Source organism: Saccharicrinis fermentans DSM 9555 = JCM 21142 (genome assembly GCF_000517085.1).
Taxonomy (GTDB): domain Bacteria; phylum Bacteroidota; class Bacteroidia; order Bacteroidales; family Marinilabiliaceae; genus Saccharicrinis; species Saccharicrinis fermentans.
Genome location: NZ_KI912107.1, coordinates 123,767 through 239,109, shown reverse-complemented (window position 1 = coordinate 239,109; position 115,343 = coordinate 123,767). Strand labels below are relative to the sequence as shown.

The following is a 115,343-nucleotide window of genomic DNA, read 5'->3' as shown; positions in this document are numbered from 1 at the left end:
CACCAAAGGCGACGAGATGTTTCCCTATATGAGAGAAGATGGTACACTCTATTTTAGTTCTGACACCCACATTGGTTTTGGAGGCCTTGATATCTTCAAAGCTATCCCCGACGAAGAAAAAGAATGGATAGTAACTAACATGGGTGCACCCATCAATAGCATATCCGACGATTTTGGCATTACATTTAAAGGCACACAAGAAGAAGGAATACTCTCCTCTTCTCGCGGTAGCTCCAAAGGAATCGATAACCTATACCATTTCATCCTTCCTAAGCTACACTTCACCCTTAACGGCGTCATTAAAAATGCAAACAATGAAGTTGTTGATGGTGCCTACCTAAGACTCATTGGCAGCGATGGCACAACCTTAAAAATAAACACCCCCAACGATGGCACTTTCAAAGTAAAATTAAAACCCGACACTGATTATGTATTTCTAGTGGCCGCCAAAGGCTACCTTAATAAAAAGATAAAATTCTCTACCGCAGATGAGATGGACGACAAAGACTTTAGCTTTCGTATTACCCTAGAGAAACCAAAAATAAAAGTTGACAACACACCCTAATCTAATTTATTCATGCATTGTGCATAATGCGTATTTATAATACAAATCACCTTCTTTTTTTTAACAAACTCATTGACAACCGAATAATATGATGAGGTATTTGCCGGTTGGTAGCTTCAAATATTTCCTGTAACGAAAAACCAGGATTTCGTTGAACAATCTTCTCAATCTCTGTCAATTCGTATGGCATCACATACTGTTCAATATCCACCTCTTCCCCCTTTTCAAACAAGGTGGCCAGGTGAGAATAAACAGTAATAATATTCACCCCCGCACGTGCAGCGATTACTTCAGGAGAAAGCCCTTGTTTATATAGCTCTAACGTCTTCATATAAACGGGGACGGCCTTCTTATTTTTTTGCTGCATAAACGCCAAAATCTCATCCACAAAAGCTTGCCCATATCTCTCCCACTTAGTATTCCCCACACCCGATATATCTTTCATTTCCCATTCGTTGGTAGGCCGACGTTCAACCATTTCCGAAAGCGTAGCATCAGAAAACAAAATATAAGGAGGGACTCCCTGTTCCACAGCCATTGACCGCCGAAGCTGACGTAACCTTTCAAACAACCCTTTCTCTTGATCAAACGAGCTCGCTGTAATTTGTTTTTTTCTCGTAACTTTTTTTGCTCTTTTAATCTTCTCATTCAAACGATGTAGCATCACTGTTTTACCTTCAAAAAGCACTTTATCACTTAAAGGAGTTAAAGCCAGTATACTACCCAACTGATATTCTACCTTAAGATAACCTAAACTCACCAACTGATTAACAATCCTTTCCCAATCATCACCGGAAACATCAGCCCCCGCTCCAAAAGTTTTAATCACATCAAAGCCACCAGCCACAACATCCGGAGTACGATCTCCGGTCATCACCTTCGGCAACAACTCCTTAGGCAATCGCCCCCGCAATCTAGCCACTGCCGACAAAGCTTTTTGAGCCAAAACAGTTCCGTCGAATAAAGAAGGACTACCTTTGCAATTATCACACTCCCCACAATTATCCATGGTCCATTCCCCAAAATAATTGAGCAACAATTTTCGGCGACAATGATTAGATTCTGCAAAATGCAACATTCGATCTAATCGCGCATTTAATATCACCTTCCGCTCCGACTCCTCATTGAAGCTGGACAGAACTTTATAATCCTGATAACCATAAAACAAAAGAGCATGTGCTGGCATCCCGTCTCTCCCGCTCCGACCAATCTCCTGGTAATAACCTTCGATGTTCTTGGGCAAATTATGATGAATAACCCATCTCACATTGGATTTATCAATACCCATACCAAATGCAATGGTGGCACAAACTACCTTTATTCTATCATTAATAAAGTCATTTTGTACTCTATTACGAAGAGAAGGATCCATACCAGCATGATAAAAACCAGAAGACACACCATTGCTTCGTAAAAAACGCGATAAATCTTCGGTATTCTTCTTACTTAAGCAATACACAATACCTGACTCATCTTCCCGTTCCTGTATGAAATCTAGAATAACCTCTTTACGCTTATAAGCAGGACGCGCTTCAATAAAAATATTCGGTCTACTAAACGAATCTTTAAAAATTTTAGGTTTACTAAGCCTTAGCTGAATGGCAATATCATTCTGAGTCAACGGATCCGCCGTGGCTGTCAAGGCCATAATAGGCACATCCTTAAACTGTTTTTTTAGATACCCCAATTTTTTATAATCCGGCCTAAAATCATGCCCCCACGAGGAGATACAATGCGCCTCGTCAATAGCGATCAAATTCACATTAACTTGCAGCATAATATAGTAAAAGCTCTCCGAATTCATCTTTTCAGGAGAAACATACAACAGTTTTATATCTCCCTTGTGTAAACGCTCTATGATAACAGACTGTTCCTGTTCAGACAAAGAACTATTTAAATATTCAGCACTTACACCATTTACCTTCAATGCTTCCACCTGATCTTTCATCAAAGCAATAAGCGGAGATACAACAATGGTAACACCAGACAATGCCAATGCTGGTATTTGAAAACAAATTGACTTCCCTCCTCCCGTTGGCATCAAAACCAAACAATCCTTCTTGTTTAAAGCTGCCTCAATTACCTTCTCTTGCATTGGGCGAAAACTGCTATAGCCAAAAATATCCTTCAGTATTTCCTTTGCTTGTTCTATAACCATAATTCAAAAGTATTCAATTTTCGCATCTTTTTTCTTTAAAATAATGTAACCAGTATTTTCATCACGTAGTCTAAAGTAATAGAAACATATAAAAAACTCAATAATCAATTCACTATGGACGATATATTAGTTCCCATCGTATTATTTACCGGCATTTTCACCATGATCATCATGACTTCTTACTATAAAAATAGAAGAATAGAAAGAACATCGCTGATAGCAGCAGGAAAAGATGCCTCCCTATTTAACCAAGGTCATCATAAGCCATTGGTAAGCCAGGCCCTAAAATTTGGCATTTTATCTATAGGTATTGGTTTTGGTCTATTGATCGGCGAATATCTAGCACACAACACCAGCATAGACGAAACCGTTGCTTACCTAGCTCCTGTATTTATCATTGGAGGAGCAAGTTTATTGGTTTACTATTTATTACAAAAGAAACTGGACGACAAACACGATAAAGAAGAAAACTTATAACAAGTACCCTACTCACGACAAGCGTTCAACAAGCAGGGCATGAACATTCTAATATCAATGTAAGACGATATTTTTCTTCATAAAAAATATCTATCCCCCATACTAAATTATTACTTCGACATGCTACGATTCATCTAATAACATTATTTAACCATTCTTAACTCAAAACATCTAACATTATTGCACATATTTGCATCAGGGATTTTTCATAAAACTTGGATTTAGTTAGCTGAATTAAGGGTAAAGGACAGATTTTTTTAATCTGTCCTTTTTTATTACCCTATTTTTTTAAGGGGCTCCTTGTTGACAAAGACGCTTTTTAACGAACCAGACAATATTAACCCAAAACTAATTACACTACCCCATACGGCTCCCCCAAAAACATCTACCGGAGTATGCACGCCCAAGACTACCCTCGAATAAGCAATCACAACAGCCCACATAAACAATACGACAAGCCAATACTTATATAAACTCCCCTTTCTAACAATTATCAAATACCCAAGCAATATAGTCACCAAAAAAGCAGACACAGTATGCCCTGAAGGGAAAGAATAGCCTGCCTCTTTAATCCACACCTGTAATACATCATCATTTAAACACGCCCCTTTCACCTTTATTTTCTGACTTTTGCGATCCAATAAATATTTTTTTAAATACTCCCTTCTCAATTGCTTATTCTCCTGTTGGTAAAAGCCATCAGCGTTGAGTCCAATTTCCTTTTCTAAAAACCGGATGCTGGGTCTATGAATTTTCAATTGCTCTTTTATTAAAAGCTCGTTTACCAAGGCTGTAGACCCAACAAAAAAAGACAAAAGAAAAAACAAACGACAAACATTCAGCAATTTAACCCTAAGCACTCCTTCCCAACCAAGCAAAAAGGAACACACGAGCAACAACAATCCTATGCCCCAGGTACCCCCTGTATTTGTTATCCATATCAAAACACGTACCCAGGCGCCCTGAAAAACGGCTATTTGCCGTATGGGTAAAATAAATATAGGCGCAACCAACAATAAAGCACATAGCGTATACACCAACAATAAGCGCAGTGATTTTCTATTTTTCGCATTCATTCACATTCAAATTTGCACACAAAAGTAATGGAATAGAACAATTAAAAGGCTATTGCTATTGACAGATCCAAAATTTATCACGTAATTTAGCAATCAGACTCTCTATTACCCTATATAAGAGAACATTATTACAAACATTAAAACAACAAAGAAGAAGAAGATACTATTACGAGACGCAGAATAAATAAATAGCTGGTTTCGTAAATAGCGTTAAATATACTATATTGTACGCGGTACATTTAACCCAACAATAATTTATGCAATGGCAGAACTAAAAGAAAAAATTGAGCTTGAATTCATTATTAAAACTTCGCCTTCCATCTTGTTCAACCGCTTATCTACCCCAAGCGGACTCTCGGAATGGTTTGCTGATGATGTAAATGTAAAAGGAGATAAATATACTTTCATATGGGAAGGAACCGGACAAGAAGCCAAGTTAATTTCCAAAAAAGACAACAAACATATCCGTTTTCATTGGACGGATGACGAAGAAGAAAATACTTATTTTGAATTTAGCATCAATGTAGATGAAATAACCGGAGAAACAGCTCTTGTGGTAACCGACTTTATCGAAAATGATGAAAAAGAAGATTCCATTGAACTATGGAACCAGCAGATAGATCAACTTAAACATGGTTTAGGCTCTGTTTAATTTCTTACCAAACATTAAAATTTTAAATTAACTTTGCATTCTGGAACTTTACCAATTCCAAGAATGCTTTTTTTTTGGCATTATTCATGCATATCGACAGCAAAAAAACAAAACAGAAAAAATGAAGCGACTGCATATTTTCATCTTAAAAAGTTATTTGAGTCCACTCATCATGACCTTTTTTATTTCGCTTTTTATATTGGTGATGCAATTTCTATGGAGATATGTAGACGACCTGGTTGGCAAAGGCTTAGAAGTAAACGTATTGGCAGAACTAATGTTTTACGCCTCACTACAGGTGGTACCAATGGCCTTACCTCTGGCCATACTATTGGCCTCATTGATGTCGTTTGGTAATTTGGGAGAAAACTATGAATTAACGGCACTTAAATCAGCCGGAATTTCATTACCCCGCATAATGGCTCCACTGATCATATTCACCGTCATCGTTTGTATTGGAGCTTTCAAATTCTCTAACAACATACTACCAGTTGCCAACCTAAAACTATACAGCCTTTTATATTCTGTACGTCAAGCCAGTCCGGAATTTGACATCAAAGAAAAAATATTTTACGACGGACTCACAAATTTCAGCATCAAAATAGAAAAAAAGTCGAAGACCAATGATATGCTCTACGACATTATGATTTACGATCACAGAAATAAGCTTGCTAAAAATAGTAATGTCACCATTGCTGATTCAGGGAAGCTGGATTTTTCCGATGACAAAAAATTCTTAAAGTTAACACTATGGGATGGCATTACCTACGACGAAAACGCTGACCGACAAAAGAGGAACATCAGAAAAAGAGACAAGCAACAATTTAGGGTAGATCATTTCAAAAAACAAGTAGCATTAATTCCCATGCAAGGAATGGATTTCAGCCGTTATGACGAAGGGCTGTTCAAGGGCCACAACAGAATGAAAAATCTGGCACAGTTGGGGCACGACTCCGACTCCCTGCAACAGCAAAGAGACAAACAAATAGAAAAATTAAAGCCCCGCATTCAGAGCAATTACTTTGTTCAGAACAAAGCTACAAAGCGAAAAATAAAACAAAAGATAGATAAGAATGCAGTGGCAGATTCAACACTAAAACAGCAGCTCAATCAAAGCCTAATAGAAAATTTTCCAATTGCCAATATAGACAGTGTGTTTGAAACACTTGACGCACAAAAAAAAGTCATGATTCTTGAAAATGCGGTAAGACGAGCCCGCGACACCAAGGCACAAATAGACGAACAGCTCATCAAAATAGACAAAGTTGACTATCATCTGGTTCGCCACAAAATAGAATGGCATCGAAAGTTCACTTTATCCTTCGCCTGTTTTATTTTCTTTTTCATTGGCGCCCCACTAGGTGCAATTATTCGAAAAGGCGGACTAGGCATGCCTGTGGTCATTTCTGTATTATTCTTTATCGTATACTACATCATCGACACTTTTGGATTAAAAGCGAGTAAAGAAGAAGTTTGGCCTCCATATATGGGCATGTGGTTATCATCCGTTGTATTATTTCCCATAGGAGTTTTCTTAACATACAAAGCGGCCACCGACTCAGCCATCTTAAATTCAGACGCCTACATAATCTTTTTCCAAAAATTATTTGGACGACTTAAGAAGAAAAAGAAGAAAAAGCACCTGCGAAATATATAGGCTTTGAGTTATTTCATTGCCGAGGCTTAAATATTTAATTACCTTTGCAAGCCTAAAAAACAACTATTCTATAATATACAATATTGTTGCCATGAGCGATAAAACATATCAATTAAACACTATTGAAGAGGCTATTGAAGCCATCAAAAAAGGAGAATTAATCATTGTCGTTGACGATGAAGACAGAGAGAACGAGGGAGATTTTATTGCTGCCGGAGAGTTAATGACACCTGAAAAGGTAAACTTTATGGCAACACATGGTCGCGGCTTAATTTGCGCGCCCATTACCGAAAAACGTTGCGAAGAACTGGATCTGGAGCTAATGGTAGGTAAAAACACAGCTCTGCACGCTACACCGTTTACTGTTTCTGTTGACCTAATAGGACAAGGCTGTAGCACGGGTATTTCAGTTTCAGACAGAGCAAAAACAATCCTATCTCTTTGTGATCCTCAAACCACACCTGAGGATTTAGGAAGGCCTGGACACATCTTCCCTTTAAAAGCAAAAGAACGAGGTGTGCTCCGAAGAGCAGGTCATACAGAAGCAGCCGTTGATCTGGCTAGGTTAGCAGGTCTTTCTCCTGTGGGTGTTTTAGTAGAGATTATGAACGAAGACGGAACAATGGCTCGCCTTCCTCAACTTACCGAAATAGCCCAAAAATTCAATTTAAAAATTATCACTATCAAGGATTTGATTGCCTACAGACTAAAAAAAGAAAGTCTGGTAATAAAAGGCGTTCAAGTAAATATGCCCACTGAATATGGTAACTTTCAATTTATTCCTTTCAAACAAAAGTCCAATGGTCTTGAACACATGGCCTTGATAAAAGGAGAATGGAAAGCAGATGAACCCATCTTAGTGCGCGTACATTCTTCTTGTGCCACGGGAGATATTTTCCATTCAAAACGATGCGAATGCGGCGAGCAACTCCATAAAGCCATGAGAACCATTGAAAAAGAAGGGAAAGGTGTAATCGTTTACATGAATCAAGAAGGCAGAGGCATAGGCCTAATGAACAAGATCAAAGCCTACAAACTACAAGAAGAGGGGCTGGATACAGTTGATGCCAATGTTGAACTTGGGTTTGAAGCCGACGAAAGAGATTATGGTGTAGGTGCACAAATACTCCGAGAGCTAGGTGTTTGCAAAATGAAACTAATGAGTAACAACCCAATCAAAAGAATTGGACTACAAGGCTATGGTCTTGAAGTAGTGGAAAACATACCTATCGAAATAAAACCAAACCCATATAACGAATTTTATATGAAAACCAAAAAAGAGAAAATGGGGCACAATTTGGAGTTTTTTAAATACGATAAAAAATAAGTCTTCTTGTAAAGATTCTTATAAAGACATTAGACCAGGTTTTCTCACGATAACCTGGTCTTCTTTATTTCAGATCCTTTAGGGTATTTCATATTATCTACAAAACACATTCCCCCCTATATTATCAACAGATGCACCCGTAACTGACGACAAGCAATTAACCTGTCGCTCCATACGTAACACGCCAAGAAATGCAAAAATCAAAGCCTCTTTAAAATCAATAACTTCCTTCCTTGGAATAACGATTTTTGCGTCCGATAAATCTTCGATCAAATTCATCAAATGGGTATTAAAGGTTCCTCCTCCGGTAAAAAGGGCACTTTCAATTCTATTCTCATTTAAAACGTTTGCAATCTGTTTAGCAAAATGCCAATAACACGTGGCCAACATATCCCTTGCATCAATACTTTCATACTCATTAAACAGGGGAGTTAAAAATCGCTCTACCCATTCTCTGGCCAATGACTTTGGTTCCGAAAGCTGATAATAATCCAGCTGATTCAATTCTTTCAGCAATTTATCAACAACATGTCCCTGTGCCCCTATTTTGCCCCCCACATCAAAAGTCAATCCATACTTTCGGCTCACCATATCATTTAAAACAATATTCAGCGGACAAATATCAAAGGCTATCCTTTTGTCCTTTTTATCAAATGAAATATTCGCAAACCCCCCTAAATTAACGCAAGCCCCATATTGTCCAAACAGAAGCTTATCACCTATTGGAACCAAAGGAGCCCCTTGACCACCCAATGCAATATCTAATGTTCTAAAGTCCGAAACCACGTTCAACCCGCACTCTGCCGCAATGTGAGCTCCACATCCGATCTGAAAGGTAACATTCTTGTCCGGTTCATGAAAAACGGTATGTCCATGTGAAGCCACAAAATCAATTCCACTGACACCCGAAACAAATTTCGCAACCTCTTGTCCCATAAATGCACCAAACCGTTTATGCAGTTCCACAAAATGATATGCGCTTAAATCCTGAGCATTGGACAGCTCGCGCTTCATTTGCTCATCATACCTCACAGTCTTACCATCATACATATTAAAATCCCAACCACTCTTTAAACGCTCGAATTCACACAAGACCAAATCCAAACCATCCAGTGAGGTTCCACTCATCAGACCCACTACCCTATATATATCTTTACAGTCCATACTTTTAAAATCATTTTTTCAATCAAATAGATGACTTAAATCTTACTTCATCTATAAAATAATGTTTAATTTAGGATATCTTTAAATTCATTCAAATATACAATTATGCTAGATTTATCTACCTCTTACATGGGGCTTAAACTCAAAAGTCCTATTATTGCAGCAGCTTCAGGACTCACCAACTCCTTACAAGACATTGTAGAACTAGAAAAAAATGGTGCCGGAGCTGTAGTTCTAAAATCTTTGTTTGAAGAAGAGATCGTCACCGAGATGGAACATGCCTTAAACAAGATGCAATCCGAAAACCACTTATATCCGGAAACCATGGAGTTCTATGAGAACTCTGATGTAGAAGATACCCTTACACAATATCTGAAACTGATTGTTGATTGTAAACAAAACACACAAATACCTATTATAGCCAGCATTAACTGCCTAACAGCACACAACTGGCCTTACTTTGCAAAATCGCTTGAAGATGCAGGTGCAGATGCACTAGAATTAAACATATCCATTTTACCTTCGGATCCAGAATTAACAAGTGCAGAAAACGAAAAAGTATATTTTGATATTATCAATGCTGTTAAAAAAGAAGTCTCCATCCCTATTTCAATTAAAATAAGTCCATATTTCTCAAACCTAGCAGCCATGCTTACCCGCTTCTCCAACGCAGGAGTAAACGGTATTGTTTTGTTTAATAAGCTATACTCTCCCGACATAGATATTGAATCATTTGATATTATTCCCGCCAACAAATTCAGTGCTTCAACAGATTACGTATTACCCTTAAGATGGGTGGCTATTATGAGTGATCGTATTGATTGTGATATAGCTGCATCAACTGGCATTCATGACGGCCAGACCTTAATAAAAATGCTTTTGGCCGGTGCATCCAGCGTTCAAGTAGCCTCCACACTTTACCAAAATGGTTTTGAACAAATTCAACGAATGTTAACTGAATTAAAAAACTGGATGACTGAGAAAGATTTTACCACTGTAGAACAAATAAAAGGAATGCTCAGTCAATCAAGAGCCATAAATCCAGCCGGATACCTAAGAATTCAGTTTATGAGGCATTTTGCACAAAAATAATAGTGCATCAACATTAACTAGTGGCTTCTAGCTATTTTTCTATCTTTGCAAAAAAAGAATGGATTATATTGACGACTATTATCCGCAAAAACCCTTAAAAGAAGGAGTGGATTTTATCATGGATCCGCGTGGTTTTAGAATCATGACAAAAAAATATTTGTCTGAACGAGGCTATTGTTGTGGTAATGGATGCAAACACTGTCCGTATCATCCCACACATCAAAAAGGAAATACTACCTTAAAGTAGTTGTATTAAAAATGAATTCAAAAGATGGCTATTAACAAAGAAGATCTAAGAATCGTATTTATGGGCACTCCGGAGTTTGCGGTGGAAAGCCTGAAGATTCTTGTTGAAAACAAATATAATGTTGTTGGAGTGGTGACAGTACCCGATAAGCCTGCTGGGCGGGGACAAAAGATAAAAACATCACCGGTAAAGGATTATGCGCTGGCGCAAGGAATACACATTCTTCAGCCCGAAAAACTAAAGGCTCCTTCATTCCTAGAAGAACTAAAGGCTCTAAACGCAGACTTACAAATAATTGTAGCCTTTAGGATGCTTCCAGAAACGGTATGGAGCATGCCTCCCCTAGGCACGTTTAACTTACATGGGTCCTTATTACCACAATACCGAGGTGCAGCACCCATCAACTGGGCGGTTATAAATGGCGACCTGGAAACGGGAGTAACCACATTCTTTTTACAGCACGAAATTGATACAGGTAACATCATCGATCAAAAAAGAATGCCCATAGGTCCTGATGACAATGCTGGAACGATTCATGACAGGATGATGATTCTGGGTGCCAGCCTGGTTCTAGAAACAACAGACAAAATATGTACAGGCACCATAGAAACCAAACCACAATCTGAACTGATTAGCGCCAACACGCCCCTCAATCCAGCTCCAAAAATCTTCAAAGAAGATTGTAAGATCGATTGGCACCAACCTATAGATAAAGTACACAATAAAATAAGAGGCCTCAGCCCTTACCCTGCAGCCTGGACCGAAATATCAGATAACAACCATCAAAAAACAGGACTCAAAATTTTTGAGACAGAAATCATCAGCGATCAATCCCAGAAGATTGGCACCATAAGCACCGACGGCAAATCCCGTATTTGCATAGCCGGAAACGGAGGCTCTTTGTTGATAAAAACCCTTCAATTGGCAGGAAAAAAACGAATGAGTGCTAAAGAGTTCTTGAATGGATTTAAAGAACTCCACACATACCAGATCTCCCAATCTTAAAAAACACCACCACACAAACGACTTGTAATACCAAATGCAGGTCGTTTTAATGCATTTTCTTTTACAACGATTCTTCCGCCAGATTTAAAATACCTCCACGGGCAAACACTTACCCATTGGCAAACACACAATCTTTTCAGTCCTCAGCGATAAACCGGTAAGCTTTTCAATCTCTCGAACCACAGAAAGCACACGCAATGCGCTCAAAGCCGGATTCCACGACTGCTCCACATTCATTAATCCAACCAATCGGCTCTTCACATCTTTTGGCAATCCCAACAAACTCGTCCTTCCTCGATCAGCAAATCCAGAGATGCGAACAACAAACTCCTTGTCACACTCAACAATCTGAATGTCAACCCTTCTGGATTTTCGATAACTAGCTAAATTCTTTTTAACATCATAAGTACCCCTTCCATCCATCCCAATGGACTGAGAAAGAGAATCAACACCATGAGCCACAAGGATAAAACGAACCTGCTTTTCATTACCCAGCACCCGCTTTCCTAATTCTGCAATAGCCCTAGATTCTTCAACTGTAAAAAACACCGAAGCACGGTACGCATTAGGATCAAAGTAATAGGATTTACACACAATAGTATCTGGATCAGATACGGGCTTCATCTTTTTTTCGTACTCCTTCAAGTATTCAGAAACACCTCCCGTAATATTCACATACAACTGTACCTCATCCTTAGAGTCACTATAAATCGAATAAGTGGCAGCCAACAATTTCACCCGAACCCTATTATCCATTTCTTGATCCGCAAGAAGAAATAGATCCTGTGTTTTAAAATGATAAAACGAACCATCTTCAAAAATATATACTGAATCCTTTTCTGTCCACGACTGAGGATGGTCACCCAGTGCAGCATACATTCGTTTCACCTCATCCTCTGCGCTATTCAATTCACTATATACTGCTTTTATTTTACTTTGCAAATCCTTTAAACGCCGTTCTTTATCACTTAGATTACCCAAGTGTACACTATTCTTAAACAATCTGTTTTGAATAGCTAGCTCATTGCTCTCCTCCAGTTCACGAAGCGAGTCCACCTCAAGGTTAATAGAATCGATCTGTGTCTGGATAACATCACGCATCCGCTCTTCCTTTTTATAAATATCCAGCAAACCACCTTGTTTATTGAGTTCTCCAATAACACGATCCACTTTACGCTGCTTATAGTCCTCAATTCTATCATAATAAGATGTTCCTTCCACCCTATTGTGATCAGGAGAGAACTCTGGTGCACCAAATAACAAATAACTCTTTTCACCTGTCTCAACCACCACTAAAGGATGCTTATCCCAATCCATTCCCCATAATGTTAGATGTAAGAGCATAGGTTCATCCGGGGCTAGCTCCAGATCAATCTCGGAACGATAATCAGGTACAACACTGCTTTTATTCTTTTTTGTTCTATAAGTAAAAAGCCCTATTCCCTTTCCTGTTCCTGTATTTATCACTGCACCCGCTTCGCCACTCTCTTTCTCACCCAATAAACCAGACGACCCGCTGCCATCGCCAACCGCCAATAAGGTACCCTTGAAATACACCTTTCGTTTAAGCAAAATCTGAAAATAAAGCCTTGATTTCTCATCCACATGTGTACTGATCAGCTGATGCCATCTATCAAAAACAATCTTTTTTTCTTCCGCCGTCAACATACTTACACTTTCCAAGGATGCTAACTTACGACGAAAACCCAAGCTAGGATTTATCACATCGTAAAATACCGGCATATATTTCTCTTTCAAGACAGCTCCTTTTTTCATTTTTCGGGGCATTGCCTCTATCATTTCCCGATAGATCACATTCACATCTTCACTCATTGAAAAAGGAGGAGACTCCTGGTATCCATTTTTTAGCTCAACATACAGTTCCCACAAAGCAAGTTTCACTGCAGCATTGGATACCAAACCTGGAGATGATTGACTAATCGCCTCCCAGTCTACTTGTAAAAGCGCGGGATTTTGAATGATCGACTGCTCCAAAGAATCCCAAGAAGAGATATGAAAGCCATAACCGCGTTCTTGAATCGTAGCACCCTCCGCCTCCTCCTGCATAACAGGCTTATTATAAACAAAATACCGACTCCAATTTCTATTTAAGCAAGCCGTCCTCTGAGTAATTCTGTATAACCATGCTTTTTGTTGTACCGATAACTCCTGCGCATTTAATGAAAGAGATAACCATAATAAGCAAAATATAAATTTAATAGGCATATGAATTATGGGCTACTGTAAAAAGACAAAAGATATCTGAATATTTTCAAATATCTTTTGTTTCACTTTAATTTTTATAAGTCATCCTTATTTTTTCTTTCTTCGCAATTGAATAAACTGCCCTTCTTTCACCCTATCTCCTTTTCGAAGGTTATTATATCTATACAGTCTACTCAATTTAACTCCATATTTTTGAGACACATAATGCAATGTTTCACCCGACTTCACCTTATGCACATTATGCTTACGATGAGCTTTATTGCGCTTAGGTTGAACGTACAGATATTTATACGTCTTAATTTTCGCATTATCAGGCAAGTCATTATAAGTATACACTTCCCAACTCTTCAAACCGAACTCCTCACTTATTTTTTCAAAAGAATCCCCATCAAGTACACTAATATACTTAACTCCGTTATTCAATTTAACCTGGTGACTACCAAAAGCATCTATGGTAAAATCATCATTATAAGTTCTTCTAACCACCGGTTTACTAGCTCCACTGTCACTATTACGCACAAAAGTACCTCCCCGATCAAAACGATCCAAGTTGTTCTCTTCAATAATTTCGATAAGCCGATGAGCATATTTAGGATCAGTGGCATAACCAGCCTTTTTCAGCCCCTTTGCCCAACCCTTATAATCTGTCGTTTTCAATTCAAACAAAGAGGCATAACGCTGTTTCCCGGTTAAAAAATCAGAATGATCTATATAAGATTGATAAACTGTTTTATACTTCCTAAAGCACTCACCTTTTCTGTCATCATCATGATAGACTCTTTTCCCTTTCCAATCGTTATGACATTTAATGCCAAAATGATTATTTGACTTACGGGCTAAGGTAGAATTACCATTACCAGACTCTAACATCCCTTGGGCTAAGGTGATACTAGCTGGAATTCCCACCCTATTCATTTCCTTTATGGCCAATTCGTGATATTCCTCTATATATTGCGAACGACTTTTGCTTTGTGCTAATAAGATCACTGAAGTTGTACAGAAAACAATCAATATAGACAAGCGAAGCATATTTTTCATTGTAATATTTTAATGATGAATGGACAAATATAAAAAAAACGATGATTTCCCCGTGGCATTTCTCTCATCAGTTTAAGCCGGATGATGTATTAGAACTTCGTCATGAGCGTTGAAATAGTAATAAAAAAAGGCTTTTCTAAGAAGAGGCATAGTACCAGCTATGGTGAATTGAAGAACAGTAACGAAGTGACTTCTTTTGAAGCCATTTCAACGTGTAATAGACTTTTATAATGCATTTTTCGGAATTATGGTCATACATAGTCTTTGCAAGAAAGCGCCAAATACTGCGTTATTCTCATTTTTGAAACAGTCATTTACAATCAGTAAACTCCTTGGTTTCAAAAATATCGAAAGCCTTGTCTTTGAAGCTTTCTTATCAAAGACAGAAAAAACAGTCCTTTTCTTGCAGCCACTAACTAAGACCACATCAATTTTGAAGAATTATCCCCCACTAATAAAAACGAAAAATTGTAATAATGTTGCACAAATACTACATTTGGAATAAATACTAAAACATGAAGCACTTAAAAATTATCACAGAAATAAAACAGTACCCCAATATCAAGGCATTACCCGACGAAGAAATTGAGCTATTACACAAAGCCAGGGAAGCTGCCAAAAAATCTTACGCCCCCTATTCAAACTTCAAAGTTGGAGCAGCTCTATTACTTGAAAACGGAGAGATCGTAACAGGCAATAACCAGGAAAATGCGGCCTATCCTTCAGGCCTTTGCGCTGAACGAACAGCCATATTCTGGGCCAATGCACAATACCCGCACATAGCCATTAAAACAATGGCCGTAACAGCAATCAAAAAGGGAGAGATAATACCCAGTCCCCTTTCGCCCTGTGGTTCATGCCGACAAGTAATGATCGAAACCGAAACCCGTTTCAACACCAATATTAAAACTATTTTAGACAGTCAATCCGAGATATGGGTCATTGATTGTGCCAAAGATCTACTACCCCTATTTTTCTACGGAAAAGATTTAGATTAAGAGCCTGTATATCAATAGATTAATACCCATACTTACATTACATTTTCAAACTCTCTCCAAAGAGGATCTTCTTTGGGCACCGGTGCATTAATGACCACCCACTCTTTTTTCACCGGATGTTCAAACTCTATCCTCTTGGCATGCAAGCTAATACCTCCACCCTTATTGGAACGTGGTGCTCCATATTTCAAATCTCCACGAATAGGGCATCCAATCTTAGCCAATTGACAGCGAATCTGATGATGTCTACCTGTCTCCAAATTAATTTCCAACATATGGTAATTAGCTGAACTGGAAATCAGCGTATAATTAAGAATCGCTTCTTTGGATTTTTTACGAGGAGTATCATATGCACTAGAGCGGTTTTTTTCTTGATTCTTAATTAAATAATGAACAAGCTTACCCGAATCCTGTTCCGGGAGATTTTTCACCAAGGCCCAATAAGTCTTCTTAATCTCCTTATCCAGGAACATCTTACTCAAACGCGTAGCAGCTTTACTAGTACGTGCAAATAGCACTACTCCACTTACCGGACGATCGATACGATGCACCACGCCCAGATACACATCCCCAGGCTTATTGTATTTCTCTTTTATATATGCCTTGACCTTATCGGATAGGGCTTCATCGCCCGTCTTATCACCCTGAACAATTTCAGAATTAGATTTATTAACGGCTATAATATGATTATCTTCAAAAAGTATTTCCATGATTTTGCGTTAGCAGATAGCAGTTAACAGTTTTTTTATTCATTATTCACTGGTAACCATTTACCGATATATTATTAATATTGTTCTCTTTCATTGGGGAAATCAATTGATTTCACATCCTGAATATAATTGCCCACTGCACCACTTATTTCGGCAAACAGATTATGATATCTTCTCAAGAAACGCGGCGAAAACTCTTGGTTGATTCCAAGCATATCATGCAATACCAACACTTGTCCGTCAACCCCACTTCCTGCACCAATACCGATAATCGGAATGGTCAGTTCCGCAGCCACTCTTTGTGCCAGTTCGGCAGGAATTTTCTCCAATACAATGGCAAAACACCCCACTTCTTGTAACAGATGTGCATCTTCAATCAGCTTTTTAGCTTCTTCCTCCTGTTTGGCTCGTACGGTATAGGTACCAAATTTATGAATCGACTGAGGAGTCAAGCCCAGGTGTCCCATCACCGGTATACCTGCCGACAAGATACGTGAAATACATTCCACGACCTCAGCTCCACCTTCAAGTTTTACCGAATCGGCGGCTGTTTCTTTCATAATTCTTATGGCAGATGATAAAGCCTCTTTGGAGTTTCCCTGGTAAGTACCAAAAGGCATATCCACCACCACCAATGCTCTGTTAACCGCTCGTACCACAGAGGCTCCGTGGTATATCATCTGATCCAATGTAATTGGCAAGGTAGTCTCCCAACCCGCCATCACATTCGATGCTGAATCACCCACCAGAATAACATCAACTCCAGCCTGATCCACAATTTTAGCCAAAGAGTAATCATAGGCTGTTAACATGGCAATCTTTTCCTTATTATGCTTCATCTCACTCAATACGTGAGTGGTTACCTTTTTTTGGCGATTCATCGCTACCGACATGATATCTATTTTTTGTGTTTGATGGCGGCAAAGTTAATAAATAGTTAGCTCCACTTGGCAAGAAATTTGAAAACACTTTCAGTCAAAATAAATAAATTGTAATTTCAACCGTTTATTTATTTCAAAACAAGCAGATGCTTTCAATTGCCTTAGGCTAATCTCTAGGCTTAAGCTAATTATATTAACCTTTAACAGAACAATCAAAGAGATAATAAAAACATCGAAACAACACACACTTTAATATTTGAAATTATGAAAAACATTATTATTATTAGTACACTAAGTCTGTTTTTACTTACAATGGCTTCTCATGCACAACCTCTCACATTTGAAAAACAAGATATTGGTATTGCTGTTGGTGTACCTTCTATGAATGACAATACATACACTTCCCAATCTCCTGCTATCACACTGCACTACGAGTATGGCTTAAGTGATAAAATTGGCGTTGGCTATATTGGTGTAGGAGGACTATTATCCATCGCTGGCGGAGAATACACCAACACCTTCTTAAACCCCAACCCTTCCGTTGATTTTAGTCAGACTTTAATTGGGCCCAGAGCCGTTTATCACTTTGACATGGTTGAGTTGACCAACAATGACCAGTGGAGTAACATTGATGTGTATAGCGGTGCTTTTGTGGGACTTAAGTTCGAATCTATAAAATACACAGACCCCAACACAGAGAAAAATATAAAAGACCGAAAGACCAAACTAGCCAATGATTTGTTTGCTGGTATCCGCTATGGCTTTAATCAGAATATAGGCGCATTTGCCGAAATAGGCTTTGGAGTCAGCTATTTTAGTGTTGGTGCAAGCTGGAGATTATAAAATATCAACATCAAATACCTATGTAATCTTTGCAAGAAAACTCCAATTATCGAAAAATATATGGTGGTTTAAAAAATATTTATAATTTTGCCACAAATTATCATATGCGTATTTACACATACGACATCAACGCTAAAACAAATTATACTAAGCAGAAAAACTACAAATATTTTGCTAACAAAAGTAATAGATGAAAATGAAGGACTATAGTAAAATATTCAAAGCCTTATCAGACTTAACGAGGCTAAAAATCATATGGTTACTTACCAATATCGATGAAAAAATCTGCGTTTCAGAAATTGTAGATGTACTTGATGAACACCAGTATAATGTATCGCGGCATTTAAGAGTATTAAAAGACGCTTCGCTCATTGAGGAAGTAAAGGAAGGGAAATGGGTATTTTACTATCTATGTCCAACACAAAATGAATTTCAACATTTCATACAAAAAGCCCTTTCATCTATCCCTGAAACAAAAATGAACACTGAGATGACCAAGTGTAAACAATTACTCCATCTTCGTGAAATACAAAAAACTAAGTAAAACCTAAGTCCTCAAAGGCTAAACCTATTTTTTTACATACACATATGCGCTTTTACACATATAACAAATAATAACTTTTAATAAATTAAAATTATGAATGAAAAATTAACTTTAGCATTAAATGAGTTTATACACGTAGGTGTAGCATTGGTGCTTATCATTGCCTTGGTTTCGGTTTTAACAGGAGTCATACGTGCATTTATTCCGCAGGACAAGTTACAGAAGAGACTATCCAAAACAGGAAAGTACAGCGGTTTAATGGGCGCTTTACTAGGCATTCCAACACCTTTTTGCAGTGCATCCATGGTACCTGTATCCATGGGAATGGTAGAAATGGGGGCTCCATTCTCGATGGTTTTTTCATTTTTACTTTCTGCCCCATTGGCCAATTTCGTAGTAGTTGGATTTATCCTAGGTGTTTTCGGTTGGAAAGTTGCTTTGGTTTACTTTCTGGTTGTTTTCATAGGCTCAGTATTAATGGGTACCCTCGCCGGAAAAACATCACTCAAAAACGAAGTAAAAAGAATTCAATTGAATTCAAAAGAAAGCAGCACAAAATGCACACCCCAACCCACCTCTTGCGGCGCTAATGTACCCAAAGACCTTGATCAACTGAAATGCGCTTCGGTTGAACCAACAATTGAATCTGGATGCAGCGCTGTTGCCACTCCCTCCTGCGGACAAACGATAGAGTCAAATCCCAGACTAAAAGAAGCACTTACCTTCGCCTGGGCACTGTTCAAGCGCATTTTTCCTTACGTATTGGTAGGTGCACTAATCAGTGCTGTTTCGGCCATCTTTGTGCCAGACACTTGGGTTCAGAAACACTTGGGTAGCGATAGTCCTTTAGCCATTCCCATCGCTGCTACCATCGGAATACCTTTGTATTTACGAATAGAAATGGCCATACCTATATTGAAAGCACTGATTGTAAAAGGAATGAGCATGGGTGCAGCCATGGCCTTAATCATCGGCGGCACAGGTGCAAGTCTACCGGAAATTGCCATCATATCATCCATGCTGAAACCCAAAGCCATCGCCGCATTTATTGTATCGGTATTAACCATGGCAATGGTAGGAGGCTTTATCTTTTACTTTTTCTTTTAGAACAAAATGAAAACATTCACTGCCATCATCAGATCCATCATTCATGCATGCCCCTATTCAATAGCTGCAAAAAAATGCATGAATACACTAAAGGGGCACAAAAAAGTCACTCCCCCAAAATTACAAAAATTCCAGAATGGCATAAAAACAGGTCGTAACATTGCATTGATAGGGGTTTTTTGCCCCTTTCTTTGGTATTCAATATTGACCCGTCAAAGTGCAGACTTAACCTTACTACATGCAATACATTCTGGTATTATCGTAGGACTGGGTCTTTTGGTATTACTAATAAACTACTTGGCACTATTTATCCATAAAAGAAAAAAAGAGAACATATGAAAAAGAAAAATACAACACCAAGCGTTATTATTGGATTATTGTCTTCCCTATTCGCTTTTCTAGGCATGATAAGCGTCTGCGGATTTCCGCTCTTGGCAGCATTTTTAGCATGGTTCGGCATAGGAGCCTCTCAACTCGGCATCCTATCTGAATATCAACCAATATTTATGACCATCGCTATCATTGCGTTGCTTTATGGATTTTATACCATTTATTTCAAAAAAGCACATGCCTCTACAAACTGTGGCAAAACCAATGTACAAACTGAAACAAGCTGCAATAGCGCTCCCCTCAAATCAAGATGGGTAGCTAAAGCAATGCTTTGGATAGCTGCACTGGCCATCGTTAGTACTTATTTTATGAATACGAATACGAACATGTGCAATAACAATAACTCCAGCTGTGCGGTTAAAAAGTCAGAACATTCAACCAACCAATGCCAACCCCCGACCTTTTCTTGTCCTGACAACATCAAAAACAATCAAACAAAACAACTGAATGACAATTGTATAACAGGCCACAAAACATGTACTGACCAGTAAGCCGCACCAAGCCATAAGTACAACTAAAAACAGCGAAGTATCTTGAATCAACTATATGTCGTAAAATAAACCAAGATATTTCGCTGTTCTTTTTTTAAAATTCTCCAAAACCCAATAAACAACTGTAGTTTTTATTGTCATTTCAAAAAAATATGTAACTTTGTGTTTCAAAGTACTTTTTATATGGACAAAATCGAACAATTAGAAGCACTACAGGATATACGAAAAATGATGAATCGCTCAGTGAGATTCCTATCCCTTAGTGGCTTATCTGGTTTATTTACGGGCTGCTACGCATTAATCGCAGGTTTTATTGTATATAGATACAACAACGGAATATTACTTATAGACAATTACACAAATGAAGACATTCATTTTTTCATAACACTTGGAACTATCACCCTGATTCTTGCAATATCTACGTCTTTTCTTTTTACAAAAAAGAAAGCGCGAAAGGAAGGAACCAAACTATGGGATGAATCCGCAAAAAATGCATTCATCAATTTATGTATTCCTCTATTGGTCGGAGGAATTCTATGCTTAACCTACATAAGCCAAGGACTAAACGGCCTACTAGCACCAACAACATTAATATTTTATGGCTTAGCCCTTGTTAATGCCAGCAAATTTACCTTCCCAATGGTTCGACAATTGGGAATAATGGAGATTGGTTTAGGTTTGGTCAACACTCTTTTTATTGGCTTCGGACTTATTTTCTGGCTTATTGGCTTTGGATTATTACATATCATCTACGGAACCTATATGTACTTCAAATACGACCGAACATGAAGCACATTGTAAATCAACTCAATAAAGCTTTTGAAAGTCGAATCAGACTCGGAATCATGTCCATTCTAATGGTAAACCAACGCGTAAGCTACAACCGCTTAAAAGAACTACTGGGGGTTACAGATGGTAACTTAGCAAGTCATCTAAAAGCCCTCGAAAAACTAGATTATATTAATATTGAGAAATCCTTTGTCAATAGAAAGCCGCACACAACATATGACGTTTCAAATTCAGGAAGAAAAGCGTTTAAGAATCATATTGATGCTTTAGAAAATCTCCTTAGAACCAAATAATTTTTTTTAACTTTCCACTTTGTTTTTCAAAGTACTTTTAAGATATTTTATCATGAATACAAAAACAAAAAAATCATTTACCTTAGGCATGGCAGTTATTGGAAGTTACTTATTCTACAAACAAGATGCAGGTATTAATATTTTTATCTTTACGATCATCTCTGCCTTCGCATTAATGTATTTACATAAGCAAAAAGGATATAAGACATTAAGCTTGGCCATCCTCCCTTCCTTACTTAGCTCTATATTTATTGTTTGGTATCCTCAACTATTTACGCGTACGATTTGGGTTTTGGGTTATTTACTAATGTGGAGCCGAATGCTACCTACTCCCTATCCTATCGTTACGCTTTTTCAAGGTTTAGTTTCTATTTGCGAAAGTCCTATTCGCTTATTAAAAAAAGGTGAAATACAACCTAAAACCAAAGCAACTGGCCAGCATAAAAATATCATTTACATAATCACCACCACCATCGTTCTTGTTTTTATTCTATTATACATCAAAAGCAACCCCGTATTTTCAAAACTCTTCTCTAATATCGACTTGTCCTTTATCGAATTTGGTTTTTTAATGACCATTATTGGCCTATACCTTTTACTAAACGGTCTTGTCACAATCAACGCAAACAAAAAAATTCAAGGACTAAACTCCATTAAATCAACAATTACAAAAACTACCATCACACAAAGAGACCAGCAAGAATACTTGATCGCCAAACTAAGTATAGGAACAATAGGAATCATTTTATTTATAGCCAATATAACCGACTTAATCGTCATCATCACAGGCAAACTACTGGAAGGAATAACTTATTCTGAATATGTTCACCAAGGTTTCAACACATTGATTTTCACACTAGGTTTAGCCATCGCTATTATCATCTATTTTTTTAGAGGACAATTAAATTTTCATCATCATTTAAAAGTTATTAAAAGATCCGGCTCGTTCTGGATATTACAAAACATATTACTGGCACTTATTACAGCCTACAAAAACATGCTCTATGTAGAGGCATATGGCTTAACCTACAAAAGAATAGCAGTATTCTTAGCTCTTATTTGCATAATAATAGCTTTGGTACTATCACTAAAAAAATTATATCAACCACATACCAATTGGGTATATTACAACAAACTAGCGCTCAGCGCTTTTATTTGTCTTCTTTTTATGTCATTTATTCCTATGGATAGAATCATCACCAGGTATAATATAAGCTACTCCGAAACAAGAGATATTCCTTATATACTAAGCTTAAGCAAGCCGAACCTTAAATTAATTGAAAATTTAATGAACGAGAAGGATGAACTATACTCAGAGAATGCTATGATACTCAACAATAAAATATTTGATCTAAACCAAAAAGCGGCAAACAACAATTGGCAAAGTTGGAATTTCTATATTGATTCTTACAAGAGAGCTCAGTAATTTGAGCCCTCCACTACTTACCCTCCCTTAAATAGTCTTTGCAAGAAAACGCCAAATACTGCACTTTTGTCACAAAAACATGACAACAAAAACGCAAACCACAGTAATCCTGTGTCATTATTTCATTAAACTGACATAATTTTCTCATGGCATAGCATTTGAGACAAAGCAGACCGAGTTCACAAAACAGATAAATTAAAAATCTTATTATAAATTAAATCAAAATGGGAAAAATAATTGGAATCGACTTAGGTACAACCAACTCTTGTGTTTCCGTAATGGAAGGTAGCGAGCCCGTTGTAATTCCAAATAGTGAAGGTAAAAGAACCACACCGTCAATAGTTGCATTTGTTGATGGAGGAGAAAGAAAAGTAGGAGATCCTGCTAAAAGACAGGCTATAACAAACCCTGCACACACCGTATATTCAATCAAACGTTTTATCGGTGACAACTATGACGAAATTCCTAAGGAGGTTTCTCGTGTACCCTATGAAGTCGTTAAAGGAGACAACAATACACCACGTGTTGTTATCGAAGACAGAAAATATTCTCCACAAGAGATTTCTGCTATGATTCTTCAAAAAATGAAGAAGACTGCCGAAGATTATTTGGGTCAAGAGGTAACAGAAGCAGTCATCACTGTTCCTGCTTATTTCAACGACGCCCAACGTCAAGCCACTAAAGAAGCTGGTGAAATTGCTGGCTTAGCCGTAAAACGTATCATCAACGAACCAACGGCTGCATCTTTGGCATACGGTCTTGACAAGATGGATAGGGATATGAAGATTGCCGTATTCGACTTAGGTGGTGGTACTTTTGATATTTCAGTGTTGGAGTTAGGTGATGGCGTATTCGAAGTAAAATCTACCAATGGTGATACACACTTAGGTGGTGATGATTTCGACGATGTAATTATCAACTGGTTGGCTGACGAATTTTTAAAAGATGAAGGTATTGATTTACGTAAAGACTCCATGGCTCACCAACGCTTGAAAGATGCTGCGGAAAAAGCTAAAATAGAACTTTCTAGTGGTAACTCTACAGAAATCAACTTGCCATATATTATGCCAGTGGATGGTATTCCCAAACACTTGGTAAAAACATTAAGCCGTGCACAATTTGAGCAATTGGCTGACAAATTGATTCAGGCTACATTGGAACCTTGTAAAGCTGCCTTGTCTGATGCAGGCATGTCTCCTTCTGATATTGACGAAGTTATTTTGGTTGGAGGTTCCACTCGTATACCTGCTATCCAAGAAATTGTAAAAAAATTCTTCGGAAAAGAAGCTTCAAAAGGAGTAAACCCCGATGAAGTGGTTGCTGTTGGCGCTGCTATTCAAGGTGGTGTATTAACTGGCGAGGTAAAAGATGTGCTATTGTTGGACGTTACTCCTCTTTCGTTGGGTATCGAAACCATGGGCGGTGTAATGACCAAACTAATTGAGTCTAACACAACTATTCCAACCAAAAAATCAGAAACTTTTACAACGGCTGCCGATAACCAACCTTCCGTAGAGATTCATGTGTTACAAGGCGAACGCCCAATGGCTAACCAAAATAAAACCATCGGTCGTTTCCATCTGGACGGAATTGCTCCTGCGCAACGTGGCATTCCTCAGATTGAAGTATCTTTTGACATTGATGCCAACGGTATACTACATGTAACAGCCAAAGATAAAGCTACTGGTAAAGAACAAAGCATACGTATCGAAGCTTCCTCCGGATTGAGCGATGATGAAATCAAACGCATGAAAGATGAAGCGGCTGCGAATGCAGAAGCTGATAAACAAGCCAAAGAGAAAATCGATAAGATGAATGGCGCAGACAGTCTGATCTTCCAAACTGAAAAACAACTGAAAGAGTTTGGTGATAAATTACCTGCTGACAAAAAAGCACCTATCGAAGCGGCGCTGGAAAAACTAAAAACAGCTCATAAAGCAGAAGACCTACCAGGTATTGATGCGGCAACTACTGAATTGAACACTGTATTTCAAGCTGCCTCACAAGAGATGTATAATGCGAGTCAGGCACAAGGTGGACAACCAGGAGGAGCTCAACCAGGACCTGATGCTGGTCAAGCACAAGGTGGTCAAGCTAAAAGCGGTGACGACGAAGTGACTGATGTGGACTTTGAAGAAGTAAAGTAATTTCCTATCCTAAAGGATAAATAAATATAGTTACCCCCCAACAAAGCAATGTCTTGTTGGGGGGTTCTTTTTAGGCATAATTCTCCTAATAAAATACAAGGTCAGTGTCAAAAATTAGGTATAAATGTTGTTTATAATTGTCATGCAAATATTTTTACTAATCTGAACAAGAAGAACTTTACATCAATAACTCCTCTGAATTGCCTTCTGGATTCTGCTGCAGCATTGGTACTTCATGTTATCCAATTGAGAGCAATGTTTCTAACTCATATGATAATTTTCTTTGCTTTTGAAACCTCCGTTAATGTTCTTTTTACTCGGGAAGGTTAAATTTTCAAAGGCCCTCATGAACAAGCTTCGCTCGTTTGACATTACCACAAAACGCTTAATAAAACCAGTAAATTTAATGTAATATTTTTCATCCCAGTATCTTAAAAATTAATTTTATAACCAATACCCACCATCTTCAAATAAGATGATAAACAAGTATTATTTACTTTAACTATTCAAAAATTGTCGTACTAGATTATTTGCAAATACGTCAGTTTAAACACAAATATGTTACACAAGGAACTATATAAAAAGAAAATCTATGAGTCGCAAAGAATTATCTACTGGTGCCACAAATGTACAGCTAATGTAGAAAGTCATACACCTGTTACTTTTTTAATAATTCCTATCTTTGCAATATGGATCATAGAGACAAAGTATTTTTAGCTGTTGCCGAGAATCTTAGCTTTTCAAAAGCTGCCGAAGAACTCTTCATCAGTCAGCCGGCAGTTACCAAACACATTAAAGAATTGGAAAGCAAGCTCAATAGCACCCTATTTGAGCGAAAAGGAAACAGAATTTACCTAACCAAGGCCGGAAAAGTAAATTACGAGTTCCTAAAGAAAATAAAACAGCAATACGAAGAGCTGGAGTTTGAACTGGGACGCCTAAACAACACCTTTAAAGGAACACTACATATAGGAGCCAGCTCTACCATTTCACAATATGTAATTCCAGAAGTTATTGCAGCCTTTTATAAACGTTATCCCAACATAGACCTTCACTTATACAGTGGCAACTCTGTTGATATGCAGAAAAAACTACTGGCTGATGAAGTAGACATTGCTTTAGTAGAAAACAACTCATGCATGACAGAATTAAAATACTTAGATTTTTTAGATGATGAGTTGGTTGTGGTAACCGGAGGTAACAGCGTATACAGTAAACGAAAACAAATAACCCTAAACGACCTTGGCGAAATACCTTTGGTACTTCGCGAAAAAGGCTCTGGCACTCTAGAAGTAATTCAACAAGTATTAAAAAGCAACAACATACAAATAGACGACTTAAAAATAGTTACCCACCTAGGCAGTACTGAGACCATTAAAAACTTTCTGATTAATTTTGATGGCATAGCTATTATCTCCGAAAAATCCATCAACAAAGAGCTACAACTCAAAAGCATTGTTAAAATTAAAGTCAAAAACTTTCAATTACCCAGAAAATTACGAATCGTATTACGCCAAGGAAATATTGGCAGCACCACCAAAACATTTATAAACTTTTTAAACAACTATAACTTTTAGTTATGTGATATAATTATTTTGTATTTGCTTTGGCTATCTCATACGAGTACATTTGTTACTATAAATCGAATACAAATGAATCTCAGTCAAAGAAAAATTCAACTAATTTATGGCACAATAGCCGCATTGTGCTTTACGCCAATATTATCACCGGCAATTGCTCTTGTTATAGGAATTGTGCTTTCTATGGCAGGTTTAAAACTAAAAAACACCCCATTAAAAACCTCATTTATTCTTCAGGCATCCATTGTTTTAATGGGCTTTGGGATGAATCTAAAGGAAGTGATAGAAACATCACAAACCGCCTTCGTTGAAACAGCTGTTTCTGTTATATGTGTAATGAGTTTGGGCATCGTATTGGGAAAAATATTAAAACTCGACTCCAACGTTAGCTTACTGATTGCCTCAGGCACAGCCATATGTGGTGGGAGCGCCATTGCAGCCGTTTCAAATGTATTGAATCCAAAAAAATACCAAATCTCGTTTTCACTGGCAGTCATCTTCACTTTAAATGCGCTGGCTCTATTTATCTTTCCAAAGATAGGCCATTACTTCCATCTATCTCAATCTACCTTTGGTCACTGGGCTGCCATTGCCATTCACGACACCAGCTCTGTTGTGGGTGCTGGGGCCATTTATGGTGAAAAAGCACTTAAAATAGCTACAACAGTAAAATTAGTAAGGGCTTTATGGATTATTCCTGTTTCAATTATTATTTCATTTTCGCAAAAAAAACAAGGTAACAGCAAAGCCCAACTACCCTATTTTATCTTTATCTTTGTGGCAGCCATTCTCATCACATACCTCGTACCTTCCGGACAAAACACTTATGAACATTTAAGCTGGATAGGTAAAAAAGGCATGATTTTGGCGCTCTTTTTTATAGGAACCGATATCTCCATAAAGGAAACAAAAGAAGCAGGCTGGAAAAGTTTTCTTCTGGGCATTTTATTATGGATATCTATCGCATCGGGTTCATTACTTATTTTAATCAATCAATAATTATGGAACTTTTTTGGATTATTCTGATTATTTCTGTAGCCAGTCTCATCAAAGGCATTACCGGTTTTGGTTTTGCCTTGGTTGCTTTACCTCCCCTACTATTTTGGTATACTCCCATTGAAATCATCCCAGTACTATTGATTTGCAATTTGGTAAGTTCAATCATCATTCTTTTACAGAAAAAAGAAGGCAAGCTAGTGGATCACAAATTTAAACCCCTCATCATTTACGGTGGTCTTTTTACCATTTTTGGGGTATTTATACTGAAAAAGATATCCGGACATTATATCATTATGGGCATCAGCATCGTATTTATTCTATTAACCATATTGTCGCTATTAAAAATTGAACAAACCAAAAAGGCCTTACCGGGTTATTCCTATAAGTTGGCAGGCGCCATTGTGGGTTTCCTCTCTGGCAGCATTTCAGTAAGCGGCCCGCCATTGGCTGTTTTTTTAAACAGGGCCGGTGTAAACAACCAACAGTTCAGAGAGATATTTTCATGGTTTAACCTGGTCACTGCGCTGGCTGCAGTAGTGGGTTACATACACTTTAACATGCTCACATTCGACTCCTTGAAACAAGTCATGCTATTTTCTCCCATCCTGTATTTAGGCTCTTTTATTGGAAAAAGAATAAATGGGTATATGCCTGCCAAATCATTCAAAACCATCACAATGACTCTCACTTTAATATCCTGCGTATTTTTGCTCATAAAAGAGTTTTGATAAAAAACGTGTGGATCTTATTCTAAAGCATTTCTATGGGCATTTACCTCATTAATGCCCATACCCCAGCTAGTCCTCTGCTCCATTACTTTTTTTTCATGGTTGAAAATCTGTAAGAGAATGCCAAATACACATATTGTGCAAGTGGATTATAATACTGATGATTGATTTGATCCTGACGTTGATTGATCACCTTTTTATAATCGTAAGAATCAAATACATCATTTACCTTCAACTGAATTGCGCCTTTATTATTCATGACTTTGTACTTGGTCGACCAGTTAATGAAATAATACGCAAGTCGCCTTCCCTGCGCAGATATGTCAGCTCCATCATAATTTCCACTCAACTGAAAACTCAGTTTCTTATTTACATGGTAGCTAGAGGACAACTTGGCCATCAAATACATCTCCTCCTTATCCAAAGAATGAGACAATTTTTCTCCGTCCAATATTTTATAATAAGATATCACAGATGGCCTAAAAACAAATTTTCCCCAAGGTAAGGATGAAGCAATTTCAACACCTAGATTCATCATACTTCCCAGGTTTTCTACTGTAGAGTTGGTGATGATATGCCCTTCTTCCTCCGTAAAAGTATAATATGTACCAATTAAATGACTTATATGACGCACAAAGACAGATCCGGATATGGTTGTTTTTTTATATGTCAAATGATGGTGAAAGTCCAGGCTTTGGGTTTGTTGCGATTGCAAGTTTGGATTTCCTGAATTACGATAATATCCACCAAACGATAAAGATATTGGATTGAGTTGTTTATAATTAGGAACCTTCTCCCTCCGTGTGTAAGAAAGCCCCATTGTGTAATTTTTATCTATCTTTTTCTCTATTAAAAAAGATGGTGAATAAGTAATGATGGTATTGGTAATCGTACTGTCTAAATCATATAAATACTGATTCAGATAATTACTCTCTAGTCTCAAACCCAGAGAAAAATTATATTTTCCTTTGGCGCCATTCAACACAGCATACACCCCTGGTTTTATCTCGTCAAATTTAAAATTCACCTCACTATAATTTTCATTTTTTATATCATTCGGTGCATTATAATTGGTCTTATCCGAGCGTTTATCTTGTTCAAAGTGCCTCAAATTTAACTGAGCACCCAACTCTAATTTCCATTGTTCATTCAGGGGGCGTTCATAATCTACCTTGATGATACCCGAACGATTCACATCATCACCCGCTCTAACTTCTTGGCTATAGTTAGGCAATGCAACGTGGGAGTCCGGATTCAACGGCTGAGTAGTACGAACATAGTCCAACAATGGGTTACTTGTTGAATACTTAGTCTGTACCATTAACCTATGATCATCCAGCTGATTAAACACCTTATTCCACCCCACTTTAAACTCAAGCAAATCACTTCTATTCTCTTCCTCTCTCAGGTTATCGGTGTAGTTATATAAAACGGAGTCATTATTAAACGACGAAGAAGTATATCTAACTGTTTGAGGTGCATTTTTATGTTGATATAAAACTTGGAAACTGGCATTGGACTTCTTTGAAAAACGATATTTAGCATTCCCGCGCATAAAAAATGTCTTCTGATCGCGCAGTTTATGCTGCTCTTGATGCAAATACTTATTTCCTTGATCTGTGAAAATAGTTCTATCTGTAATTCTGTCATCTTCCTTAGGTTCTCCTTTCAAACTAGCACTTATTCCCACATTCCATTTTCCCGAATTAATACCTGAACCTCCTGTTAAGGTATACCGTTCTGGCCATCCATATCCTACATTATACTTATGGTTATAGCCCGAAATTCTATCCTCCTTCAATTTGATATTAATGACTCCACCCCCATTTTTACTGTCATATTTTGCCGAAGGGTTTGAGATAACTTCAATGCTGGCAATCACATCACTGGGAAGTTGGTCCAGCATATCGGCCAAATCACTCTCAACTCCATCTATTAAAATAGTAGCTTTTGTTCCTTTCATGGTAACATTATCATCCATATCAAGACCCAGAGATGGGATATTCTTAAACACATCCAAAGCATTTTCTCCCGCATTCGTACCAGTACCTATATTATAAACGACTTTACCGGGGTGATTTTCAACCGCTGATTTTTCAGAAACAACGGTTACTTCTTCCAGCCTAGTTGCTTTGCGCTTCATCTGTAAGGTCTTCAGGTCATTCACGCCACTTATCACCAATACACTATCTAGCTTAAAGGGTTCAAAACCCACAAAAAATGCCTGTATAGAATAATACCCTTCCACAAGTCCTTGAAAACAAAAGGCACCCCATTCATCAGAAACAGTTCCTTGAAGTATTTCTTCAGAGCCCTGACTATGAAGGGTGATATTTGCAAAGGGAATTTCCTTTCCTCGGGGAGTTGTAAGATTTCCTTTTAATGAGTTAGATGATTGTCCAACCATCATCAGAGGATATATACATAAACTCAGAACAATAAATATGTATCGCATATATAGTAAAATTGAGGCCGAAAAATACTTATTATCCCTCAATATATTCACCATACATACTTAACAAAGTATATACAACAAAATTAAACACCCCGTACACACAGCTCTTCACCCCCTTTTCCACTATAAATGAATCCTCACTAATGTTTCACTATTTTATGCACATATTCCGTGTCCGAAGAAATAATCTTCACAATATATACTCCACTCTCCAGATGAGAAAGATATATCTGCGCTTTATTTAAGTGTATATTTATTGCCAGATCCAATCTATTTCCTTTCGTATCAAAAACCCGAATGAGCGGATCGGACAACTTCATATCCACATACAACACCGAACTGACCGGATTGGGATATAAACGAATCGCGTTGTCTGAGATAGATTCACCAAGTTGGGTACTTACTCCCACATAAACATTTAATGTAGTCATTGTCTCTCCACCATGCCCATCTGCTGCAGTCACATCCAATTGAACCGAACCTGGACCTATGGGAGTAAGCGTTAACAATCCTCCATCCAAATCATGCGCTACTATACCATCTGCACTTAACAAACCTGAATAGCTCAACACATCACCGTCAGCATCCATAAAGTGATCGTTCAAATCAATGTCCACAACGGGGTCATTCATATCCAAATGCACATCTGCTAAAGAAACAGGACAAGTAGGACTTTGGTTTTGTTTTACCTGAATATGAAAGGTATGACTGACCATTGCTTGATGAACATCTCTGGCCTCTATGGTGATATCCACATTGCCTACTTTCAATGGATTTAATTGCAACAGCGATTCTTGATAAATAACAGGCTCCACAACAGATGGATCAGAAGACAGGACTTCAAAAGTCAACACATCCCCATCAGCATCCGAAAAAATATGGTTCAACTCCATGTCCTCATCATAGTTCACATATACAATTCTATCCGCTACAGGATTACTTACCTCAGGTGGCGAATAAGTATCTCCTTGCAAAGAGATACTTAACATAGGCACATTCGGATCTGAAGAATGAAGCTCTATTGTTCCCGAATATTCAATTAATTGTGTTGGTGTAAATCGCACCTCAAAAGAAACCACCTCACCTGGTTTTATTTCAAGCGGAGAAAAATCAGTTAAAAAAGCACTATTACTGGATATCAAGCTATTAACCATTAAATTTCCTGATCCAGAATTTCTAATTTTAAATACCGACACCGCCTGCTCATTGAGCAATACCTCGCCAAAAGACAAGGTATTCACATCACTTTCTATATGCTCAACACCGGCCACATTCAATAATAATGGAATATTCACAGTACTTGCATTATCATCATTACTAAGAACCTGTATATCCACAACATACTGACCTTCGACCAATCCATTGGAATCAATTTTATATCTTAAACTATCAGTATTCTCGCCATACATAAATACAAACCCCGGTTTCAATTCACAAAGAGCTGTATTTAGAGGTGTAACACAATATTCCAGCGCACTGAATAAAAACTGCTGATGCCCTTGTACAGTAATAGATGAAAATGATTCATCCCCCATAGCCAAGATCTTTCCTTTACCGGAACCTGTAATAGCTGCATAACAATTATCATTAGCATCCGTCAATAAAGAAAGAGCGGGAGAATAAAGCGACAAGGTACAATCTGCATGAGCACCAATCACATAAGCATCCAGACTTCCATTAATTGCATGATTTATTATATGAGCGGATCCTGCCTCTGCTTTTTTAGAAACATATTCAATCCCCCAACCTTCCAGGAGCCCATTAAAATCGTCAATTCTACCATCTCCTTGAATGATCAAAAAACCACCCTTATTGACCCACTCTCTTATTTCGTTTTTATAATCATCCAAAAAGTCGGCCGAGTCATCAATCACTAAAACATCTAAAGTCGTCAAAAGTCTGGTTACATCTCCGGAAGATACCGATAAACAGACAGCACCATAGTCAGTTAAAGAATTTTTAAGTGCGTTATAATAGAACACATTTTTAGCCAATCCAATTCTAATGCCATCCAGTCTGGGTTCAAATGAATAATATCTAACAGGATTTTGGCTATTTCCTTTTTCATAGGCATCCAATAATTTACCTTCATAGGCCAATAATCCTTCATTCAAATTACGAACAGGAATGAAACTGTCGATCATTTCCCCACTCAACACATCTAGTCGAATGGTATCATTGGTAAGTAATAATTCAGGAGCCGCCTCTATTTTCACCTGTTTTTTCAAAGTATCTTTAGAAATACAGTTATCCACGGCCAATTGTACTTCATATACACCTGCAGTATGAAATATGTGTTGTGGATTTTGCATGGCAGAAGTTGTTCCATCACCAAAGTCCCAGCTCCACAGTTTAGGTCCGTATGAAGAATGATCCTCAAACTGTAAGTTATAATTAACGGGCCACCTTTCCTCTGCAATTTCAAAACTAGCATCCACACTGTTACCACCACTGTAGGCTACCGTTTCCCAGGAGGCCACAAACCCCTTACCAGTAACCGTTTCATTACTTATAAACCTAAGAAACATACTTCCTGATGAGGCCTTCAACACTACAGGATCAAAAACATCACCATTTAAGGATGCCAGCAACACACCATTTTCATTTGTGCCATCATAAACATTTAAAACATCACAACAGGATTCCGTACTCAACCAATCAAGGGTAAACACGATTTCTTTGGCACAATAGGGAGCTATCAAAAAAGTTTGTTCTCTTCCATTTTCATAGGCCCCATAAAAACCTCCTTCATCATAAATATGCCCTGATGCTAAATTACTGTGATCATGCACACCCATCAAATAATCATTAACTACTCGCATTGAGTTAACAGAATATGATGTACCATATTCATTGCTTACCGTAAGCTCCACATCAAAAACGCCATCATCACTATAGGTTACTGTTGGATTCGGATCGTTGGAATATTCAGGCACTCCACCTTCAAAATGCCAACTTCTTTCCTTAACCAAATTATCACTTTTATCATAAAAAGTAATTTCTTGGTTTACAAAAACAGAGGTATCCTTTGTTAAAAACAACGAAAGCGGGGCTGCGGTGTTTCTTTCCAGCACCACAGTATAATCTTCATATTGCCCATAATGGCTATCATTGCTACCATCTAGGTTAGATGCATAATCATAACGATCCGACCCAACCCTTAGCCTAATGGGCGTATCAAAAACAACCCCGGCAGGTATTTTTACATCTCCGCTATGATCCTCAAAAGCTTTGGAAGAAAAAATCTTCTCTTCGGCATTTGAAAAAACTCCGTCATTGTTTATATCCAACCATATACCTACCACTTCTTGCTGATCTTCCCCGGTTGTAACAGATACGGAATAACTTTTTCCTTCCATCAGTACGGTCTGGTATCCACAGGTAAAATCTTCATATCCTTGGCTCGCTCCTTGCGACCTATGGTTTAGGTCATTCAGTCCTACTCCATAAATCCCCCCCGTTCCATTATTAAGGGTAGCTGGCACATGCACTGCAGCCATTGGAGTAGCTTGGTTCACCACGGTAATATAATCCTCAAGGGTTGTCACATCTGTACTATTACATTCAGCAGTTCCTGTCACCTCCAACTTAACATCAAACACCCCCAATTCGTTAATACTTAACATAGGATTTTGTTCGGTACTAAATAATTCGTCATTCAAATACCACTTATAGCTTTCGGCATGGGTACTCGAATTTATAAGCTGAACTTGAGCAGGCACACTGCAATAAAGTGTTTGGTCGGCATAAAAAGAAGAAACAACTGCATTTTCATAGGCAGAACCAACACCAACAGCATACCAGGCATTGGTCACCTGAATCACTTCATTGGAACAATCACCATATAAGTCAATGGCCGACTGGATGGAATAAAAACGGGCATCCTCAAACTTACTATATCGGTTTAAATAAACCGTCAGATTTCGGTATGCGATGGCCTCTGCTGCTTCCAGGCCAATAGACTTAACAATATAACTACTACCATTATCATTAACCCCACTCCCTCCCTCACACAAGAGGTAGAACCAATAACTCTGAACCGTAGAATTTTTATGAACACCTCCATAATCAGCACTTCCAGTATGCCAATAAGTTCCTTTGTAAGTATCCGGATGATAACCTGCTTTAGGATCAGAAATATTCCGCAGAAATGAAACTCCATCGGTAAAAATCTGCTCGCCCATCAGGTAGTTCGCCGTTGATGGGTATACATAAAAATCAATGGCAATCCCAAAAATATCGGAAAAAGACTCATTCAGTGCCCCTGACTCGTCACGATATTCCAGGTTGGCACTATAACTAGTTAAACCATGCGCTATTTCATGCCCCACAATATCCAAGGATGTGAAAGCATTTTTAGAAGAAGAATTTCCATCACCATAAGTCATCCTGTCACCATCCCAAAATGCATTCGCGTAAAGGGAACCAAAATGCACGTAAGATTTTAACTTTAAACCATTGTTATCAATAGAGTTTCGACCAAACTTATTAAAAAAATAATCATAGGTTTTCTCTGCTCCAAAATGCGCATCATAAGCCACCTTATCATGAATATTATCCCAATGATTATCTGCATCAACAAATTCGGTAGCTTCAGAATACAGCTGTCCATTATTCAGATTATAGGTATGTATACCATTACCTCTACCCTCTTCACCCAAGACATAAGCTCCCTCAACTTCACTGGTCGTTATGGACACATTACCATTGTAAAATCCAACAGCTGTTCCATCAACATCCATATGGTGTATTCTTGAAATTCGCTTTACAATATCACCACTATTAGCATTCACATATACATATTCTCTTTGAAGCGGCTCCAAGGCATACACATCTACCTTATAACAAAGAATCAAACCCTTTTCTTCGGGAACATACAAGAGTTGTGCTTCGGGATACAATGAATTATCACGATCCCATACAAAAAGCTGCGAGCTAAAAGTCGAGATAGCTATTTCAATGGCTTTCTTTTCGGAGAGCTTAGCCTGCGTGTTGGCAGCTGGAACATCCACTACTTCACCATTGGCACTTATGGCCATTCCATTCGCATAATGAACCGAATAGCCCATTCCTTCAACCGGAATATCATGTAAATGTAACTGGAACCTGGAGTGCGCTTGCCCTTGCTGATCTAAGTACTTATTGATAAAAATCAGCTGATAGTGATCGGACAAGCCTATTTTTTTGCTAAGCAAGGGGCCATCTAAGACTAGTCCGGACTTTAAAGATTGTGAAGAGAACTCGATATATTCAACCATACCGTTTGATTCGTTCACTTTAACTTTTGAAGCGCCCTTAACAATCTGTTCACTGTCCTTACCCCTATATATCTGCCCATCGGCCAATATGACCCACAGTATACAAACGAATATACAAATCAGACTTTTCATGCGTGCGTGTGTTGTGTGAAATTACAGTGTCGTATATCACTATAATCACATCAATTTACGCACATTTCAATGAACAAACAAGAAACTTTGATAAACAATCTATATCTCTTGTCCAAATCGACATTTAAATAAGGTCAATATCACCACCTTCCTCTTCATTTCTTTTTAAGACAAATCTTTTATAATAAGAGAAAAGCAAGGTGGTAATGGGCAAAGCAATCAACATCCCCAATAAGCCCAACAAGCTACCCCAAATAGAAAGCGATAATAAAATAATAGCTGGATGCAAACCATACACACGCCCCATAATCTTGGGAGTAAGAACAGTCTCCTGGATAAGCTGAACCACAGCCATCACGATAGCTGCCAAAAGAATAACATGCCAAAAACTCTGATTTGTTTCCATGGCCCGCAGTAAGGACAATAAAATAACCGGAACAAAACCTGCTATCTGCAAATAAGGAACAATATTCAATGCGCCAATAAAGAGACCAATAATAATAGCCATCGGAAGGCCAATAATTTTAAAACCTATGGCCAACAAAACTCCAACAATAAGCGCTATTAGTCCCTGAGCTCTAAAATAAATATGCATACCATTGTTCAAATCATCAAAGACCTCATGCACCGGTTTACGGTAACGAGGAGGAACAAGTCCCAACCACCCATCTGAGATCTGTTTAAAATCTATCAATAAAAAAACCAGATAAATAAGAACAATCAAAAGACTCATGATACCAAACAAAAAGTTCATCGAACCAGAAAATACTTTCCAGGCATGCCCAAAAATATTTTTAAGTGAATCGGCCACACTCTGTGGGTCTAAAAGCTGGGTAAAATCAGTATTATTAACAAAGTCATTGATATAATCAATCACTTCCTTAGGCAACATATTAGAGACCGAAGCATCCGTCAGATAATTCTGAATCAGTTGCACCATTTTTGTCATCTCGGCAAAAAACTGAGGTATCAACCAAAGCAACAAAAAATACAAGCCGCCAAATACAAATACCAAACTTGCAAAAACAGCAATCCCTCTGTACTTAAACCTACATTTAAACTGAAAAAAATCCACCAAAGGATTAATCAAATATGCCATCAGTAAGGCCACAAAAAAAGGCACAAGTGCTCCACTTAAACGTTTTAACAAAAAATAAAACGCCAGTAAAAATGCGATGGACAATACGATCCTAACAACCCGATCAAAGGTATATGGCTTTGTGTGATTTGAATTCATGTATCTTCGTTTTGGTGGCAATATATCAAAAATATACCAAAGTAAAATCTAAACATTATTAAGTACCTGTATAAAATGAATCCTATTATTTAAACCAAGCTATCACTTACATTGTTTGTAAATACACGCCCTTAAGAAAACAACTTTATTACGCAATGTGAATGATTGTTAATTTATGTTTTAAAATACAAATATTTAAGGCCCATATAATAGGAATTTTTCATTTTATTGTTTACATTTCACCTTAAAACCCATAAAAAAGTACCATTCTATAACCCATTGATTTACAATATCCAATATTTCCTTAAGCACATGCACAGACTAAAAAAATACATATTACTACTACTGATTCCGCTTAGTTTTTATGCTTGTGAAAGAGAATTTGTATTTTTAAGTGGCACTGAAGGCTTAAACTTTTCGGTAGACACCTTAATGTTTGACACCATTTTCACTTCCGTTGGTTCTGTCACTAAAAACTTTAGAATTTACAATCCGTACGACGAAGATTTAATTATCAATTCGGTGGAGTTATCAGGTGGTGAAACAAGTAATTTCAGACTTAACATCAACGGGCAAGCAGAAGACCGGGTTGACAACCTAAGAATAAATGCTAAAGACAGTGTGTTTGTTTTTGTGGATGTCACCATTGAGCCCGACAACTCCAACAATCCCTTTGTAGTATCTGACTCCATCTTATTTTACTCTGGTGAGAAATCACAAAAAGTTAATTTAGTAGCATATGGCCAAAATGTGGAACTACTCACCCAAGAAAATATAAAGACCACAACTTTCACGGCGGACAAACCTTACTTAATTTACGATTATTTGGTAGTAGACAGCCTGGAGACTTTAACAATTGAACCTGGCAGCAGACTCTATTTTCATAATGATGCACGCCTGGTGATTTTTGGAAGTATGTCTGTCAATGGAACACCTGAAGAGCCTGTTCATTTTTTGGGTGACAGACTGGATGACTGGTATAGAGACAAACCAGGACAATGGGGCTATATCCATTTTATGCCCAGCAGTTCTGACAATATCATTGATAACGCTATCATTCAACAAGGAACAATGGGTATTTTTGTTGACTCCGTTGGACTTGGAGACAGCAATCCTTTGATAATACATAATACAATAATTAATCACATATCTCAATTTGGCATATTAACACAAAATGCAAATATGGATGTGTCCAATACTGTTATAGGTAACTGTGGATACCACTCCGTAGCACTAACCCTGGGTGGCACTTACAACTTTTATCACTGCACCATAGCTAACTATTTTCCCAACTGGGTAAACAGAAATACCCCTGCCTTATTTCTAAACAATTATTATACCGACGAAACAGGCGCCGAAGTTATCAACCCATTAATCGAAGCCAACTTCTACAATTCTATCATCTACGGAGATAAATACTCCGAAATAGGTTTCGACTTTAAGGACAAAGAGAGCGAAAAAGACAGTAAAAGTTCGTTTAATTATAAATTTGAAAGCTGTCTCCTTAAAAGTGGCAACCTGGATGTAAGCGATCAAAGTAGATATATCAACATATGGACCAACGAAGATCCGAATTTCATTGACCCCTCAGCATATAATTATCAATTAGATACGCTATCTTTTTGTCAAGGCATTGCGGATAAAGAAATAGCCGACAAATACCGCCGTGATATCCTTAACAACAGCAGAGTAAGCGACCTGAACGGTCCGGATATTGGTGCATATGAAAGAATGGAAGAAGAATAATATTAAACGCGCACTAAAAGGACTTATATTTGCCCTTCAGCTCAGCATTTCGTTTGCTCTTTTTGCCCAGGACAGCAAACAGCTAGGTGTGATGTTCTATAATGTAGAAAACCTTTTTGACACAAAAGACGACCACAACAAGCTTGATGACGAATTTACTCCACATGGTCATCGGCATTGGAACTATGCTAAATATTTCCAGAAACTTAAAAACATATCTCGTGTAATACTTGAGTCTGGAGGATGGACACCACCTGTGATTATTGGCTTATGTGAAGTAGAAAACAAAAAGGTATTAGAAGATCTGGTGTGGAAAACCGGGTTAAACCACCTAAATTACCATATCATACACCATGAATCGCCCGACCTACGAGGCATAGACGTGGCCATGCTCTATCAAAAAAATCATTTTACTCCCCTTGAGTCGATTCCCATATCAGTAGATCTGGGCAAAGAGGTACGTCCAACCAGAGATATATTATATGTCTACGGACTATTAGAAGACACCATTCCCCTACACATCCTAGTTGCGCACTTCCCATCGAGATATGGAGGAATACAAAGCACCAAACCCTTCAGACATAAGGCCGCTGAAATATTGAACGATACCATATCGGAGCTATTAAAGTTAGAGCCAGACGCGAATATCATTGCCATGGGTGATTTTAATGACCAGCCCGAAGACGAAAGCATGCAAGTCCTTATAAAAAACAACCACATCGTCAATGTATCATCACCAGCCAACAGCATTCATCATTCAGCGGGCACCTTAAAACATCAGTACGAATGGAACACCTTTGACCAATTTCTCATATCTAAGAACCTAAGCGATTCCACACATACTTTCTTTGTCCGCCCACCCATGAAAATACTCGACTTTTCCTTCCTTATGCAAAAGGACAAAGCCAACATGGGTACAAAACCCTTTAGAACTTATATTGGCTACCAGTATAACAATGGTTTCAGCGATCATTTCCCTATCTGGTTAGATCTGGTCATTCAGCAACAAGCATCTGTGTATAGATAACAGGAGCCACTTATCCATCACCTTCACTACGCCCCAACTAATTAGTGGCTGCACGAAAACGACTATTTTTTCTATCTTTGATAAGAAAGCTCCGAAGACAAGGCTTTCTATATTTTTGAAACCAAGGTGTTTACTGATTGTAAATGACTATTTCAAAAATGAGAGTAACGCAGTACTTGGAGTTTTCTTGCAAAAACTAATTATCACAAGAAACGCTCATTAAGGAGACCATAAGCACATAAAAAGAAACCAGCTAACCAGCTTATACTCCCCCCTAAAAATGACGATGCGAATACTGCCTTACCCACTCATAAAGCGCCACAGCACAAGCCTGCGAGACATTCATTGATTTGATGGTTCCAATCATTGGAATATGATAAAAGTGAGCACATTGCTCCATTAACTCCACTGACATACCATGAATCTCATTCCCTAATACAAAAGCTACCTTTCTAGGCAAAACACAATCAGCCAGATTATGCGATCTTTCGGAAGTTTCAATAGCACAAATAACATATCCATCCGGAATACGACCCTTCCAGTGATGAATATCACAAAACTCCCACTCCACCAGACCAGCAGCAGCCCCTGCAACTTTTTTAATTTTGCTATGCCGCACGCTAGTTGAATCGCCTAAAAAAAGCACTTTAGCACAACCAAAATTGCTGGCCAAACGTATAATATGCCCCATATTTTCAGGAGATTTTAAATGATCAGCCACAATGATCGGTCCTTGACCATCCGAGCAATATTTAACAGAGCTAAACAGACTATTACTTTGCGTTTGCATACGATTTAGTCTTTCATTTTGGGGGTGAGTCCCATATCCTGCCCAAGTTTAAGCATTAACCGATAAGCCTGATCCCTATCATTATTGATTTCCCCCTCCAATATGGCTTCTTTTATAGCTGCTTTTATATCACCAATCTCCCTACAAGGCTCTATACCAAATGCTTCCATAATATCCTCTCCACTCACTGGGGGTTGAAAATTTCGCACCTTATCCTTTTCTTCAATCTCCTTCAACTTTTGCCTGACCACTTTAAAATTCTTCATATACTTCCTGACCTTATCTTCATTTTTAGAAGTAATATCAGCCTCACACAAAGTCATCAAGGAGTCAATATCGTCACCTGCATCAAAAAGGAGTCTTCGCACTGCCGAATCCGTCACTACATCTTCTGACAAAACAATGGGTCGCATATGTAAATAAACCATCTTCTGAACAAACTTCATTTTGTCATTCATGGGAAATTTCATGCGCTTAAAGATCTTGGGCACCATCTTTTGCCCAATATGATTATGCGCATGAAACGTCCAACCTAACTTATCATCAAAACGTTTGGTTACAGGCTTTGCTATATCATGAAACACAGCCGCCCAACGCAACCACAAATCATCCGTAAAAGGGACAATACGATCTAACACCTGCAAAGTATGGTAAAAATTATCCTTATGTCTTTTTCCTTTCTTCTCTTCAACACCTTTCATTGCTTGAAGTTCAGGTAGAATTAACGCAAGCAGACCTGTTATTTCCAATAACTTGAAGGCCAGAGAAGGCTTCTCAGACATAATCATCTTATTAAGCTCATCCACCACCCTCTCTCCGGATACAATTTCAATACGCTCCCTGTTATTTTTTATTCCTTCAAAAGTACCTTCTTCAATAGTAAACTTAAACCGCGCTGCAAACCTCACAGCCCTCAACATTCGCAAGGGATCATCCGAAAAAGTTACCCCAGGCTCAAGAGGAGTACGGATAATACCATTTTTCAAATCCTCCAAACCATTAAACGGATCAACCAAATGCCCGAAGGTCTCGCTATTTAGGGATAAAGCCAAGGCATTAATTGTAAAATCTCTCCGATCTTGATCATCTTGAATGGTTCCATCTTCTACAATTGGCTTGCGCGAATTTCTTTGGTACGACTCTTTTCGTGCACCCACAAACTCAACTTCCACATCTCTATACTTAAACATGGCAGTCCCAAAATTCTTAAACACAGACACCTTAAGTCCCCCTAATTTAGTAGCCACTTTTTGTGCCATCTCAATCCCACTACCACGCACCACTATATCAACATCTTTAGAGGGAATCCCTAAAAACATATCTCGTACAAAACCTCCAATTACATATGTCTCAATCTTGTCCAAGTCTGCCACATGCCTAACTGCGTTAAAAACAGTACTTTCTAAACTCTTTAGTATTTCCTTTTCTGTCATTCTTAAAATTTAGGCTGCCAAAATTACAATATATTTGACGGATATTACAATTTCAGCATTCAATTGCTCCGAAGATATCCGCTAATCGCACAATATCAATACGTTACAAAACAAACACATATTGCTTACAACTACCAAACATCAAAAATATCACAAATGTTTAGTACCTTATTCACTCGAATATAGCATTATTACTTGGTCATACGAATAAAAAGTGCCATCCATCATGATATAATTGAAATGAGACATAACACCACTATGGCGAATAACAGCAAGTCATCCCACAACTTGAAAGCAGCCTTTTTAATGTAGAACCGATTTTCTCATGCCTTTTTCGGATTTAACTGACAACATATCCAACAAACAGGCGTTTCTTTAAAAAAATAGTTTGGCATACATATTGATATTGACATATCGACATTTTTACATATATTTGTATCTGAAAATGTACAATAAAAATATTCATTAAAATAAAATAATCATGTTGGAACATTTGACAAAAGAAACATTCAAAGAAAAAGTTTTTGATTTTGAAGCAAGCAAAGATTGGAAATTTGCAGGAGAAAGACCTTGTGTAATTGATTTTTATGCAGACTGGTGTGGACCTTGTAAGGCGATTGCTCCAGTATTGGAAGAGTTATCGAAGGAATACGATGGTAAATTAGATATCTACAAAGTAGATACTGAAGCAGAGAGAGAATTATCCGGTATGTTTGGCATACAAAGCATTCCATCTCTTCTTTTTGTACCAAGTGAAGGACAACCGCAGATGGCGCAAGGTGCGTTACCTAAAGAAACACTGCAAAAAGCATTTAGTGATGTTTTGAAGGTTAGTTTAGATTAAATCGCAACCTATTTTCAATAAACCAGTAAAAGGAAATTTCAAATACAATAGCTATGAAGGCATTCATTATTTCAGGATTATTATTTGTTTTTATTTTCTCCAATGTATTGGCTAATCAAAGGCCGGAAGCAAAATCCTCAGGTGACAAAAAAGAAAAAAGTGGCGTAATACACTTAGACAAAGAATCTTTTAAGGATCTGGTCTTTGACTATGAAAAAAACAAAGAATGGAATTACAATGGAAAAGTACCTGCCATATTGGATTTTTATGCAGACTGGTGTGGACCTTGTCGTCAAGTAGCTCCCATTTTAACACAAATGCAGGAGGAATACAAGGGTAATATTCAGGTTTTTAAAGTAGACACCGACGTAGAAAAAGAATTGGCGGCAATTTTCGGAATTAGAAGTCTGCCAACTATTGTATTTATTCCTGTAGATGGAGAACCTCAAGCCGCTTTGGGCGCCAGACCTAAGGCTGAACTGGAAAAAATGGTAACAGAAATTCTAAAAGTAACAAAATAATCATCACAAATACTAATCACTTATTTCAGATTAGGTTTTCATTTATTAACCATGGCTGTTATAAAAGTCCTTTACTTTTGTAGCAGCTATTTTTTATACATATTTTTCGAGCACCAAAGTTTAGGAGACTACTAACTCCTGATTTAGTAACATCCCCCAGCTTATTTGTATTGCGCATTGTGGGGTCGTTCTTTTTCATCATTTTATCTCAATCTCATCGCCAAGAAATTTTGGTTTTTTACCAAATATCAAGTCGAGAACCATTTTTACTTTCGCAAATCTTTCCCTTAATCTTGTTTTAAATCCATCATGAACATTAACATCTTTGGCATTAAATCCAACAGCTTCAATATCTTTTTAATGTATCTCATTTAGTTTGCTGTGTCATTTTTTTGAATAGCCCATAACGGTTAATTGTATTTACCGCACGCTTATTTTTATTTGTTTACAAATGTTCGCATACCTTTAATTATCAACATTTTAAATATCTTCTTATTTTGACATGCTTGCTTGTTTTTTTACATTTAAAGAACAAAAGTATGGCAAATTTTATGGTACATGTTTTGGCGAACCTTACCACAAATATATGCCATACAGAATTGAATGTATAACCAAAAACAAGTTTCAGTTATGACAGGTAAAGTTAGCACAGTCATCGTGCTTTTCAAAAAAAGAAAGAAGAAAAACGGTAAGTACCCGGCAAAGCTCCGATTAACACATAATCGAAAACAACAGTATTATTCAATTGACAACAAAGACCGGGTTTATGAATTTACCGAGGATGAATTTTCAAAAATTATTTCAGCAAAACCCAGGGGCGTTTACAAAGACATTTCCATTGAGTTTTTAATAATTGAAGAAAAAGCTCAAAAAATAATTCCCTCTTTCAGCGAGTTCTCATTTGATAAGTTCAAAACTCACTTTGGAATATCGGGAACTGACCTACGAAACATTTACTATTTCATGGATATTGCGATTAAGAAATATTCAGAAACAGGCAGAGGTTTATCTTGCTTTTTCAAAAAAGGGAAAGCAATAAAAAAAACAGACATGAAAAAAGTACGCGAATTATTACATCTAGTTATTGGGCAAGGCCATAGTTCACGTCAGGCAGCCAAGATTGCCGGCATGAGCAAGAGCAGCGCCAGCGAGTATGTCAGCGGCTTCAAAACGAGCGGGATAGAACTGGATAAAATGTCGAAGCTGACCGACAGTGAATTACTATGGGCCATAACCGGACCCAACGGAAAGCAGGCAAACGAACGTTATGCCCATTTGATTTCCCTCTTCGGATATATAGAAAAAGAACTCTTACGTCCGGGTGTTACTCTACAGCTTCTGTGGCAGGAGCTTTTTGCAGCACGTGAAAAGTAAATATGCGGCCAACTACATATTGCAAAGTAAAAAAATGCTCCAATCCAGATGTCGATTGGAGCGTTGGAATTCTCTAAGTTTTACTGGAATCTTTTGGAATTAATCGAAATTAGTGGGTGTTTTTTGGAATATTCTGACAACTATTAGACTTTTTCCAATTGTGCTGCAAAAGATCAGCCAAGTCTAAATCATAATTGCTGTTGTATAACGCAATCTTAGATAATACATCCGTAAATGAATATAGTTGAACAAATGGATTTTGCAGAAATTTATAAGATTTGAAAACGCCCATTGCCGTTTTAGCCTTTTTTGTATAACAGTCATTAGAAGGCTAGCAATAAGTGCACAGTATATCCGAATCTTAATTGCATTTTCATTATCTCCAAGAAAATACTTCAAGGGAAAATTTTGTTTTAATTGTATAAAGAGCAATTCTATTTGCCATTTCCCGGATTTCGGTCAACACATTTTAAAATATCCTTTAAAAGACTGATTATTGAGCTGTCAATTATTTCTATTTATTTGTTTATTACGTCTTTAATTCTGCTGTCCGAAAACCGATGTCCCCAAAAATGTGTAGTTTTATCCATTGTAGTTTGTGTTTGTGGTAAAACAAAACTACAAAAAGAGAATGGAAGATCGAACAGTCTTCCTTCTCTTGTTTTTTTTATCGGACAACAGTGAAACAAAAACAAGAAATGAGAAAACTATTTTTACTAATCAGTTTAACGATTAGTTTGACAAGCTTTGGACAAGAAACCACAGATGATTTAAGTAAGATATTTAGAATTAACGCTTTAAATCCTGGACTCGAATTTGAGTTGCCGATTTCAAAAAAGTCGACCATTGCAATAAATCCAGGAATTGGATTTCATGGTAGTTATATGCACCTTGAGTATGATTATTTGGTAAGTGGAGTAACATATTATATTTCGCCGTTTTTGGACTTGTCGTACAAAAAAATTTACAATCGGACTAAAAGACAATCAAAAGGGAAAAATTTAAATTACAATTCAGGAAATTATTGGGGGATAAGACTTTTAACAAACTTCAAAGAAATTGAATCAAAAAATATTTACCGAATTGATGACATTAGTTTCGACTTTGGACCAACTTGGGGAATACAAAGAGCTTATGGAAAGATGCACCTACTTTTTGATGTGGGCCCAGTCTATTATTTTGACACAAAAGGGAACAGTGGATTTTTCCCAATAATGTTACAGCTGAATCTAGGATTCAATGCAAAGAAATGGTGAAGTAATGTCTAGAAAATAAAAGTACGAAACGCTAAAGGAGTAGACGGCTGACGGTCAAATGACCGCCAGTGCGCCTCTCACCACCTAGCATACGGGTAACTTCGTTATTCCTCTTCACAAATTAAAATACTATTTTAATTTATTCGCGCATATACAGCGGTTCTCTACACCATGGGGAATCGAAGATCGGCAGAGCCAATAATGAGTTCGATTTAGTGGATAAAGAAGATGTTATTTCATTGTACATAGAAGCTAAAGGAATGTAACCTCGTTTTCTAAGTCTTTCCACCGTTATGATAGTACCCAGAACAATATTGAAACAAGACATTGTAAATAAGTTGTACCCTAATAGTATTACTATTAAGTCTGCAATGCAGCAACTCAGGCGTGAAATTGAAGTATGCCCTGAATTAAAACAACATTAGAAGAAATACGGCAATACAATAATCCAGTTAATAGCAATTCAGAACCTTCACTGAAAAAAGAGTTGTTAAGTGAATTGGGGAAATTGGCACAGTTACTACTAAAGAAGCATTTTAAGGGGATCAACATCCGCCGGAATGTCACGATAAAACACAACCTCAACCAAAGTTTGGGAAGGGGGGGCAACATGCTCCAGAATTTCTAAAGACTACATCATGCTCTTCCGAGTATTCTATTATCCATACGTAAATCTGTAATAAAAGAATCATGTTCTATTTTCAAAATCCTTATTAATGCCGCCTTAATAAATTGAACAGATTCACTATGTTTGCGTAAAATAAAGGCAGAACAACAATGAAAAAAACGATCAGTAGACTTCAATTTACTAACTATCAAGACCCTAACAAAACCATGTCGCAACAAATACTAGAATTTTGCGCAGGAGGCGGCGACTGGGTTCAAATACAAACAAAAGCGACTGCAGATGACCACGAATGGACTGAAATTCGCAAAAGCAGTTCCCTTTGCCAACAACATGGCGCCACCCTAATTATTGATAACAATATACACCTGGCCCTAAAAATAGACGCAGACGGCGTTCTTTTGAACACAAGCACCAATATAGCAGAAACCCGAAAAACCATTGGCAGTCATAAGATTATAGGCTGCATAGCACACACCTATGAAGATGTTGCTAAAATAGCAGCACAAGATGCCGATTACATCATATTAGACCCACTAGAAGGCGAGAAGACAAAGCAAACGCTCAACCCGCAGGCATACTCTACCATCCTACAAGCTTGTGCTAAGCATAAACTATCCATTCCCACCATAGCTGTAGGACATATTACAAAAGAAGATTTCCCCACACTCTTTAGTATGGGTATACACGGCGTAGCCCTTTCTACGTACCTTGCAGAGCAAGATAACATAGGAAAAACAACATTGAATACCCTTGCAGAGATTGGCAAAGCACAATCTAAATACTTCATAAAGCGATAACAATCCACTTTTTTTCTTGCATATAAGAGGGAAAGCGCTTAATATTGCATCCGTTTTCTACAATGGGGTGCCTGATACGTAGCAGGCTGAGATTATACCCTTCGAACCTGGACAGGTAATGCTGTCAAGGGAAAAAGATCATCTCCAAGTTTCCTCATTGCAGTATTTATTCACTTAAAAACTGTAATACATGCAAAAGTTACTTTTACTTATTTTGATTAGTTCTTTGGGACTAACGACTGTTTCCTCTCAATTTCGAATACACGGTAAAGTTTTAAACACCTTAAACGAACCACTTGTTGGAGCTACAGTGGCTATTCATGGATCGACCATTGGAACAGTAACTGACGACCAAGGCTCCTATAAAATCAAGAACCTTAAAAGCGGACAGTATGAATTGGCCATCTCCTATCTGGGATATGAAACACAGCTCAAATCCATTCGTTTATCGGCAGATGCACAAATAGATTTTATTTTACAAACATCATCCATTATGTCAGAGGAAGTCATCATTTCCTCCATCAAAGCAGGTAATACAACGCCTGTGGCCAAAACAAACATCACCAAAGAAGAGTTAAACAGGCAGAATACTGCAGATGACATACCGCTCCTATTGAGTATGACACCCTCGGTGGTATCGTCTACCGAATCAGGCATTGGTATTGGTTATAGCAGCATGAGAGTGAGAGGAACGGATGCAACACGTATAAACGTTACCGTAAACGGAGTTCCCTTAAATGACGCTGAGAGTCAGGGTGTATTTTGGGTGAACATGCCCGATTTCTCCTCCTCTGTAGATGAAGTACAGATTCAAAGAGGCGTAGGAACATCGACCAATGGGGCAGCCGCCTTTGGTGCATCTATTAACTTTAATACAAGCAGCTATCATACCAAACCCTACGCCGAGATAACTTCTACCGCAGGGTCCTTCAATACTTTTAAAAATTCGGTAAATATGAGCACCGGTTTGTTAAACGACAAATTTTCTTTTGACTTTAGATATAGTGACTTACAAACAGATGGTTATGTAGACTATGCCTTTTCGGACCACAAATCACTCTACATGAGTGGTAGCATGCATCTTAAAAACAGCTTTTTAAAAGCCAACATTATTCATGGAGATCAAAAAACCGGAATTAGTTGGTGGGGTATTGACGATGCCACACTGGCAACAGACAGGACGTATAATCCGGCCGGTCAATACACCGACGAAGATGGAAACGAAAGGTACTACAAAGATCAAACAGATAATTACATACAAACACACTACCAGCTCTTCTATAGTCAAAATTTAAATAGCCACTGGCTCTTAAATACCGCCCTTCATTATACAAAAGGAGAAGGCTATTACGAACAATACAAAGAAAATGAAAAACTCACCGATTATAACTGGTCACAAATCATTCGTCAACCAGGCGACACCATTAAAACCACAGATCTTATCCGTCAAAAATGGTTAAGCAACGACTTTTACGGTTTTACCAGTTCCTTTAACTACAGCACAGAAGAACTGCAAATGAATTTTGGTGGTGGCTGGAACAAGTATGACGGCGATCATTATGGCGAAGTTATATGGGCCAGATATTCAACCAAATCAGAAAAAGGTGATGAATGGTATCGTAACAAAGGCATCAAAAAAGATTATAATATCTATGCCAAGATAAATTATCAATTGGGTAAATTAAACATATTTGGTGATGTACAATACCGAGGCATTGATTACACCCTGAATGGTACGGATGACGATGTGGACATACTTGACCAACACCACACTTATGATTTCTTCAATCCCAAGGCAGGTGTTTATTACTCCATGAATAAGCAAAACCAATTCTATGCTTCCTATGCCGTTGCCAACAGAGAACCGGCAAGGGCTGATTTCAAAAACGCACAAGACGATGCAAGCGCCATGCCGCAGTCAGAAAGACTTCATGACCTGGAGTTAGGTTATCATTTTCAATCCACAAAAATGGCAGCCCATATCAACTTCTATTATATGCGCTATAAAGATCAGCTGATTCCCACTGGCGAAAAAAGCAATGTGGGCTATTCCATCATGACCAATGTTGAAAGTAGCTACCGTACCGGAATTGAAATCGATTTAGGCATCAAGGTATTGCCTAAACTACGCTGGGACGGAAATGCCACCTTTAGCAAGAGTATCATTCAAGATTTTGTAGAAACAGCCACAACCCACAACAACGAATGGTCTGACAAAATAGAAAACTGGACTGTGGTCAGAGATACCATTATTGATCATGGAAACAGCGACATCGCCTTTTCTCCTTCCTTCATAGCCAACAGCACATTTACATACGAACCCTTTCAAGGAAACAGTATTAGGTTAATAACCAAGCACGTAGGAGAACAATACTTTGACAACACCTCCAGCCAGGATAGAAAATTAGATGCATACACCATCTTTAACGCTTCTATCACACAAAATTTTAGTCCTAAATGGATTAACAAGATTCAATTACAGTTATCTATCAACAACCTTTTAGATAAAAAATATGTGAGCAATGCTTATATATGGGGAGGCACCTTCTATAACTTTGAAACCAACGAGGAGTACACCTATAACTATTATTACCCCCAAGCGGGCAGACACGCCTTTTTAAGGGTCAAGTTTATTTTTTAATTTCAGCAAGTCACAGAAAGAAAAATAACTTGCCTTTCCATTACCAATGGCAAGTGTGTAAATAAAAATCTCCCCCATATCACTATGAATAAGGGGGAGATTTATTTTAAGGAGCTTAAATTTCATATTCGCCCCACTAAATTCTCGGGTCAGTGCCAAAAGTTGGGTGTAAATGTTGTTTATAGTTGTCATGCAAATATTTTTATTAATCTGAATAAGAAGAATTTTACATCAACAACACCTCTGAATTGCCTTTTGAAATCCTTTACTTTTGCATTGAAAGATTCTGCTGCAGCATTGGTACTTCCGTTATCTAATCGAGAGCAATGTTTCTAACTTATATGATAATTTTCTTTGCTTTTGGAACTTGCGTTAATGTCCTTTTTATCATTGCCATAAAAAGGACCAAAAAGGTCTAGAACAATAGATCGCTATCAGCCCTACATCAACTTCCCTTTCCGTCCGGCGCACACTTCCTTCGCTCTAGGCCAACAGCACTACCACCTCAAGTGCGCCCAGAAACCCGGATGATGTATTAGAACTTCCTAATAGATTTTCTAATGCATTTTCCGGGTTCATAGCTTCTCGCCAACGCCGGCCCCGGGGCTATTGTTCTGGCCAACCCTGCGGTTCATTAATTGATAGCTTTGTACATTAATAGAAGATATCCTTTAGATGAAAGTTCTTGAATATGGTTGGATAAATTGTAAAGACTTTCGTTATACTTGAAATTATTATTAAAATAGAATATCAACACCCTTAACTTCAAATTCTTAGTTTAAAATATGCTTTCCGCTTGAAGATTTCCGATAGGATACGATCTGGAAATAATCTAATATTCCTGCTGGTGAAAATAGAGCCACCGATGGCTCCAATGATAGTTCTTCTTTCACAATTTATTTTATCCGTTTCTATTTAACAGCTAAATAAATACTTATTTTTCAACAGACCCAACTTTTGTACATGATCCAAATTCTCTTTTAAACTCCTTTGCTTTTATAAATGCTTCAAAAAAGGAGCACAAGAGTCTTAAACATCCTCAATTTCTTTTAAAATATTTTCCACCTCGGTTTCTGTTGTATGCAATTTCTCCTTACAAATTTTTAGCAAAACAGATACTCGCTTCACCTTATCTGATAGCTCATCCACATCCAATTCATTACTTTCAATTTTAGAAAGGATATCTTCAATTTCTGTTATGGCTTCCACATAGCCTATCTTTTTTTTTGTCATATGCTATTATTTAATATGATTATGCGTAGTCAAAGGTACAGTAAATTTAAATGTGCTACCTTTTTCAAGTTTACTTTCCACACTAATCACTCCTTTATTAATTTCCACGAACTCTTTACACAACACCAAGCCAAGGCCTGTTCCTTTTTCGTTAAATGTTCCGGTGGTGCTATGATTAGAATCAACCCTAAAAATCTTTTGCAGGTTATCTTTGCTAATACCAATACCCGTATCCTTCACAGAAATCTCGATATTCGATCCTTTCACTTTTCCCGAAACGCTAATTACACTGCCCACCCTTGAAAACTTAATGGCATTGCTTACTAAGTTCCGGAGTACTGCGCTAAATAAATTCTTATCCGCCCAAGCGAGTAAATCATCGGCAATATCCACGGAAATAACAATATCCTTCTCCTCTGCGTTAATTTTAAGAATCGAAACAATATTACTGACCACAATTTTCACATCTAACCTTTCGGGTTTATACTCTGTGGTACCCAACTGGGTTCTGGACCACTGTAATAATGTCTCCACCAAGGAGTATAACTTACGTGTTGAATGATATATGGAACGACTATAAGCGACTATTTCCTGATGACTTTTGCTTTCTACCTGCAAGGACAAAAGTTCTGAGAATCCCATCAAAGAGTTAAACGGACTCTTTAAATCATGTGCTATGATTGAAAAAAATTTATCCTTGGTAGCATTCAACTTTTCCAGCTCTTCATTTTTATGCTTAAGCTTTTTACTCAATATCATTTTTGAGCGGAACAACACAAAAAACACAAGCGAAAATACAGCTAAAAGCACAATACTCCCCCAATAAATAAGTTCATTGTTTTTAAAGCTTAACAAACGAGCTGCAATCATCATTTTTACGAGCTCTGAATCTAACTTTTCAACACCTCCCTTGTCTTCATTATTCACGGATTCAACACAAAAAAAAGCAGCAGCTTTAGCACGTAATATGGAGTGATCAAGGACTATACTTCTATTTTTATAATAAAGGGCAGACTGATCATCACCCATCATCTCATACAAGTGCGAGAAAAAATTAAAACACTCTAATTGCAGACTATCATTATTTAACGAAGAAGATATCGCCATGGCTTTTTGCGCATAGGCCTTTGCTTCAGAAAACACTTTGGTTTGCACATTTAGTTGTGCCAATACCAAAAAAGTCATGGCCTCCAATTCTCTTTCTTCTCCAGAAGGAATATGATTCAAGGTCTCAAACAAAATATCAGATGCCTTTTCATATTCCTTGCATTGGCAATAATATTTACCCCAAGCAATATTAGCTCTTGCCATGCCTAACGAATCACCTTTACTTTGCTGATAAGCCATATACGAACGTAAAAATGGCAGCGCTTCCTCATGCTGGCCTATATTCATATAAGCAATGGCTATCTTATATTTCATATATTCATGCAACGCTGTATCCTCGCACATAAGCAAGTTAGCCCTAAGCATGGATATAGCCTTTGTATTATCATCTATCTGAAAATACAAATCAGCAGTAGAAATAATTCTATGAATGTCACAATTTGCTTGTAAAGATGTTTCCTGCCTACCACCATCGCTTCCCATTATTTCAACTTCAAGCTGAAGTAGAAAAACTAAAATTAATCCTTTAAGTAAGTAACGCATTTGTATATAATATCCAGGCTGTGATTGCTTGTAAAGATAAAAAAAGGATTTTAATACAAAAGCTGAATAATATGATTTTTATCTTGTTACCGTTTTCTAATCATGTGACATACAATATTAAGTCCTGGGGTAATCTCCTACAAGACTGTGATCTACTATTAACCAGGAATTGTCATCCAACATCCAGTCCTCCAAGGCCAATGCGTTCTCCTTGAAAGAATTACTAAACTCTTCTATATTGATCTCTCCAAATTTATCAGGCACCCATGTACAACAACTCATCATCCACGAAACCAGTACCAGAGGTTCCTCTTCGCCCCATTCCAAGGCGGCCAGTTTATCTCTAGAAATAATGGGTACATTCCAGTCTGCAAGCTCCATCATCCACCCCTCTAAGCTAAGCTCGTCTTCTTCAAAAAAACTTACATGTGCTGGATGATCTACCACCCACCCTTTACTACTTAACATCCAAGATTCAACGGCTAGCGCTTCCTCCTTTACCTCATTGCTAAACGAGTGCGTATAGAGCATATCCGACACACCTGAATGGAAGGATGGTGGCATATTACCTTCCATCGAATTTTCATAAACAAACTCCTGTGTGGTTTCATTCACTTTAAAAACTTTGTAGACCCCAAAGGCCAACAGAATGAACGAAGAAATGATCAATACTTTAACAATTCCTAAATGATATCCATGTTGATTTACTTGTGTTTTCATGATTTCATCCTCCTATACTTTGGTTTGTAACAGGTAGAAATCACTTATCGTGCCGAAGAACACATAGTGCAGATATACAAATACTTACACAAACAACCCTAAAAAACAACACCTTTTAAATGACCGTTTCCGAACCAATAGGAGTCCGAAAACGTACATAAAAAAGGACTCTAATCGAGTCCTTTGTATTTTTGCTTTAATTTATTCAGCTCTCGTGCCAAGGTTTGTTCCCTTTCCAGTGCCCATTTTCTATGCGCATCAAACTCCTCTTGCTTTTCACCCAATGTTTCCTTGGTTTTGATAGTAATGGTATTACTACGTTTAAATAAAAACACCATAATACCAAGGGTCACAATCAAAATAAAAATAATAGTCCAAACCATAGTACTATAAACACTTTTTGTTAAAAGCATTCCTAAAAAGTTGAAACTGTCCTTTTCCTTGGTCGCTATCCCCAACCTATCGTTGGCCTCTTTCAAGTCAGCCTTTAAAGTATTCATCTCATTCTGCTGATCCTGCACTTTCGTTTCCAATGACACTATATTATCCCTTAAAGCTTTCACTGAGTCCAAAGCATTTCCTTTCAATTTATATAGCCATGTTGTTTTAACCACCTTAAAACCTTCATAAGTATTGGATTTACGAATGGCATAATCGAATTGACTTCCGATATTTCCTCCCTCCAGACCGGTGTTACCACTTTCCTGAGCTTCCATTGAAACTGTTTGTCCCAAAAAAATAATGGATACTAAAAATGTTGATATTAAATTTTTCACTGTAATAAATTTTAGTTCGTTGTGTTGAATATGATTTTAAATATAATGCAAAATAAAGGAAAAATTAAACTTTATAGGCCTTTACGATCCAACAAATATAAAGAAACTACAAAAATCCACACAATACTAAACATATAAATAAACCCCGGCTCCCTTTAGAATCATTCTAATTAAGGATGATGGAGATTTTTTTTGACCATCCACTTGCAAATCTCGCTTTTCACACTTATTTTCGTACCGTTAGAAAGTAAATAATGAAACAGAGTCATCCCAAAGGAAGTGCAGAGTATATCAATCGTTTAAACAAGATCAAAGTTTTAAATTTGATCAGGGAGAGCGGTGAGATATCGCGCGCCGAAATAGTTAAACAAACAGGTCTCAGTGCGCCCACCATAACCCGCATAGTTGATAGCTTGATTAATTTCGAAAAACTAGCTGTTCAGGTAGGCATTGGCGAATCAAATGGAGGTCGCCCCCCGATGATTGTAAAATTCAACGGAGCGGACAGCTATGTGATTGGTATCGATTGGGGTCGCACCCACATATACAGTGTTCTTTCAAATCTAAATGGGGATGCCTTGGCAGAAGTAGACACAAGAACAGAAGCCAGCGATAGTTATGAATCAGATTTAGAGCGGGTCATTGATTTAATCGAGCAACTTTTTAAAAAATCCGGCATTGAAAAGAAAAAGTTGCATGGAATAGGCGTTGCAGCTGCCGGCTTCATTAATAAGAAAACCGATCATATAGAATATTCACCAAACTTCAAATGGAAAGACGTAGATATTAAAAAGCCATTGATAAAACACTTTAAGGTACCCGTCATTGTAGATAACGTATCGCGCGTAATGGCACAGGGGGAGTTAATGTATGGTATTGGAGATCAGTGCAAGGATTTTATATTCATCAATATTGGCTACGGTATTGGATCTGGTTTTATCATGAACGGGCAACCTTTTTTTGGTTTTGATGGTATGGCAGGTGAAATTGGACACAATAAAATTATTGGCACAACACCTGCTGGAATAGAATGCTCCTGTGGTAAAATGGATTGTTTGGAATGCTATTCTTCAGGAAGAGGAATCACAGAAATTGCCAACAGGCAGAAAACACAACACCCGGAATCCACATTAAATAAATACGAGAGTATTTCAACAGAGATCATTGCCAAAGAGGCACGAGAAGGAGATACCTTTGCCTTGGAATTGTTTAATCAAGCAGCCGATTATCTGGGTCAAGCCATTGCTTCAGCTGCCAACCTATTCAATCCCAAAGCCATTGTATTAGGTGGCAAGGTAATGAACTCAGGGATATTTTTTACCCAGCGCATTAAAAACGTTTTTAACAAAGAGGTTATTCAACAACCCCATCGAAACATAGAATTATTGCAAAGTAAATTAGGAAATCAGGCAGCAGTAAAAGGTGCCACATCCCTCATTTTGCATGAGGTATTGAATTTCAGAGTATAATAAATAAACAACAAAATATCTAGAACATGTTAAAAGGAATATCACCACTTATTAGCCCCGAACTTTTAGAAGTTTTAGCCCGCATGGGTCATGGCGATGAAATTATTTTAGCGGATGCCCATTTCCCTGGCGAGTCATTTAACGGAAGAGTATTAAGAGCTGACGGCTTAAGAATTCCTGACTTACTGGAGGCGATCCTTCCTCTATTTGAATTAGACTCATACGTTCCAGCCCCTTTAACAATGATGGCCGCTGTTGAAGGTGACGAACTGGATCCAACAGTAGAGGAAGCTTACTTAAAAGCGATCCACAAATCAAATCCCAATGTTCCGCCCATAGAGCGAATCGGTCGCTTTGAATTTTACGATAAAGCCAGGGGTGCTTTTGCGGTATTAATGACAGGTGAAACAGCCAAATATGGTAATATCTTACTAAAAAAGGGTGTTACCCCAAGTATGTAATCCTCAAAGCTAATCAATCTACAAATCTATTCATATGAAACGAGCCATGGAAAAAATAAATTCTCACACAAGAGAATAACTTCACTGGCGAGTTCCATATGACCTTTGAAAATTAAATTTAAACATATGAATAAAGAGGCTGCAAAAGTGGTAGAAAAAAAATACATTCTACCCTTCATATTACTTACCAGTTTGTTCTTTCTTTGGGGCATTGCCAACGATTTAACGAACCCAATGGTATCAGCATTTAAAAAAGTAATGCCAGAGCTATCAAACATGGAAGCGGCATTGGTACAGCTGGCATTCTATGGTGGCTATGCTACCATGGCTATACCTGCCGCATTGTTTATCCGTAAATTTTCGTATAAATCAGGGATACTCCTCGGCTTGGCATTATACGCTACTGGTGCTTTACTATTTATACCCGCAGCCAAACTAGAAATCTTCGGTTTCTATTTAGCTTCATTGTATATATTGACATTTGGACTGGCATTTTTAGAAACCACTTCTAATCCATACGTACTTTCAATGGGGAGCTCGGAGACATCTACACGCCGGCTTAATTTAGCACAGACCTTTAATCCTTTGGGTTCTTTACTGGGTATGTTAGGTGCACAAATACTGGTTATAAAAGCACTTAGTTCAGACGATTATACAACAGAAGCCTATCAGGCTCTTTCTGCTGCCAAGCAAGCCTCCATTCGTACAGATGACTTGGCTGTTATCAGTACTCCCTATATTGCTCTGGGGCTTTTTGTGCTGCTGATGCTTATAGTTATTGCGCTTGTTAAAATGCCTAAAAAGACGGATACGCACGATACTTTAAATATCAGAGATACATTTAATACTCTTATAAGAAATAAACGATACTACGAGGGTGTCATCACTCAAATATTTTACGTAGCGGCACAAATCATGTGTTGGACCTTTATCTATCAATATGTAGAAAACATAAACAGCGCAAGACCTGCAGATGCCCAGTTAACGGCAACATGGTACAATATGGCAGCAATGATTGCTTTTCTCTTGGGGCGTAGCGCGGGTACATATTTGCTAAAATACGTCCGTCCGGGACAATTAATGTTCTACTTTGCTATTGCAGGAATGGGCTTTACTGCCGGGGCCATCTTTATATCAGGCATCGTAGGTTTATACTCCTTAGTAGGTATTTCCATCGCTATGTCCATCATGTTTCCTACCATATATGGTATCGCTCTTAAAGACATGGGTGATGAAGCGAAATTGGGATCCGCAGGTCTAGTGATGGCAATTGTAGGAGGTGCACTCATGCCCCCCATACAAGGTTCTATCCTCGATATTGGCGGCCCTAAGTTCAACGACACCCTGATTCTGGGCGTACCCGAAGTGAACTTCTCATTCATATTACCATTGATATGCCTCGGTGTGGTAGCCATTTATAGTTATCGAGCCGAAAAAGTGCACCTTAAATAATCCCTAAGATGAACTTTAACATAGGAACACTGGATATTATCATCATCATTGCTTACTTGGTAGGCATTGTTCTCTTGGGCGTTTTTGCCATTAAAAAGAAAATGTCGGAACAATCATCAGATGATTACTTTTTAGCAAGCCGTTCACTTAAATGGGGGGTTATTGGGGCAGCACTGTTCGCTGCCAATATATCAACTATTCATTTGATAGGCTTCGCCGAATCGGGTTTTAAACACGGTTTAGTGGATGGCCTGTTCGAATGGCTGGCTATTCCGTTCCTTGTTTTCTTAGGCTTTTTTATCGCACCCTATTTTTTCAGAACCCGTATTTCAACCATCCCCGAGTGGTACGAAAGAAGGTTTAATGGCGCATCCAGAACTTGGATGGTACTATTTGCCATACTTACAGCTCTCCTAATTCATATCGGCATCAGTCTATATGCAGGAGCCGAACTGGCCAAACAATTCTTTGGTTTACAAGAAATTTATGGCATCATCTTTATTGCCGTTTTAACAGGCATATACACCGTAGTAGGTGGATTAAAAGCTGTTGCTATCACAGAGAGTGTACAAACCGTATTGTTAATTGGAGGTGCAATGACATTGACCATTTTTGGTATTTTTGCCTTACCTGATGCTGGAATTCATTCTTTTGCCGAATTTAAAGCACAACTAGCACCTGACACACTTAGCATATTACGTCCTGAAAATAGCCCTGCCAATCCTCCGGAAGGAGGTATCTCGTGGTATGCGGCATTGCTGGGCTACTTTGTTCTTGGTGCTTGGTATTGGTTCTCTGATCAAACCATTGTACAACGTGCTTTAGGTGCAAAAACAGAATATGACGCCAAAGTAGGTCCTATGTTTACGGCGATATTAAAAATATTACCCGTATTATTCTTCCTCTTACCAGGGGTATTGGCATATGTTATTTTCAAGTCGGACATCGGAGCTGACACCAAAAACACATTGCCCTTTATGATTGACCGTCTGGTACCCATTGGTCTAAAAGGTTTGATTATTGCGGCCTTATTGGCTGCACTTATGAGTTCGGTAGCCGCTGCTATAAACAGCGCCTCTACCCTCTTTTCGATTGATATTATCAAAAGAATCAAACCCCAAACAGACGATAAAAAACTGGTATTGATAGGTAGGTATACGGCTGTGGTCATCATGATTTTGGCAATTGCATGGAGTACCCAGGCCGATAAATTTGGCGACACCATCATTCATACAGTTAATTCACTGGGGGCCATGATAGCCCCTCCTATTGTGGCAGTATTTATGTTTGGTATGTTCTGGAAACGAGGCACCGCCAAAGCTGCCAATATCACCTTCGCAGTTGGATTAGTAATGGGAATCTTTGTCTTCTTACTGGATTTTCCTTACGAAAATTTATTACCCGGCTTAAAAGGTTTGGCAGAAAAGATAGCTGCTTCCAACGGAATAAATCTACTGCCCCAAACAAAAGCCATCACCGGATCGCTGGGCATGGTATTTATGATGCAAGCTTGGTGGAAATTTGTACTGTGCGCACTTATTATGATAGTAGCCAGCTTACTAACTGCCAAACCAACGGAAGCCCAAATATCCACTTGCATCCGACTAAAAGATTATTGGCCGGATAAATACAATGGAGTTAAAGACTTTAGAATTATAGGATTAGCAATTATTATAAGCCTAACTGTTTTATGGATTATTTTAGAATCAATAGCCTAAAACACTGGGATAAAGCTCTCCGGAGCCTCTTTTTTAGCAGTTATTCTGCATATTGAGTTAAAAAATTTTATTTACTTATTTTCTTAATGTTAGAAACTTGAAACGACAAGCACTAACGACTTAAAAAACAAAACACTATGAAAACAATGTTAGCAGCTTACCTTCCTGGTAACAGTACTGTTGAGATGAAAGAAGTTCCAGTTCCAACTCCCGGACCCGGACAAGTATTGGTAAAAACCAAAGCTTCCACAATTTGCGGATCTGATATCCGTGCGATCTACCGTGAACACCTAGGTAAAGGTCCAGAGGCTTATCAAAACAAAATTGCAGGTCATGAACCATGTGGACAAATTATAGAGTGTGGTACAGGCATGAAACGTTTCAAAGAGGGAGACCGTGTTATTTTATACCATATTTCGGGTTGTGGTGTTTGTAACGACTGTCGTCGCGGATACATGATTTCATGTACATCAGATCAACGTGCCGCCTACGGATGGCAACGTGACGGAGGGATGGCTGAATACATTCTTGCCGACGAAAAAGACTGTGTTTTATTACCCGATGAACTTTCATACGTAGACGGAGCACAGGTTGCTTGTGGTTTTGGTACCGTATACGAAGGCTTAGAGAAAATTGGTATCTCAGGTAAAGATGCGGTTTTAGTAGTAGGACTTGGCCCTGTTGGTCTGGCTGCACTTCAACTATGTAAAGCACTAGGAGCTAACAAACTTGTTGGTGTTGACACGGTACAAGAGCGTGCTGATATTGCTAAAAAACTAGGTTTAGCAGATGAGGTATTTGTGGCTGGCCCTGATACCTTAGAAAAAGTATTAGCCGTAACGCACTCTGGTGAAGGTTTCGAAAAAACGGTAGACTGTTCAGGTAACACCCATGGGCGTCAGTTGGCAATCCGTGCTACACGCAAGTGGGGTAAAAATGTGATGATAGGAGAAGGAGGTACTGTAGAATTCAACCCTTCTCCAGATATTATCCACGACCAAATATCAATCCACGGTTCTTGGGTTACCAACACATGGAGAATGGAAGAGTTGGTTGAACTATTAGTACGTTGGAACATTCACCCAGAAGACTTGGTTGAAAAACGTTTTGAACTGAAAGATGCCGACAAAGCATACACTATGATGGACGGCGGTAAATGTGGAAAAATCGCTGTTGTATACGACGAAGAGATTAAGTAATAACCTAGTAGCAAGAACAAGTATTAAGGTGCAAATATAGCTTGTATCTTAATACTTACATCTTGCGACTTGATACTTATAAAAATGAGAACAGTAAAAGTAGAACAGCTGTCGTTGGAGGCATTTAAACCCTTTGGTACGTTTTCTAACTTAATAAATCCTACAGATGAAAAGTTAGGCGCGGCACCGGTTGAATTTTTTCGCGATCAGCTACAATTGGATGTCCGAGGAGATATACCCTTGAGTTATTCTTGTTGTAGAGTAGAAAAACGCGAACTGATCATCGACATATTGGAATATCACTCTTCATGTGCAGAGGTCAACATCCCTTTGGATAACGATATTTTGTTACAAGTAGGACCGGCCACTGCCAGTGAGGATGATATCCCATTAGATAAGATGCGGGTTTTTTATATCCCAAGAGGCACGGTATTTACCATTAAGCCAGGAGTATGGCATTGGGGACCTTTTACACCCAACGACCGCCCTGCCAATATCCTTGTAAACCTTCCAGAAAGAACCTATGCAAACGACTGCGTGGTTAAAAATCTGAAAGAAGAGGATTATATTAAAATTGAAATGTAAATTCTGCTATTAGCGCAAGCTATTAGCCAATATCTATAATAACATGTCAGATATTACAAAACAATTCACAGCGATCAATCCTGCGGATGTACCCTCAAAAGTACTCCGTTCAGGAGATAAGCTTCCTACAGTAGGTTTAGGAACTTTTGGGTCAGACCGCTTCACACACGATGAAGTAGCGGCTGCGGTAAAAGATGCTATCCGTTTAGGTTACCGTCATATTGACTGTGCCGCTGTTTACGGAAACGAGAAACAAATTGGTCAGGCTATTAAGGAAGTAATTGACGAAGGCGTTTGTACTCGTGAGGAGCTTTTTATCACTGGTAAGGTTTGGAACGACCGCCACCGTGAGGTAGAAAAAGCATGTCAGGAGTCACTGGATGACCTTCAGTTAAGCTACCTGGATATGTACCTGATTCACTGGCCATTTCCAAATTACCATGCACCTGGTTGTGATGGTGATGCACGTAACCCGGATTCAAAACCATTCTCTGTTGACGAGTTTATGGATACATGGAAACAATGTGAAGCATTGGTTGATGCCGGTAAAGTGCGTAACATTGGTACATCAAACATGACGATTGCTAAATTCGAGAAGACACTTCCATTAATGAAAATTCTTCCTGCAGTGAATGAAATGGAGATGCACCCTTGTTTTCAACAGCAAGAGTTATTCGACTATTGCATGAAGAAGCAGATTCAACCCATCGGATTTATGCCTATCGGTTCACCTACTCGTCCTGAACGCGATATTGCTGAGGGCGATGCTGTAGATATTCAAACTCCCGAGATACAAGCCATTGCAAAGGCAAGAGGTGTACACCCGGCAGTTATCTGTATCAAATGGGCCATTAAAAACGGACAGGTAACTATACCATTCTCCGTTCACCCTGCAGAATACCTGAGTAACTTACAATCTTCATTTACCGATCCTTTAACGGACGAAGAATTTGCATCCATCAAAAACTGCGAATGCGGATCTCGTTTGGTTAAAGGTCAGGTATTCCTTTGGGAAGGTGCTAAGCACTGGAAAGACCTTTGGGACGAAGATGGAGTAATTGCTCAATAACAAATTTGCAAAACACGCTTTTAGATAAATAGGGCCATCCTCTTGAACACAGGATGGTCTTTTATTTTTTAGCAGAAAACATAGTTGATACAGGCTTTATAAAAATCATAACCATGGCTTTTGAATTCATTCCTTTTTTGTCATTTGCCCTTCCCACATCATTTTCTCCGGGGCCTAACAATATTTCAAGCATGGCTTTTAGTATGAGCAGGGGTTATGTTAAAACATTACCGTATATACTTGGTATTTTTTCCGGTACTTTGGTGATGATGATGGTATGTGCTGTTTTATCATATGGCCTTGCCTCCCTGGTGCCTAAACTTACTTTATACCTTAAATATATTGGAGCAGCCTATATTTTTTACCTGGCATATAAAACCATGAAACTAAATATTGGCTCTAAAGCAAAGGTTGGTGTACAGCCTCGTTTTTACGATGGAGCAATCCTTCAATTGGTAAATCCCAAAGCCATCTTTTACGGCATGACCGTTTATTCCACTTTTTTTATGGTATTTCTGGAAAACAAATTATACTTGGTTTTATCTGCCCTAGGTATCGCCACATTTACTTTTATAGTTGTTTCTGTGTGGGCTTTGTTTGGTGCAATCATTAATAAATACCTCCACCATAAAACAATCAAACGATCTTTTACCTTGCTAATGACTGCAGGACTCGTATATGCGGCTATTGACATCTTGATTTCATAGATATATCCTACTTCTTAAAACTACGCTACAAAATATTTTTGTTATCTCTAAAAATAAACAGGAAATTGTAAATTGAATAAAAACAACTTTAATTCGCAATAGATTTTATAATTCACTTTTGAGGATTATATAAGAATACAGCAATGACTGTTTCAAAAATGAGAATAACGCAGTATTTGGAGTTTTCTTGCAAAAACTATCTAATATAATACTAAAAAAACATATTCATTGCATATTCAAGTTCAAAATCAGGATGCTTAGCCAGTTCTATCAGTTGTGCTTTTTTTATTACTGCATCCGTATACTGCTCATATTGGGTACTGATTGTATTCAGAACCGCACCCGTGCCTGATGTGTTACCCACCGTAATCACCTTTCCCAAAAGCTCCTTTGGGAAAAGTCCTATTGTAACAGCACTTTCCGGATTCAAATAATTACCAAAGCCTCCTGCCAAAAACAGGGCATCCAGTTTTTCAAAAGTAAGTCCGGCCTCTTGAACCAGTAACTTAATACCAGTAAAAAAAGCACTCTTCGCCAGTTGTATTTCCCTAATATCTTGGGGAGTAATAACAATATCCTCATTGTTTCCTGCCTCTTCTTTGGGCACTAAAACAAAATCATTATTTAGGGTACCATCGGCCAATACGATATTGCGATCCAGCAAATAGGCCATAACATCCAACAAACCAGAACCACATATACCGATGGGTTTTTCATTTCCAATAGTCTGGTAGCCGTAGGCATCAAAAGCCGATATAGCTCCATCAAAAGCAGCCATTCCACAATAAATATTAGCTCCTTCCAATGCCGGTCCAGCAGCGGTGGCACAGCAGAATATTTTTTGAGGTGTAACAACAGCCATTTCTCCATTGGTTCCGATATCAATAAACAAGTAATTTTTAACTGTTTCCTGCGGATATAACGACGCCAGTCCTGATACAATATCAGCTCCCACATAGGCCGATATAGAAGGCATCAAATGTACTTCTGCTGCACTATTTATGCGAAACCTCAACTCCGATCCATGATACACTCTTGCTTCCAAAAACTGTGCTTTAAAAGGGGCCAAAGCCAGTGAACCTGGATTCACACCAGCTAACAAATGCAACATGGTTGTATTGGCAGAAACCGATACTTTAACAATATGACCGTACTGAATACCTTCTTGGGTCACAAAATGATCAATTTGCTGATTCACGGCTCTAACCAATTCCTCCTGCAAAATACGCACTTTGGTTGCGTCGGTGCAAAATGTGATACGCGTTATAACGTCGGCACCGTACTTTACCTGTGGATTGCCCACCCCAATACTTCGAATGACTTGCCCGGTAATCAGACTAACCCAATAAAACACCATACTTGTAGTCCCGACATCAATAGCTAAACCAACGGGAAAATCTGATTGTAGTATCCATTTGTTTACCTGAAGAGGAAGATGAAGTGAATATTTATTTTGATGGGTAAGTATCTTAGCTTCCTTCTCGTCAGGTAGTATCACCTCTATATTCTGTGTGGGGTAATAAGAACAGGAATTAACCATCCCCACACCTTTTATTCTTACTTTACATTTACCACAGCTTCCATTACCACCACAAGGGGATGATATATCCATACCTTGCTTCTGTAAAAAGTGGAGTAAAGATTCTCCTTGTTCATATTCAAGACTTAAAAGTCGATTTTGCTGATGAATTTTTATATAGGGCATAACTTATGAGTGGGATACATTTCTATAAAGACAGTTAACGCTATTGCAAGCATGGCAGACATGTTTATGATACTTCACTTTTTCACCTATTCCAATCATACCACTCACCGTTTTTATAGGATGCATTAAACAAGTATCACTTAATTTAACATGACAAAAACCATCCGAAAAAAAAGAAAACAACTTCCTTTGTTCCTTAACATCCCAAGCGCAATATCCAGGACTGTATCTATTCGATATTCGTAATCCTTTGGGCTCCATTTGACTCTTCAAGGTTTCCTGTATCTTATCCATGGCCTTTTCTACAATAACAGAACCTAGAACATCCAATATGTATCCCTCCAACAATTGACCTTGTGAACTAAGTTCTTTAGAGCGTTCCGATATTTCACTGCCGGCAGTACATAAAAAAACAGCAAAGTAAGTAGCATTTCTAAAATGTCTATTGATATCCCTACCTGTTTGAAAAAGTGTATTTTCCACTTCAATAGAATCCCCACTAATACCCCCTTTTTTAATGACATAACCTCCTTCAACCGATGCTATATTATTAAACCGTTTTATCTCTTCTTTCAAAAATAAGCTATAGAAAGGCATATCATCACCCAAATGTGCTAATTCTTCCACATCCTCCAATAAAATATCCAATTCATTCATATGAAATGAAAAATGTTTTGTAGACTCCATTTTTTCAGTATTCTTAGCTTTAACACCACCTATCTTTTGATGAAGATTTTGATTTACAGTTGACTTACATCAAATCACCATCTACCTGTACTTCATTACTTTTGTGCGCACCCTTAAGCCACATATCGCTTAAATGTCCTTCGCAACTCTCCAATCGTTAATTCTTTTCCAAAGGCGACCAATTCGGATGGTCCAGTATAATTATCTATTTCACTTAACTCAAGCTTATGAAAGACACCATGAACCAACATCACCCTACCATCCTTCAAATTAAGATATCCTTTTATACGCGGACATCTTTGCTGTAGTTCTTTAAGAAAGGCAACGAGTCCCTCTTCAGCTAATTTTTCATGTGTTCTAAGCACGCAAGCTACCATATCAGGTCTACCTTCGGATTCAACACCAATATAGCGCTCAGCAGCTGCCCCTTTTTGTATCTGATCATCACAAAATGAAGTCCAGCCAATATGAGCATATGTAGTTGAAATAATCGCTGCATAAGGGTTTAACAAGCGAATGGATTCAACTACCTCTTGCAAATCACCTTCAAAAAGGTCTGTTTTATTGAGGATGATATGATCTGCAATCATGATCTGATGTTTAAAACGCTGCACGATATTCATACCTTTAAAATAGTTAGGAGCATCCACCAGACAGATGTTTTTATCCAAGGTAACCATATCCTTTAACTCATCCGTTTGCAATAGTTCAACAACACTAATTGGGTCAGCCAAACCAGATGTCTCCAGAAAAATAATCTCGGGTTTATAATCCACAATCAGCCGTTGCATTTGCTGCACAAAACTACCTAGCTGGCAAACACAAAATACGGAACCATTATTTATCTCAAGCAACTTAAATTCACCATTTACCTGCTGAAGTTCTTTTCCATCCACTCCTGTTGGTGCGAACTCATTTTGAACAACAGCAATACGCTTTAGCTGAGATAGCTCACTGAGTAAATGATGAAGCAAAGTTGTTTTTCCACTTCCTAAAAATCCTGTTATAAGATTAAATGTTGTCACCTTTGCTAAATTATATATTACCGGGGATCCACATAGAACGTAATCCCCGGTATGGTAAATTTTAATGATGTATTAGAACCTCGTCATGAGAAATAAAAGTGCCATCAATCAAGAACTGGTTAAGATGAAGCATAGCACCCCTATGCTAAATAGAAACAAACCATGAGAATAGTTTCACTCACAGGGAAACTATTAATCCAGTCAAGCTCCATATGACCATTGAAAACTTAATTCAATCATATAAAACAAGATAACAAGTGACACATTGTCCACAATTTTAATTCATAATAGATTCTCTAATACATCTCCGGACTTAATTTTTAGCTTCCAAATACGCTTCTATTTTTGCTTGAATAGCATTAATAGGTGGTATTTGTGATATAAAATCGATATTTCCGTCTATCACAATGGTAGGCAAGTTTTTAACTCCCAGGGTAGCCATCATCTGAACGCCTTCCATCTCCTTGATACGATGCTCTTTATACACCACTTTATCGCCATATTTTTCTGAAGCACGCGCCACTGCATCAACCATATATTGACAAGGAGCACAAGACGAAGAATCTAAAGTAATAATATCGATAACAACCTTATCCTTATCCCAGTGGTTGGTCAGATCCAATAACTCGATATTATCAGTAGCCGCTTCAGAGGCTCTCAATTCACCCTGTAGCACCTCATCACGAACCAATTCAGAAACAGCGATTAAGTTTTCTTTTGGTGTAGCCATTGCCAGGTCACAACCCGGAGCCAGGATAAAGCCTTTTTTACCACCAATATCCATACATTCCAAGGCATCTCTACGTGAAGCCTCTTCATCACCCATAAGCAATACCACGGTAAGTTTTATATTACCACCAAAAGATACCTTATGCTTCAAGGCTATATCTCTAACATAATCCAACGGAATATTCTCATCAATAGAGATATTGTCTGGTTTTGTTTTACACATCTGCTCTATATTTTGCTGTGCATTTCCACAAACAAAGAAAGAGCTCAAAGCATCAGCATCACGAATAAAATCGTTAATTTCTGTGATATAAGGTGTCACAAAGGTTTCAAAGCTAGCAGGGTCAATCTGACTGGTCATCGGGTCCACAATAGCAATCACATCGGCACCAGCCTCGATATAATTACCCGCCATCATTTTAGCCACATCAGTTGCAAAGCGCATTAATTGATGCGTAGCTTCAGGATCCATCATCATCTGCATAAAGATATCGGTACCCAACAGGTGAAGTGCTAAGGTAAACGGTCCTGTGATCAAACCATACAATGCAACATCCGCATGCTGTTCTCTCAACTTACGGGTTGCCTCCATCACCATAGGAATACGCCCCTTACAAGCACAAGGTACTTTCATATCCTCCAGCTTAGTACCTTCCATTAAAGGATGTGAGATCACAGCAGGAGGGTTGTCATCAGCCCAAGCTAATTTACACCCTAAAGCCTCTGCCTCAATCTGCAAATCAAAAGCAACAGGAATACCATCTGGGTGATAGGTCTCAATGGCTTTATTGACACCTTCAACTATTTTGTCAGCTGATTGCAAATATTCTGTTGCTGTTAATCCCAATAAGCTACCTGCATGCGCACCTACAAAAGGAACCCAAGGAATTCTCTCAACTTCCTCAAGCTTCATTGCTTTTTTTATTAACTCTAATCCTTTCATGTTTATACTTTCTTTTAATGGTCATATGGAACTCGCCAGGATTAATCATTCACCAATGTGTAAGATTATTTGCTCTGTCCATGCCCGTATTACGTGTTTAAATTTGTATGTTATTGTCATATAAAACGCTCATATAAATGCATTCATCCACCTTTACATTCATCAAAATCATAACTTTATATGCCGTTTCATAAACGCTAATTATTGAAACATAAGCACGGTAATAAATCACCAAGCTCTTATTCGTTAACAGCTATCTTAAGAGGCTAAGGCATTTAAAAACTCTACTACGCCTTGCGGATCCGGATTATAACTATCGGCCCCAATTCTATCACAGAAATCTTGGTTTACAGGTGCACCACCAATACAAACCTTTAGGTCGGCATGTTTTTCTTTGATAACCCCCACAATTTTCTCCATATTACTCATCGTTGTGGTTAACAAAGCCGATAAACCGATTACACTGCCCGGATTATTCTCTGCAGCCTCAATAAAGGTCTCTGCTTTCACATCTGTACCCAGGTCAATCACCTCATAACCATTACCTTCAACCATCATGGCCACCAAATTTTTTCCTATATCATGCAAGTCTCCCTCCACAGTTCCAATAATAAAGGTTCCTTTACGCTCCGCTTCTCCCGACTGGAAATACGGTTTCAAATGTTCCAAAGCAGCCGTCATCGCTTTTGCACTCATTAAAACCTGCGGTACAAAAACCTTGTTTTCACGGAACTTCACACCTACTTTCTCCATTCCGATCATTAGTCCCTTCATTAGAATATCATTGGCCGACACTCCCTGGTCCAACAACTGCTTGGCAATTTCATCCGCCCCATCCTGATCCTTCATATTAGGAGGATAAGGAGATACTTTATTGATCTTACCAAACTCCACACAGTCCGCTAATTTTTCAAATAATTCATTCATAATATATAGATTTAATCTTGTTTGATTTATATTCTTTCCTTTCTAACACAACCCTATGATTGATTGTATGGTAGCAAAACTACAGCCTTTCATGCGAATAATTTAAAGCTATAGTGACAACTATTTAGCTATATTTGCACAATTATCACTTAGGGTATAAATAACATTTTCATGTCTCTCTAATAATTAATTCGGGTTGCATAACCACCTGCCTATTATCAACTTCGTCCTTGCATATCATTTCGCGGATAATCTCAGCCATCTTTTCATATTTACAATCCACCACCGTAAGGGCAGGCGAAAAAAGCATAGAGAGTTCTGTGTTTCCATATGACACCACCGTTAACTCCTCAGGAACAGATATATTCCAGCTTTTTAATCTACCCATAAGACGAATAGCTATTGAATCTTGAACCGACAACACTCCCTTTATCCGATTTTCTTTCAAAAATTCTTTCGTCAATACATTAATATCCGAACAACAAAAGAGCTTTTGGTGCTTAGCTCTAACATCTAAAATGGTTTCAAAGGTCTGTTTCATCAGGTTAAAAACCATATTACTACCTTGCCAGGTATCATGACTCAGCAACAAATAATTACCTACTTGCTTTTTCGACATATAATCCACAGCTCTTTTCACCCCCAAGTCGTAACTCTGTATGGCATAATTAAAATAAGAACCAGACATGGTATAATCTGCCAACACTAATTTTGTACTACCTACATTTAATCTGCGATAAAATTCCCCGGTCTGGGATTCATCATAATTTGGCACCACAATAATCGCCTCATACCCCTTTTGAATCAAGTTTCCTATGATTCTCATTTCCTCATCCGGATTATTATAATGAAGAAAATATTCCATCCCTCGTTCAGCCAAGGTCGCATGAATCATCAATTTTGAAATTAACTCTTCAATATTATTTGAATAAAAAGGAATTACAACACCCCACATTTTTTTCAACTCGCTTACACCTTTAATAAAAGTGCCCCGCCCCACCTGTGACACCACCAACTTCTCGTCCACCAATGCCCTAATAACCCTTTTGGCTGTATCCCGCGAAATATGATGTCGTTCCATCATTTTATTGATGGAATCAATCCTCGAACCCGGCTTTATCTCTTGTTTTAAAATTTTCTCCCGATAAAACTCAATCAACTTTTTGTATATGGGTATATGCCCTTCAAATTTCAGCATGTCGACATTTAAGATGTTAAAAATAGTTGATGAAAATAACAAAACATCACATACCATCACACTAAGTCACATACCATCACACCTCGACAAAACCCTTGTTTTTCGGCACAATAGCACATAAAAATCAAAATACCCCTCCAGAATCATATAATTTAGGTATGTTAACAAAGCTTATTTAGAGACTTTCTAAATCAACATCTATACAGAAAAAGCTAATATTCACTATACAATAACACTACACTTACCTAAAATACCAAAACACGCCCCATAATACCTTCATTATTAGACGAATTTCTCAGTGTCTTTATGTAATTTTAACCAGCGATATTGAAACTACAAGCTTTATGTTTATGAATGGTAACAATGAATTCAAGTTCCGAAAGAACCTCGGAGCTTATGTATGGGTAATGCTTTTTATATTGAGTGCCTGCCAGCCCAAACAATCAAAACTAATGGAAGGCAAATACGAATCATACCTTATTGACAAAGGTGATATTGAAAGTTATCAGACAGCCGAAGGTCATGTTGAACCTGCCAACGAAGTAATACTTTTGAGTCCGGCTTCCAGCATTGTCAAACAAATTATAAAAGGTCCTGGACAAAGAGTAACACAAGGTGAAACAATCATTAAACTTGATTCCAAGGCCGTCAAGGATAAAATTGAACAATTGAATGACCAGCTTGCTGTAAAGCACAACAGCTTAGAAAAAACCCGTCTGAATGCAAAAGGCACGCGCGCCGACTTATCTTATAGTGAGGAGACTAAAAAATTAAAAATTGCCTCCATCAAGTCGACCTTAGCCGATCAGCATCAACTATTAGAAGTAGGAGGTATTTCGCAAGCCAAAGTAGATAAAACCAAACAAGAACTGGTATTGGCAGAAAAAGAACTTAAACTAGCCAAGCAAAAAAACACCATCAAGCTGGCACAACTTGCCACGGATGAAAAAGGCTTGCTCTTACAAATAGAGATGCAGCAAAAAGAACTCAAGCAACAACAGGAGTTACTTAGCAAAATGGACGTTAAAGCGCCTTCGGATGGTATTATTTTAAATATACATGCAAAAGAAGGCGAAAAGATACAAGGAGAAAGGATATTGGCCAATCTATCAGACTTAACACGATTAAAAGTAGAAGCTTCCATTGATGCAAACAATAGATGGATGATAAAAATAGGTAGGCGCGCCTATATTAATGTTAATAAACATCGCCTGCAAGGAAGAGTTAGTTCTATAATGCCCATGTTAGACAATGGTAATCTTCGTTTTTCAGTGGTTCTTACCGAAAAGGACCAATCAAAATTAATTCCTAACCAAAAAGTAGAATTGCAAATTGTTAAGAGAGCCCGTTATAATGTGCTGCGCTTAAAGAAAGGCAAGCTAATAAATTCCAATAAAAAACAAAGTCTGTACGTAATACATGGCGACAGTGCCATCAAAAAAGATTTTGAATTTGGTTTGATCACCGACGAATATCTTGAGTTAAAAGAAGGAGCCTCCGAAGGAAGCGAAGTGGTTATTTCCACCTCTTCACCATTAAATAAATTGAAAAGCATAAAAATTGAAAAGCAATAAAATATGATGGCAAAAAGAATGATAGCTGCAGCTCTGATTACCCATGTATTAAGCTTAGCCCTTGGGCAAAAAAAAGATAACCTGCCCAGAATGGAATTGAGTTTAAAAAACGTAGTAGACCTAGCCATTAGCCAATCTTCATCTGTGAAATATGAACAAAACAGATACGAAAATTTTTATTGGCGTTGGAAAAACTTCCAAGCACAATTCCGTCCTCAACTGGTATTAAGCGGAGACCTACCCAATTACGAAAAAGGAACACGGCCCATAACACAAAATGATGGTAGTGTACAATTTAGAGAAGTAGGGTATTTTAAAAATAGCGCCCAACTAGCAGTCAACCAATCCATTCCTCAATTAGGTACTCAAATATATGCCAAAAGCACCTTATTCCGATATGAAGATTTAGTGCATGACTACACAAATTTTCAAGGGAATCCATACCTTATTGGGGTTACCCAACCTATCTTTGCCTACAACTGGATGAAATGGTCAAAAAAAACAGAACCTCTGGTGTATACCGAAGCTCAAAAGGACTTTATTGAGTCCATCGAAGAAATTTCACAAAAAGCAACTTCGCTATTTTTCAGATACCTAACAGTTCAAACCAACTATAGACTCGCTGAAAATAATTTAAACAACAGTAAGGATAATTTAAAGATTGCCGAAACAAAAATAAAACTAGGTACCATCAGTGAAAATGATTATTCCAGAATAAAACTATCCGTATTAACAGCCCAAAAATCACTTTCTCAAGCAAATATGGACTTAAAAAATGCAGATTTTGCGCTGAAAAAATATATAGGATTGGAACAAAACATAAATATTGAATTACTGATGCCACTTCAAATGGCATTATTTAAAATAGACCCAGATAAAGCCCTCAAGGAAGCATTGGAAAACAGAAAAGAAACCACTCAATATCAAAGACGATTAATAGAAGCCCAAAGAAACTTAACCAAAGCCAAACGAGGCAATGGATTAGCCGCAACTCTAAAAGGAACTTACGGAACCACCAATATTGGGGAAAACATTCCGGGGGTATATGAAAATACAGTTAATCAACAATCCGTTCGCCTATCATTGGCTATACCTATATTAGATTGGGGAAAATCAAGTTCTAATGTAAAACTGGCCGAAAGCAAGCGTGATTTAGTTTTGTTTGACGTACAGCAAGACCGGGAAAATTTTGAACGCAACGTGGTAGTGCAGGTTGAACAATTCGGCTTATTGAAAGAACAACTTGAAATAGCGAAAGAGGCAGATAACGTAGCCGGGAACGGATACTTGATCGCACTTAAAAAATTTCAAAATGGCGAAATCAGCATTACAGATCTGAATATTTCTCTGTCGGAAAGAGACAAGGCCAAGCGCGACTACATTAAGTCATTACAGTCGTACTGGACCTCTTATTATCTATTAAGAGAACTCACCCTATATGATTTTGAAAAAGACCAGAAAATAAATTACGAGAATCCGCTTCTGTCAGGACTTAAAAAATAGTCCATTTACCAAGATGGCAATACTTTATTGATCTGGTCTGTTTGTTGAAGTAAAGTACACCAAATAAAAAAGGCTGTACAAAAATCCGCACAGCCTTTCATATGATACCTGGATAATACTATTTATCCAATACTTTCATTACTTCTAAAACATGCTGACGACTGGTTTCCAACAAGGCTTTTTCCTCATCGTTCAGATCAAGCTCAATTACTTTTTCGATACCATTTTTACCTAAAATAACAGGTACGCCCAAGTAACAATCATCAATACCGTATTCACCTTCTAACTTAATGCAAACAGGAAATACTCTTCTTTGATCCTTCACAATCGCTTCTACCATTTGCGCAGCAGCAGAACCCGGAGCATACCAAGCAGAAGTACCCATTAGTTTCACCAATTCGCCACCACCAAATTTAGTACGTTCAATAATCGCATCTAATTTCTCAGCGTCGATTAATTCAGTGACAGGAATTCCTCCTACAGTAGTATAACGAGGAAGAGGAACCATCGTATCACCATGTCCACCCATCAATACCGCTTGAATATCTTTAGGCGAAACATTTAATTCCTCTGCCAAGAAAGCTCTATAACGTGCCGTATCCAAAATACCAGCCATACCAATCACTCTGGTACGTGGAAATTTTGATGTGATATGCGCCTGATAAGTCATTACATCAAGAGGATTTGAAACAAGAATAATGATGGCCTCAGGAGAGTACTTAACTACATTTTCAGTGACAGTTTTCACAACACCCGCATTAATTGAAATAAGGTCGTCACGTGTCATTCCTGGTTTACGAGGAACACCCGATGTAATTACAATAACATCCGAATCAGCTGTTTTGGCATAATCGTTTGTAGCACCAATTGTACGTGTATCATACAAATTAATAGGGGCTTTCTGCCATATATCCAAGGCCTTTCCTTCGGCCACACCTTCCTTAATGTCAACTAAAACTACTTCATTGGCAATCTCGCGGTATGCCAAAACGTCTGCACAAGTAGCTCCAACGTTTCCGGCTCCAACTACGGTTACTTTCATAATTGTATTACTTTAAATTTTGCTATATAATGATGATATTTATTTTTATAAGAATCACAAATATATACAGTTGATTTTAATTGCAGATATTTTTCTTCAATTATTAAATGATGTTTCACAACATCTTTAAACAAACAAAAAACATGGAATAAAGTTGTGCTTAAACCGACAAATAAAAAAAAGATAAACCATTCCTGAGACCAAGGATCGGGGAATGATTTAATCATTTAATTTATGCGAATAAAAAACTAAATTCCAGCCACTTCCTTGATATCGGCAATGATTTTTTGGGCCAGCTCATCAGCTTCAGCATCACTGGATGCTTCGGAATATATGCGAATAATAGGTTCGGTATTTGATTTACGAAGATGAACCCATCTATCCGGGAAATCTATTTTCACTCCATCAATATCATTCACCTGTTCGTGGCTATATTTTGCTTTCATAGCAGCCAGAATTTTATCCACATCTAACTCTGGCGTCAATTGTATTTTGTTCTTGGAAATAAAATAGCTGGGATAAGAAGCTCTAAGTTGAGAACATGACTTACCTGATTTAGCTAATAAAGTAAGGAACAAACCAATACCTACCAAGGCATCACGTCCATAATGGGAGGCCGGATAAATAATGCCACCATTTCCTTCGCCTCCGATTACAGCATGGGTTTCTTTCATTTTACTCACCACATTCACCTCCCCTACAGCTGCAGCCGAATAGGATCCTCCATGTTTCTGGGTAACATCACGCAAAGCTCTGGTCGAAGAAAGGTTAGATACCGTATTACCCTTGGTTTGACTTAATACATAATCAGATACAGCCACCAAAGTATACTCTTCACCAAACATACTTCCGTCTTCATTGACAATGGCCAAACGATCTACATCCGGATCCACCACAAAACCAACATCCGCCTTTTTATCTTTGATCAACGCAGAGATTTCAGTTAAATTCTCAGGTAAAGGTTCGGGATTATGAGGAAATTGCCCATTGGGTTCACAAAACAACTCTATCACATTCTTTACTCCTAATGCCTTCAATAAGGGTGGCAGGTATATTCCTCCGGTAGAATTCACACAATCCAAAGCCACGGTTAAATGGGCCGACCTGATAGCTTCCACATCGACCAAATCCAGCGCACAAACATGGTCTATATGTTTCTGCAAATAACTGTCATCCTCTTTTAAAGAACCCAAATAATCCACATCCGCAAACGAAAAATCCGCCGCATCCGCAATCTTCAGGATCATCTCTCCATCCGTGGCGCTCAAGAATTCTCCCTTGCTATTCAGTAACTTCAAGGCATTCCACTGCTTAGGATTATGACTAGCAGTAAGAATAATACCCCCATCAGCATTTTCCATGGTAACAGCCAATTCGGTTGTTGGTGTGGTTGACAAACCTAAGTTTATCACATCAATACCAGAACCAATCAATGTACCTACAACAATTTTATCCACCATGGCGCCCGACATACGTGCATCACGTCCTACCACTACAGTAATCCTTTCCTTGTGCGCATTCCTTTTAGCCCAGACAGCATAGGCCGCAGTGAATTTAACAATATCTAAAGGACTGAGTCCGTCACCCGGCTTTCCTCCTATAGTACCTCTAATTCCTGAGATAGATTTAATTAAGGTCATAATATATAATATTTTGATTGAATGAATATCCAACGGTAAAGATGATCATAATTCACAAGACAGTGTTCCTTTCATGCACTGATATGATCAAATACCGAACTACTTACACCAATAAATTATTTCATAATACCAGCTTTTAAAAAGGTAATCTCCTTGGGGCTTAAAAAACGCCATTTTCCACGAGGAACATCTTTTTTCGTAAGACCTGAAAAATAAACCCTATCTAATTTAACGACCTCATACCCCAGGTGCTTAAAAATACGACGTACAATACGGTTTTTACCCGAATGAATTTCAATACCTACCTCTCTGGCATTTCCTTGTACCAAAGAAATTTTATCTGCTTTAATAAATCCATCTTCCAATTCAAATCCCTTGGCAATCTTATTCAAATCATCCTGCGTGATATCCGCATCCAAGAAAGCATGATATATTTTCCGGTGCTCATGACTTGGGTGCGTCAACCGTTTGGCTAAATCACCATCATTGGTCATCAACAAAACGCCTGTAGTCATCTTATCCAATCGTCCCACTGGATAAATTCGCTCAGTACAAGCATGTTTCACAAGATCAATAACAGTGTGTTTTGCATGCGGATCACTCAATGTTGTAACACAATCCTTAGGCTTATTCAAAAGAACATACACCAATTTTTCAGCATTAAGTTCTTTTCCCTGATAAATCACCTTATCAGAAAGTTTCACCTTAGTTCCCACCGCTGTTACAGTTTCTCCATTCACAGTAATCAATCCTTCAGCTATTAGCTTATCCGCCTCTCGCCTACTACAAACACCTGCATTGGCTATAAACTTATTTAATCTAATTTCTTTGGGTTGAGAAACCGACTTATCTGGTTCATTTTCAAATGCCATGTCACTACTGTCTTGGTTTTTATTACTACTTTTTCCAGAACCTTTAAAATTCCTTTCACTCATCATACCGTATAATTTGTGCAAAGGTCATAAATAATATTGAGTAATCACAATTATAGCGAATCATACCTTTTTTTTATACACAGAGCATACCAACACAAACCAGTAGCATTCTTTTTTACATTTACGCATAACATTTACGCCAAGTCTGGGTAATAAGCATATACAAAAAAAGAGTGCCCTAACGAGCACTCTCTATAATTTATTATGGATCACTCCATCTATTATAAACTTACATAGTCTTTGCAAAAAAACTCCAAATACTGCCTTATTCTCATTTTTGAAACAGTCATTTACAATCAGTAAACTCCTTGGTTTCAAAAATATCGAAAGCCTTGTCTTTGAAGCTTTCTTATCAAAGACAGAAAAAACAGTCGTTTTCTTGCAGCCACTACATAGTATTTAAACTAGGCCTGCAAATCCCATAAATGCCAAAGCTAGAATACCGGCCACCAATAAGGCGATAGGTGTTCCTTTCATACCTTTGGGCAGATCAACCAGCTCCAATTGCTCCCGAATACCTGCGAATATAATCAGCGCCAGTCCGAAACCAATAGCAGTAGCTGTTGAAAAAGCAACAGCCTCCAACAGGTCGTATTCTTTTTGAATAGTCAGAATGGCCACACCTAAAATTGCACAGTTAGTGGTTATCAACGGCAAAAACACACCCAGTGCCTGGTATAGTGGAGGGCTCACTTTTTTCAGTATGATCTCTACCAACTGAACCAATGAGGCTATCACCAAAATAAAAGTGATGGTTTGCAGATAGCCCAAGTTAAAAACATCCAACACAAAAGTTTGAACCAGGTAAGTAATAATGGTAGCCAGTACCATTACAAAGGTCACTGCCCCAGTCATACCAATACCGGTAGAAATCTTTTTTGAAACTCCCAGAAACGGGCAAATCCCCAGGAACTGCGCCAATACAATGTTATTAACAAAGATGGCCGATATAAATATTAAAACGTATTCCATTTCTTAGGCTTTTTTAATTCTGTCAATAAGTGCAATTAAATATCCCAGGGCAATAAATGCTCCCGGCGCCAGAACAAATACCAACATACCATATTGTTCTGGAAAGATTACCATATCGAACATTTTACCACTTCCCAAAAATTCTCTCACGGCTCCCAGTATGGTTAAGGCCATAGCAAAACCAAGCCCCATACCTGCACCATCAACGAGCGAGGACAACACGCCGTTTTTTGAAGCAAATGCCTCTGCACGTCCTAACACCACACAGTTAACAACGATCAGCGGAATAAACAATCCCAATGACTCAAAAAGAGCAGGCAAATAGGCTTGCATCAATAGCTCTACCACGGTTACAAAGGAGGCAATAATCACAATAAACGAAGGGATACGTACTTTATCCGGAATCAGATCTTTAACCAGCGAAACTACAATATTACTCATTATAAGCACAAAAGTAGTTGCCAGTCCCATTCCCAGCCCGTTGACGGCTGAAGAAGTCACCCCCAGTGTAGGACACATACCTAGCAACAAGGTAAAAACAGCATTCTCCTTAAAGAAGCCTTTTGTAAAATTTTGTAACTGATTCATTTTTTACCTCCTTCTTTTTTATACGTATCATAAGCGATCATAACAGCATCCAGAAAGGCCCTTGAGCTAATAGTTGCAGCTGTAATAGCATCAATATCACCGCCATCCTTAGATACAATCATCTTGGTTTTGGCCGGATTAACACCCAATATATTCTGCGGAGTATTTTCAACCCTAAACCATTCTTGCATCTTAGAGCCCAGCCCTGGAGTTTCTTTATGCTCCAGCACTGAATAATTAATGATGGTTCCATCCGGTTTGAGGCCAACCATCACCTTAAACTCTCCACTAAACCCTTTTTCTGTTTTAGTAGAGATTGCCACACCTAAGAGTTCACCCCCTTTTTTACAAGGAAATATTTTCAATATGTAACCCTCTTTAGAAGTCAGCTCATACACCTCATCGGTGGGATTATTATCAAACCCGGGAACTACCTCTTCAATTGCCTTTTGTTGTTTGGCCAATTTAGCAGCCTCAATAGGTTCTTTTGTTACTTTGTAAACCATGCCAAGCGTACCACCAGCAAGCGCTGTAATAACGAGCAAGGCAACTACCATATTTACTAATGTTGATTCTGTTTTTGCCATGATTCAAATTATTTAGCAACCACCGGTTTCTCTCCGAAACGCTTAGGTTTAATATATTTATCAATTAAAGGAACAAAGGCGTTCATAATAAGTATCGCAAAAGAAATACCCTCCGGGTAAGCTCCAAAAATTCGGATAGCCACCGTTAAAACACCAATTCCGATTCCAAAAATAATACCTCCTTTTCGACTCATGGGCGAACTTGAGTAGTCTGTAGCCATAAATACGGCACCTAAGAACAAACCACCTGAAAGAATATGAAACATAGGTGGCGCATACATCATTGGGTTGGTCCAATGCAGGATACCAGTAAATACAAATACAGATCCAATCACAGCAACTGGGATATGCCAGGTGATAATTTTACGAAAAAGCATAAAACCCAAGCCCAATAAAATAGCCAATCCAGCCATTTCACCAGCACTACCTCCTTGAAGACCTAAAAACATATCACGATAACTAGGTATTTCATTTAAAATATTAGTAGGTAACTCTCCATTGGCCAAGGCTTCCTTCATTACAGATAGCGGCGTTGCACCTGTAGTAACATCGGTATATGTAAAAGGAATTCGTTCCGGTCTTGGCCAGCTGGTCATTTGCACAGGATAAGAGATCAATAGAAAAACCCTTCCTACCAATGCTGGATTAAAGGGGTTGTTACCCAATCCACCAAAAGACATTTTACCAATACCAATGGATACCAAAGCACCTATAACAATAATATAAATGGGTAGATTACTTGGTATATTAAAAGCCAGCAACAAACCTGTTATCATGGCCGATCCATCCCATATGGATGTTTCGTTCTTCATCAGGTAAACCTGAATAACATGTTCAAACACCAGGCAAGATGCAACAGCTGTCACGCTTACAACGAGGGCTCCCAAACCAAAGTTGTAAAAAGAAATTAGCAATGCCGGGATAAGGGCAATGATAACTCCGTACATATTTTTTTTCACGCTATCCCCACTATGAACGTGCGGTGAAGGTGAAATAGTTAATGTGCTCATATTTCAATTATTTAACTAACGCTTATATTTTTATTTATTCATTACGAATAACTTGAAACCTATAATGGACACCTATTTATTACGACTCCTCATAATTTGTCCCACTTTACCTTTTCCCAGTCGTATATAATCCAACAGAGGACGGTTCGCCGGACAAGTAAAGCTACATGAACCACACTCAATACAGTCCATGATATGTTCCTCTTCAGCTCGGTCCCAAACGGCCTTGTCACTAACAGTCATCAGCAAGAAAGGCTCCAGTCCCATAGGACATACCTCTGTACACTTTGCACATCTGATACAATTTTGCATGGGTTTACGCTTGGCCTCTTCATCGGGCATGATCAGCACACCTGAGCTTCCTTTGGTAATTGGAATATCAGTACTTACCAAGGCCTTACCCATCATAGGGCCACCACCAATTACTTTTCCGGTATCTTCAGGAAGGCCGCCGGCAGCGTCAATCAAGTTATTTAAAGGCGTTCCTATTCTAGCAAGGAAGTTAGAAGGTTTAGCAAGCGACTTACCGGTCACAGTAACCACACGCTCAAACAAAGGTTTATTCTTCTGAACCGCTTCATAAACAGCAAGGATGGTTCCCACATTTTGAACCACAGCTCCCACTTCGATAGGCAACTTTCCAGAAGGAATCTGCCTATTGATACAAGCATCAATCAATTGCTTTTCACCTCCCTGTGGATATTGAACCTTCAATGGTTCAATGGTGATACCCGCATAAGAGGCAGCCAATGATCGCATATGTTGAATAGCATCCGGCTTATTATTTTCAATTCCAATAATGGCCTTATCCACTTTTAGTGCTTTCATAATAATTTGAGTACCCACCATTATCTCATCACCTTTCTCCATCATTAACTGATGGTCGGCTGTTAAATATGGTTCACACTCCACCGCATTTAGAATAAGCACATCGCATTTCTTCCCGGGAGGAACAGAAAGCTTCACATGAGAAGGAAAGGTTGCGCCTCCCATACCTACAATACCAGCATCTGCCACCGCTTTAATAATTTCTTCAGAAGTAGCGCTAATCTCCTTTTTAAGTGCTGTACTACGGTCAATACCTTCTTCCCACTCATCACCCTCTACTTTGATAATGATGGCCGGCTTGCGATACCCACTGGCATCAACGATGTTATCAATCTTAAAAACCGTTCCGGACACCGGAGAATGTATGTTGGCTGAAACAAAACCTGTAGATTTAGCAATTAAGGTACCTACCTTTACGGTGTCACCTTTTTTTACTATGGGAGCAGCCGGAGCGCCAATATGCTGTGCAACCGGAATGGCTACTTGCGAAGGAACCGGTAATGCTTCAATTTTTTTACCGGCCGAAAATTTGTTTTCGGGAGGATGAATACCTCCAAGTGAAAATGTCTTTAACACGTTTATTCCTCCTTATTTTTATTATCCGAAGATGTATTGTTATCATTTTTTACGCCATTGCTTGCCTTTACAGCTGCCTCTTGCGAAGCAACAGGGCCTGCTGCATTTTTAGGGCTTTCTGACTTGGCCTCAGGCTTTGCTTTGCGCAATGGAAAGTTGATCTCATGAATGGCATGCGTAGGACATACAACGACACACTTACGACACAGTTTACATTTATTGTAATCGATGTAAGCCAAATTGTTTTCCACCGTGATAGCATCAAAAGGACACACCTTTTCACATTTACCACATCCGATACAAGCAGTAGCACAAGCCTTTTTGGCCACTCCTCCTTTGTCCTCGTTCACACACGAAACAAATATCCTACGTTCTTTAGGACCTCTCTTCCTAAGTTCTATAATATCTTTAGGACAAGCATCCACACAGGCACCACAAGCTACACAGTTGTCTTTAACAACAGGCAATCCTGTTTTTTCATCCATATACATGGCATCAAAGTTACATGCTTCCACACAATCGCCACATCCCAAACAGCCATAACTACAACCCGTATCTCCTCCGTACAACGAAGCAGCCACTGCACATGATGTGGCACCGTCATAATGATTCGTTTTAGGTCGGTTTTCACATGTACCGTTACAACGCACAACAGCCAGCATAGGATCTGACTTTGCCACTTCCTTTCCGAGTATGGCGGCAGCTGCACCCATGGTCTCTGCTCCACCCACTGGACAGTTTAAGGAAGAGATATCGTCGCTCTTCACCAAAGCCTCGGCAAAAGCCCTACAGCCCGGAAAACCACACCCACCGCAATTGGCAGCAGGCAACACCTCTTCAACCTGATCGATTCTTGGATCTTCGAACACTTTAAACTTCTGTGCCACAAAGTAAAGCACCAAAGCCGCCACGGTTCCTAATATTCCAAGCGTTAAAATAGTTATTACTACTACGTTCATTTTATATTAATTTTATCTAACCGATTATTTCTTTGATAGTAAATACAAATGTTTTCTCAAGCTTTGGAGTATACAACTTAACTCCTATGAAATAAGGAACCAACACAGCTAGGGATGCAATACCTGCAATACCCTCACTCTTCGTGATTCCATGCACAACAAACAAGGTAATAAACACCAGAATAAATGGGAATATATAGGCTATCAGCGATGCTTTTAACCCTAAAGATTTTTGACCCCTAATAACCACCTGCTGACCAACGGCCAAGTGATCTACCCCATACGTGCTAACATCAATTACCTTTTCTTTCATATCAGATGCAGTACAAGCCCCTTTGGCATGACAGGATGCACAGGCTGATTCGCTTAATATACGAACCTTCACCTGATCCGAATTGAAGGATTCAACGTACCCCGTATGCTCTACAAACTTTAATTTCGTCATGATTTCAAGCAAAATTTCCGAACAAATGTAATTAATCAGATATTACAGAAAACGCCATTTTGCTATTTGGAATTGGTATAAATAAATTATATTGCTATGTAGACATTACAAAACCTTGATGAATAGTGCAAAGTGGAGATTACAATTAAAAAAAAGAGGCTTGTATTTTTTTTTCAATTTTTCCTAAACCTGTCTTTTATCAGGTTAAGTATTGACAATATGGGGATTATAAAGAAATTTTTCTTTAATTAAGCAAGGTATTAAAAGTGACTTCAAAGTTGAAACCTTTAACTTATCAAACTCCAGTTCATTTTTTGCCGGGCCAGCTTACGAAGTTGTTTATTGAGAATTTGATTTTCGGGTTTCTCCAACGTGGGGTCATTATCTAAGATGGCATTGGCCACATTACGGGCATGTTGTAACAATTGGGCATCACGGGTAAGGTTCGCAATCTTCAACTCAAAAGGCAAACCGCTTTGCTGAGTACCTTCCAAATCACCCGGACCACGTAGTTTCATATCGGCCTCGGCTATTTCAAAACCATCATTGGAATCTACCATGATGTTCATTCTCTTTTTACTATCCTCGCCCAATTTATATCCCGTCATCAAGATACAATAACTCTGTTCAGCTCCACGTCCTACACGCCCTCTAAGTTGATGCAATTGCGACAGGCCAAAGCGTTCTGCGCTCTCGATAATCATCACTGAAGCATTGGGCACGTTCACGCCCACCTCAATCACCGTAGTTGCCACCAGTATTTGGGCTTCTCCTTTAGCAAACTCCTGCATAGCTGCATCTTTTTCAGCAGCCTTCATCTTTCCGTGTACCATGGTAGTTTTATACTCTGGAAAAGCAGCCTGCATATATTCCAAACCTTCTGCCAGATTTTTATAATCCATCTTTTCCGATTCCTCAATCAAGGGGTACACCACATAAATCTGTCTTCCTTTTTCAATTTCAGTTCTAATAAAATGATTCAGGTTGTTTCTACGATTATGAAAATAATGTTTGGTTTCTATGGGCTTTCGACCGGGGGGCAATTCATCAATCACAGACACATCCAAATCACCATAAACCGTCATGGCCAAAGTACGAGGTATTGGAGTGGCCGTCATCACCAACACATGGGGAGGAATGCTATTTTTCTTCCACAACTTAGCTCGTTGCGCCACACCAAAGCGATGCTGCTCATCGATAATCACCAAACCTAAATTATTAAATTGAACCACATCTTCGAGTAGAGCATGCGTACCAATCAATATTTGCAGTTCACCACTTATCAATTGAGCGTGAATCTGCTCTCTTTCCTTCTTTTTGCTAGAACCTGTAAGCAGCTTCACATTTAAATCCATCCCCTGTAACAGCTCCATAATAGATTCGTAATGTTGCGTTGCAAGAATCTCGGTGGGCGCCATCAAACAAGCCTGAAACTTATTATCAAGGGCAATCAACATCACCATCAAAGCCACCATTGTTTTGCCACTCCCCACATCCCCTTGAAGTAAACGATTCATCTGCCTTCCTGAACCAATATCATTTCTAATTTCCCGTATTACACGCTTTTGTGCACCTGTGAGTTCAAAGGGAAGATTATTATAAAAAAAATGATTAAAAAAATCGCCCACATTAGCAAATATATGTCCTTGGATACGAAGGCTCCGCTGATTCTTTAATTTTAAAATACTAAGCTGAATGTAAAAAAGCTCTTCAAATTTCAAGCGAAACTGGGCTTGTTCCAAAGCCTTTGAATTGGGAGGAAAATGTACCGTACGCAGTGCCTGATCTAAAATCATCAATTTGTACTGCTGCACAATATAAGCAGGCAAGGTTTCTGAAATAGCGCCTTTGAACGACAAAAATATGTTCTGTTGCATCTTCTGAATACCTTTTGAATTCAAATAGCCTTTCTTCATCCTTTCGGTGGTATTATAAAAGGCCTGTAAACCAGATGTTAAACGAGGCTTGCTTTCATCTACCTTTTCCATCTCCGGATGAACAATATTGTATGTTTGATTGAACTTACTAGGCTTACCAAAAACGATATATTCAGCCTTTGGATCAATACCTGTTTTAATCTGCTTTATAAATTTAAACCACACTAGCTCAATCTCCCCTGTTTCATCGGCAAAGCGGGCCACTAAACGCTGCGACTTTCCTTGTCCGACAGAATTCAGTGCAACGACCTTACCACGCAATTGAATATGCGAGGAAGTACTGTCTATCTCCCTAATTTTAAAAGTCCGGCTCCGGTCCACATACTTATAAGGGAAATGATACAACAGATCCTCATAAGATTGGATTTTAAGTTCACTCTTTAGTAATTCGGCCTTTTTAGGACCTACACCCGGCAAATAAGTTATCTCTTTAGTAGACAGTTCTGACATAAAACACTATCAAAAAATAGAAATTACAAAAATAGAAGAAAGCATAACATGTTCCAAAAGCGAGGCACAAAGATGACAAGTGATCTCTTCACAAGGCACCTAATCTCTTCGGTAACAAAGAGACCATCTCAAGCCAACATAATCTTTAAGACAGTCTCTTATGTACTCTAATCTGCAATATGGTGATCTATAAGCGCACTTTGACAGCTTCACTTGCCTTATTGGCCTTAGCCCTGGCTTCCTCAACGGAGGCTCCCCTAGCCAAACACACACCCATTCTACGTTCTCCTTGCACTTCAGGCTTTCCAAATAATCTAATTTGCGTATCCGGATCTGTCAAAGCTTGTTCTATGCCGGAAAATGAAACCTGTGCAGAGTTCCCCTCCACCATAATCACACTACTGGCAGCAGGTCCATGCTGCACTATATTAGGAATAGGTAATCCAAGAATGGCTCTCACATGCAAGGCGAACTCACTTAAATCCTGTGATATCATGGTCACCATACCAGTATCGTGCGGACGAGGGGAAAGTTCACTAAAGTAAACCTCATCACCTTTCACAAAAAACTCCACTCCAAAGAGTCCTCTACCGCCTAAAGCCTTCACGACTTCTTCAGCCATCCTTTTGGAGTCGACCAATGCCTTTGAGCTCATCGCTTGAGGTTGCCATGACTCCTGATAATCGCCGCCCTCTTGCCGGTGACCAATGGGTGCACAAAAAGAAACACCCCCTATATGACTGATGGTCAACAAGGTTATTTCATAATCAAAATCCACAAAACCCTCAATAATCACCCGGTCACTGTTACCCCGTGCACCATCCAAGGCATATTGCCATGCATCATCAATATCATCCGGGCTTTTCACCACACTCTGTCCTTTACCCGAGGAGCTCATAATAGGTTTAATCACACAGGGAAAGCCGATCTCTCCCACTGCTACTTCAAACTCCTCTTTGGTTCCTGCAAATCGGTAAGGCGAAGTTCTTAATCCCAGTTCTTCGGCAGCCAAAGACCTAATACCTTCGCGATTCATGGTTAATTTTGTCGCATTGGCTGTTGGAATCACATTAAACCCTTCATTTTCCAGCTGTAATAGAGTATCTGTGGCAATAGCCTCCACTTCCGGAATAATGTAATCAGGCTTTTCCTGACGAATAATCCGAGCCAGTGCCTCTCCATCCAACATAGAAACCTCATAGCTGCGGTGGGCCACTTGCATGGCCGGCGCGTTTTTATACTTATCCAAGGCAATCACTTCAACACCATATCGTTGAAGTTCAATCACCACTTCTTTACCCAACTCACCCGAACCTAACATGATCACTTTAGTGGCAGATGCAGACAGTGGAGTGCCTATGCTTACTTTTGCTGTATTAGTCATACGTTTATAATTTTCATTTGCTACATAAAACCCGCCAACTGAATCATTATCTTGTAGGAGAAAGATTATCCGATGGCTCGTTTCATATATTCTATTTCAATCAGGTAATGTTCAAACGCGCAAAAATAGTCTTTTTAATTGGGAAGCAAAAAACTGAAAGACAAGCAAGTGAAAATTGATTCATCCAGAACCAAACACACATGGTTTTTCACCCTAATCCAATCAGACGCATTGACCGATTAGAGCATATAATCTTCAACTCGCCATCGTAAAGCTTCTCGCCAGGCCGGCCACGGGGCTATTGCTCTGGCCTACCCTATGGTTCATTAACTGATAGGTGGTATTTATATGGAAGATATTCATTAAATGAGAGTTCTTGAATATGGATTTTTACAATTAAAAACTTCTATGTTTTTTACTTGAAATTGTTATTAAATTTGAATATCAACACCCCTAATTTCAAGCCCTTAGCTTCAGCGGGTCAGTGCCAAAAGTTGGGTATAAATAATGTCTATAGTTGTCATGCAAATATTTCTAGTAACCTGGACAAGAAAAACATTGTAATCCCATTTCTTTTTTGGTAAGCAGTAACAAATTAAAATCTACCTTGCTTACATTTTAAAACGTGGCAGAATCTTATTTTAAGGCAATTTTAAGTAAGGATAACAAACAATTATTTTGTTTACTGATTTAGCTTTTTTAATGTTATGAACATTATTTCTCTAAAGTAAATGGGCACACAAAGAAAACAAATAAACTTACCCAAAGGCTATTTGGAGAAATTAGAAAGACTTAGATATAACGAGAGTACCAATAAGAACTTATTCGAAATGCATGAGAGATTTTTGTACTGCATTTAAGAACGATGATCTTTCAGAAATAGGTATTAACGAAATGAATGAATACTTACATCATCAGGCACAGATGTATTTTATCATTCATTTATTCTGCAGGTCTCAGACGTAGTGAACTTAATTTATATGAAGATGAATTATGGAATTCGACGTAAAATAAAAAAGTGCACAATACCACCTTATTTGGTATATATTGTGCACTTTTAATCATGATATATTATATATATATGCACTATAGTGCATTTACTAACAAGTTGAACGAAAGCTCCTTCGTCGCTAATTAGAAAAGTGGTAACTTAAAGTATTATTCATTAATACTTTATAAGATGAAAAAAAACATTACGCGCGCAGGTCATTCAAGAAATGCGCTTACGCGGTTACAGTGAGAGAACTGTAGATACTTATGTATCTATGCTCTCGATTTTGGCAAAGTATTACAGGAGGTCTCCGTCAACACTTAGTCATCAGGAAGTAAAAGATTTCTGCTATTATCTTCTTCAAGAAAAAAAGCTTTCGAACAGTACCATCAACCAAATGATTAGTGCCTGGAAAATATTTTGGGTGGATATACTTGGGAACAAGTGGGATGGCATTAAGATAAAGCGTCCAAGAGTAGCGAAGAAACTACCCACGGTTTTGTCTCAGTCAGATGCCTATCGTTTGGTGACAAGTTCATATAATGTCAAACATCGTACATTAATGATGTTGACTTATGCAACGGGCATGCGGTGCGAAGAAGCTCTAAGTTTGTTGCCTGAGCAAATAGATTCGGCACGTTTGGTTGTACGCATAAAGGGCAAGGGTAATAAAAGCCGAGAAGTACCACTTCCAGAGGATATATTAGAACAACTCAGAATTTATTTTAAACAGTATCGTCCTTCGAAGTATCTTTTTGAGGGCTTTAAAAAAGGGAAGAAATATTCCGCAACAAGTTTTCGTAAGATAGTATCACGTGCTGCCTTATCAGTAGGTATAAATAAAGGCGTATCGCCTCATGTGTTACGACATTGTTTTGCTACTCATATGCTTGAAAGAGGTATCAATTTGAAACGGTTGCAGTTACTGATGGGACACAGTTCACTAAAAACAACCTCAGGTTATCTTCATTTGGCTCACCCTTACCTTGGCGAAGTTCCCAATTTGTTAATTCCAATAAAACAGGCACAGCCATGAGTCACACCGAAAATAGTAAACAGAAAATAGAAGTGGCCGATGTTGTGAGGAGCTGTCAAGATGATATTGCTACCAAGTTAAGGTTGAACAAAGAACAACAAAAAGCTATTGAAGCTATAACAAGGTGCCGTACATCAGAAGCAGGCGGTCATATTGCGTATTGTAATAACAGCAGCTGTAGTTACAGTCAACAGTCCTATAACTCTTGTCGCAATAGACATTGCCCCAAGTGTCAGTATTTAAAGCAGCAGCAATGGGTCAATAAGCTCACTAGTCGATTAATGCCCGGACGCTACTTTCATATTGTATTTACCATACCAAGGGAGCTACATCCATTGTTTTACATCAACCAACAAGCATGTTATGACTTACTGTTTCGTTCTGCCTCCCAAGCTTTACAAAATGCAGGACGCAATCCTTCATTTTTAGGTGCTGATGTTGGAGCACTATGTGTACTGCATACCTGGGGGCAAACATTAATGTATCATCCCCATATTCATATGCTGGTTCCCGCTGGCGGCCTGTCTACGGATGGTATGGAATGGGTTGCTTCGCCCAAGAAGTTCTTTGTGCCCGTAAAGGCATTGTCTGGCATGTTTAGAGGTATACTAGTTAAGCAACTCGAAAAACTACTGATCAAGGAAAAACTGAGGTTACCTAAGGAGTTTGAAGGAGCTCAAATGTTGAAATCAGAACTGTACAGTAAACGATGGAATGTATACTGTAAAAAGGCGTTTGGGGGTATCAACAGTGTATTACAATACTTGGGCAGATACACCCATCGGGTAGCTATATCTAATAATAGGCTAACATCTTTATCGGACAAGCAAGTGAGCTTTACCTATAAAGATTACAGACAAAATAGCAAGCAAAAACAAATGACCTTAAATCAACTTGAATTTGTGAGGCGTTTTATACATCACGTCTTACCTAGCGGATTCTTTAAAATCAGATATGTTGGCATACTTGCAACGGTACATATACATGGTAAACGAGAACAGGTAATTGCACTAGTGGGTGAAAATATGTGGTTGTCAAACCTCGAAGGCCTTACCTCATATGAAGTGTTAAGAGCATTAATAGGAAAGGATCCTTGCATATGCCCCAAATGCAATAAAGGCATAATGGTTCGCACAAGGATATTGCACCAACTAGAATGACATTAAGCAGATAAAACGTTCTTTGTTTCATGGATGCAAATAAAACAACCGTTCATGTGGGTGTAACGGGATTGTTATGCCTTAAACCAAACGAAATTAACATGCTGATGAAAGAATGTTGTATAAATAACAGAGAAATATTAGGATCAGAGCGTTTACAAAGAAAAAGAACTAGATGAAATGTGCATAGGTTAGGCCGCCTTCGTTCAACGTAATTTTATCCTTCATGACTAATAAATATTAGCAATCATAATTTTGGATATTTATCAATGTTCAACTTTTTACTTATCTTGGTCGAACAAAGGATAAAATCCTTATAAGTTGGGTGTAATTTGATCAAACGATGCGGATTTGGTGTTTTTACCAATTATTGGTAACTTTGGTTAAAACATTAAAAAAATGAAAAATACTTCAATATCTCTCGGTAATTATTTTGACCAATTTATACAGACACAAGTTTCTGCTGGTCGATATAAAAATGTAAGCGAAGTTATTCGTGCAGGCCTTAGACTTTTAGAAAATGAAGAAAGTAAAGCGATTGCTTTAAGAAATGCTATCCAAGAAGGAATTGATAGTGGAATTGCTCACGATTTTGACCCTCAAAAGAATCTTGAACAATTGAAAGCCAAAAAGAAAAGGAATGGCTAAATACGAATTGACTAACAAAGCTGTACAAGACTTAAATAATATTTGGGATTATACATTTGAAACGTGGTCTGAATATCAAGCAGACAAATATTATGAAATTCTACTTAGTAGCTGCCAAGACATTGCGAACAACCCTGAACTTGGCAAAAACTACACTGGAATAACCTCTAAATTATATGGGGTAAAAGTAAATCGACACATTATTTTTTATCGCAAATCTTTAGACAATACGATTGAAATAACAAGAATTCTACACGAACAAATGGACTTAAAGAATAGAATAGCAGAATAAAAAACTACACCCAATCGGAGACTGCCGCTGCCATTAACCTAGCGAAGAGCCTCTCACCACGACTTTTTACGCCATAAAAAGTACGTACGGGTAACTTCGTTATTCCTCTTCACAAATTAAAATACTATTTTAATTTATTCGATCATATACGGCGGTTCCTTACATCATGGGGAATCGAAGATCGGCGGAGCCAATTTGCCGTCGGTATTTACTGCGCTAACCGCTCACAAATAACCTTCACTGCTGTCGTCACCAACAACCACCACGTTTTTACATTCGTAAAAAGTGCCACTTGCTAATGGTTCGAAGCGTTACCTCCGCCCGTGATGGGACTTTACGAATACAAATGTTTATATTAAAGAATTCGTGAACTTCGTTTCACCCTCTGGATAAAATAAAACACACCCATACCCATGGTTTATTGAAGATAATTTGTATTTTCAAACTTTTTCAACAACTTCGGGTGTGGGTGTACTGCAGCACATGCAGGGCACACACAGTGCATAAATCGCACTAAAACAACGGTTTATCCTTAACGTTGTATGTAAGGCTCAACAAACTATCAATAATAAAATGAAAAAAATTAGTATTATATTATTCACAACATTATTCTTTATTTCATGTAAGAATAAAATAGAAAAACCGAATATTGTATTTGTTTTTGCAGATCAATGGCGCGCAGAATCATTAGGCTATGCTGGAAACCCAGATGTTAAAACACCTAATATTGATCAACTTGCTTCTGAGGGAGTTTATTTCACAAATGCAATTTCCACAGAACCTGTATGTACACCTTATAGGGCAATGTTGTTAACAGGCCAATATCCATTAAAAACTGGTATGTTTATGAATGACATTTTGCTTGATCCTACATCCGAAAGCTTTGCGAAACTCTTTAAGAAGCAAGGTTATAATACCGCATATATTGGAAAATGGCATCTTGACGGAAATGGTCGTTCGGCATTTATACCAAAAGAAAGAAGACAAGGCTTCGACTATTGGAAAGTGTTAGAATGTTCACATACCTATAATAACTCAACATATTGGGGAAATGATGATGAGTTACATTCGTGGGAAGGATATGATGCTGAAGCTCAAACAAAAGATGCTATTACTTATATTGAAGAACAATCAAAAAGTAAAAAACCATTTTCTTTAGTACTATCTTGGGGACCTCCTCATGCGCCTTATCAAACTGCACCCAAAGAATTTCAAGATTTATATACTAATGTTGATATAAAACTTAGGCCAAATGTGCCAGAAGAATTTACTAAAAAAGCAAAGAAAACCTTAAAAGGTTATTACGCACATTGCTCTGCATTAGATAGTTATATAAAACAATTACAAGACGCAATTAAACGATGTAATATTGAAGAAAATACTATATTCGTTTTCACTTCAGACCACGGTGATATGATTTATAGTCATGGTGAAACTAAGAAGCAAAGAATCTATAACGAATCTGCGAAGGTACCTTTTATAATTAAATATCCGGCACTATTTGGAACTAATGGTAAAAAAAGCGATTTCCTATTAAATTCCTTGGATATATTACCTACTATGTTGGGAATGTCAGGATTGAATATACCTGCAAATTTAGATGGAGAAGATATTACAGATGTATTGCTTGGAAAAAAAGAAGACACTCGGAAGGCTTCTCTTGTAACTTGTATCCAACCATTTGGTCAATGGAGTAGAGCTAGAGGAGGAAAAGAATTTAGAGGTGTTATAACAAAAAAGTATACGTACGCCAAAGATTTATCTGGAGATTGGTTACTTTTTGATAATGTTTCAGATCCATACCAGCTAAAAAACTTAAAAGGAGATCCCGCTTTTGAATCTATCATTAAAAATTTAGAGGAAACTCTAACAGAGGAGCTTAAGCGTATGGACGATGAATTTTTAACAGGCTCTTCTTATGTTGAAAAATGGGAACATTCTATTGATTCAACAGGAACTGTACCTTATAAATGGTAATTTAGCTTTCAAATTTAAGAATAGATATAGCCCTACATACAATCGAATTCTAAGACTTAAACAAACATTTTTAAAGAATTAATTTCTAACTTTATTCTTGCCGAACAGCGACCGATGGTGATTATTATACCGAAGATTTCTTTGCATTAAGGTATGCTTTATTTAAGGCATACCTTTTCCTTTTACACAGGCATCGAACCTGTATAAAAGGAGCCGAACAACTCCTTTAATAAGCCTGAAAACCTAAGATTCTAACTGGTTCATTTCAATGAAAGAGTAAAAGACTAATTTGATTGATAGTCCTAAAAAACTGGAGTAGACCTTAGTTCACTTTTACTCTTTTCGGTTAATTCAAAACTAAGTTATTTTAATCTGATTGTCCAATACAAAGCTAAAGGAGTAGACTGCCGCTAGGCCATTAGCCTAGCGGGAGCCTTAAAAACAGGTTTAAATCTGCTGGCATTTTCGCTTTAATCCTTAATTGCTTAATCTTCTGAATGAAACTGGGTAACATACTATGTAACGTTGGCTCACCCCCAGTTACAACAACAGCATCAAGCATTTTGCTATTTTGGCTAATCCATTCCAAAATCACTTCTTCGCTTAACTCATTTGAATGGTCTTTTAGATCAGAATCTATTAATTGAGGATTGTGACAATAATTACAACTAAAATTGCAGCCACAAGTAAATATTACTGCCGATATATTACCTGGGTAATCTATCAAGCTTTGTTTATGGAAGCTTATAGTTTGCTGTCACTTTTTTAATTAACTGCTTTACCGAACTTGTTGGCAGTTGGCTTTCGCCTAAGGAAGTATGAAAAACAGTACCTCCGGTATATTTGGTTTGCAATGAATATTGAATACGTAAAGCCTCAAATAAATCATCAGTATAATTTACAGGCAATTGGGTTGAATTTGTATAGTATGGTTGACCTCCTTTTGGGTAAGTTTGCTCATTAGCTACAATTATATCGGGACAATGACTTTTTTGATTACCAAAACGTAAATAGACTTACAGCTGCGGGGACAGCTCCTGATTTTAACAAGATTCCCTTTTCATCCAAACACAAAAAAAAGATGTGTTAAGAAACCAATAAGTGACTGTGCAAGTTTACTTCAAAATAAAGAGTCTTCAATATTTTCGTTATCAATAGAAAAAAAATATCTAATACTCTAGCTCCCATTTCCTCTGGGTTACAGATTGTTTAAAACTATTTTTCATTTTTTTAGCTGAGAATCATTATTTGTAAAGTATATTTGTCGCATCATTGGTTTTCAAATTTCAATTTAACAATCAGTTTAATTGAAATAGAAATTAAAAGGGAATGTCGTGTAATTCGACAACAGTTCCCGCTGCTGTAATTCTCAAAACAGCTTTAGGTATTATTCCATTGCCCGCCAGTTGGCGGATGAGAAGGAACCTAAAGTGAGATAAGTCAGAAGACCTGCCAGTATAACATAGATTTTGCAGTCTGCGGAGAACAGATAGCTAATCAGAACGATGTTTCCTTGGCCTTCCTTTCTCATCGTATGCTGCAAAATCAAAACTTAATAGGTAACGAAAATTGCAGTAACGATGAAAAAACAAAAAATTGACATTCGTTTTGGGGTTCTTTCCCTTTTAGTATTATTTGCAGCTTTTAGCAGATTAATACCACATCCTCCAAATTTTGCACCCATAGCGGCTATGGCACTGTTTAGTTCAGCCTACTTTTCAAAAAAGCACATTGCACTTATTATCCCGGTTTTATCCATGTGGCTTAGCGATATAGTCATAAACAACACTATTTACGCTCAGTATTTCAATGGTTTCACCTTTTTCTATCCAGGATTTTATTGGACATACCTGGCTTTCATTATCATTGGTGAGCTTGGTTTCTTTCTTCTTAAACCAATTAAACCTCAAAACATCCTTGTAGCTTCTTTATCAGCATCACTATTGTTCTTTTTAATCTCAAATTTTGGGGTGTGGACTTCCGAGACAATGTACACAAAAGACTTTAGCGGTTTACTAACATGCTACACTGTGGCTATTCCATTCTTTAAAAATTCATTAATGGGTGATTTAGTTTATTGCGGGATCCTATTCGGTTCCTTTGAATTTGCACAATATAAAATACCGACATTAAAATTAAAGACAATTTAAAAAAGATTTTAAAAACGGAACGGCAGCGTTCGCCAAAACTATCTGCCGTCCCTCAGTAATAACACAATTAATAATAATTTAAAAATTGCATTATGAAACAAATGTACTTATTAGTTGCAATATTCTTGTGTTGCTCTATGAGCCTTTTAGCACAAAGGCCAGAAAATGTATATGCTATACAAGCATTACAAGGTAACAAAACTACTGAATCACCAGCAAGTAAGAAATCTACTCCAACTGCTTCTCTCAGCACATCTCAATCGGCATCACGTAGCTGTGATGATTGTTATACTGCTGATTTTGAAATTAGTACAGATTCGTTAATAGATAAATATACCTATACAAAGGTATGGAATCATACTTATGAATACAACGACCAAATAGCTGCCAATAGAGGATTTTGGAATTATGAGGAAGAATGTTTGACTTTTATGCACTATGCCGATACTACTTGGAGCAGTATGCCTTACTGGGATGGATTTACTGTAAGTAATACACGGGCTTTTGATTGCGACCCATCATGTGATTCCACCTGTACAAATTTCCACAGTCAGTTTGCTGCAATGCCTAAAGATGGTGCAAAAAGCAGGGAGGATGATATGTACGCTGTTATGTATGATGGATATAACGAAGGTTTCTTCGCATATAGACATTGTGGCCTAGCTTTAAGTCAGGATGATTCTATCTGTGGGCTTTTCCTAACCTTAAACGCATACACATACAAATCAATTAAATGTGGTGATGGTTTTGCTGATGCTTTTGATTATGGAGATTACTATTATGTAACTATCAGAGGCTTTTTGAACGGTACACAAACTGATACAGTGGCTTATTACCTTGCTGATTATACAGGTTCGACAGCTTATGTTGTTGATAACTGGAAATGGGTAAACCTACAAAGTTTGGGAACAGTGGATTCTTTAGCGTTTGAACTTACAACCAGCGATGCAGGGCAATACGGCCCCAATACACCTATGTATCTTTGTGTAGATGAGATTAAAGTTGGTTGTACTACTTGTGCGTCAACAAATAATAATCATGCTACTTTACCAACACCCGGGTATCCTAATTCAAAAGCAAAAGCTCAAGCTTCGGATTTAACAATTACGGTTTTGCCTAACCCTGTAAGCAGTGTACTTACTGTAAAAACAGAAACAGGCAGTAATATTAGCATTTTTAGCAAAGAAGGTAATCTTGCTAAAAAACTAAAAACAACTGCTTCTTCATTTGACATTCCTGTTAGTGATTTATATCCCGGAATGTATATAATCCATTGCGAAAATGGAGGACGTACAGCATCAATAACTTTTATTAAAAACTAATTATACAAAATAAAGCATCTATGGGCTTAGTATGCCCATAGATGTTCTTTTTGCATTAAAAATATTACACAAATGAAATTTATTTTATCACTTATATTCCTGTTGGAGATTGCCATAACGGGAATACATGCTCAGGAAATCATATCTGCTTCTGCAGGTGATGTTTCGTGCAATGCAGGCTCGGTAAGTTATTCAGTTGGGCAGGTAGCATACAATACTAACTCAGGCGCAAATGGTACTGTAACACAAGGCGTACAGCAAGCCTACGAAATTTATGTAACAACGGGGATTAAAGAAACGGGTATCAGCCTTGCGGTATCGGCATATCCTAATCCAACAAGCAATTACCTTAATTTGAAAATAGAAAACTTAGAACATTTAACCTTGAATTTTCAACTTTTTGACATAAAGGGTAATTTATTACAATCACAAAACATTATGGGCAATGAAACACAAATTGACATGAACAATTATTTACCGTCAACCTATTTTGTGAGAATCATTAACCAAAATCAATCAATCAAAGAATTTAAAATTATTAAACAGTAGAAATAAAGATGAAAAAGATATATACAATTTTAGTAGCAGTAATAGTAACTATAAGTGTGTTTGCTCAATCTCCCGAAAAAATGAGTTATCAAGCAGTAGTCCGCAATGCAAGTGGTGAATTAGTCACCACACAAGTTGGCATGAAACTTAGCGTATTAAAAGGCGATGATGCGACTTCTGCAAGTGAAGAATACTCAGAAATTCTTAATCCAACACCTAATAGCAACGGTTTGGTAAGCATTGAGTTTGGCGGACAAACAGGATGGGATGTTATTGATTGGGCTGATGGTAAATTCTTTATTAAAACCCAAACAGATATTGATAACAACGGTACATACGATGTGGAGGGCATAAGTCAATTACTTAGTGTTCCTTATGCTATGCATGCTAAAACAGCAGAATCAATTGTTGGTGGTGTAAGCGAAATCGATCCTGTATTCGATGCTTCCATAGCTTCAAAAATTACAGCAGCTGATACAACAAAGTGGAACAATGCTGATAGGTCTGAAACAAACGAATTACAAACCCTATCTATCTCAAACGATACAATTTACCTAAGCAATGATGGTTTTGCAAAACTACCTACACAACAACAAGAAACTAAAACTTATGCTGTGGGCGATTCTGCTCAAGGAGGTGTCGTATTTTATGTAAATGACAAAGGGACACACGGCTTAGCAATTGCATTAACTGACCAAGCATACGATGGAAGTGACCCTGAAACAATGGTATATTACTACGACGCTCCTCGTCTTTGTTCTGACGCTAGTCGTTTTGATGAAGCAGGCAAAGAATTTACTGATTGGAGATTACCGACAATAACAGAAGCCGAAATATTAGGAAATGCTTTTAACAATCAAGGTATGATTGATAAGCTTGGTATTCCTTGGACTAGTAATGATTATACTCATTTATATTGGTTTGCAGATGTGCTTTATTTAGATAAACTAGTTGATGGTAATATTGGAGCAGGTCAGTCAATAAATGGCACTAATGCTTATAAATATAGCAATAGTTCAGATAAAAACCTTGTAAGAAGAGGATTTGGAAAACTAAATAATTCAGGTGATGCGGCTCCATATTATAGCGAGATAGAGTATAAGACCAACGTTCGTTGCGTAAGGTCTTTTTAAACATCGAACTTATGAAAAGGATGATAATGTTAAGTATACTGGTCTTTGCTACATCTTTAGTAAAGGCTCAGTACATTTCTGAGATAATAGAATATACTCCTGCCCCTGGACAGTTTATAAATATCAGCCCAGGTTTGCCGTGGAATGCCGAAAGCATAAAAGGCTCTCCTGAAAAAAATGGGCGAATGGTATCACTCGGATTTTGGGGTGGATATATTATTGTAGGGTTCGACGAGCCTATTGAAAACGACTCCGATAACCCTTATGGTGTAGATTTTACCGTTTTTGGTAATGCTTTTCTTGGAAGTTCGGAACCCGGTATAGTACAGGTAATGAAAGACGAGAATGAAAACGGATTGCCTGACGATACATGGTACGAATTGATGGGAAGCGACCATCACCTTTCAGCAACTACTTATAACTATGCCATAACTTATACCAATCCTCATGGTAAATACGATGTTCCATGGGTGGACAATGAGGAAAATGAAGGGATTGTACGTTATATGAAAGAATTTCACACACAGGAACATTATCCATCTGCCGATAGTTTTCCGCATATCGATCAGGATAGCTATACCCTACATGGTACGCTATTAAAGCATAAATCTACACAAAGTGTTACAGACGGCTTGTGGGTAAACCTTGATTTTGACTATGGTTATGCCGATAATAAATCTATCATTAATAATAGTCATGTTGAAGATTGGTTTTTAACCCCTGATAATCCTTACACTTTGGATGTTCAAGAAGGCTGCGGCGGCGATGCTTTTGATATCCATTGGGCAATTGATGCAAATGGAAACCATGTTGATTTAGATAAAATTCATTGGGTAAAAGTGTACAACGGTGTTGCACAAAATGCGGGATGGTTAGGCGAAAACTCTACCGAGATAACAGGCATTGCAGATGTTATGCCAAATGACACTATTGAAGGCGTAACTCACACTATAGTAAGCAACCAGCCGCCGCATCCGGGAGGGTTTCCTGTAGCAACAAACTTGCAATGGTACACGGGCGAAAATTTTCAATTTGAAAGTTACGTGGTAAATATGGGGCGGTTACAATATCCCGACATGCCGGCAAATTACATGATTACATGGGAAAGCAGCAACGAAGCTGTCGCTACCATCTCTGCCGACGGCCTACTAACACCAGTAGCAAAAGGAGATGTCGTAATTACAAGCATTTGGGAAGACCCTGACGACACTTTATCTGGTGTTAAACTTGATAGTGTTATAGTTGATTCGATTGTTGGACGTGGAGGCACAAGCTATATCTGGGAAACATTTTACACAGGAATATTCCGTGAATTTAATATAAATATCGAAGTTGGAGGTGTTGATGCTATTGTCGCCAACAATACTATTGAAAATGTTGTTGGGAAACCGGGCGATAGTTTTACTTACGATTTAGAAGGGCTATTTACCGACCCTAACGATCCTGATGCTACATTTATTTACATGATATTTGGTGGTCATGACATGACTATTGCCGATGCCGAAATAGTTGATGGCAAAATAACATTTGAACTTAAATCGGTTGGCGATATAGGAATTATTATAAAATGTCAGACAAATGGAAAGATGGGACAAACTACCATTCCTGTATCTGTTCGAGACGATGAGCCTACATCAATTGTTACAAATAGTTCTTCCGACAAAGAGTATCCGATTTACCCTAATCCAGCAAGCAACTTTATTAATATTAAAAATGCAGAAAGGGTTAACATCGAAGTTTTCAATATTTCGGGGATTAGAGTAGGTGAATTAAATAACTATTCTTACGGTCAGTCTATTTATGTTGGGCATTTGAATTCGGGCATTTATCTTATAACTATCAATTCAGGTACTGATATAAAAACACTGAAATTTCAAAAGAAATAAATGAGTTAACTAAACGAATGTTCCATAATTAGTCTTTGCAAGAAAACTCCAAATACTGCGTTATTCTCATTTTTGAAACAGTCATTTACAATCAGTAAACTCCTTGGTTTCAAAAATATCGAAAGCCTTGTCTTTGAAGCTTTCTTATCAAAGACAGAAAAAACAGTCGTTTTCTTGCAGCCACTAATTAGGAGCATTCGTTTTAAAATGATATTAAATGTTAAAAAAAAGGCACTTACTTTTTCTAATTGCTTTCATGCCTTTGTTTGCTTATTCTCAAGGTATGCTGGATTCTATTTACCAAATACCTGAAGTAATTAAAACCGCAGAACGGATTTTTAAAAAGGAAACCGCAGGTATGAAGCAAACCGAAGTGGACACACTTGTACTATTAGAGAAAAAGTCTGTTTCCTTATCGGAACTGTTATCAGAAAACACACCTGTATTTATTAAAAGTCATGGACGCGGAGCTCTGGCTACGGCATCTTTTAGGGGAACTGCTCCATCACACACACAGGTAACTTGGAACGGTATAAACATCAATTCACCCATGACGGGTATGGTTGATTTTTCGCTCATTCCGGTATATGTGGTTGACGATATGAACCTAAAACACGGGGCTTCTTCTTTGTCTGAGCAAAGCGGTGGATTGGGTGGTTCAATCAACATTAACAACAAACCTGACTGGAATAACAAATTTGGATTAAAATACAGGCAAGGCACAGGTAGTTATAGTACTTACGATGAATTTTTGCAAGTAGGCCTCGGCAACAAAAAAGTACAAAGCAAAACCCGTGTTTATCACAGTAAATCTAACAACGATTACACCTACATAAATAAAAGCATTGGCAATAATATTAACCCACAAACAGGAGGATATATAAACCCGCTGGATACTAATAAACATGCCGATTGGACAAAATATGGATTATTACAGGAAATATACTACCGTCCAAATGATAAAAATATTGTTTCGGCTACCTATTGGGGACAATATGCCGACCGCACTATTCCAAGGGTAACAAGTTTTGAAGGCGATGAAAATGCCAACCTTAACAACCAAAAAGATTATGACCATAAAGTAGTTTTGAAATGGAGTAATTATTCAGAAAAAGGGAAATTATATGCAAATAGTGGCTACTCACATAAAAACCTCGATTATACCCTCCACAACCAAGTGCCGGGACAGGGCTTACTAGCTGCCATATATTCCGAAAGTTGCTCTAGAAGTTACCTGAATAAGGTTTCGTATGATTATAATTTCAGTAAAACATTTTCTTTGAAAGCAAGTTTAGACGGCAATTATCATAGTGTAATTTCAAAAGATTCGGTTACAAAAACCGGTTATACCGAAGAAAGAACCGAGCTTTCTGCATTTTTATCATTACATAAAAATTTTGCTGACAGGCTTAACCTTATGCTTATGATGCGACAAGAATATGTCGATGACGATTTTACCCCTTTTGTGCCGTTTTTTGGTTTCGACTTTCGCTTGATAAAAGAAAAAGACCTTATACTTAAAGGAAACATAGCACGTAATTTTCACATGCCCACGCTTAACGACCTTTATTGGTTACCGGGAGGAAACCCGGATTTACTACCTGAAGAAGGCTTTAGTTTTGAGTTTGGACTGGCTTATCAAAAAAAGATAAAAAGGCATAAGCTACATACCGAAATTACGTATTATAGAACCGATATTGACAATTGGATTGTGTGGTTGCCAACATATAAAGGATACTGGGAACCACTTAATATTAAGCGTGTACTCTCACAAGGGCTTGAGGCCAATATCAAGTTGAGTGGACAAATTGGGAAATTCAGCTATCGTACACTTTTCAACTATGCCTATACCAGTTCAATTAACTATGGCGACATAAAAGTATGGGGGGATGAATCGTATGGTAAACAGCTTGTGTATGTTCCACTTCATTCCGGAAATGCACTTCTAAATATTGGGTACAAAGGCTTTTTTATTACCTACCAATATAATTATTATAACGAACGATTTACTACATCGAGTAACAATATCTCAAAACGTGACTGGCTTTACCCATATCACATGAACGATATAAGTATGGGTAAAAACCTTGACTTAAAAAAAATAAAACTATCGGCAGAACTAAAAGTATATAATCTGTTTGATGAAACTTATCATTCAATATTATATCGTCCAATGCCCGGTCGCAATTACTTGCTAACGCTTACTTTTCAATTTTAACAGATTAAAAATCAAATAATGAGAAAGATTTCAATTACAATATTTTGCATAGCTCTAATCTTTAGCTCTTGTATGAAAGATGATGAGTTGACAAACTTTAAAGAGCCCGATTACGAATTTGGTGATGATACAACAACCATAACCAATATACGCAGAGCTTCGGGCGTGTTTATAATGAACGAGGGAAATTTCATGTATGGTAATGCATCTCTGTCATACTACGATGTAGAGAATAGGAAAGTGTATAACGATATTTTTTATGAAACCAATAAACTTCCTTTGGGCGATGTTGCACAATCAATGATTATTAGGGATTCTTTAGGATATGTGGTAATAAATAACAGTGGAAAAGTATATGTGATAAATATAAATACTTTTAATGTGGTGGGCAAAATTACAGGGCTTACTTCGCCACGATACATTCATTTTTTGAGCGATACAAAAGCATATATTACCGATTTGTATGCTAAATCCATAGCCATTGTGAATCCACAAACATTTCAGTTAACAGGAAGCATTAACGTAAATAATTACGACCCCTGGTTTTATCAGCATCCCACCGAACAAATGGTACAATACGATAAATATGTTTTCACCAATTGCTGGAGCTACGACAATAAAATACTGGTTATAGATTCCGAAACCGACCAAATTGTAGATTCTATTGATGTAATAAAACAACCAACATCACTCTGTATGGACAAATACAATAAAATATGGTCGGTATCTGATGGTGGATATTCCGGCTCTCCCTATAAGCAAGAATATCCGGGGTTGCAGCGAATAAATCCGGTTACACGAGAAGTTGAAAAAACGTGGACATTCGGTTTTGATGACTGGCCACAAGAAGTTTGCATCAATGGCGGTGGCGATACCGTTTTCTTTATTAACAAGCATATTTATTGCCAGCCAGTGTTATCCGATGCAGAACCTGAGATATTTATAAAAAGCCCTTATGATTATTCAGACAAAGATGCCTACTTCGGTGGATTTTACGGGCTTGATATTGACCCCTTTTCATCGGAAGTGTATGTTGCCGATGCTATTGATTATGTGCAACAAGGCGTGGTGTACAGATATACAGCCAAAGCTGTACCAATTGATACTTTTAAAGTTGGAATAATTCCGGGAGCTTTTTGCTTTAAAAAATAATAGACAGTAAAGTAATTACAATGAAAAGAGATATACAGAAAAGATAGTTTGAGGGACTACGAATTCTCCCATTTTTGTATTTGAATACAGTAACAAATGAGTGTTTTTGAAAAAGATAGCTTTGCAGCATTTGAGAAGTTGTTACAGGGCTATCAAAAAGCCCACAAAAATCAAGTGCATGGGTAGACAAGATTGATGTTTGGGTTGCGAAAATAACACATTTACCAAATGATCCGTTTTCACAAGAACTCATTGCGCTTATCTTATACCACTATTCTGCACTTTTTGAGGACATAGAAACTGTTATAGACAGAGCCTTAATCTTGCGTGAGCAGATGGAAAACAAACAACGTTTTGTCACCATAAATAGAAAGTTTTACAACATTCCGTTTTTGCCTTGCAATACTTTCTTAAAAAGCCTTCCTGTATTCAATCATGAGGATGTTGAGTGTTACAGGGTAAAAAGATAAATTTATCCAAACTCATAAAAAAGTTAATCGGCAATAAGAAATATAAGTTTCCTTTAAATATGGATTTATTAGAATTGCATGCGCTTTAAGTAACCTTATAAATTATAAGGACTTATAGGAATGCATGAAACTTTTGTCATGTACTTAGATTTTTGTTATAAAGATTTTCAGATGGATACCACAGATATATTAATTAAGATTAGGAAAATTGTTAGGTCAGTAGATATTGAATCTAAAAAAATCAGAAAGAATACGGAGTAAGTATTCCGCAAGTTTTGTGTTTAAGCTTCTTGCATGAATCTATGAATTATCAAGCCACACTGAGTGAAATCAAAAACTTTCTTAATCTAAATTCAAGTACCGTAAGTGGTATTATTAAAAGACTTGAAAAAAAGGGCTTCTTGCCCGACTTCCAAAATCAGGAGATAAAAGAATTGTTACAATTGCCTTTACCTCAGCAGGCGATAAGCCACTAGGTACAATCCCATCGATTCTACACGAACAATTATTAGAAAAGCTTCAAAAGTTAGATGAAACCGAAATAGCAAAAGTTGAAGATAGTTTAGAAACTTTAGTTAGATTATTAGAAATAGAACAAATAGAAGCCTCTCCTTTAATAACCTTATATATTGTCTTAGAAGGTATTGAAGATACTGAAGCGGACTTAAAGGAACCCTTCCTATTATAGTTCAAAAATGCTTTATTCTAAATTTATCAGAATAATATTAGCATTCTCATATCCTTTTTGTAGTTTTGTTCGCATAGAAACTATTTTATTTTTATGAATTGTTGGCATAGTGTAATTGCATATTATAGAATAAAAGAAAGAGACAGAGAAAGAGAGGAGATATATCCTTGCGCAAAAGAAATTAAGTGCGATACCACGAAGACCAAGATGAAACATAGGTTTCCAAAGCATAAAAGCAGAATAAAAAAGGGAAAATAATATATGATTTACAACAACGTTCAAAAAGAGATTGCGCATAAGATTGAAAAAGAACCACAGGTATCAAATTGGAAAGATTGGAAATGGCAGATTAAACACTCTATTAAGTCCTTAGAGAAGTTTGAATACTTAACAGATATTAAATTCGACAAAGAAGAAAGGAAGAATCTTGAAAAAACATTTGAAAAATTCCCACTTTCAATTACCCCCTATTACTTATCGGTAATTGATAAAAAAAACTACAAAAACGACCCTGTATTTAAACAGGCTTTTGGTGGCATTGAAGAGTTAACAACCTTAGAATCGGAACATGCTGACCCGTTGTCAGAAGATAAAGATAGCCCTGTAGAAGGCATTACGCACAGATACCCAGACCGAGTTTTATTTCATGTGAGTAATATATGTTCCATGTATTGTCGCCACTGTACAAGAAAAAGAAAAGTTGGAGATATTGACTTCGTACCATCTAAAGACCAATTATCAGCAGGAATAGAGTATATAAAAAACACTCCTCAAGTTAGAGATGTTTTATTATCGGGTGGTGACCCACTAATGTTACCTGACGACAAGTTAGATTGGCTGTTATCTGAAATTAGTCAAATACCTCACGTTGAATTAATTCGTATAGGAACTAGAATGCCCGTTGTACTTCCTTACAGAATAACAGACAACCTTATTTCCATCTTAAAGAAGTATCATCCACTATGGATTAATACGCATTTTAATCACCCTAATGAAATAACAGCCTCAGCAAAAGAGTCTTTGGCTAAATTAGCAGATGGTGGTTTTCCTTTGGGTAATCAATCTGTACTATTAGCCGACGTTAATGATTGTCCCCGAATAATGAAATCGTTGCTACACAAACTAGTTCAAAATAGAGTGCGTCCTTATTATTTGTACCAATGTGATTTATCTGAAGGCTTATCTCACTTTAGAACGCCTATTGGAAAAGGAATTGAGATAATGGAAAGTTTAATTGGTCACACCAGTGGCTTTGCTCGACCTACCTATGTTATTGATGCCCCTGGTGGTGGTGGAAAAATACCTGTCATGCCTAATTATATTATTTCATGGTCAACAAACAAGGTGGTTCTAAGAAACTACGAAGGTGTAATTACTACCTATAAAGAACCTGACAGTTATGAGCCTAAAATGTGTGATAGAGATTGTGGGAATTGCGATTTAGACTTAAACCTTAGTGAAATTGACGAAAGTGAATCTATTGGTATAGAGAAATTACTATCTGATTCCTGCGATACCATTTCTCTTGTTCCTGAAGATAATGAAAGATTACAAAGGAGGGATGAGAATGAATAATGACATTATTGAAGAAATTACTGAAGGTTCATTAATACAGCATGGCAAGGGAAATGACAGAGTATATCTTATGTCGTTAAAAGGAAATCCGGTATTAACGATTCAAAAAATACAACAACTTGCTAGCCTTAATAAATACTCAAAATTATTTTGTAAAGTACCCAAAAGTGCTGCACCAGTATTTTTTGCAAATGGATTTTTGCTAGAGGCTTTTATACCAAAATTTTATAGTGGTAAAGAAGATGTGTTTTTCGTTTCAAAATTTTTAAACGCAGACCGATTATTAAATATAGAGAACAAACAATTGATTGGTTTAAATAAACTTCTAGTAAAACAACCAACGAAAAAGAAAATACCCAAGGGATATAAGGCTAGAACACTTAATACATCAGATGTACAACAAATAACAAAAATATACCAAGATGTTTTTACCACATATCCCTTTCCAATACATGAACCGGACTACATTATAAAGACAATGGACGAAAATCTCCAATATTATGGTGTTGAATACAAGGGTAAGCTGGTTGCTTTATCAGCAGCCGAAATCGACTTAGATGGTAAAAATGCAGAAATGACAGATTTTGCAACACATTTTAGTCATCAAGGAAATAATTTATCAAGTGTATTGCTCGAGGCTATGGAGAAAACAATGAAAAAACAGGGAATAAAAACCGTATATACCATTGCTAGATTAAACTCTATTCCTATGAACCTAACCTTTTTAAGATTCGCTTATGAGTATTCAGGCACACTTATAAAGAATACGAATATTGGAGGGCAAATAGAAAGTATGAACGTCTATTATAAACACCTTTAGTATGTCAAATTTTAAACTGTGTAAATACACTAAAACATGCCCCGTATTTAAAGGTGAGGTTGCTATTAATGGTACTCCTTTGAGTATTTATAGAAATGTATTTTGTCGTAGAGGCGATAAGGGCTGGAATAATTGCGAGCAATATTTAGAATTTAAAGTAAACTCACTATCAAAAAATACAAGTTTTAATGTCAAAAATAGATAAGATTAATGTTACAGAAGAGGAAAAACAAGTGCTTGTACTGTTGCAAGAAAAGGGAAAGTGCCTATATGGCAATATCTTCAAAGAATTGAATATGGCGCAAACAAAGGGTGCAGAGGTTATTTATTCATTAACAAATAAAGGTTATATAAAGAATGCTGAGCGTTCTTCATATTATGAATTAGCTATTGAAATATAAGTATGTACGATATTTTGCATTCTATAATCCTCTTGTTGATTCTGCTTAATCCTTTTTTGATTATTGTTTACCTTATTGATATTGTAAAAAAGAAACAGACCAAGGAGTTCTCAAAAATTTTGATTCGGGCTGGACTAAACAGCTTTACTGTTTTTACACTCTTTGCCCTATTAGGAGATACTATCTTTCAACATGTATTCAATGCTAATTTTGCCTCGTTTCAAATTTTTGGGGGAATAGTATTATTAATTACAGGAATTCAATTTGTTTTCAAGGGAAGTGCATCTATAGAATCGTTAAGAGGTGAATCCAAACACATTGTAGGAGCAATTGCCATGCCTATTTTCATAGGCCCATGAACAATTAGCTATAGCGTTTTGATCGGTGAGCGATTGAGTAAAACAAATGCGATGCTTGTAATTGCCTTCACTATTATTATATGCATTTCAATAATCATGTTACTAAAAAGATTGCATGACAAGATACATGGGAAAAAAGAAGAGTTAATAGAGCAGTATATTGATATATCCGGCAGGGTAATAGCACTTTTATTAGGAACAGTTTCTATCGAATTAATTATGTCCGGGCTTATCTTTTGGGTAAAAGAGTTGCTTTGGTTGCTGGTATAATCTCAACAATTGGCCACATCGGTGTTACAAGTTCACAAATATTAACTGAAGCAAGACTAGCTTCTTCTACTTTTCTAACCTTATCCTTAACTCAGGCACTTTGGGTTAGGGGTATTGTAGCAGTTGTTTATACTGTTATTGGTGGTCTTAAAGCTGTAATTTATACAGGTACGGTGCAATGGATTGTACTAATGGCAGGTTAGATATTTATAGGGTTGCCATTTGCCTATATGTAACTTGGAGGCATGGAAGCAATAAAGACAACACTTGACCCATCATTTTTAAGTTTAACCGCAATAAGTTGGCATGAGATTATTAATTGGATGTTTACCATTATTCCTATTTTGTTTATTGGCATGACTTTATAACAACGAATATATGCAGCAAAAGACACAAAAACTGCTCAAAAAGGATGGTTCATTGCCGGGTTATTTGAATATCCTATTATGACATTTGTTGGGGTTTTATTAGGAATGCTTTCACGCGTGGCTCTTGAACAAGGTATTTTGGAAGGTTATACGATAGCAAACCTTGATGCAGAAATGGGCTTACCTGTTTTGCTAATAATTAGTGGCTGCAAGAAAACGACTGTTTTTTCTGTCTTTGATAAGAAAGCTTCAAAGACAAGGCCTTCGATATTTTTGAAAATTAGGAGTTTACTGATTGTAAATGACTGTTTCAAAAATGAGAATAACGCAGTATTTGGAGTTTTCTTGCAAAGACTAATTACTAAAATTGATTTGCCTCTTGAATTAGACGCTAATATTTATGGAATACTCCTTTCATTAATCACATATTTTTTAGTTAACACTATAATGCCTGCTTATGAACGATTAAGGGGTAAATGATGTATTTATAGAAAAATATTTTATATGAGGATATGGACAATACACCCTAAATACTTAGACACAAAAGGTATCGTTGCCCTTTGGCGAGAAACACTTCTAGCCAAAAATGTATTGCAAGGAAATACAAAAGGGTATATCAATCACCCACAATTAATTCGATTTAAAGAAAGTCAAAATGCTCTAGTATCTATCAATTATTATTTACAGATAGTATGGAAAGAAGCGAATAAGAGAGGGTATAAAGTTGATAACATTAAAACTATTACCGTTACAGATGGGCAAATTAAGTATGAAACTAATCACTTGTTTCGAAACATCCAAATTTCTCCCCGCTGCCGCACGTGCCACGTGTGGTAGCGGGGGTTTTAGTTCAACAACAGCTCAAACGCAATGTGGGCAAAGGTTTAAGCTGAATCTAACAATGTGTTTGTAAGCCCCGCAAATTTTATTTCCTCATGGAGAGAAAATTATGTAAATTGTGTTCGGTAAATAAATTTGCTAAGCGCCAAAATGGAACATACAAGTTGTTAAATCCACACTGTCGTTTAGCTAAACGTTGTGCGTCATTAAAACAAATCGACCTTAAAAATGAAAAAATCAATAATAATAGTATTTGGAATTTTACTTTTAACAAACTGTAAAACTGAAACAACGAATCAAAAAAACACGGTAACTCCAAAAGAACATAATTCCGATGAATACAATCAAATCTTCAATAAAATTGAGAATGTTTTAAAAACCAATAATGTTCCTTCTCTGTCCATTGGTATCATTAAAAATGGAAAGCGAAGCTATAAGTCTTTTGGTACAATGAACAGAAGCAATGACATTAAAGTGAATAGAGAATCTATTTATCAAATTGCTTCTTTAAGCAAGATGATAACTGGAATTATTGCCAACAATTCTATTCTCGAAGGAAAACTTAAACTTGATGAACCCATTACAAACTATTTATCGCATAAGCTAAATAAACAAGCCATTGAAAAACTAAGTGAGGTTAAAGTTTCTGATTTACTTCACCATACAAGTGGACTACCAAGAGACCCTAAAATAAGAGAATCTCGGGAAAATGGAGAGGTTGAATTTGACGCTGTGAATGGGATTAATTATTTATCAGAAAGCGATTTGATTAAAGAGCTAAATCAAATACAGCTCGAAAACCAAGCAGGTACAACCTTTGAATATTCTAATTTAGGATATACTGTTTTAGGTTATATTCTTGAATTGGTAAACGAAAAAACTTATGCAGATTTAGTTAATGAAATTTTAGCCCAAACATATAATCTAAAAAATACTTTCATTGATTCTCGAAAATTCAAAAATAGAATAGTGACTTCTTACATCGATAATGGAGATAGAACAATTGAACAACGAGAATTTAAATTTGGAAAACAAACACCAGCAAGCGGTGTTTATTCAACTACTGAAGACCTTTTAGGGTTGATGGATTTACAAATAAAATCTTTTAGAAGCCAAAACAAAAATGACCTGGTTCCACCTAGTTTTTCAAATAAAGCTTATACAAGAAGACAGAAAAAAGACATTGCTTATGGATTTGGCTTATTTGAATTTTCACAAAATAAAAATTGGAAATATTATGAGCACGATGGAGATGCAGATGGATTTAGTAGTGATTACTATTTCTCACCAGAAAAAAATGTAGGTTTGGTATTTTTATCATCAAGTGGAGGAAATTGGTTTGGGCAGTTGGCGAATGAAACATTTTTTGAATTAATTGAGAACATAAAATAACAAACGCACAATCGACTAGACTACCGCTAGGCCATTAGCCTAGCGGAGAGCCTCTCACCACGACTTTTTACGCCATAAAAAGTACGTACAGGAAACTTCGTTTCACCCTCTGGATAAAATAATACACCCTAAAACCGAAGTTTATTGAAGATAATTTGTATTTCCAAACTTTTTCAACAACTTCGGGTGTGGGTATACTGCAGCACATGCAGGGCACACACATTTTGTTTATTCCATAGTAAATATGCGGTCTGCTACATATTGCAAAGTAAAAAAATGCTCCAATCCGGATGTCGATTGGAGCGTTGGAATTCTCTAAGTTTTACTGGAATCTTTTGGAATTAATCGAAATTAGTGGGTGTTTTTGGAATATTCTGACAACTATTAGACTTTTTCCAATTGTGCGGCAAAAGATCAGCCAAGTCTAAATCATAATTGCTGTTGTATAACGCAATCTTAGAAAATACATCCGTAAGCCAAACACTTACATATTGTTAATGTCATCCTCATTTTTTGTCATCAAAGAAACAGCTCTAGTATGAAAGTCGCGATCTGTGAAAGACCGAAGACTTACATTAAAAGTACAACCAATCAAGAGCTTGTTGAGATGAGGCATATACACATGGTAGGATACGAATAGTCATCATCAGATAAGTTAATGTACAAAAAAAGAGTGCTCTTTCGAACACTCTTCAACTCAAATGACATATTATTTATATTAGAAGATACATTACAATGCTTCTAAAATACACATTACATTTTAATGCAACTCCAATTGCTCTACCCCTTCGTGCGCATTACCTCTGATGGCTTCAAAAGCCTCTTGAAGCTCTTTCAATTTCTCAGGTTGCGCATCGGCTAGGTTGTTTTTTTGCTCCTTATCATCCTTAATATTGTAGAGTTGATATTCGTTGGAGTTACCCAACTCTATATTAACTTGTTTATTGACAGGATTGCCTTTATAAGGAGGAATCATAACCCAATCTCCACTGCGGTAGGCTGTTTTTGAATTAGCTTCAAGCACCAAGTCATCACGACCGTTGTCTGTTTTTCCTAACAACACATCCAACATATTTTCACTATCTGCTTTAGGTGCTTCTATACCAGCTAAGGAAGCAAAAGAAGCCATCAAATCCATCTGACACACCAATGCATCCGACACCTTAGGTTGAATAGTACCTTTCCAGTAAGTAATAAATGGCACACGTGTTCCTGCCTCAAACAAACTATACTTTCCACCTCTTAATCCACCGGTAGGTTTATGACCACCCAGCTTCTCCACAGCCTCATCATAATAACCATCATTTAAAACGGGTCCGTTGTCACTTGAAAATACAATCAAAGTATTCTCCAACAATCCTTCCTCTTCCAGTGTCTTGATAAACTCACCCACACACCAGTCTGCTTCCACAATCACATCACCTCGAGGTCCTAAATTGGTAGCTCCCACAAAACGAGGACTTGGAGTACGAGGGACATGAGGTTGTTGCATGGCATAATACAAAAAGAAAGTTTCATTTTTATGAGCCTTCACATACGCCTGTGCTTTTGCCAAAAAGTGATCTGCCATTTCCTCATCTTTCCAACGGGCTGCTTCTCCACCTTTCATATATCCAATACGAGGAATACCATTCACAATGGTATTATTATGTCCATGATGCCATTTCATATCACATAACTCAGGATGATCTTTTCCTGTTGGTTGGCCATCAAAATTCTTTTTATAATCAACTTCTATGGGGTCGTTTTTATCCAGGTTATCCACATGTCCATTATCAATGTACACGGTAGGAACACGATCTTGAGTGGCAGCCATAATATAGGCATAATCAAAACCTACTTCATTAGGTCCCGGACTTACTCGCTCATTCCAGTTCACGTGACCTTCACCTAATCCTAAGTGCCATTTACCAACTACACCAGTATGGTAACCGGCAGGACGCAACATTTTAGGAATAGTCATCTGCTCAGTTCCTATTAATAAAGGAGCTGTTCCTGGCAATATCTTCGCGTCTTTATTACGCCAAGGATAAGTACCTGTTAGTAAACCATATCTACTGGGCGTACAAGTGGCCGAGGTAGCATAACCATTGGTAAACTTAACGCCACCTTTGGCCAGGTTGTCAATATTAGGAGTCGGTATTTCTGTTGCTCCATAGGCCCCAAGATCACCATAACCCAAATCATCTAGATAAATAACCACGATGTTTGGTTTTTTAGATGTTTCACTGTCTTTTGCTTGTTTATTTCCAGCAGGTGCACAACCTACCATCATCGCTAAGACAAACAAAAACGAGTAAATCAAATTTGATTTTTTCATGTGTTTAAAAATTTGTAAAGCCTACAATACCGATGCAATATTCTAACCACACCGCCACCCACAACAGTATGACATGTGTGATCTGATTATTTAGCACCTGTACTATCGGTTTTTATGTGTATTAATTTATGTGAAAAATTCTGCTATCTAGCCACTTTTATTAAAGTAGCTCAAAGATAAAATAATTCACCATTGAATGACAGACAAAAATACACAAATAATAGGGGGTGTTTTGTACTTAGTGATACAAATGTTGGTCACTACAGTACAAATGTTCTGTTATTTATTCCAGTCGAGCCGGTTCATTTTATTATAAATGGTAATGGGCGACATATAGATATCGGATTTAAAAGCCTTATAATCTTCAGATGCTTCTGAATCATATAACACATAAGCAGCCCATTGAAAAAGTTGCTCACCAAAACCGGCAGATATGGTCAGGCTATCAGTATAGTGTTCTACATTCCGTTTACCATTTTTTGAAAGATATTGCAAACCTCTCTTAAGGACTCCTGTCACTTTTCTGCTTTCATAATCACGAATATGCATTAATTCATGAGCAAACAAACCAATACGCGCTTCTTCCGGCACATTGGCTAACAACACGCCTTTAAAAGCCTCATCGGTATTTACATGAATAATATATTGACGATTCTTTTTCCCCATAAATAAAGAAGCAAATCCAGGACGAGCTGTCATCGTTGTCTTTAATTTTTTGGTTTTGATTCGTATCTTACAAGCGTGCAAATCTTCAAATTGAATATAAGGAACCAGAAAATTTTGCAGATAATTATCTTTGAAAACAGCATCCACTTTCAATGAACCTCTTTGCCAATAATTATTTTTGTTGGTTTGTACCTTTCCGCTAATGGGAATGGATGAAAGAAAAATTAAATTTTTGATACTTGTTGTGATGTCCTTCAGCTTCATACCGTCCTCTTTTGCTTTATTCTATTAAAAAAACACCAAAAGGTTTCAAAAAGTTCTTACTACATATTATCATAACAAAGCCATAAGCACCCAAAGCCTTACCATTGGGGTAAACCATCAACAGCTAAATAATGTTAAATTTATAAGTTCCCCACCAATACAAGTCCCTGCCAAGTCAAATAAGTACAACAAAAATAACTTATCACTCTTACTACATCCATTCAAAAGCACTTCTATAAGCCCCAATTTCGTTTATATAATCCAAAAACTGCCCATAAAACTTATGCTGTCCCACAGTTGCACTATCTCCCACTATCACCATTTTCTTTCGCGCTCTGGTCATGGCAACATTCATTCGTCGTGTATCTGAGAGAAATCCGATTTCGCCTTTTTCATTGCTTCTCACCAAACTGATGTATATCACATCCCTTTCTTGCCCTTGAAAAGAATCAATGGTATTCACCGACAGCTGAAGTTTACATCCATCAAACTCCTCATCCACGTCTTTAAAATTCTCTTGTAGTAAATTAACTTGTGCTTTATAAGGTGATATTACCCCAACACTAATTTCAGTATCCTTTAACTGACTTGCCAAGGTGCTAAAATATTCCCTAAAATGCTTTAGCACCAAATCTCCCTCCTCCGGATTAAATGAGCTTTTACGCTCCTTATCCATCTGCTCAAAAAAACCACAGCCTGCCGTATCTACAAATTCAATGGCCACATCGCCTTCAAAACAAGTCCAGTTTTCCACTTGCTCATTGGCCTTTAATCGGTCACCATAAAAATAACGACTTGAGAAGCGCATAATATCTTTGTTCATACGATATTGCTCCTGCAACATTACGTCCACCTTATTACGCTTGATGGCCTTTTCGAATAAGGTCTCATCCAGACCAGCCTTGGCTGCTTCAAAAGATTTAATCGTTGGAGGCAACTGACAATGGTCACCGGCAAAAACAAC

Annotated in this window: 98 protein-coding genes, 2 pseudogenes and 2 riboswitches (2 of these 102 running past the window's edge); of the genes and pseudogenes, 60 read left to right on the top strand and 40 right to left on the bottom strand. The window is 37.7% G+C overall.

Translation table 11 applies throughout. From position 1 onward, the window contains the following. Positions 1–565, top strand: the 3' portion of a protein-coding gene (locus CYTFE_RS0101145) for a tetratricopeptide repeat protein (protein WP_027470306.1). The gene continues 992 nt to the left of window position 1, outside the view; only the last 565 of its 1,557 coding nucleotides appear in the window; the start codon falls outside the window, past its left edge; it ends in the stop codon at positions 563–565. Between the two features lie 46 nt (positions 566–611). Here CYTFE_RS0101145 and recQ read toward each other — a convergent pair whose 3' ends face one another. Continuing rightward, positions 612–2,723 carry a DNA helicase RecQ gene (gene recQ / locus CYTFE_RS0101140; RefSeq protein WP_027470305.1) on the bottom strand — a complete coding sequence of 704 codons (2,112 nt, stop codon included), beginning with the start codon at positions 2,721–2,723 and terminating at the stop codon, positions 612–614. Positions 2,724–2,837: 114 nt separating this feature from the next. Between recQ and CYTFE_RS0101135 the strand changes: the two genes are divergently transcribed. Then, positions 2,838–3,200 (top strand): DUF6249 domain-containing protein, encoded by a 363-nt coding sequence (locus tag CYTFE_RS0101135; RefSeq protein ID WP_027470304.1) that lies wholly within the window; start codon positions 2,838–2,840, stop codon positions 3,198–3,200. Positions 3,201–3,475: 275 nt separating this feature from the next. Here the strand turns inward: CYTFE_RS0101135 and CYTFE_RS0101130 are convergent, their stop codons facing one another. Next, positions 3,476–4,276, bottom strand: a complete 801-nt coding sequence (locus CYTFE_RS0101130; RefSeq protein ID WP_027470303.1) for a phosphatase PAP2 family protein — start codon at positions 4,274–4,276, stop codon at positions 3,476–3,478. A 262-nt stretch (positions 4,277–4,538) separates the two neighbouring features. Between CYTFE_RS0101130 and CYTFE_RS0101125 the strand changes: the two genes are divergently transcribed. The 3 genes from CYTFE_RS0101125 to CYTFE_RS0101115 all read left to right on the top strand — a co-directional run bounded on the left by CYTFE_RS0101125 (position 4,539) and on the right by CYTFE_RS0101115 (position 7,912). Continuing rightward, on the top strand, positions 4,539–4,928 hold the full coding sequence (locus tag CYTFE_RS0101125) for an START-like domain-containing protein (RefSeq protein WP_027470302.1): 390 nt from the start codon (positions 4,539–4,541) through the stop codon (positions 4,926–4,928). Between the two features lie 121 nt (positions 4,929–5,049). Further along, entirely contained in the window at positions 5,050–6,585 is a 1,536-nt protein-coding gene (locus CYTFE_RS0101120; protein WP_027470301.1) for an LptF/LptG family permease, read from the top strand. A gap of 91 nt (positions 6,586–6,676) precedes the next feature. Then, on the top strand, positions 6,677–7,912 hold the full coding sequence (locus CYTFE_RS0101115; protein ID WP_027470300.1) for a bifunctional 3,4-dihydroxy-2-butanone-4-phosphate synthase/GTP cyclohydrolase II: 1,236 nt from the start codon (positions 6,677–6,679) through the stop codon (positions 7,910–7,912). A 93-nt stretch (positions 7,913–8,005) separates the two neighbouring features. Here the strand turns inward: CYTFE_RS0101115 and CYTFE_RS0101110 are convergent, their stop codons facing one another. Further along, positions 8,006–9,076: an anhydro-N-acetylmuramic acid kinase gene (locus CYTFE_RS0101110; RefSeq protein ID WP_027470299.1), complete on the bottom strand. Its 1,071-nt coding sequence runs from the start codon at positions 9,074–9,076 to the stop codon at positions 8,006–8,008. A 105-nt stretch (positions 9,077–9,181) separates the two neighbouring features. Between CYTFE_RS0101110 and CYTFE_RS0101105 the strand changes: the two genes are divergently transcribed. Genes CYTFE_RS0101105 through fmt form a run of 3 tightly spaced genes read left to right on the top strand, consistent with a single transcriptional unit; the run spans position 9,182 to position 11,420 of the window. Next, positions 9,182–10,168 carry a dihydroorotate dehydrogenase-like protein gene (locus CYTFE_RS0101105; protein ID WP_027470298.1) on the top strand — a complete coding sequence of 329 codons (987 nt, stop codon included), beginning with the start codon at positions 9,182–9,184 and terminating at the stop codon, positions 10,166–10,168. 58 nt (positions 10,169–10,226) lie between these two features. Continuing rightward, positions 10,227–10,415 (top strand): DUF5522 domain-containing protein, encoded by a 189-nt coding sequence (locus tag CYTFE_RS0101100; protein ID WP_044213713.1) that lies wholly within the window; start codon positions 10,227–10,229, stop codon positions 10,413–10,415. Positions 10,416–10,439: 24 nt separating this feature from the next. Then, complete coding sequence (fmt, locus tag CYTFE_RS0101095) at positions 10,440–11,420, top strand: methionyl-tRNA formyltransferase (RefSeq protein ID WP_244880303.1); 981 nt, start codon at positions 10,440–10,442, stop codon at positions 11,418–11,420. An 84-nt stretch (positions 11,421–11,504) separates the two neighbouring features. Here fmt and CYTFE_RS0101090 read toward each other — a convergent pair whose 3' ends face one another. Both CYTFE_RS0101090 and CYTFE_RS0101085 read right to left on the bottom strand, forming a co-directional pair. Continuing rightward, on the bottom strand, positions 11,505–13,646 hold the full coding sequence (locus CYTFE_RS0101090; protein WP_027470295.1) for a hypothetical protein: 2,142 nt from the start codon (positions 13,644–13,646) through the stop codon (positions 11,505–11,507). Between the two features lie 87 nt (positions 13,647–13,733). Next, positions 13,734–14,684: a glucosaminidase domain-containing protein gene (locus CYTFE_RS0101085; protein ID WP_027470294.1), complete on the bottom strand. Its 951-nt coding sequence runs from the start codon at positions 14,682–14,684 to the stop codon at positions 13,734–13,736. Between the two features lie 515 nt (positions 14,685–15,199). Between CYTFE_RS0101085 and CYTFE_RS0101075 the strand changes: the two genes are divergently transcribed. Then, entirely contained in the window at positions 15,200–15,682 is a 483-nt protein-coding gene (locus CYTFE_RS0101075) for a cytidine deaminase (RefSeq protein WP_027470292.1), read from the top strand. A 32-nt stretch (positions 15,683–15,714) separates the two neighbouring features. Here the strand turns inward: CYTFE_RS0101075 and CYTFE_RS0101070 are convergent, their stop codons facing one another. After that, a complete protein-coding gene (locus CYTFE_RS0101070; RefSeq protein WP_027470291.1) occupies positions 15,715–16,392 on the bottom strand; it encodes an RluA family pseudouridine synthase in 678 nt (225 codons plus the stop codon). A gap of 74 nt (positions 16,393–16,466) precedes the next feature. Then, a complete protein-coding gene (gene panB / locus CYTFE_RS0101065) occupies positions 16,467–17,285 on the bottom strand; it encodes a 3-methyl-2-oxobutanoate hydroxymethyltransferase (protein WP_027470290.1) in 819 nt (272 codons plus the stop codon). A gap of 252 nt (positions 17,286–17,537) precedes the next feature. Here panB and CYTFE_RS0101060 point away from each other — a divergent pair, with 252 nt between their 5' ends. The 11 genes from CYTFE_RS0101060 (at position 17,538) to CYTFE_RS0100995 (ending at position 28,610) form a co-directional block, all read left to right on the top strand. Further along, a complete protein-coding gene (locus CYTFE_RS0101060) occupies positions 17,538–18,116 on the top strand; it encodes an outer membrane beta-barrel protein (RefSeq protein WP_027470289.1) in 579 nt (192 codons plus the stop codon). Positions 18,117–18,306: 190 nt separating this feature from the next. Next, the gene (locus tag CYTFE_RS0101050; RefSeq protein WP_044213708.1) at positions 18,307–18,660 is read left to right on the top strand and encodes an ArsR/SmtB family transcription factor; all 354 of its coding nucleotides are present in this window, start codon (positions 18,307–18,309) and stop codon (positions 18,658–18,660) included. Positions 18,661–18,753: 93 nt separating this feature from the next. Continuing rightward, positions 18,754–19,767: a permease gene (locus tag CYTFE_RS0101045; RefSeq protein WP_027470287.1), complete on the top strand. Its 1,014-nt coding sequence runs from the start codon at positions 18,754–18,756 to the stop codon at positions 19,765–19,767. A 335-nt stretch (positions 19,768–20,102) separates the two neighbouring features. After that, positions 20,103–20,648, top strand: coding sequence for a hypothetical protein (locus tag CYTFE_RS0101035; protein ID WP_027470285.1), 546 nt, complete (start codon positions 20,103–20,105; stop codon positions 20,646–20,648). 183 nt (positions 20,649–20,831) lie between these two features. After that, positions 20,832–21,437, top strand: coding sequence for a hypothetical protein (locus CYTFE_RS0101030; RefSeq protein ID WP_027470284.1), 606 nt, complete (start codon positions 20,832–20,834; stop codon positions 21,435–21,437). After that, the gene (locus tag CYTFE_RS0101025) at positions 21,434–21,730 is read left to right on the top strand and encodes a winged helix-turn-helix domain-containing protein (protein ID WP_027470283.1); all 297 of its coding nucleotides are present in this window, start codon (positions 21,434–21,436) and stop codon (positions 21,728–21,730) included. The genes CYTFE_RS0101030 and CYTFE_RS0101025 overlap by 4 nt, the downstream gene beginning before the upstream one ends. Positions 21,731–21,782: 52 nt before the next feature. Then, the gene (locus tag CYTFE_RS0101020) at positions 21,783–23,156 is read left to right on the top strand and encodes a DUF4153 domain-containing protein (RefSeq protein WP_027470282.1); all 1,374 of its coding nucleotides are present in this window, start codon (positions 21,783–21,785) and stop codon (positions 23,154–23,156) included. Positions 23,157–23,380: 224 nt separating this feature from the next. Beyond that, complete coding sequence (dnaK, locus tag CYTFE_RS0101015; protein ID WP_027470281.1) at positions 23,381–25,303, top strand: molecular chaperone DnaK; 1,923 nt, start codon at positions 23,381–23,383, stop codon at positions 25,301–25,303. 689 nt (positions 25,304–25,992) lie between these two features. Next, a complete protein-coding gene (locus CYTFE_RS0101005; RefSeq protein ID WP_027470279.1) occupies positions 25,993–26,880 on the top strand; it encodes a LysR substrate-binding domain-containing protein in 888 nt (295 codons plus the stop codon). Positions 26,881–26,955: 75 nt separating this feature from the next. Beyond that, complete coding sequence (locus CYTFE_RS0101000; protein ID WP_052342909.1) at positions 26,956–27,882, top strand: YeiH family protein; 927 nt, start codon at positions 26,956–26,958, stop codon at positions 27,880–27,882. A 2-nt stretch (positions 27,883–27,884) separates the two neighbouring features. Then, positions 27,885–28,610, top strand: coding sequence for a sulfite exporter TauE/SafE family protein (locus CYTFE_RS0100995; RefSeq protein WP_027470277.1), 726 nt, complete (start codon positions 27,885–27,887; stop codon positions 28,608–28,610). A gap of 85 nt (positions 28,611–28,695) precedes the next feature. Here CYTFE_RS0100995 and CYTFE_RS0100990 read toward each other — a convergent pair whose 3' ends face one another. The 3 genes from CYTFE_RS0100990 to CYTFE_RS24405 form a co-directional block, all read right to left on the bottom strand. Beyond that, positions 28,696–31,065 (bottom strand): TonB-dependent receptor, encoded by a 2,370-nt coding sequence (locus CYTFE_RS0100990; RefSeq protein WP_161636291.1) that lies wholly within the window; start codon positions 31,063–31,065, stop codon positions 28,696–28,698. 140 nt (positions 31,066–31,205) lie between these two features. Further along, on the bottom strand, positions 31,206–36,455 hold the full coding sequence (locus tag CYTFE_RS28195) for a M4 family metallopeptidase (protein WP_052342908.1): 5,250 nt from the start codon (positions 36,453–36,455) through the stop codon (positions 31,206–31,208). 124 nt (positions 36,456–36,579) lie between these two features. Continuing rightward, complete coding sequence (locus CYTFE_RS24405; RefSeq protein WP_044213700.1) at positions 36,580–37,692, bottom strand: AI-2E family transporter; 1,113 nt, start codon at positions 37,690–37,692, stop codon at positions 36,580–36,582. 312 nt (positions 37,693–38,004) lie between these two features. On the opposite strand from CYTFE_RS24405, the gene CYTFE_RS0100975 reads away from it, so the two are divergent. Both CYTFE_RS0100975 and CYTFE_RS0100970 read left to right on the top strand, forming a co-directional pair. Continuing rightward, positions 38,005–39,438, top strand: a complete 1,434-nt coding sequence (locus tag CYTFE_RS0100975; RefSeq protein WP_044262460.1) for a hypothetical protein — start codon at positions 38,005–38,007, stop codon at positions 39,436–39,438. Next, complete coding sequence (locus tag CYTFE_RS0100970; RefSeq protein WP_044213698.1) at positions 39,416–40,465, top strand: endonuclease/exonuclease/phosphatase family protein; 1,050 nt, start codon at positions 39,416–39,418, stop codon at positions 40,463–40,465. Before CYTFE_RS0100975 ends, CYTFE_RS0100970 begins: the two co-directional genes overlap by 23 nt. 274 nt (positions 40,466–40,739) lie before the next feature. Here the strand turns inward: CYTFE_RS0100970 and CYTFE_RS24400 are convergent, their stop codons facing one another. Both CYTFE_RS24400 and CYTFE_RS0100960 read right to left on the bottom strand, forming a co-directional pair. After that, positions 40,740–41,255, bottom strand: coding sequence for a TrmH family RNA methyltransferase (locus CYTFE_RS24400; protein ID WP_044213697.1), 516 nt, complete (start codon positions 41,253–41,255; stop codon positions 40,740–40,742). Positions 41,256–41,260: 5 nt separating this feature from the next. Beyond that, entirely contained in the window at positions 41,261–42,688 is a 1,428-nt protein-coding gene (locus CYTFE_RS0100960) for a CCA tRNA nucleotidyltransferase (protein WP_044213696.1), read from the bottom strand. A 481-nt stretch (positions 42,689–43,169) separates the two neighbouring features. On the opposite strand from CYTFE_RS0100960, the gene trxA (CYTFE_RS0100955) reads away from it, so the two are divergent. From trxA (CYTFE_RS0100955) to CYTFE_RS0100925, 6 genes are all read left to right on the top strand, one after another. Continuing rightward, positions 43,170–43,532, top strand: coding sequence for a thioredoxin (trxA, locus tag CYTFE_RS0100955; protein ID WP_027470272.1), 363 nt, complete (start codon positions 43,170–43,172; stop codon positions 43,530–43,532). A 53-nt stretch (positions 43,533–43,585) separates the two neighbouring features. Next, a complete protein-coding gene (trxA, locus tag CYTFE_RS0100950; protein WP_081735874.1) occupies positions 43,586–44,053 on the top strand; it encodes a thioredoxin in 468 nt (155 codons plus the stop codon). Between the two features lie 603 nt (positions 44,054–44,656). Further along, the gene (locus CYTFE_RS0100940; protein ID WP_154665597.1) at positions 44,657–45,427 is read left to right on the top strand and encodes a hypothetical protein; all 771 of its coding nucleotides are present in this window, start codon (positions 44,657–44,659) and stop codon (positions 45,425–45,427) included. Between the two features lie 698 nt (positions 45,428–46,125). Next, positions 46,126–46,683: a hypothetical protein gene (locus CYTFE_RS0100935; protein ID WP_027470269.1), complete on the top strand. Its 558-nt coding sequence runs from the start codon at positions 46,126–46,128 to the stop codon at positions 46,681–46,683. A 777-nt stretch (positions 46,684–47,460) separates the two neighbouring features. Continuing rightward, entirely contained in the window at positions 47,461–48,108 is a 648-nt protein-coding gene (locus CYTFE_RS0100930) for a thiamine phosphate synthase (RefSeq protein ID WP_027470268.1), read from the top strand. A gap of 190 nt (positions 48,109–48,298) precedes the next feature. Continuing rightward, positions 48,299–50,749 carry a TonB-dependent receptor gene (locus CYTFE_RS0100925; protein ID WP_027470267.1) on the top strand — a complete coding sequence of 817 codons (2,451 nt, stop codon included), beginning with the start codon at positions 48,299–48,301 and terminating at the stop codon, positions 50,747–50,749. A 188-nt stretch (positions 50,750–50,937) separates the two neighbouring features. Here CYTFE_RS0100925 and CYTFE_RS30985 read toward each other — a convergent pair. The 5 genes and pseudogenes from CYTFE_RS30985 to CYTFE_RS24390 form a co-directional block, all read right to left on the bottom strand. After that, positions 50,938–51,054: pseudogene (locus tag CYTFE_RS30985) on the bottom strand (hypothetical protein); the annotation flags it as partial. Positions 51,055–51,778: 724 nt separating this feature from the next. Next, complete coding sequence (gene xseB, locus CYTFE_RS0100915) at positions 51,779–51,982, bottom strand: exodeoxyribonuclease VII small subunit (RefSeq protein ID WP_027470265.1); 204 nt, start codon at positions 51,980–51,982, stop codon at positions 51,779–51,781. Positions 51,983–51,988: 6 nt separating this feature from the next. After that, positions 51,989–53,632 carry an ATP-binding protein gene (locus CYTFE_RS28190; protein ID WP_052342907.1) on the bottom strand — a complete coding sequence of 548 codons (1,644 nt, stop codon included), beginning with the start codon at positions 53,630–53,632 and terminating at the stop codon, positions 51,989–51,991. 117 nt (positions 53,633–53,749) lie between these two features. Next, positions 53,750–54,352 carry a hypothetical protein gene (locus CYTFE_RS0100905; RefSeq protein WP_027470264.1) on the bottom strand — a complete coding sequence of 201 codons (603 nt, stop codon included), beginning with the start codon at positions 54,350–54,352 and terminating at the stop codon, positions 53,750–53,752. Positions 54,353–54,522: 170 nt separating this feature from the next. Next, positions 54,523–55,128 (bottom strand): hypothetical protein, encoded by a 606-nt coding sequence (locus CYTFE_RS24390; protein WP_052342906.1) that lies wholly within the window; start codon positions 55,126–55,128, stop codon positions 54,523–54,525. 254 nt (positions 55,129–55,382) lie between these two features. Here CYTFE_RS24390 and CYTFE_RS0100895 point away from each other — a divergent pair, with 254 nt between their 5' ends. From CYTFE_RS0100895 to CYTFE_RS0100860, 8 genes are all read left to right on the top strand, one after another. After that, complete coding sequence (locus CYTFE_RS0100895; RefSeq protein WP_027470263.1) at positions 55,383–56,597, top strand: ROK family transcriptional regulator; 1,215 nt, start codon at positions 55,383–55,385, stop codon at positions 56,595–56,597. A 26-nt stretch (positions 56,598–56,623) separates the two neighbouring features. After that, complete coding sequence (gene fucU, locus CYTFE_RS0100890) at positions 56,624–57,058, top strand: L-fucose mutarotase (protein WP_027470262.1); 435 nt, start codon at positions 56,624–56,626, stop codon at positions 57,056–57,058. A gap of 126 nt (positions 57,059–57,184) precedes the next feature. Continuing rightward, positions 57,185–58,510 carry an L-fucose:H+ symporter permease gene (gene fucP / locus CYTFE_RS0100885; protein WP_027470261.1) on the top strand — a complete coding sequence of 442 codons (1,326 nt, stop codon included), beginning with the start codon at positions 57,185–57,187 and terminating at the stop codon, positions 58,508–58,510. Between the two features lie 8 nt (positions 58,511–58,518). Beyond that, positions 58,519–60,228, top strand: coding sequence for a sodium:solute symporter family transporter (locus tag CYTFE_RS0100880; RefSeq protein ID WP_044262458.1), 1,710 nt, complete (start codon positions 58,519–58,521; stop codon positions 60,226–60,228). Positions 60,229–60,365: 137 nt separating this feature from the next. Beyond that, positions 60,366–61,427, top strand: coding sequence for a zinc-dependent alcohol dehydrogenase family protein (locus CYTFE_RS0100875; RefSeq protein ID WP_027470259.1), 1,062 nt, complete (start codon positions 60,366–60,368; stop codon positions 61,425–61,427). A gap of 84 nt (positions 61,428–61,511) precedes the next feature. Further along, complete coding sequence (locus CYTFE_RS0100870; protein ID WP_027470258.1) at positions 61,512–62,012, top strand: DUF4867 family protein; 501 nt, start codon at positions 61,512–61,514, stop codon at positions 62,010–62,012. 43 nt (positions 62,013–62,055) lie between these two features. Then, positions 62,056–63,081, top strand: a complete 1,026-nt coding sequence (locus tag CYTFE_RS0100865) for an aldo/keto reductase family protein (protein ID WP_044213925.1) — start codon at positions 62,056–62,058, stop codon at positions 63,079–63,081. A 113-nt stretch (positions 63,082–63,194) separates the two neighbouring features. Continuing rightward, the gene (locus CYTFE_RS0100860) at positions 63,195–63,788 is read left to right on the top strand and encodes a LysE family translocator (protein WP_044213930.1); all 594 of its coding nucleotides are present in this window, start codon (positions 63,195–63,197) and stop codon (positions 63,786–63,788) included. 211 nt (positions 63,789–63,999) lie between these two features. On the opposite strand, the gene CYTFE_RS0100855 is transcribed toward CYTFE_RS0100860, so the two are convergent. The 6 genes from CYTFE_RS0100855 to CYTFE_RS0100830 form a co-directional block, all read right to left on the bottom strand. Further along, positions 64,000–65,493 carry an ASKHA domain-containing protein gene (locus tag CYTFE_RS0100855; RefSeq protein ID WP_027470255.1) on the bottom strand — a complete coding sequence of 498 codons (1,494 nt, stop codon included), beginning with the start codon at positions 65,491–65,493 and terminating at the stop codon, positions 64,000–64,002. Between the two features lie 3 nt (positions 65,494–65,496). Then, a complete protein-coding gene (locus tag CYTFE_RS24385; RefSeq protein WP_052342904.1) occupies positions 65,497–66,180 on the bottom strand; it encodes a vitamin B12 dependent-methionine synthase activation domain-containing protein in 684 nt (227 codons plus the stop codon). A gap of 113 nt (positions 66,181–66,293) precedes the next feature. Next, positions 66,294–67,205, bottom strand: coding sequence for a CobW family GTP-binding protein (locus tag CYTFE_RS0100845; RefSeq protein ID WP_027470254.1), 912 nt, complete (start codon positions 67,203–67,205; stop codon positions 66,294–66,296). A 313-nt stretch (positions 67,206–67,518) separates the two neighbouring features. Beyond that, the gene (locus CYTFE_RS0100840; protein ID WP_027470253.1) at positions 67,519–68,877 is read right to left on the bottom strand and encodes a uroporphyrinogen decarboxylase family protein; all 1,359 of its coding nucleotides are present in this window, start codon (positions 68,875–68,877) and stop codon (positions 67,519–67,521) included. A 258-nt stretch (positions 68,878–69,135) separates the two neighbouring features. Next, positions 69,136–69,804 (bottom strand): cobalamin B12-binding domain-containing protein, encoded by a 669-nt coding sequence (locus tag CYTFE_RS0100835; RefSeq protein WP_027470252.1) that lies wholly within the window; start codon positions 69,802–69,804, stop codon positions 69,136–69,138. Between the two features lie 169 nt (positions 69,805–69,973). Next, positions 69,974–71,002 (bottom strand): GntR family transcriptional regulator, encoded by a 1,029-nt coding sequence (locus CYTFE_RS0100830; protein ID WP_027470251.1) that lies wholly within the window; start codon positions 71,000–71,002, stop codon positions 69,974–69,976. A 350-nt stretch (positions 71,003–71,352) separates the two neighbouring features. Here CYTFE_RS0100830 and CYTFE_RS0100825 point away from each other — a divergent pair, with 350 nt between their 5' ends. Continuing rightward, positions 71,353–72,576 (top strand): efflux RND transporter periplasmic adaptor subunit, encoded by a 1,224-nt coding sequence (locus CYTFE_RS0100825; RefSeq protein WP_161636302.1) that lies wholly within the window; start codon positions 71,353–71,355, stop codon positions 72,574–72,576. 3 nt (positions 72,577–72,579) lie between these two features. Further along, a complete protein-coding gene (locus tag CYTFE_RS24380) occupies positions 72,580–74,079 on the top strand; it encodes a TolC family protein (RefSeq protein ID WP_052342903.1) in 1,500 nt (499 codons plus the stop codon). Between the two features lie 118 nt (positions 74,080–74,197). On the opposite strand, the gene mdh is transcribed toward CYTFE_RS24380, so the two are convergent. The 12 genes from mdh to purT form a co-directional block, all read right to left on the bottom strand. Beyond that, the gene (gene mdh, locus CYTFE_RS0100815; protein ID WP_044213923.1) at positions 74,198–75,121 is read right to left on the bottom strand and encodes a malate dehydrogenase; all 924 of its coding nucleotides are present in this window, start codon (positions 75,119–75,121) and stop codon (positions 74,198–74,200) included. A gap of 248 nt (positions 75,122–75,369) precedes the next feature. Continuing rightward, positions 75,370–76,761 (bottom strand): phosphoglucosamine mutase, encoded by a 1,392-nt coding sequence (glmM, locus tag CYTFE_RS0100805; protein WP_027470247.1) that lies wholly within the window; start codon positions 76,759–76,761, stop codon positions 75,370–75,372. A 116-nt stretch (positions 76,762–76,877) separates the two neighbouring features. After that, the gene (locus CYTFE_RS0100800) at positions 76,878–77,699 is read right to left on the bottom strand and encodes a pseudouridine synthase (RefSeq protein ID WP_081735872.1); all 822 of its coding nucleotides are present in this window, start codon (positions 77,697–77,699) and stop codon (positions 76,878–76,880) included. 396 nt (positions 77,700–78,095) lie between these two features. Next, complete coding sequence (gene rsxA, locus CYTFE_RS0100795; protein ID WP_027470245.1) at positions 78,096–78,668, bottom strand: electron transport complex subunit RsxA; 573 nt, start codon at positions 78,666–78,668, stop codon at positions 78,096–78,098. A gap of 3 nt (positions 78,669–78,671) precedes the next feature. Next, positions 78,672–79,256: an RnfABCDGE type electron transport complex subunit E gene (locus CYTFE_RS0100790; RefSeq protein ID WP_027470244.1), complete on the bottom strand. Its 585-nt coding sequence runs from the start codon at positions 79,254–79,256 to the stop codon at positions 78,672–78,674. Further along, positions 79,253–79,843 carry an RnfABCDGE type electron transport complex subunit G gene (locus tag CYTFE_RS0100785; protein WP_027470243.1) on the bottom strand — a complete coding sequence of 197 codons (591 nt, stop codon included), beginning with the start codon at positions 79,841–79,843 and terminating at the stop codon, positions 79,253–79,255. The genes CYTFE_RS0100790 and CYTFE_RS0100785 overlap by 4 nt, the downstream gene beginning before the upstream one ends. 8 nt (positions 79,844–79,851) lie before the next feature. Continuing rightward, positions 79,852–80,853: an RnfABCDGE type electron transport complex subunit D gene (locus tag CYTFE_RS0100780; RefSeq protein WP_027470242.1), complete on the bottom strand. Its 1,002-nt coding sequence runs from the start codon at positions 80,851–80,853 to the stop codon at positions 79,852–79,854. Positions 80,854–80,925: 72 nt separating this feature from the next. Next, positions 80,926–82,257 (bottom strand): electron transport complex subunit RsxC, encoded by a 1,332-nt coding sequence (gene rsxC, locus CYTFE_RS0100775; RefSeq protein WP_027470241.1) that lies wholly within the window; start codon positions 82,255–82,257, stop codon positions 80,926–80,928. Between the two features lie 2 nt (positions 82,258–82,259). Then, on the bottom strand, positions 82,260–83,216 hold the full coding sequence (locus CYTFE_RS24375; RefSeq protein WP_044213921.1) for a Fe-S cluster domain-containing protein: 957 nt from the start codon (positions 83,214–83,216) through the stop codon (positions 82,260–82,262). A 16-nt stretch (positions 83,217–83,232) separates the two neighbouring features. Next, complete coding sequence (locus CYTFE_RS0100765) at positions 83,233–83,661, bottom strand: SoxR reducing system RseC family protein (RefSeq protein WP_027470240.1); 429 nt, start codon at positions 83,659–83,661, stop codon at positions 83,233–83,235. Between the two features lie 287 nt (positions 83,662–83,948). Next, on the bottom strand, positions 83,949–86,048 hold the full coding sequence (gene recG / locus CYTFE_RS0100760; protein WP_027470239.1) for an ATP-dependent DNA helicase RecG: 2,100 nt from the start codon (positions 86,046–86,048) through the stop codon (positions 83,949–83,951). Positions 86,049–86,235: 187 nt separating this feature from the next. After that, on the bottom strand, positions 86,236–87,432 hold the full coding sequence (gene purT, locus CYTFE_RS0100755) for a formate-dependent phosphoribosylglycinamide formyltransferase (RefSeq protein ID WP_027470238.1): 1,197 nt from the start codon (positions 87,430–87,432) through the stop codon (positions 86,236–86,238). Between the two features lie 1,205 nt (positions 87,433–88,637). Between purT and CYTFE_RS31380 the strand changes: the two are divergent. The 6 genes and pseudogenes from CYTFE_RS31380 to CYTFE_RS24365 all read left to right on the top strand — a co-directional run. Continuing rightward, positions 88,638–88,859, top strand: a pseudogene (locus CYTFE_RS31380) (phage integrase N-terminal SAM-like domain-containing protein); the annotation flags it as partial. Next, positions 88,848–89,459, top strand: a complete 612-nt coding sequence (locus tag CYTFE_RS24370; protein WP_262505569.1) for a tyrosine-type recombinase/integrase — start codon at positions 88,848–88,850, stop codon at positions 89,457–89,459. The pseudogene CYTFE_RS31380 and the gene CYTFE_RS24370, both read left to right, overlap by 12 nt. Then, positions 89,456–90,619: an IS91 family transposase gene (locus CYTFE_RS0100745; RefSeq protein ID WP_027470237.1), complete on the top strand. Its 1,164-nt coding sequence runs from the start codon at positions 89,456–89,458 to the stop codon at positions 90,617–90,619. The genes CYTFE_RS24370 and CYTFE_RS0100745 overlap by 4 nt, the downstream gene beginning before the upstream one ends. A 399-nt stretch (positions 90,620–91,018) precedes the next feature. Continuing rightward, positions 91,019–91,267 carry a type II toxin-antitoxin system ParD family antitoxin gene (locus tag CYTFE_RS0100740; protein ID WP_027470236.1) on the top strand — a complete coding sequence of 83 codons (249 nt, stop codon included), beginning with the start codon at positions 91,019–91,021 and terminating at the stop codon, positions 91,265–91,267. Next, on the top strand, positions 91,260–91,559 hold the full coding sequence (locus tag CYTFE_RS0100735; RefSeq protein WP_027470235.1) for a type II toxin-antitoxin system RelE/ParE family toxin: 300 nt from the start codon (positions 91,260–91,262) through the stop codon (positions 91,557–91,559). Before CYTFE_RS0100740 ends, CYTFE_RS0100735 begins: the two co-directional genes overlap by 8 nt. A 573-nt stretch (positions 91,560–92,132) precedes the next feature. Next, complete coding sequence (locus CYTFE_RS24365) at positions 92,133–93,536, top strand: sulfatase family protein (protein WP_044214150.1); 1,404 nt, start codon at positions 92,133–92,135, stop codon at positions 93,534–93,536. A gap of 418 nt (positions 93,537–93,954) precedes the next feature. On the opposite strand, the gene CYTFE_RS31750 is transcribed toward CYTFE_RS24365, so the two are convergent. Together CYTFE_RS31750 and nrdD are read right to left on the bottom strand one after the other, a co-directional pair. Then, a complete protein-coding gene (locus tag CYTFE_RS31750) occupies positions 93,955–94,263 on the bottom strand; it encodes a radical SAM protein (RefSeq protein WP_052342902.1) in 309 nt (102 codons plus the stop codon). Between the two features lie 7 nt (positions 94,264–94,270). Then, positions 94,271–94,507: an anaerobic ribonucleoside-triphosphate reductase gene (gene nrdD, locus CYTFE_RS29225; RefSeq protein WP_152541872.1), complete on the bottom strand. Its 237-nt coding sequence runs from the start codon at positions 94,505–94,507 to the stop codon at positions 94,271–94,273. Continuing rightward, positions 94,466–94,649: riboswitch (cobalamin riboswitch) on the bottom strand. Its footprint overlaps the gene before it by 42 nt. 143 nt (positions 94,650–94,792) lie before the next feature. Next, a riboswitch (cobalamin riboswitch) is annotated at positions 94,793–95,007 on the top strand. A gap of 109 nt (positions 95,008–95,116) precedes the next feature. On the opposite strand from nrdD, the gene CYTFE_RS0100715 reads away from it, so the two are divergent. The 16 genes from CYTFE_RS0100715 to CYTFE_RS0100620 all read left to right on the top strand — a co-directional run bounded on the left by CYTFE_RS0100715 (position 95,117) and on the right by CYTFE_RS0100620 (position 111,129). Then, a complete protein-coding gene (locus CYTFE_RS0100715) occupies positions 95,117–95,686 on the top strand; it encodes a DUF6580 family putative transport protein (RefSeq protein WP_044214149.1) in 570 nt (189 codons plus the stop codon). A gap of 92 nt (positions 95,687–95,778) precedes the next feature. Beyond that, a complete protein-coding gene (locus tag CYTFE_RS0100710; RefSeq protein WP_081735870.1) occupies positions 95,779–97,008 on the top strand; it encodes a DUF4465 domain-containing protein in 1,230 nt (409 codons plus the stop codon). 72 nt (positions 97,009–97,080) lie between these two features. Beyond that, entirely contained in the window at positions 97,081–97,557 is a 477-nt protein-coding gene (locus CYTFE_RS0100705) for a T9SS type A sorting domain-containing protein (protein WP_027470232.1), read from the top strand. Between the two features lie 8 nt (positions 97,558–97,565). Next, on the top strand, positions 97,566–98,690 hold the full coding sequence (locus tag CYTFE_RS28185; protein ID WP_052342901.1) for a hypothetical protein: 1,125 nt from the start codon (positions 97,566–97,568) through the stop codon (positions 98,688–98,690). 11 nt (positions 98,691–98,701) lie between these two features. After that, a complete protein-coding gene (locus tag CYTFE_RS28180) occupies positions 98,702–100,576 on the top strand; it encodes a T9SS type A sorting domain-containing protein (RefSeq protein WP_052342900.1) in 1,875 nt (624 codons plus the stop codon). 217 nt (positions 100,577–100,793) lie between these two features. After that, a complete protein-coding gene (locus CYTFE_RS24345) occupies positions 100,794–102,794 on the top strand; it encodes a TonB-dependent receptor plug domain-containing protein (protein ID WP_052342899.1) in 2,001 nt (666 codons plus the stop codon). Positions 102,795–102,812: 18 nt separating this feature from the next. Continuing rightward, a complete protein-coding gene (locus CYTFE_RS0100685) occupies positions 102,813–103,946 on the top strand; it encodes a YncE family protein (RefSeq protein WP_152541870.1) in 1,134 nt (377 codons plus the stop codon). A gap of 772 nt (positions 103,947–104,718) precedes the next feature. Next, on the top strand, positions 104,719–104,892 hold the full coding sequence (locus CYTFE_RS31745) for a MarR family transcriptional regulator (RefSeq protein WP_152541869.1): 174 nt from the start codon (positions 104,719–104,721) through the stop codon (positions 104,890–104,892). Positions 104,893–105,365: 473 nt separating this feature from the next. After that, positions 105,366–106,679 (top strand): lysine 2,3-aminomutase, encoded by a 1,314-nt coding sequence (gene kamA, locus CYTFE_RS0100660; protein ID WP_027470230.1) that lies wholly within the window; start codon positions 105,366–105,368, stop codon positions 106,677–106,679. Then, positions 106,645–107,499 carry a putative beta-lysine N-acetyltransferase gene (gene ablB, locus CYTFE_RS0100655; protein ID WP_052342898.1) on the top strand — a complete coding sequence of 285 codons (855 nt, stop codon included), beginning with the start codon at positions 106,645–106,647 and terminating at the stop codon, positions 107,497–107,499. Before kamA ends, ablB begins: the two co-directional genes overlap by 35 nt. 188 nt (positions 107,500–107,687) lie before the next feature. Next, the gene (locus CYTFE_RS0100645; protein WP_027470227.1) at positions 107,688–107,900 is read left to right on the top strand and encodes a hypothetical protein; all 213 of its coding nucleotides are present in this window, start codon (positions 107,688–107,690) and stop codon (positions 107,898–107,900) included. Between the two features lie 2 nt (positions 107,901–107,902). Continuing rightward, positions 107,903–108,259 (top strand): MarC family protein, encoded by a 357-nt coding sequence (locus tag CYTFE_RS30555; RefSeq protein ID WP_200871448.1) that lies wholly within the window; start codon positions 107,903–107,905, stop codon positions 108,257–108,259. 167 nt (positions 108,260–108,426) lie between these two features. After that, the gene (locus tag CYTFE_RS30550; RefSeq protein ID WP_316929580.1) at positions 108,427–108,732 is read left to right on the top strand and encodes a sodium:solute symporter family transporter; all 306 of its coding nucleotides are present in this window, start codon (positions 108,427–108,429) and stop codon (positions 108,730–108,732) included. A 243-nt stretch (positions 108,733–108,975) separates the two neighbouring features. Further along, positions 108,976–109,377, top strand: coding sequence for a hypothetical protein (locus CYTFE_RS30545; protein WP_027470225.1), 402 nt, complete (start codon positions 108,976–108,978; stop codon positions 109,375–109,377). A 24-nt stretch (positions 109,378–109,401) separates the two neighbouring features. Then, positions 109,402–109,734: a pyrimidine dimer DNA glycosylase/endonuclease V gene (locus CYTFE_RS31740; protein WP_052342897.1), complete on the top strand. Its 333-nt coding sequence runs from the start codon at positions 109,402–109,404 to the stop codon at positions 109,732–109,734. 231 nt (positions 109,735–109,965) lie between these two features. Further along, positions 109,966–111,129, top strand: a complete 1,164-nt coding sequence (locus CYTFE_RS0100620) for a serine hydrolase domain-containing protein (protein ID WP_027470224.1) — start codon at positions 109,966–109,968, stop codon at positions 111,127–111,129. 760 nt (positions 111,130–111,889) lie between these two features. On the opposite strand, the gene CYTFE_RS0100615 is transcribed toward CYTFE_RS0100620, so the two are convergent. From CYTFE_RS0100615 to CYTFE_RS0100600, 3 genes are all read right to left on the bottom strand, one after another. Beyond that, entirely contained in the window at positions 111,890–113,449 is a 1,560-nt protein-coding gene (locus CYTFE_RS0100615) for a sulfatase family protein (RefSeq protein ID WP_027470223.1), read from the bottom strand. 279 nt (positions 113,450–113,728) lie between these two features. After that, a complete protein-coding gene (locus CYTFE_RS24320) occupies positions 113,729–114,379 on the bottom strand; it encodes a hypothetical protein (protein ID WP_052342896.1) in 651 nt (216 codons plus the stop codon). 211 nt (positions 114,380–114,590) lie between these two features. Beyond that, on the bottom strand, positions 114,591–115,343 hold the 3' end of the coding sequence (locus CYTFE_RS0100600; protein ID WP_027470221.1) for an AAA domain-containing protein. 1,164 nt of this gene lie beyond the right edge of the window; the window shows 753 of its 1,917 coding nt (coding positions 1,165–1,917); the start codon falls outside the window, past its right edge; the stop codon is at positions 114,591–114,593.

Bases quoted from the DNA above. Each gene is read 5' to 3' on its own strand.
- recQ (WP_027470305.1), bottom strand. From the start codon at position 2,723: ATGGTTATAGAACAAGCAAAGGAAATACTGAAGGATATTTTTGGCTAT.
- CYTFE_RS0101135 (WP_027470304.1), top strand. From the start codon at position 2,838: ATGGACGATATATTAGTTCCCATCGTATTATTTACCGGCATTTTCACC.
- CYTFE_RS0101130 (WP_027470303.1), bottom strand. From the start codon at position 4,276: ATGAATGCGAAAAATAGAAAATCACTGCGCTTATTGTTGGTGTATACG.
- CYTFE_RS0101125 (WP_027470302.1), top strand. From the start codon at position 4,539: ATGGCAGAACTAAAAGAAAAAATTGAGCTTGAATTCATTATTAAAACT.
- CYTFE_RS0101120 (WP_027470301.1), top strand. From the start codon at position 5,050: ATGAAGCGACTGCATATTTTCATCTTAAAAAGTTATTTGAGTCCACTC.
- CYTFE_RS0101115 (WP_027470300.1), top strand. From the start codon at position 6,677: ATGAGCGATAAAACATATCAATTAAACACTATTGAAGAGGCTATTGAA.
- CYTFE_RS0101110 (WP_027470299.1), bottom strand. From the start codon at position 9,076: ATGGACTGTAAAGATATATATAGGGTAGTGGGTCTGATGAGTGGAACC.
- CYTFE_RS0101105 (WP_027470298.1), top strand. From the start codon at position 9,182: ATGCTAGATTTATCTACCTCTTACATGGGGCTTAAACTCAAAAGTCCT.
- CYTFE_RS0101100 (WP_044213713.1), top strand. From the start codon at position 10,227: ATGGATTATATTGACGACTATTATCCGCAAAAACCCTTAAAAGAAGGA.
- fmt (WP_244880303.1), top strand. From the start codon at position 10,440: ATGGCTATTAACAAAGAAGATCTAAGAATCGTATTTATGGGCACTCCG.
- CYTFE_RS0101090 (WP_027470295.1), bottom strand. From the start codon at position 13,646: ATGCCTATTAAATTTATATTTTGCTTATTATGGTTATCTCTTTCATTA.
- CYTFE_RS0101085 (WP_027470294.1), bottom strand. From the start codon at position 14,684: ATGAAAAATATGCTTCGCTTGTCTATATTGATTGTTTTCTGTACAACT.
- CYTFE_RS0101075 (WP_027470292.1), top strand. From the start codon at position 15,200: ATGAAGCACTTAAAAATTATCACAGAAATAAAACAGTACCCCAATATC.
- CYTFE_RS0101070 (WP_027470291.1), bottom strand. From the start codon at position 16,392: ATGGAAATACTTTTTGAAGATAATCATATTATAGCCGTTAATAAATCT.
- panB (WP_027470290.1), bottom strand. From the start codon at position 17,285: ATGTCGGTAGCGATGAATCGCCAAAAAAAGGTAACCACTCACGTATTG.
- CYTFE_RS0101060 (WP_027470289.1), top strand. From the start codon at position 17,538: ATGAAAAACATTATTATTATTAGTACACTAAGTCTGTTTTTACTTACA.
- CYTFE_RS0101050 (WP_044213708.1), top strand. From the start codon at position 18,307: ATGAAAATGAAGGACTATAGTAAAATATTCAAAGCCTTATCAGACTTA.
- CYTFE_RS0101045 (WP_027470287.1), top strand. From the start codon at position 18,754: ATGAATGAAAAATTAACTTTAGCATTAAATGAGTTTATACACGTAGGT.
- CYTFE_RS0101035 (WP_027470285.1), top strand. From the start codon at position 20,103: ATGAAAAAGAAAAATACAACACCAAGCGTTATTATTGGATTATTGTCT.
- CYTFE_RS0101030 (WP_027470284.1), top strand. From the start codon at position 20,832: ATGGACAAAATCGAACAATTAGAAGCACTACAGGATATACGAAAAATG.
- CYTFE_RS0101025 (WP_027470283.1), top strand. From the start codon at position 21,434: ATGAAGCACATTGTAAATCAACTCAATAAAGCTTTTGAAAGTCGAATC.
- CYTFE_RS0101020 (WP_027470282.1), top strand. From the start codon at position 21,783: ATGAATACAAAAACAAAAAAATCATTTACCTTAGGCATGGCAGTTATT.
- dnaK (WP_027470281.1), top strand. From the start codon at position 23,381: ATGGGAAAAATAATTGGAATCGACTTAGGTACAACCAACTCTTGTGTT.
- CYTFE_RS0101005 (WP_027470279.1), top strand. From the start codon at position 25,993: ATGGATCATAGAGACAAAGTATTTTTAGCTGTTGCCGAGAATCTTAGC.
- CYTFE_RS0101000 (WP_052342909.1), top strand. From the start codon at position 26,956: ATGAATCTCAGTCAAAGAAAAATTCAACTAATTTATGGCACAATAGCC.
- CYTFE_RS0100995 (WP_027470277.1), top strand. From the start codon at position 27,885: ATGGAACTTTTTTGGATTATTCTGATTATTTCTGTAGCCAGTCTCATC.
- CYTFE_RS0100990 (WP_161636291.1), bottom strand. From the start codon at position 31,065: ATGCGATACATATTTATTGTTCTGAGTTTATGTATATATCCTCTGATG.
- CYTFE_RS28195 (WP_052342908.1), bottom strand. From the start codon at position 36,455: ATGAAAAGTCTGATTTGTATATTCGTTTGTATACTGTGGGTCATATTG.
- CYTFE_RS24405 (WP_044213700.1), bottom strand. From the start codon at position 37,692: ATGAATTCAAATCACACAAAGCCATATACCTTTGATCGGGTTGTTAGG.
- CYTFE_RS0100975 (WP_044262460.1), top strand. From the start codon at position 38,005: ATGCACAGACTAAAAAAATACATATTACTACTACTGATTCCGCTTAGT.
- CYTFE_RS0100970 (WP_044213698.1), top strand. From the start codon at position 39,416: ATGAAAGAATGGAAGAAGAATAATATTAAACGCGCACTAAAAGGACTT.
- CYTFE_RS24400 (WP_044213697.1), bottom strand. From the start codon at position 41,255: ATGCAAACGCAAAGTAATAGTCTGTTTAGCTCTGTTAAATATTGCTCG.
- CYTFE_RS0100960 (WP_044213696.1), bottom strand. From the start codon at position 42,688: ATGACAGAAAAGGAAATACTAAAGAGTTTAGAAAGTACTGTTTTTAAC.
- trxA (WP_027470272.1), top strand. From the start codon at position 43,170: ATGTTGGAACATTTGACAAAAGAAACATTCAAAGAAAAAGTTTTTGAT.
- trxA (WP_081735874.1), top strand. From the start codon at position 43,586: ATGAAGGCATTCATTATTTCAGGATTATTATTTGTTTTTATTTTCTCC.
- CYTFE_RS0100940 (WP_154665597.1), top strand. From the start codon at position 44,657: ATGTATAACCAAAAACAAGTTTCAGTTATGACAGGTAAAGTTAGCACA.
- CYTFE_RS0100935 (WP_027470269.1), top strand. From the start codon at position 46,126: ATGAGAAAACTATTTTTACTAATCAGTTTAACGATTAGTTTGACAAGC.
- CYTFE_RS0100930 (WP_027470268.1), top strand. From the start codon at position 47,461: ATGAAAAAAACGATCAGTAGACTTCAATTTACTAACTATCAAGACCCT.
- CYTFE_RS0100925 (WP_027470267.1), top strand. From the start codon at position 48,299: ATGCAAAAGTTACTTTTACTTATTTTGATTAGTTCTTTGGGACTAACG.
- xseB (WP_027470265.1), bottom strand. From the start codon at position 51,982: ATGACAAAAAAAAAGATAGGCTATGTGGAAGCCATAACAGAAATTGAA.
- CYTFE_RS28190 (WP_052342907.1), bottom strand. From the start codon at position 53,632: ATGCGTTACTTACTTAAAGGATTAATTTTAGTTTTTCTACTTCAGCTT.
- CYTFE_RS0100905 (WP_027470264.1), bottom strand. From the start codon at position 54,352: ATGAAAACACAAGTAAATCAACATGGATATCATTTAGGAATTGTTAAA.
- CYTFE_RS0100895 (WP_027470263.1), top strand. From the start codon at position 55,383: ATGAAACAGAGTCATCCCAAAGGAAGTGCAGAGTATATCAATCGTTTA.
- fucU (WP_027470262.1), top strand. From the start codon at position 56,624: ATGTTAAAAGGAATATCACCACTTATTAGCCCCGAACTTTTAGAAGTT.
- fucP (WP_027470261.1), top strand. From the start codon at position 57,185: ATGAATAAAGAGGCTGCAAAAGTGGTAGAAAAAAAATACATTCTACCC.
- CYTFE_RS0100880 (WP_044262458.1), top strand. From the start codon at position 58,519: ATGAACTTTAACATAGGAACACTGGATATTATCATCATCATTGCTTAC.
- CYTFE_RS0100875 (WP_027470259.1), top strand. From the start codon at position 60,366: ATGAAAACAATGTTAGCAGCTTACCTTCCTGGTAACAGTACTGTTGAG.
- CYTFE_RS0100870 (WP_027470258.1), top strand. From the start codon at position 61,512: ATGAGAACAGTAAAAGTAGAACAGCTGTCGTTGGAGGCATTTAAACCC.
- CYTFE_RS0100865 (WP_044213925.1), top strand. From the start codon at position 62,056: ATGTCAGATATTACAAAACAATTCACAGCGATCAATCCTGCGGATGTA.
- CYTFE_RS0100860 (WP_044213930.1), top strand. From the start codon at position 63,195: ATGGCTTTTGAATTCATTCCTTTTTTGTCATTTGCCCTTCCCACATCA.
- CYTFE_RS0100855 (WP_027470255.1), bottom strand. From the start codon at position 65,493: ATGCCCTATATAAAAATTCATCAGCAAAATCGACTTTTAAGTCTTGAA.
- CYTFE_RS24385 (WP_052342904.1), bottom strand. From the start codon at position 66,180: ATGGAGTCTACAAAACATTTTTCATTTCATATGAATGAATTGGATATT.
- CYTFE_RS0100840 (WP_027470253.1), bottom strand. From the start codon at position 68,877: ATGAAAGGATTAGAGTTAATAAAAAAAGCAATGAAGCTTGAGGAAGTT.
- CYTFE_RS0100835 (WP_027470252.1), bottom strand. From the start codon at position 69,804: ATGAATGAATTATTTGAAAAATTAGCGGACTGTGTGGAGTTTGGTAAG.
- CYTFE_RS0100830 (WP_027470251.1), bottom strand. From the start codon at position 71,002: ATGCTGAAATTTGAAGGGCATATACCCATATACAAAAAGTTGATTGAG.
- CYTFE_RS0100825 (WP_161636302.1), top strand. From the start codon at position 71,353: ATGAATGGTAACAATGAATTCAAGTTCCGAAAGAACCTCGGAGCTTAT.
- CYTFE_RS24380 (WP_052342903.1), top strand. From the start codon at position 72,580: ATGATGGCAAAAAGAATGATAGCTGCAGCTCTGATTACCCATGTATTA.
- mdh (WP_044213923.1), bottom strand. From the start codon at position 75,121: ATGAAAGTAACCGTAGTTGGAGCCGGAAACGTTGGAGCTACTTGTGCA.
- glmM (WP_027470247.1), bottom strand. From the start codon at position 76,761: ATGACCTTAATTAAATCTATCTCAGGAATTAGAGGTACTATAGGAGGA.
- CYTFE_RS0100800 (WP_081735872.1), bottom strand. From the start codon at position 77,699: ATGATGAGTGAAAGGAATTTTAAAGGTTCTGGAAAAAGTAGTAATAAA.
- rsxA (WP_027470245.1), bottom strand. From the start codon at position 78,668: ATGGAATACGTTTTAATATTTATATCGGCCATCTTTGTTAATAACATT.
- CYTFE_RS0100790 (WP_027470244.1), bottom strand. From the start codon at position 79,256: ATGAATCAGTTACAAAATTTTACAAAAGGCTTCTTTAAGGAGAATGCT.
- CYTFE_RS0100785 (WP_027470243.1), bottom strand. From the start codon at position 79,843: ATGGCAAAAACAGAATCAACATTAGTAAATATGGTAGTTGCCTTGCTC.
- CYTFE_RS0100780 (WP_027470242.1), bottom strand. From the start codon at position 80,853: ATGAGCACATTAACTATTTCACCTTCACCGCACGTTCATAGTGGGGAT.
- CYTFE_RS24375 (WP_044213921.1), bottom strand. From the start codon at position 83,216: ATGAACGTAGTAGTAATAACTATTTTAACGCTTGGAATATTAGGAACC.
- CYTFE_RS0100765 (WP_027470240.1), bottom strand. From the start codon at position 83,661: ATGACGAAATTAAAGTTTGTAGAGCATACGGGGTACGTTGAATCCTTC.
- recG (WP_027470239.1), bottom strand. From the start codon at position 86,048: ATGTCAGAACTGTCTACTAAAGAGATAACTTATTTGCCGGGTGTAGGT.
- purT (WP_027470238.1), bottom strand. From the start codon at position 87,432: ATGACTAATACAGCAAAAGTAAGCATAGGCACTCCACTGTCTGCATCT.
- CYTFE_RS0100745 (WP_027470237.1), top strand. From the start codon at position 89,456: ATGAGTCACACCGAAAATAGTAAACAGAAAATAGAAGTGGCCGATGTT.
- CYTFE_RS0100740 (WP_027470236.1), top strand. From the start codon at position 91,019: ATGAAAAATACTTCAATATCTCTCGGTAATTATTTTGACCAATTTATA.
- CYTFE_RS0100735 (WP_027470235.1), top strand. From the start codon at position 91,260: ATGGCTAAATACGAATTGACTAACAAAGCTGTACAAGACTTAAATAAT.
- CYTFE_RS24365 (WP_044214150.1), top strand. From the start codon at position 92,133: ATGAAAAAAATTAGTATTATATTATTCACAACATTATTCTTTATTTCA.
- CYTFE_RS0100715 (WP_044214149.1), top strand. From the start codon at position 95,117: ATGAAAAAACAAAAAATTGACATTCGTTTTGGGGTTCTTTCCCTTTTA.
- CYTFE_RS0100710 (WP_081735870.1), top strand. From the start codon at position 95,779: ATGAAACAAATGTACTTATTAGTTGCAATATTCTTGTGTTGCTCTATG.
- CYTFE_RS0100705 (WP_027470232.1), top strand. From the start codon at position 97,081: ATGAAATTTATTTTATCACTTATATTCCTGTTGGAGATTGCCATAACG.
- CYTFE_RS28185 (WP_052342901.1), top strand. From the start codon at position 97,566: ATGAAAAAGATATATACAATTTTAGTAGCAGTAATAGTAACTATAAGT.
- CYTFE_RS28180 (WP_052342900.1), top strand. From the start codon at position 98,702: ATGAAAAGGATGATAATGTTAAGTATACTGGTCTTTGCTACATCTTTA.
- CYTFE_RS24345 (WP_052342899.1), top strand. From the start codon at position 100,794: ATGTTAAAAAAAAGGCACTTACTTTTTCTAATTGCTTTCATGCCTTTG.
- CYTFE_RS0100685 (WP_152541870.1), top strand. From the start codon at position 102,813: ATGAGAAAGATTTCAATTACAATATTTTGCATAGCTCTAATCTTTAGC.
- CYTFE_RS31745 (WP_152541869.1), top strand. From the start codon at position 104,719: ATGAATTATCAAGCCACACTGAGTGAAATCAAAAACTTTCTTAATCTA.
- kamA (WP_027470230.1), top strand. From the start codon at position 105,366: ATGATTTACAACAACGTTCAAAAAGAGATTGCGCATAAGATTGAAAAA.
- ablB (WP_052342898.1), top strand. From the start codon at position 106,645: ATGAAAGATTACAAAGGAGGGATGAGAATGAATAATGACATTATTGAA.
- CYTFE_RS0100645 (WP_027470227.1), top strand. From the start codon at position 107,688: ATGTCAAAAATAGATAAGATTAATGTTACAGAAGAGGAAAAACAAGTG.
- CYTFE_RS30555 (WP_200871448.1), top strand. From the start codon at position 107,903: ATGTACGATATTTTGCATTCTATAATCCTCTTGTTGATTCTGCTTAAT.
- CYTFE_RS30545 (WP_027470225.1), top strand. From the start codon at position 108,976: ATGACATTTGTTGGGGTTTTATTAGGAATGCTTTCACGCGTGGCTCTT.
- CYTFE_RS31740 (WP_052342897.1), top strand. From the start codon at position 109,402: ATGAGGATATGGACAATACACCCTAAATACTTAGACACAAAAGGTATC.
- CYTFE_RS0100620 (WP_027470224.1), top strand. From the start codon at position 109,966: ATGAAAAAATCAATAATAATAGTATTTGGAATTTTACTTTTAACAAAC.
- CYTFE_RS0100615 (WP_027470223.1), bottom strand. From the start codon at position 113,449: ATGAAAAAATCAAATTTGATTTACTCGTTTTTGTTTGTCTTAGCGATG.
- CYTFE_RS24320 (WP_052342896.1), bottom strand. From the start codon at position 114,379: ATGAAGCTGAAGGACATCACAACAAGTATCAAAAATTTAATTTTTCTT.